The organism is Sorangium sp. So ce1036, from assembly GCF_051369805.1.
Taxonomy (GTDB): domain Bacteria; phylum Myxococcota_A; class Polyangia; order Polyangiales; family Polyangiaceae; genus Sorangium; species Sorangium cellulosum_F.
This window is the reverse complement of sequence record NZ_JBBMOX010000002.1, coordinates 1,274,045-1,389,387: the sequence shown is the minus strand read 5'-3', so window position 1 is coordinate 1,389,387 and position 115,343 is coordinate 1,274,045. Positions and strand designations below refer to the sequence as shown.

The following is a 115,343-nucleotide window of genomic DNA, read 5'->3' as shown; positions in this document are numbered from 1 at the left end:
TAGCAAGCGAGGCCCCTGCGATGAGCTTATCAACCACGGATGCATTCGGATCGACAACCGTCTTGACGTCCTGAATATTGTCCGCGAAGGCATCAGCAGCGTCCGCCCCCTTGAGCAGCTTTCGGCCGACCTTGATCACCTTCGTCAACCACGAGCGGCCATCCGGATCCCCATAGATGACGGGGTTGTTTCGCGCATAGGTATAGAGCCCGAGATTCACCGGCTCGTAGAGTCCGCCGTTGGGCGCGCCCCGCATGTACTGGTCCAGGATCGGATCCGGGCTCAACCACACCCCGAGCCGCGGCTCGTAGCTCCGCGCTCCGTAGTGGTACAGCCCCGTCGACAGGTCGAGCTCCTTGCCGTTGAACAGGTACGGCTGCCGGTTCTGGAACCGCGAGTCCGTCTGGTCGGCCCACAGCTCCCCGCTCGGCAGGTACTCCGCGTGCTGGCTCAGCGCCTGGTCCGCGTCCGTGACGTACTGCGTGCTCCCGAGGTGGTCCGGGTGGTAGTACAGCACCGGAGGCACCGGGAGCCAGTCCGCGTCCAGCTTGCTCGCGATCCGCGTCTCCCCCGCGAAGATGTGCTTTGTCGCGTACTGCCCGTTCCGCAGCACCAGGTGCTGGTCGACGTACGCCGTCTCCTCCTCCCCGGCGACCCGGTGCAGGTGCACCCGCCGCTCGCCCGCACCGTCGTACAGCGCCCGCGAGATCTCCTGGGTGTTCTCCTTGACCAGGACCAGACGACCATCCTCGTCCCACTCCAGGCTGCGCTGAGGACTGCCCCGGTACCGCCACTCGATCTGGCGACCGCTCGCGTCGTACCGCAGCTCCCGCAGCCGCGGCTGCGACTCCGCGACCACGTACTCGTCCACCTCTCTCGGCGCGTGCGGCCTCGGGCCGTTGTACCGATACGCGTTCCGGTACGTGCTCTCCCGGATCTCGTACTGCTTGTTCCAGCCGCCGCGGCCATCGGAGGCGTACTTCGCGACCTCCTGGCCCTTCTCCTCCACGTTCCCGAGTACGTCGTACTTCAGGCCCAGGTTGTACCGCTCCTGCTCGTTGCCCCGCTCCTGGTAGATCCCCGACGCGTCCGTGAGCTGATTCAGGTCGTCGTACTGGAACCTCTGCTGCGTCGCCGCCACCATCACGCTGCCGCCGAGGCTCTCGTCCAGCGGCACCTCGTTGTTCAGCTCCAGGATGTTGCCGACCAGATCATACCGGTAGCGCAGCCGCTGGAACGGCCTCGGCGCCCGCCCCATCCACCGCATCTGCGCGCTCTGGTGGTCCGCGTCGACGTCCTCCAGCCTTCGCGTCGACTCGTCGTAGCGGTACCGGGTCTCGACTCCGTTGCCCGCCACCATGCGCACCCGCTGCCCGTGCTCGTCGTACCCGATGTGCCTCAGGTACTCCGTCGTCCTCGGCTCGTTCGGGCGCTGCTGATTGATGCCCTGGTTCTCGCCGGTCGCCGTGATGAGCAGCCCGCCGTGATCGTACCCGTAGCGCACGACCTCCTCGCCCGACCCGGGGAAGCGCAGCTCCTGCATCCGCCCCAGCGCGTCGAACGCGTACCGCATCGTCGCCTCGTACGGCCCCCGGTGCGGCTCGCGCAGCCTCGGGAACTCCGCCGTCAGCTCCGCCACGTTGCCGTATCGATCATACCCGTAGCTGCGCGTCCCCGCCGCGCTCGTCTCCTCCTTGACCCGCCCGGCCCGGTTGCCCTTCGCGTCGCCGCCCTCGTTCGGCTTCCCGTACGTGTAGACGACATCCTCCGTCACCGGATAGTCGATCTTCCTCAGCCGGTTGTGCTCGTACTCGTACCGGATGAGCTGCCCCCGCTGGGCGAGCTCCGCGTCCTGCTTCGCGCGCAGGTTGCCGACCAGGTCGTACCGCCACTCGGTCCGCCCCGCGTCCGGGCTCACCAGCTCCACCATGCGGCCCACCGTGTCGTAGGCCGCCTGCGTCACGTTCCCGTTCGCGTCCGTTACACGCTCCAGCTCGTCGAGCGGGTTGTGCTCGTACCGCGTCACGATCTGCCGCTCCACCCCCTCGATCCGGTTGAACTCCTCCACCACCCCGATCCGGCCACCGACGTCTGAGCAGCGCCTTCAAGATGGAGGGGCGTTCGCGTCGATCACCATTTCCTCGAACAGCAGCCGCCCCTCGAACATCGACAGGTCGTGCTCGATCGCCGTCCGCGCGTACCCGTCCGACCCGTTCGTGTCCGGCCGCTCCACCAGCCGCACCCGCGACAGCACGTCGTGCTGCATGTGCGTCGGGCGCAGCATCTCCACCGCCACGAACGCCGTGTCCGGCTCCACGCTGAACACCGGCTGCCCCTGGTCCACCACGCGACCGAGCGCGTCGAACGCCACCGCCCCGCTCACGCTCATCCCCACCTCGGTCCCCGTGCCCGTGTCCCGCTCCAGGTCCTTCCTGGTCTGCAGCACCCGCCCCAGACCGTCCGCGAACGTCACCGTCACGATCGGGTCGCCCGGGTGCTGCACGTCCTTGTGGCTCGTCTTCGCCCACGCAGGCAGCGCCACCGACAGGTCCGACTGCAACGCGTACTCGAACCCGACCGTCGGCTCCCCCGCAGCACCCAGCGCGTCCAGTTCCTCCGCGCTCCAGACCTTGCTCAGCCGGCCGAACTCATCGTTCTCCAAGCAATCAACTTCCAACCGCGTTCGCTACTTCGCTCGAACGGTTATTTCGAAGGCGAGACCGCTTCGCGAGCGCGAGTATATTTTATATTTTTTCCCCATTTCATCCTCGCGCTCTATGGACACATAGTCATCATAGGCAACAAATCGCGCAACACGCCAAACCTCGGAAACAAAATCGGGAACATCCGGCCCCACCACGACCAACGCCGCACCCTCAACAATCAAAAACCAATCGTCCCTGAGGATACTACGAACCTCAACCGATATTGCCTGAAGAACATCTTCAGTATCAACACATCTATTCATGGCTTTGGAATGTACCTTCCTCCCTCAGCAGGAGAAAACACAGTCACAATATCTCTGGCCTCATTCGTTACCACCGTATTACCACGCGAATCAGAATATTCCCAGGTCTTTCGACCAAACTCATCCACCTTTCCAACCCTTCTCTTTGAGTTATTTCTCACAATATCATCAATAGCCTTATCCGAAAACCCGCGCTGAGTCGCACGCTCGCTCGAGTGCTTCGTGTGCCTCAGGCCACCCGGTGTTTCTCCTGGACTTGCGGACTGAGCCGCCGACTTTCCGCCGTTGCTGTCCCCACCGGCCGCCGCCATCTGCATGGTCACGGCGCCCTGCATGACAGCGGCACTGCCGCTTGCAATGAGCACCCCCGCCGCCTCGACGCCTGCCACCGCGACCGGGACCGCTACAGGCGCCGCCGTTCCGCCCGAGCCGACCGTCGCCGCGACGCCGCCGGCAGCCGATCCTCCGGCGATCGCTCCGCCTGCGGCCATCTGAACGACGCCACCTGCGATCTGCCCCGCGCCCATGCCGAGTCGAAACGACTCTGTGTCTCGCGGGGGTGGGAGGAACCCGGCCATATTGCCGACGACGGGAGTCGCGCCGAGCACAAATCCGTACGAGAAGCCGAGCACGGTGTCCCCTGCACGCGCCAGGCCCGCTTCGATTTCCTCTGCTGTCGGCCATTGCCCCGTGGGATCCGTGAGCACAAGCGGGTTGTTCCAGGTGTACGTGTACAGCCCCATGTTGATCGGCCGGTACACCCCCCCGTTGATCCTGCCGGTCATGTAGTCGGCGAGCACCGGATCCGGGCTCAACCACACCCCGAGCCGCGGCTCGTAGCTCCGCGCCCCGTAGTGGTAGAGCCCCGTCGACAGGTCGAGCTCCTTGCCGTTGAACAGGTACGGCTGCCGGTTCTGGAACCGCGAGTCCGTCTGGTCGGCCCACAGCTCCCCGCTCGGCAGGTACTCCGCGTGCTGGCTCAGCGCCTGGTCCGCGTCCGTGACGTACTGCGTGCTCCCGAGGTGGTCCGGGTGGTAGTACAGCACCGGAGGCACCGGGAGCCAGTCCGCGTCCAGCTTGCTCGCGATCCGCGTCTCCCCCGCGAAGAGGTGCTTCGTCGCGTACTGCCCGTTCCGCAGCACCAGGTGCTGGTCGACGTACGCCGTCTCCTCCTCCCCGGCGACCCGGTGCAGGTGCACCCGCCGCTCGCCCGCGCCGTCGTACAGCGCCCGCGAGATCTCCTGATTGTTCTCCTTGACCAGGACCAGACGACCATCCTCGTCCCACTCCAGGCTGCGCTGAGGACTGCCCCGGTACCGCCACTCGATCTGGCGACCGCTCGCGTCGTACCGCAGCTCCCGCAGCCGCGGCTGTGACTCCGCGACCACGTACTCGTCCACCTCTCTCGGCGCGTGCAGCCTCGGGCCGTTGTACCGATACGCGTTCCGGTACGTGCTCTCCCGGATCTCGTACTGCTTGTTCCAGCCGCCGCGGCCATCGGAGGCGTACTTCGCGACCTCCTGGCCCTTCTCCTCCACGTTCCCGAGTACGTCGTACTTCAGGCCCAGGTTGTACCGCTCCTGCTCGTTGCCCCGCTCCTGGTAGATCCCCGACGCGTCCGTGAGCTGATTCAGGTCGTCGTACTGGAACCTCTGCTGCGTCGCCGCCACCATCACGCTGCCGCCGAGGCTCTCGTCCAGCGGCACCTCGTTGTTCAGCTCCAGGAGGTTGCCGACCAGGTCATACCGGTAGCGCAGCCGCTGGAACGGCCTCGGCGCCCGCCCCATCCACCGCATCTGCGCGCTCTGGTGGTCCGCGTCGACGTCCTCCAGCCTCCGCGTCGACTCGTCGTAGCGGTACCGCGTCTCGACCCCGTTGCCCGCCACCATGCGCACCCGCTGCCCGTGCTCGTCGTACCCGATGTGCTTCAGGTACTCCGTCGTCCTCGGCTCGTTCGGGCGCTGCTGATTGATGCCCTGGTTCTCGCCGGTCGCCGTGATGAGCAGCCCGCCGTGATCGTACCCGTAACGCACGACCTCCTCGCCCGACCCGGGGAAGCGCAGCTCCTGCATCCGCCCCAGCGCGTCGAACGCGTACCGCATCGTCGCCTCGTACGGCCCCCGGTGCGGCTCGCGCAGCCTCGGGAACTCCGCCGTCAGCTCCGCCACGTTGCCGTATCGATCATACCCGTAGCTGCGCGTCCCCGCCGCGCTCGTCTCCTCCTTGACCCGCCCGGCCCGGTTGCCCTTCGCGTCGCCGCCCTCGTTCGGCTTCCCGTACGTGTAGACGACATCCTCCGTCACCGGATAGTCGATCTTCCTCAGCCGGTTGTGCTCGTACTCGTACCGGATGACCTGCCCCCGCTGGGCGAGCTCCGCGTCCTGCTTCGCGCGCAGGTTGCCGACCAGGTCGTACCGCCACTCGGTCCGCCCCGCGTCCGGGCTCACCAGCTCCACCATGCGGCCCACCGTGTCGTACGCCGCCTGCGTCACGTTCCCGTTCGCGTCCGTTACACGCTCCAGCTCGTCGAGCGGGTTGTGCTCGTACCGCGTCACGATCTGCCGCTCCACCCCCTCGATCCGGTTGAACTCCTCCACCACCCCGATCCGGCCACCGACATCCCGGTACGTATTGCGCACCTTGCCGTTCGCGTCGATCACCATCTCCTCGAACCACAGCCGCCCCTCGAACATCGAGAGGTCGTGCTCGATCGCCGTCCGCGCGTACCCGTCCGGCGCGTTCGTGTCCGGCCGCTCCACCAGCCGCACACGCGACAGCACGTCGTGCTGCAGGTGCGTCGGGCGCAGCATCTCCACCGCCACGAATGCCGTGTCCGGCTCCGTGCTGAACACCGGCTGCCCCTGGTCCACCACGCGACCGAGCGCGTCGAACGCCACCGCCCCGCTGACGCTCATCCCCACCTCGGTCCCCGTGCCCGTGTCCCGCTCCAGGTCCTTCCTGGTCTGCAGCACCCGCCCCAGCCCGTCCGCGAACGTCACCGTCACGATCGGGTCGCCCGGGTGCTGCACGTCCTTGTGGCTCGTCTTCGCCCATGCCGGCAGCGCCACCGACAGGTCCGGCTGCAACGCGTACTCGAACCCGACCGTCGGCTCCCCCGCGGCGCCCAGCGCGTCCAGCTCCTCCGCGCTCCAGACCTTGCTCGGTTCGCACCCGACCGGCACCGCGGCCTCTTCCGCAAGGTCACTCGGCCCCCAGACCGCGCTCAGCCGGCCGAACTCGTCGTACCGGTGCACCATCGTGTGGCCGTTGACGTCGGTCTCCTGCGCGACCGTGCCGTACAGCAGATTCGGCACGCTGTTCGAGTGATACCCGAAGCTGTCGCTCACGCACGTGCGGAAGCTGTGCGTCGGCTCAAGCCTGAAGTGGGGCAGCCATTGACGCGCAACATTCAATACATCAGCTTCCTCGCCCGCTCATCGCTCACTGCCTTTGACGGAGAAGACGGACCCTTCCCAGCCGTATAAGATCACCGCCCCAGGCCTCAGATCCACTTCCATATGTCCACCTTGCGGACCTGAAAACGCAACCTGTACGCTTTGCCCTGGTGAAAGCACCACCTCTTCGGCCCACGGCTCCAAGGTGAGACGAATCTCGGAGTCGTTGCTATTGGTAACAGAAATGACTCCATGCGTATTATACATATCGCTCATGTTCCTTGCTATTCCCTTCATCGTAGGATCTTGACTGCTGCTTCCATGAGCTCTGCGCGCCCCTGGGCAGATGGATTAGCAGGATTACGAAGAGTCTCGTTTCGATAGAACTTTGCCCATGCCTCGGCGATATTTCGAGTGACACCAGCTCGCTGGAGCCCTTCACGAGTCATGTTCGGAATCTGCGACCTAGCTGCATGGGTGTAGATCCCAAACTGACACGAAATCATTGGAGTTTTCTGGGCGGGTAGGTCCATCCGGTGACAGAAATCTCGGAGGCGTGAGAAAATGTCGCGGCTGTTCGGAATTGATATGGCATGGCCAGACGATCGACGGTGACGACGGTACCTGAGGCATCTGCGAAAACGAAGGGACGGCGGAGAATGCCAACAGGTTTGAGACAGGCCGGACGAGAATCCTATGAGGGCATGGCGCTGAGGAGCGCGTTCCGGCTCTGGGCAGCGTCCGGTCGGGGCGGCTGCGGCACGGCGGTGTGCGTGGCGCCAGATTCGGGCGCGGCGCGGGTGGTGGCCGTGTGCGTCGGCGCCGCGGCCTCGGAGGCGGCGTCGTCGACGGACAGCGGGTTGATGACTACCGAAGCGGGCGGCCTGCGCACGACGGGCGGCCCGTTTGGGAAGCGTTCCGGATGCGCGGCGTAGGCCGTGTCCAGGGCGACCTGGCGCCGAGCCGCGACATCTTCGACTCGGCCATAGAATACATCAGCAGGTGTGAAGAGCGCAAGTCCAGAATGCTGATGAAGGTCGTTATCCCAGGTGAAGAACTCCTGGCACCACGCTCGTGCGTGAGCCAGCGAGGCAAAGCGGTCCGGATAGTCGGGCTGGTACTTGAGCGTCTTGAACTGCGACTCGGAGAAGGCGTTGTCGTCGCTGACATGAGGCCTGCTGAAGCTACGAACGACGCCGAGCGAGCCGAGGAGCTGGGCGAGCCCCTCCGACCTCATCGCGGAGCCGCGGTCGGCGTGCACCGTGAGCGAGCCGGGCTCGACGTCGTGGCGGGCGACGGTCTCCGCGAACAGGTGCTCGGCGAGCTCTGCGCTCTCGCGCTCGGCGAGCAGCCAGCCGACGGTCATGCGACTGAACAGGTCGAGGGCGACGTACAGGCAGTAGAAGACCCCGGGCAGCGGCCCGCGCAGCTTGGTGATGTCCCACGTCCAGATCTGGTTGGGAGCCGTGGCGGTGAGCGTCGGCTTGGCATGCTTCATCGGCCCACGCTGCGCGCGTCGCCCGCCGCTCTCGCCGGACGCCGCGAGCAGGCGGTACATCGTGCGGATGGAGGCGAGATAGACGCCGCGCGACAGCAGCGTCGCGTAGACCTCTGGCGGGGGCTGGTCGACGAACTCCTCGCTGTGCAGCACGTCGAGCACGGCTTGCCGTTCGGGGTCGCTGAGCCGGCGTGGGCTCGGAGCGGGCCCGGTCAGCGCGGGCGGCTTCGCGGGCTGGGTCTGCCGGTAGAGCGTGGCGCGGCTGACGCCGAGCGCCGCACACGCCTGGGCGATGGGGACGTGCGGGTCATCGAGCTCCTCGATGACGTCCATCAGCGCTCTTCGTCGGTCGTGAGATTGACACCCAGAATGGCAGAGACTTTTTTTTGGAGGTCGATGAGCTTCTCAGCGAGCGCGAGCTTCTCCTCGAGCCGCGCCGAGCGCTTCTCAAGCTCGGCGATGCGCCGGTCCTTCGCGTCGTGCTTCGGCTTGCGGCCGGGCTTGCGCCCCGCGAGAGCCTCGCTGCCGTGAAGGGCGAGCTGCTTGCGCCACGCCGCCAGGAGAAAGCTGTAGATGCCCTCGCGGCGCAGCAGCGCCTCGATGTCCCCGCGCTCGGTGCACGCGGCCGCTGCGCGAACGATGCGCAGCTTCTCAGCCGCCGAGAACTTCCGCCTCTTGCCCGGCTTCGGCAGGGTCTCGACGGCGACGCCACTCGGGCGGGGAGCAGCGCCCTGCGCCGCTGGGGCGGGGGTAGGATCGACGGATCGGAGATGGGAAGGCTTCGGCATGGGTCAGGTCCATTTTCCGCCCTCTCACCACAGATTTCCAGGGGGAGCCTGTCTCACCCGACGTTGGCACAGAGGGGCACCTCGCGAGCTGGCGAACGCCGTGGTTGCGACGCGCGCTGATCCTCGTGCCTGGAAGGTTGGCCCGGTCGGGTCGCGGCACGACCCTGCACGTGCCAGTGCGCTCGCAGCTCGCTCGCCGGCTCAATTGAGCTCGGAACCAGCCGAAATCATGGCGGGGGGTAAGGGGGGCGTGTGCCGTCGCGGCGCGCTGAGCACGCCCAATTGTAATTGACGTCGCATTCGTCGGCAGAACGCCGCTCGCGCGTCGCCTCGTACCCCGCGGGCGCGAAATCCACGCTGAGAAAGCCGAACAGCGCCCTCACGCGTGTCAACCGCTTCATGAGCGCCTGTTCCTGCCGCGACAGCTCGATCTTCCTGGGTGGTCGCCCTCGCATGCCGAAGCTTACGCCACCCAGGGGAATATGTTAAAAAAACTTGTCGAACAGTCCACTAGGCCAGGACCTCAATGCCAACAAGAACCCCTCTTAAGTCGAAATCAAGCACCACGTCCGGCCCCTCGTAGTTTCCGATCAGGTCACGCAGTCGAACGGACTTGGACATCTTGCATGGACTGGTTCCAGGATGAGACGGCAGCCGAAGGTATGCCACATCGGCATCATCCTCGGACACGCGCAACTCGAATCCTCCACCATTCAGTTTTGACTCTGATTCGCTCATTGTGGCGACCTCCACTCCAGGACTGTCTTCAGCTTCAGAGTTCCTTCTTTAACCTGGTAGACGACAGCGCCTCCCTGCCCGAACCCAGGAACAATCACCCGATCGGCGTGCGCAGTATCTCGAATGGCTCCGCTTGGCAGGCCACCCTTTTCGATTCCAGCTCCAAACTCCTGGAGCGCAGCGCGGGCCTCCTTCACGGTGCCAAATCCCGCACGCTCCACTGCCCTTTCGGCAGCATGTGGCATATTGCTATTCACGACCTTGTTGACTGGAATACCCAGTCCTCCCCTTGCGGCCTGAGACGTCGACTTTCCGCCGTTACTGTCCCCACCGGCCGCCGCCATCTGCATGGTGACGACGCCCTGCATCACAGCGGCTTTGCCGCTGACGATGAGCACCGCGCCCACCTCGACGCCTGCTACCGTGACCGGGACCGCCACGGGTGCCGCCGTTCCGCCCGAGCCGACGGTCGCCGCGACGCCGCCGGCAGCCGATCCTCCGGCGATTGCTCCGCCCGCGGCCATCTGAACGACGCCGCCTGCCATCTGCCCCGCTCCCATACCGAGCCGGAACGATTCGGTGTCCCGAGGGGGCGGGAGGAACCCGGCCATATTGCCGACGACGGGAGTCGCGCCAAGCACAAATCCGTACGAGAAACCGAGCACGGTGTCCCCTGCACGCGCCAGGCCCGCTTCGATTTCCTCTGCTGTCGGCCATTGCCCCGTGGGATCCGTGAGCACGAGCGGGTTGTTCCAGGTGTACGTGTACAGCCCCAGGTTGATCGGCCGGTATGCCCCCCCGTTGATCCTGCCGGTCATGTAGTCGGCGAGCACCGGATCCGGGCTCAACCACACCCCGAGCCGCGGCTCGTAGCTCCGCGCCCCGTAGTGGTAGAGCCCCGTCGACAGGTCGAGCTCCTTGCCGTTGAACAGGTACGGCTGCCGGTTCTGGAACCGCGAGTCCGTCTGGTCGGCCCACAGCTCCCCGCTCGGCAGGTACTCCGCGTGCTGGCTCAGCGCCTGGTCCGCGTCCGTGACGTACTGCGTGCTCCCGAGGTGGTCCGGGTGGTAGTACAGCACCGGAGGCACCGGGAGCCAGTCCGCGTCCAGCTTGCTCGCGATCCGCGTCTCCCCCGCGAAGATGTGCTTCGTCGCGTACTGCCCGTTTCGCAGCACCAGGTGCTGGTCGACGTACGCCGTCTCCTCCTCCCCGGCGACCCGGTGCAGGTGCACCCGCCGCTCGCCCGCGCCGTCGTACAGCGCCCGCGAGATCTCCTGGGTGTTCTCCTTGACCAGGACCAGACGACCATCCTCGTCCCACTCCAGGCTGCGCTGAGGACTGCCCCGGTACCTCCACTCGATCTGGCGACCGCTCGCGTCGTACCGCAGCTCCCGCAGCCGCGGCTGCGACTCCGCGACCACGTACTCGTCCACCTCTCTCGGCGCGTGCGGCCTCGGGCCGTTGTACCGGTACGCGTTCCGGTACGTGCTCTCCCGGATCTCGTACTGCTTGTTCCAGCCGCCGCGGCCATCGGAGGCGTACTTCGCGACCTCCTGGCCCTTCTCCTCCACGTTCCCGAGGACGTCGTACTTCAGGCCCAGGTCGTACCGCTCCTGCTCGTTGCCCCGCTCCTGGTAGATCCCCGACGCGTCCGTGAGCTGATTCAGGTCGTCGTACTGGAACCTCTGCTGCGTCGCCGCCACCATCACGCTGCCGCCGAGGCTCTCGTCGTATGGCACCTCGTTGTTCAGCTCCAGGAGGTTGCCGACCAGGTCATACCGGTAGCGCAGCCGCTGGAACGGCCTCGGCGCCCGCCCCATCCACCGCATCTGCGCGCTCTGGTGGTCCGCGTCGACGTCCTCCAGCCTCCGCGTCGACTCGTCGTAGCGGTACCGCGTCTCGACCCCGTTGCCCGCCACCATGCGCACCCGCTGCCCGTGCTCGTCGTACCCGATGTGCTTCAGGTACTCCGTCGTCCTCGGCTCGTTCGGGCGCTGCTGATTGATGCCCTGGTTCTCGCCGGTTGCCGAGATGAGCAACCCGCCGTGATCGTACCCGTAGCGCACGACCTCCTCGCCCGACCCGGGGAAGCGCAGCTCCTGCATCCGCCCCAGCGCGTCGAACGCGTACCGCATCGTCGCCTCATACGGCCCCCGGTGCGGCTCGCGCAGCCTCGGGAACTCCGCCGTCAGCTCCGCCATGTTGCCGAAGCGATCATAACGGTAGCTGCGCGTCCCCGCCGCGCTCGTCTCCTCCTTGACCCGCCCGGCCCGGTTGCCCTTCGCGTCGCCGCCCTCGTTCGGCTTCCCGTACGTGTAGACGACATCCTCCGTCACCGGATAGTCGATCTTCCTCAGCCGGTTGTGCTCGTACTCGTACCGGATGACCTGCCCCCGCTGGGCGAGCTCCGCGTCCTGCTTCGCGCGCAGGTTGCCGACCAGGTCGTACCGCCACTCGGTTCGCCCCGCGTCCGGGCTCACCAGCTCCACCATGCGGCCCACCGTGTCGTAGGCCGCCTGCGTCACGTTCCCGTTCGCGTCCGTTACACGCTCCAGCTCGTCGAGCGGGTTGTGCTCGTACCGCGTCACGATCTGCCGCTCCACCCCCTCGATCCGGTTGAACTCCTCCACCACCCCGATCCGGCCACCGACGTCCCGGTACGTATTGCGCACCTTGCCGTTCGCGTCGATCACCATCTCCTCGAACAGCAGCCGCCCCTCGAACACCGACAGGTCGTGCTCAACCGCCGTCCGCGCGTACCCGTCCGGCGCGTTCGTGTCCGGCCGCTCCACCAGCCGCACCCGAGACAGCACGTCGTGCTGCAGGTGCGTCGGGCGCAGCATCTCCACCGATACGAACGCCGTGTCCGGCTCCGTGCTGAACACCGGCTGCCCCTGGTCCACCACGCGACCGAGCGCGTCGAACGCCACCGCCCCGCTCACGCTCATCCCCACCTCGGTCCCCGTGCCCGTGTCCCGCTCCAGGTCCTTCTTGGTCTGCAGCACCCGCCCCAGACCGTCCGCGAACGTCACCGTCACGATCGGGTCGCCCGGATGCTGCATGTCCTTGTGACTCGTCTTCGCCCACGCCGGCAGCGCCGCGACTCGATCCGTGGTTTAATTCAGAAGCTCCGGAGGTCGGGATCTTCACTGGACCGGACTTGCGACATCAAATCCGGGTATTCTCGAACGAGCCGCCTCGCTGCGATTGCTCCGTATCGCCGAACAAGCGCGTCTTCATGCCTCAGCATCGTGGCAACCGTCACAGGATCAATTGAATCACCAACAGTCAAGGTCATAAGCGCTTGTCGATGCGTCTCATAGCGCTGTCCCCAATGCTCAAAATACCGTCGAACTGCATCGAGCTGCGAGATGTCGGCATTAGCCATCAGTCGCATAGCAAGACGCCGCAACGCGTCGTCCGCGCTTCGCAACATTCGGACCACATGCGCAAACTTCTCGGCATGCTCACCCTTGCCACAGACCGCAAGAACTTCCATCGCATACCACTGAACATGCCTATCTGTGGAACTCACCAACGGAACAATATCGTCAATTACACTCGAAGCTTTGCCACCCAACTCAGACGCAACAAATGACGCCGCTCGCTGAACAAACGCGTCCTCACTTCTCAGGAGAGGGCGAAGCGTTTCCAGCGGAAGCCCCTCAAAATATCTTTGCAGAAGAGCATATGCCCGACCACCCTCGTCGAATTTGCGCGAATCTGCCAGCAGGTCGCTGATTAGCTGCTCTCCATCACTGCTCTGTGTCATCGGTCCTCTAGGTGTTTCTCGATGTGCAGAATGAGCTGCTGTTCCGCCGTCTGGCGTTGGCCATGCGGCTTGTGCGGCCCCGATAGCCAGCCGACATTCACACTCGGCATCAGGAACGAACCCAAATGAACAGCACCAAACAGCCACAGTCAGCACCCAACAAGACCACCAATGCGATTTCAACACCGCGCCCTACGCATCGGGCCCCACATAGATGTCACTACTTGGTGGTGGCGGCATCGAGGACCATCCCATTGCCTCAATCAGTTTTACTGAGAGGCGCCGCACCTCAGACCATTCTGGATCGTGACGAAGCGCATCGTCTGTCCAGAACCGAATATTTTCAGGGCCACTCATCGCGTCTAGCTTGTCATCAAGCGCCTTGAGGTGTGCATCCTGTTCATCAGTTAAGAGCACCAACCTGACATTTGAAGGGATCTTGCGAACACACTCTTCAAACTCGAGAGCCAACTCGTCCGCCACACATACGAAGGGTGGAAACAAGGAGCGTTGCACATCAAACTCCTGCGCCAATGCCCGAACGGCCCACTCGAGTTCTTTAATTCGCTCGTCCACCTTTTTGCTCCGAACCGCTCATCGAGCCCGCCTAATCGGGATTATTTTCGCCTTATCGCCCGGCCCTGGCACATAGGTACGCGGGTTCACGACTTTAATCGTGCCTCGCGTGCTGGTGGAGATATTCACATACGGGCCACCGTGTCGTCCGCCGCCAGGATGCATACGAATCTGCGTAAGCTGAGGATGGCCTGCGACATCAATAACCTCGGCAAGTTTGGATCCTTTCGTCGAGGCTCGGACCGTAGCCTTAAAACCCTCCGCGTTCAACACCTCCGCGACTTCCGTTGCCGACTTCCCCCACAACGATTCCGGGTCCGACAAGATTTTAGCCACAGTCAAGCCCGCTCCCCGCCTTGCGGAGTCTCGCGGTGGCTCTGGTGTTTCCGCCGCAGGAGGCGCGGGCGGCTTGGGCGGATCCTTCGCTCCATCCCCTCCCGCCGCCGGCGGCGGCGGTGGCGCCGGCACAGCAGCGGGAGGTGCCGGGGCAGGCGCAGACTCGGAGGGCTTTGGTGGATCTCCGCCCGTGACAGCGCCGTAGATCAGATATCCACCATAACCTACGGCTCCTACAATAACCCCGCCCGCGACGATCAGCTCTCCGACCGGCGTCGGCTCGGCCAATGCCGCCGCCGCGGCCGTGGCGAGAACCTTCTCCCATTCAGGAGAAACGTTCCACCGACCGTTCGGATCCCTGATGATTACGGGATTGTTCCAGGTGTACGTGTACAGCCCCAGGTTGATCGGCCGGTACGCCCCTCCGTTGATCCTCCCGATCATGTAGTCGGCGAGCACCGGATCCGGGCTCAACCACACCCCGAGCCGCGGCTCGTAGCTCCGCGCCCCGTAGTGGTAGAGCCCCGTCGACAGGTCGAGCTCCTTGCCGTTGAACAGGTACGGCTGCCGGTTCTGGAACCGCGAGTCCGTCTGGTCGGCCCACAGCTCCCCGCTCGGCAGGTACTCCGCGTGCTGGCTCAGCGCCTGGTCCGCGTCCGTGACGTACTGCGTGCTCCCGAGGTGGTCCGGGTGGTAGTACAGCACCGGAGGCACCGAGAGCCAGTCCGCGTCCAGCTTGCTCGCGATCCGCGTCTCCCCCGCGAAGATGTGCTTCGTCGCGTACTGCCCGTTCCGCAGCACCAGGTGCTGGTCGACGTACGCCGTCTCCTCCTCCCCGGCGACCCGGTGCAGGTGCACCCGCCGCTCGCCCGCGCCGTCGTACAGCGCCCGCGATATCTCCTGGTTGTTCTCCTTGACCAGGACCAGACGACCGTCCTCGTCCCACTCCAGGCTGCGCTGCTGACTGCCCCGGTACCGCCACTCGATCTGGCGACCGCTCGCGTCGTACCGCAGCTCCCGCAGCCGCGGCTGCGACTCCGCGACCACGTACTCGTCCACCTCTCTCGGCGCGTGCGGCCTCGGGCCGTTGTACCGATACGCGTTCCGGTACGTGCTCTCCCGGATCTCGTACTGCTTGTTCCAGCCGCCGCGGCCATCGGAGGCGTACTTCGCGACCTCCTGGCCCTTCTCCTCCACGTTCCCGAGGACGTCGTACTTCAGGCCCAGGTTGTACCGCTCCTGCTCGTTGCCCCGCTCCTGGTAGATCCCCGACGCGTCCGTGAGCTGATTCAGGTCGTCGTACTGGAACCTCTGCTGCGTCGCCGCCACCATCACGCTGCCGCCGAGGCTCTCGTCGTATGGCACCTCGTTGTTCAGCTCCAGGAGGTTGCCGACCAGGTCATACCGATAGCGCAGCCGCTGGAACGGCCTCGGCGCCCGCCCCATCCACCGCATCTGCGCGCTCTGGTGGTCCGCGTCGACGTCCTCCAGCCTCCGCGTCGACTCGTCGTAGCGGTACCGGGTCTCGACCCCGTTGCCCGCCACCATGCGCACCCGCTGCCCGTGCTCGTCGTACCCGATGTGCCTCAGGTACTCCGTCGTCCTCGGCTCGTTCGGGCGCTGCTGATTGATGCCCTGGTTCTCGCCGGTTGCCGTGATGAGCAGCCCGCCGTGATCGTACAGGGTATGAACGTGGTGTGGCCTCGCTGCCGGACGCTGCGCGAAGGACTGGAGCGGAGACGAGAGGTGGACTGGAGCGGAGTGGCACGAGCGCGCGGCAGAAAGGCGTCGTGTCGTGGGGGCGTCGTCTGCCGCGCGCAGGCAGCGCGCGGGCGAGGCGCAGGGAGGCGGAGCGGAGCCTGGGGGGACGAAGCGCGCCTCGCCCGCTTGCCGCCCTGAGGGGGAGAGGAGAACGCGGCCGTTGGGGAATCGAGGCGCCAGGGAGGCCCTCGGAGCGAGCCGACGACCCCGAGCTGACAAAGGACTTGCAAAGGCGTCGTCCCATGCTGGCCTCCCTCGCACCGGGCATGGGACGGGGTGAGACGCTGTCTCAACCAAACGTGCGGTGCGAGGGGGTCGTTCACCCCGGGGTCGGTCGGTTACGAGTATGGGTCCAGAACCCGCTGTCGTATGTGACCGCCCCTCCGGCCCACCCGGTTGAGCTGGGAGCTCGAATAGGTAGGTGCCGTACGACCTGTTGTTTCGTCGGCGTGCTGGACCGTCGGCCTCGAGGGCCATCCAGCTCGCCGGGTCCCGCGAAGGGGACTCGCTCGCCTGGGCACCCGGGCAGCACGACCCCGCTCGCACCGCACGAGGTGAATCATGACTGTCGTGGGGTTGGATGTCGGTGATCATCACGTCCCGCGTCCGATCGGTGAAGACCGCGGCCGCGTGATCGCCAGCGTTCACCGTTCACCGCCCGCACCACCTGCGCCGATCTGGGCCCCGCTCGCCTCCGCAGCGTAGACGTTGGGCCCGCCGAAAAGTCGAAGGCCCGAGGGCTGCCACCCTCGGGCCTTCTGGAGCTCCGCCTTGTCGGAGTCCCCCACCCTCATCACAAGCCGGGCTCCAGGTCCAGAAATCGGCGGCATGGAGCTCGTTGCCTTCGTCCACCTACCGCCTCGCCCTCTGCGCCTGCTGCCGCGTCCAGCTTCGCCTCTGCCGTCGCTGCGATCGCGGCCAGCGCCTCTGCCTCGACTGCCGCCCGCTCCGGCGTCGTGAGTCGCTCCGCCGCGCCGGCGCCGCCTATCGGACCCGGCTTCGCGCTCGCCGCCTCCATGCCGCTCGCCAGGCCCGGTACCGCGAGCGGCAGCGGGACAAGTTCTCGGCGCAGAAAGTGACGCATCACAGGGTGACGGAAGCCGCGGCCGCGTCGATGTCCCAGGTCGCGCCGGAGATCACCCCCGGCCGAAAGGACAACGATGACGATCGGATCCGAGATGTCGGCCGCTGCTCGCTCTGCGGAGCGCGGCTTCCACACTGGGCCATGCGCGAGCGGCGCGCTCGGCCAGCTCTCCACCGACGCGCTCCCCGCGTCCCACGAGGGCCTCCGCGGTGACGGGAGGTGGCGGTGATCGCCAAGGAGAAGGAGGCCGAGATCCTGCGCCTCTACCACGGCGAGAAGTGGCCCGTTGGCACCATCGCCAGCCAGCTCGGGCTGCACCACACCACCGTGCAGCGCGTGCTCGGGCAAGCGGGCGTCGACCCGAAGGTCGTCGCGCCGCGCCCGTCCATGGTCGACCCGTTCGTGCCCTTCATCGTCGAGCAGCTCGGCAAGTATCCCTCGCTGCGCTCGAGTCGCCTCTTCGTCATGCTCAAGGAGCGCGGCTATCCGGGCGGTCCGGATCATCTGCGCCGAGTGATCTGCCGTCTCCGCCCCAAGAGGCCGGCGGAGGCATTCCAGCGGCTCCGCACGTTGCCGGGCGAGCAAGCGCAGGTTGACTGGGCGCACTTCGGCAAACTGGCTGTCGGCCGGGCTCGGCGACCGCTCTGGGCCTTCGTCATGGTGCTCAGTTACTCGCGGCGGATCTTCCTGCGCTTCTTCCCGGGCGCGGCGATGCCCTTCTTCGTGCGCGGACACGTCGAGGCGTTCGCCGACTTCGGCGGCGTGCCGCGCGTGCTGCTCTACGACAACCTCAAGAGCGCCGTCGTCGAGCGCCACGGCGACGCGATCCGGTTCCACCCCATGCTGCTGGATCTCTCAGCCCATTACCGCTTCGAGCCGCGCCCCGTCGCCGTCGCCCGCGGTAACGAGAAGGGCCGCGTCGAGCGCGCCATCCGCTATGTCCGTGAGGCGTTCTTCGAGGCCCGGGCCTACGCCGACCTCGACGATCTCAACCGGCAAGCGGCCGAGTGGACAAGCTCCGCGGCGCTCGATCGCTCCTGGGTCGAGGACCGCAGCCGCACCGTGCGCCAGGCCTTCGACGACGAGCGCAGCGTGCTCTTGCAACACCCCGACACGCCGTTCCCGGCCCACGAGCGCGTCGAGGTCGAGATCGGAAAGACCCCCTACGCGCGCTTCGATCTCAACGACTACTCCGTCCCCCACGACCGCACGCGCCGCACGCTGGTCGTCTTCGCCGACCTCGATCAGGTGCGCATCGTCGACGCCAACGAGATCGTCGCGACCCACGCCCGCTCGTGGGACCGTGGCCAGCAGATCGAGCAGCCCGAGCACATCCAGCGCCTCGTCGACGAAAAGCGCCGCGCCCGCGAGCACCGCGGCCTCGATCGCCTCGCCCGCGCCGCCCGCAGCAGCCAGGCCTTCCTGCGCATCGTCGCCGAGCGCGGCGACAACGTCGGCAGCGCGATCGCTCGGCTTCTGCAGATGCTCGACGCCGTCGGCGCCGCCGAGCTCGAAGAGGCCCTCGTCGAGGTGCTCGAGCGCGACACGATCCACGTCGGAGCCGTCCGCCAGGTGATCGACCGCCGCCGCTCCGAGCGCCGTCTGCCGCCTCCGGTCTCGATCCCCGTCACGCGCGGCCAGCACGCCAACGTCGTCGTCACGCCGCATTCACTCGCCACCTACGACGCCCTGAAGAAGGACTCGACGCCATGACCGACTTGACGCCCACCGAGACCAAGTCCCGTCTCAAGAGACTCGGTCTCTTCGGCCTGCTCGCCTGCTTGGATGAGCTCGCCGACAAGCCCTGGCTTCACGAGGTGCTCGCCATCGAGGAGCGCGAGCGCCACAAGCGCAGTCTCGAACGCCGCCTCAAGAACTCCCGCGTCGCCACCTTCAAGCCCATGAGCGACTTCGACTGGTCCTGGCCCAAGAAGATCGACCGCGAGGCCGTCGACGACCTGTTCACCCCCGGTTTCGTCGCCACCGGCCACAACGCCGTGCTCGTCGGCCCCAACGGCGTCGGCAAGACCATGATCCTCAAGAACGTCGCTCACCAGGCTGTCGTCCGGGGCCACACGGTCCGCTTCTCGACCGCGAGCGACATGCTCGCCGACCTCGCCGCGCAGGAATCCTCCGCCGCGCTCGCGCGAAGGCTGCGCCGCTACACGGTCCCCGCGCTTCTCTGCATCGATGAGGTTGGCTACCTCTCCTACGATAGCCGCTACGCCGACCTGCTCTTCGAGGTCGTCACCCGTCGCTACGAGGCGCGGAGGCCGATCCTGCTCAGCACGAACAAGGCCTTCTCCGACTGGGGCCAAGTCTTCCCGCACGCCGCGTGCGTCGTCACGCTCGTCGACCGGCTCGTGCACCGCGCCGAGGTGATCGAGATCGAGGCCGAGAGCTACCGGCTCAAGGAAGCCAAGGAGCTGAGCGCCCTCCGCACCAAGCAGCGCCGCGCCAAGAAGCGCTGAGCCGCCTCTTTCCCGGGATACCTCACCGGCATCGGACGTGGATTTCACCGGTGAACTTCACCGGCAGCCGACACGATCTTCACCGGCATCGACTGCGGATTTCACCGGTGAACTTCACCGAATTCCCGCGGGTTGCCGGGATCATCAACAGTTGGATGTCCACAAGCGTGTGGTAGAGGCCGTGGTGCTTCGCGCCGAGGACGACCGCATCCTGCATCGGGAGCGCTTCGAGTGCACCCGAGAGGAGCTCGTTCGCTTTGCGACGAAGCGGCTGGGTCCGAATGCCCGTGTGGCGCTGGAGGCCACGACGAACACGTGGAGCATTGTCGAGCTTCTGCGGCCGTACACCGGCGAGCTCGTCGTCTCCAATCCGATGCGCACGCGCGCCATCGCGGAGGCCAAGGTGAAGACGGACAAGGTCGACGCGCTGGTGTTGGCTCAACTGTTGCGGGCCGACTTCTTGCCCCGGGTGTGGCAGCCGGACGGAATGACGCAAGCTCGCCGGCGGCTGACCGCTCGCCGTGCGTCGCTGGTCTCCGATCGGACGCGCGTCAAGAACCGCATTCACGCGGTGCTGCACCAGCGGTTGATGGAGCCACCGGTCAGCGACCTGTTTGGAACGAAGGGCATGCGCTGGCTTCAGATGCTGGAGCTCGACGCCGCGGGGCGCCTCGCCATCGACAGCGAGCTGAGATTGCTGCGTCAGATCGAGATAGAGATGACAGCCGTGGATGAGGCGCTCGCGGAAGATGGGTACGATGACCCACGGGTGCGGCTGCTCATGACGCTGCCGGGGGTCGATGTGGCGGTGGCGCAGACGCTGCTGGCGACGCTTGGTGACATTCAGCGCTTCAAAGATCCCGACGCTGCTGCGAGTTACATGGGGCTCGTGCCCTCGACCCGACAGTCGGCGGAGCATTGCTACCACGGCCCGATCACCAAGCAGGGCAAAGGGCAGGCGCGCTGGATGCTTGTGCAAGCGGCTCAGCATCTGTCCGCGCACCCTGGTCCCTTGGGCGTCTTCTTCCGCCGCCTCGCCAAGAAGAAGAACCGCAACGTGGCGGTGGTAGCGACGGCGCGCAAGCTCGTCACGATTGCCTGGCATATGCTGAAGAACAACGAACCCTACCGCTACGCCATCCCGCGCTCGACGGAGACCAAGCTCTCCAGAATGCGGGTGAAGGCGACCGGCGAGCGGCTCCGGCCCGGGCTGCCGAAGGGACAGCCGCGGCCCAAGGCCTACGGCTCGGGCGTGCGCACCCGCACCGTACCGGCGCTCGACACGATCTACGAGCGCGAGGGGCTGCCGCCGATCGCACCGCTGTCCGACGGCGAGTTGCGCATGCTGCGCCAGCAGAAGGTGCTCAAGCACGTCGCGCAGACCAGCCGCCCTCAGCGGCTGCCTCGTCGCGCTGCGGCGCCCGAGCCGCCCGACGTGCCTGGGGCCGTTTCGCCTCGGTGCCCTGGCCCGCGACCGTCCGCCGGGCGAGCGCCCGCGGCACCGCGGCGGGCCAAGTCCACGCAGACCCCTTCTCTCGGCCGGAGGTCGACGTGAATCGCTGTCCCGAGCTTGACACGTTCATAGGTACCCGTAGCGCACGACCTCCTCGCCCGACCCGGGGAAGCGCAGCTCCTGCATCCGCCCCAGCGCGTCGAACGCGTACCGCATCGTCGCCTCGTACGGACCCCGGTGCGGCTCGCGCAGCCTCGGGAACTCCGCCGTCAGCTCCGCCACATTGCCGAATCGATCATACCCGTAGCTGCGCGTCCCCGCCGCGCTCGTCTCCTCCTTGACCCGCCCGGCCCGGTTGCCCTTCGCGTCGCCGCCCTCGTTCGGCGCGCCGTACGTGTAGACGACATCCTCCGTCACCGGATAGTCGATCTTCCTCATCCGCTAAATCCAGGCCGCCGAACAACTCGACAGTTTCGCTTGATCGCATACGTGACCCCATCACATTCCAATCATACCAAAACCCACAATCACAGCATTAATCCACAATCTCAAAAATATCCGGCGGATAGATGTAATCATCTCCCGTATCGTCCACAATTCTATACCAACCGCGCTCCATATTTAGAACCTCGTACACTCGCCCTCTAGTCAAACTAACCATTTCTCCCGAGCCAAATTCCCGCACCAGTGCCCCCCCTCGCTCCCGGAGGAAAGGGCGATTGTTGACGCAGCGAACCCTCATTAATCCAGCCATTTCTTTACCTTGAACTCGACACGGCCTACACCGTGCCCCTGGTACCAGTGAACTTCTGCACGTCCGATTCCGCCACCAACTCGCTCAACAGCTGCAACACCTTTCATCTTGTACCAATTCGCTGGCTTGCCTCCATACTCGCGCACCAGCCTGTTGACCTCTCTGATTCCTCGCCCAGAGGCAATTCTTTCCACCTGAGTTATTTCTCGACTCACCAACCTCCCGCCGCCGCGCACGAAGAGATCTTTTGCAGCAGCTCCCAAGGACTGCGGGAGATGTATAACATCGCCTGCCTTCTTCGCAGCAGCTACCACCTCCGCATTTGCACCAGCCTTCAGTGCGGCAATTCTGACAATGGCTTTTCTGCCGATCTTGGCCAAGGTGGTGGCTGCACTCATACCCACTACATCAATCGGATCGATCAGCGACGCCTCCAGCGGCTTGTCCTCGGCCGCGGTTCGCGTTCGATCGATCTCCTGCCAATGCTGCAGGCGAGTACCTAAGCTCATGCATGAGGCCGAGGCGCATTGGTCGACGAGCTGCGTGGAGACTTGAGAGCTCACATCCTCTGGCGCTACGAACTCTTGGCAGACACCGTCGACACATGTCTCAGCGAGCCCCGTTGGATCGACGAATTTCAGCGGATTATTCCGCGTGTACGTAAATAGCCCTAGATGAATCGGGTCGTACACGCCGCCGTTCGGCGCCCCCCGCATGTACTGGTCGAGGATCGGATCCGGGCTCAACCACACCCCGAGCCGCGGCTCGTAGCTCCGCGCCCCGTAGTGGTAGAGCCCCGTCGACAGGTCGAGCTCCTTGCCGTTGAACAGGTACGGCTGCCGGTTCTGGAACCGCGAGTCCGTCTGGTCGGCCCACAGCTCCCCGCTCGGCAGGTACTCCGCGTGCTGGCTCAGCGCCTGGTCCGCGTCCGTGACGTACTGCGTGCTCCCGAGGTGGTCCGGGTGGTAGTACAGCACCGGAGGCACCGGGAGCCAGTCCGCATCCAGCTTGCTCGCGATCCGCGTCTCCCCCGCGAAGATGTGCTTCGTCGCGTACTGCCCGTTCCGCAGCACCAGGTGCTGATCGACGTACGCCGTCTCCTCCTCCCCGGCCACCCGGTGCAGGTGCACCCGCCGCTCGCCCGCGCCGTCGTACAGCGCCCGCGAGATCTCCTGGGTGTTCTCCTTGACCAGGACCAGACGACCATCCTCGTCCCACTCCAGGCTTCGCTGATGATTGCCCCGGTACCGCCACTCGATCTGGCGACCGCTCGCGTCGTACCGCAGCTCCCGCAGCCGCGGCTGCGACTCCGCGACCACGTACTCGTCCACCTCTCTCGGCGCGTGCGGCCTCGGGCCGTTGTACCGGTACGCGTTCCGGTACGTGCTCTCCCGGATCTCGTACTGCTTGTTCCAGCCACCGCGGCCATCGGAGGCGTACTTCGCGACCTCCTGGCCCTTCTCCTCCACGTTCCCGAGGACGTCGTACTTCAGGCCCAGGTTGTACCGCTCCTGCTCGTTGCTTCGCTCCTGGTAGATCCCCGACGCGTCCGTGAGCTGATTCAGGTCGTCGTACTGGAACCTCTGCTGCGTCGCCGCCACCATCACGCTGCCGCCGAGGCTCTCGTCGTATGGCACCTCGTTGTTCAGCTCCAGGAGGTTGCCGACCAGGTCATACCGGTAGCGCAGCCGCTGGAACGGCCTCGGCGCCCGCCCCATCCACCGCATCTGCGCGCTCTGGTGGTCCGCGTCGACGTCCTCCAGCCTCCGCGTCGACTCGTCGTAGCGGTACCGCGTCTCGACCCCGTTGCCCGCCACCATGCGCACCCGCTGCCCGTGCTCGTCGTACCCGATGTGCTTCAGGTACTCCGTCGTCCTCGGCTCGTTCGGGCGCTGCTGATTGATGCCCTGGTTCTCGCCGGTCGCCGTGATGAGCAGCCCGCCGTGATCGTACCCGTAACGCACGACCTCCTCGCCCGACCCGGGGAAGCGCAGCTCCTGCATCCGCCCCAGCGCGTCGAACGCGTACCGCATCGTCGCCTCGTACGGCCCCCGGTGCGGCTCGCGCAGCCTCGGGAACTCCGCCGTCAGCTCCGCCACGTTGCCGAATCGATCATACCCGTAGCTGCGCGTCCCCGCCGCGCTCGTCTCCTCCTTCACCCGCCCGGCGCGGTTGCCCTTCGCGTCGCCGCCCTCGTTCGGCGCGCCGTACGTGTAGACGACATCCTCCGTCACCGGATAGTCGATCTTCCTCAGCCGGTTGTGCTCGTACTCGTACCGGATGAGCTGCCCCCGCTGGGCGAGCTCCGCGTCCTGCTTCGCGCGCAGGTTGCCGACCAGGTCGTACCGCCACTCGGTCCGCCCCGCGTCCGGGCTCACCAGCTCCACCATGCGGCCCACCGTGTCGTAGGCCGCCTGCGTCACGTTCCCGTTCGCGTCCGTTACACGCTCCAGCTCGTCGAGCGGGTTGTGCTCGTACCGCGTCACGATCTGCCGCTCCACCCCTTCGATCCGATTGAACTCCTCCACCGCACCGATCCGGCCACCGACGTCTCGGTAGGTGTTGCGCACCTTGCCGTTCGCGTCGATCACCATTTCCTCGAACAGCAGCCGCCCCTCGAACATCGACAGGTCGTGCTCGATCGCCGTCCGCGCGTACCCGTCCGACCCGTTCGTGTCCGGCCGCTCCACCAGCCGCACCCGCGACAGCACGTCGTGCTGCATGTGCGTCGGGCGCAGCATCTCCACCGCCACGAACGCCGTGTCCGGCTCGGTGCTGAACACCGGCTGCCCCTGGTCCTCCACGCGAACGAGCGCGTCAAGTGCCACCGCCCCGTCCTAACAGCGGCATCAGACCCCTACACCAATCCACGAACCAAGGGTGACTAGTCGCAACGGGGCAAACAAAACGACCAACTCGAACGAACTCCGTAGCGAGCCCACACAACGAGCTCAACACGTAAGCCACCGGAACAACGGTCACACCTTTCGGGTGCCTATCAGGGTCGACAAGACGACGACATTCCACCACCACAATGCTACCATCCACCCGAAACGCGACGCTTTGCTCGATTCCTTGCTCGTAAAAGTCTAACTTAGCCAACGCACCAGCCTTGATACCACGAATAACATCAGGAAGTTGCTCCATGACCACACACAGATCTGTGTCCACCGTCACTGGCCACAATTCATCGGAACAGATCGCAACACGAAACTCAACACCTGGAATATCATGAATCACAGAGCAAACATCGTGGATTATTGACCTAACATCGTCCAATTCATTATCGTAGATCCGCACCTCCTCCTCGACCAAACGAACGCAACGCGGAACAACCAACTGAATCACAAACCCCATGTTCACTCTATCGGATATGCGGTTTTATATCCGCCGTTCGGCGCAGGCACCAAAACGGCCTTAGTAGCAGGCACTATCGCACCGTCAGAACGAACGACTTGCCCTAGACCTTTGGGAATCTCAACAACCTTGACCTCAGCTATAGATGACCTCTGCTCCGCGAGGAACGTTGCAGCCGCATCGTTATCTAACCATTGTCCCTGCGGTTCCTTAGTACCTGCCGCTCGACCAGTGAGCCTGGCGGTATTCTTCGCCCCTGCCCCATGCCTCTCAAACGAGTGCCCATAGGTAGGTACACTTTTGGGGTTACCCCACTTCAGTTGTCCTCCGGCAGCGCTACTCCCTCCTTTGTTTCCACCCGTAGCCGCCATCTGCATGGTCACGGCGCCCTGCATGACAGCGGCACTGCCGCTTGCAATGAGCACCCCCGCCGCCTCGACGCCTGCCACCGCGACCGGGACCGCTACAGGCGCCGCCGTTCCGCCCGAGCCGACCGTCGCCGCGACGCCGCCGGCAGCCGATCCTCCGGCGATCGCTCCGCCTGCGGCCATCTGAACGACGCCACCTGCGATCTGCCCCGCGCCCATGCCGAGTCGAAACGACTCTGTGTCTCGCGGGGGTGGGAGGAACCCGGCCATATTGCCGACGACGGGAGTCGCGCCGAGCACAAATCCGTACGAGAAGCCGAGCACGGTGTCCCCTGCACGCGCCAGGCCCGCTTCGATTTCCTCTGCTGTCGGCCATTGCCCCGTGGGATCCGTGAGCACAAGCGGGTTGTTCCAGGTGTACGTGTACAGCCCCATGTTGATCGGCCGGTACACCCCCCCGTTGATCCTGCCGGTCATGTAGTCGGCGAGCACCGGATCCGGGCTCAACCACACCCCGAGCCGCGGCTCGTAGCTCCGCGCCCCGTAGTGGTAGAGCCCCGTCGACAGGTCGAGCTCCTTGCCGTTGAACAGGTACGGCTGCCGGTTCTGGAACCGCGAGTCCGTCTGGTCGGCCCACAGCTCCCCGCTCGGCAGGTACTCCGCGTGCTGGCTCAGCGCCTGGTCCGCGTCCGTGACGTACTGCGTGCTCCCGAGGTGGTCCGGGTGGTAGTACAGCACCGGAGGCACCGGGAGCCAGTCCGCGTCCAGCTTGCTCGCGATCCGCGTCTCCCCCGCGAAGAGGTGCTTCGTCGCGTACTGCCCGTTCCGCAGCACCAGGTGCTGGTCGACGTACGCCGTCTCCTCCTCCCCGGCGACCCGGTGCAGGTGCACCCGCCGCTCGCCCGCGCCGTCGTACAGCGCCCGCGAGATCTCCTGATTGTTCTCCTTGACCAGGACCAGACGACCATCCTCGTCCCACTCCAGGCTGCGCTGAGGACTGCCCCGGTACCGCCACTCGATCTGGCGACCGCTCGCGTCGTACCGCAGCTCCCGCAGCCGCGGCTGTGACTCCGCGACCACGTACTCGTCCACCTCTCTCGGCGCGTGCGGCCTCGGGCCGTTGTACCGATACGCGTTCCGGTACGTGCTCTCCCGGATCTCGTACTGCTTGTTCCAGCCGCCGCAGCCATCGGAGGCGTACTTCGCGACCTCCTGGCCCTTCTCCTCCACGTTCCCGAGGACGTCGTACTTCAGGCCCAGGTTGTACCGCTCCTGCTCGTTGCCCCGCTCCTGGTAGATCCCCGACGCGTCCGTGAGCTGATTCAGGTCGTCGTACTGGAACCTCTGCTGCGTCGCCGCCACCATCACGCTGCCGCCGAGGCTCTCGTCGTATGGCACCTCGTTGTTCAGCTCCAGGAGGTTGCCGACCAGGTCATACCGGTAGCGCAGCCGCTGGAACGGCCTCGGCGCCCGCCCCATCCACCGCATCTGCGCGCTCTGGTGGTCCGCGTCGACGTCCTCCAGCCTCCGCGTCGACTCGTCGTAGCGGTACCGCGTCTCGACCCCGTTGCCCGCCACCATGCGCACCCGCTGCCCGTGCTCGTCGTACCCGATGTGCTTCAGGTACTCCGTCGTCCTCGGCTCGTTCGGGCGCTGCTGATTGATGCCCTGGTTCTCGCCGGTCGCCGTGATGAGCAGCCCGCCGTGATCGTACCCGTAACGCACGACCTCCTCGCCCGACCCGGGGAAGCGCAGCTCCTGCATCCGCCCCAGCGCGTCGAACGCGTACCGCATCGTCGCCTCGTACGGCCCCCGGTGCGGCTCGCGCAGCCTCGGGAACTCCGCCGTCAGCTCCGCCACGTTGCCGTATCGATCATACCCGTAGCTGCGCGTCCCCGCCGCGCTCGTCTCCTCCTTGACCCGCCCGGCCCGGTTGCCCTTCGCGTCGCCGCCCTCGTTCGGCGCACCGTACGTGTAGACGACATCCTCCGTCACCGGATAGTCGATCTTCCTCAGCCGGTTGTGATCGTACTCGTACCGGATGAGCTGCCCCCGCTCGGCGAGCGCCGCGTCCTGCTTCGCGCGCAAATTGCCGACCAGGTCGTACCTCCACTCGGTCCGCCCCGCGTCCGGGCTCACCAGCTCCACCATGCGGCCCACCGTGTCGTAGGCCGCCTGCGTCACGTTCCCGTTCGCGTCCGTTACACGCTCCAGCTCGTCGAGCGGGTTGTGCTCGTACCGCGTCACGATCTGCCGCTCCACCCCCTCAATCCGGTTGAACTCCTCCACCACCCCGATCCGGCCACCGACGTCCCGGTACGTATTGCGCACCTTGCCGTTCGCGTCGATCACCATCTCCTCGAACAGCAGCCGCCCCTCGAACACCGACAGGTCGTGCTCGATCGCCGTCCGCGCGTACCCGTCCGGCGCGTTCGTGTCCGGCCGCTCCACCAGCCGCACACGCGACAGCACGTCGTGCTGCAGGTGCGTCGGGCGCAGCATCTCCACCGCCACGAATGCCGTGTCCGGCTCCGTGCTGAACACCGGCTGCCCCTGGTCCACCACGCGACCGAGCGCGTCGAACGCCACCGCCCCGCTCACGCTCATCCCCACCTCGGTCCCCGTGCCCGTGTCCCGCTCCAGGTCCTTCTTGGTCTGCAGCACCCGCCCCAGCCCGTCCGCGAACGTCACCGTCACGATCGGGTCGCCCGGGTGCTGCACGTCCTTGTGGCTCGTCTTCGCCCACGCAGGCAGCGCCACCGACAGGTCCGGCTGCAACGCGTACTCGAACCCGACCGTCGGCTCCCCCGCGGCGCCCAGCGCGTCCAGCTCCTCCGCGCTCCAGACCTTGCTCGGTTCGCACCCGACCGGCACCGCGCTCTCTTCCGCAAGGTCGCTCGGCCCCCAGACCGCGCTCAGCCGGCCGAACTCGTCGTACCGGTGCACCATCGTGTGGCCGTTGACATCGGTCTCCTGCGCGATCGTGCCGTACAGGAGGTTCGGCACGCTGTTCGAGTGATACCCGAAGCTGTCGCTCACGCACGTGCGGAAGCTGTGCGTCGTCGCGTCGTAACCGTAAGTCCACGTCGCCTCCGCGTCCGGCGTCTCGTCCCGCAGCTTACCGTCGGAGACGCCGTCTGTTAGCGTGCTCCTACCATTTTATTTTGTGAGCGAATACGCCCTCGCGAGGCACTGAAGGTATTTCGTACCACTGTCTACCCTTGTAATCTCATTCAGTCGCAGCAGCGTCTTGTACTTATCAAGGGTGCGCGCGGTTCCCCACTGTCGAAGAACGAGAAAATTATCGTCGATCTCATCAGGCTCTCCTGAAAGGGCCAGCGCCGGATCCAAGGCCTCAACGTATAGGGTCACTGCTCCGTAACGACGACCAAGAACCGTCATCGCCGCCGAAAGCTCAACCAAGCAAACATCATCCAACGGAGGACAGACTTCGTCATAAACAAGCATTTCCCCAACCATTAGCAGCTCTCGATCGTGGGCCCGCACACGCGTAACGTCACCTGGACGAACCGCGGTAACACCGTCACATTCATACTGCTCATCGATCCTGCGTAGCAGAATCACATACTCCGAAACTCCAATAATCACACCCATCAGACCCTCTTTCGAGAGCCTCTCTCGATACAGGTCAACCACCGATCGCGTTTCTACGAACTGCTGCAACTGGGTCATGAGCAACGACATTTCAGTACTCCCTCCTCTTGTCGCCTTTTTCTCCGAACTGGTCGCGTCCGCGCCTCGCGTCTCCTTCTTGATGCTTCTGACGTGTGGAGCCTCTAGCTCCCGATTTATGACCTCCCTTGAGTGCTCCTCCCGCCTGAGCGGCACGGACGTCGGCTGAGCTTTGCGGAACGCTCGATTTGAGCTGGTTCTCAAAGTTTGCCAGTTCTTTCTTGGTGGGCTTCCTTCCAAGTTTCTCCGTCAGAATCTCGACAGGAGTTCTCGGCTTCTTCGGCGGCTCTGCGTGGACATGAGCAGGTGGCTTAGGCGGCTTGGGAGGGCCCTTCGCTCCACCCCCTCCCGTCGCTGGCGGAGGCGGAGGCGATGGTACGGTCGCAGGGGGTGCAGGCGCAGGCGCAGCGTCGGAGGGCTTGGGCGTATCTCCACTCGTCACCACATCATAGATCAGATATCCGCCGTAGCCTACGGCTCCCACAATGACGGCACCAGCGACAATCAGCTCCCCAGCAGGCGTCGGCTCGGCCAATGCTGCCGCAGCGGCCGTGGCGAGGACTTTCTCCCATTCAGGAGAAACGTTCCATCGACCGTTCGGATCCCTGAGAATTACGGGATTGTTCCAGGTGTACGTATACAGCCCCAGGTTGATCGGCCGGTACACCCCCCCGTTGATCTTGCCGGTCATGTAGTCGGCGAGCACCGGATCCGGGCTCAACCACACCCCGAGCCGCGGCTCGTAGCTCCGCGCCCCGTAGTGGTAGAGCCCCGTCGACAGGTCGAGCTCCTTGCCGTTGAACAGGTACGGCTGCCGGTTCTGGAACCGCGAGTCCGTCTGGTCGGCCCACAGCTCCCCGCTCGGCAGGTACTCCGCGTGCTGGCTCAGCGCCTGGTCCGCGTCCGTGACGTACTGCGTGCTCCCGAGGTGGTCCGGGTGGTAGTACAGCACCGGAGGCACCGGGAGCCAGTCCGCGTCCAGCTTGCTCGCGATCCGCGTCTCCCCCGCGAAGATGTGCTTCGTCGCGTACTGCCCGTTCCGCAGCACCAGGTGCTGGTCGACGTACGCCGTCTCCTCCTCCCCGGCGACCCGGTGCAGGTGCACCCGCCGCTCGCCCGCGCCGTCGTACAGCGCCCGCGATATCTCCTGGTTGTTCTCCTTGACCAGGACCAGACGACCGTCCTCGTCCCACTCCAGGCTGCGCTGAGGACTGCCCCGGTACCGCCACTCGATCTGGCGACCGCTCGCGTCGTACCGCAGCTCCCGCAGCCGCGGCTGTGACTCCGCGACCACGTACTCGTCCACCTCTCTCGGCGCGTGCGGCCTCGGGCCGTTGTACCGATACGCGTTCCGGTACGTGCTCTCCCGGATCTCGTACTGCTTGTTCCAGCCGCCGCGGCCATCGGAGGCGTACTTCGCGACCTCCTGGCCCTTCTCCTCCACGTTCCCGAGGACGTCGTACTTCAGGCCCAGGTTGTACCGCTCCTGCTCGTTGCCCCGCTCCTGGTAGATCCCCGACGCGTCCGTGAGCTGATTCAGGTCGTCGTACTGGAACCTCTGCTGCGTCGCCGCCACCATCACGCTGCCGCCGAGGCTGTCGTCGTATGGCACCTCGTTGTTCAGCTCCAGGATATTGCCGACCAGGTCATACCGGTAGCGCAGCCGCTGGAACGGCCTCGGCGCCCGCCCCATCCACCGCATCTGCGCGCTCTGGTGGTCCGCGTCGACGTCCTCCAGCCTCCGCGTCGACTCGTCGTAGCGGTACCGCGTCTCGACCCCGTTGCCCGCCACCATGCGCACCCGCTGCCCGTGCTCGTCGTACCCGATGTGCTTCAGGTACTCCGTCGTCCTCGGCTCGTTCGGGCGCTGCTGATTGATGCCCTGGTTCTCGCCGGTCGCCGTGATGAGCAGCCCGCCGTGATCGTACCCGTAACGCACGACCTCCTCGCCCGACCCGGGGAAGCGCAGCTCCTGCATCCGCCCCAGCGCGTCGAACGCGTACCGCATCGTCGCCTCGTACGGCCCCCGGTGCGGCTCGCGCAGCCTCGGGAACTCCGCCGTCAGCTCCGCCACGTTGCCGTATCGATCATACCCGTAGCTGCGCGTCCCCGCCGCGCTCGTCTCCTCCTTGACCCGCCCGGCCCGGTTGCCCTTCGCGTCGCCGCCCTCGTTCGGCGCACCGTACGTGTAGACGACATCCTCCGTCACCGGATAGTCGATCTTCCTCAGCCGGTTGTGCTCGTACTCGTACCGGATGAGCTGCCCTCGCCGGGCGAGCTCCGCGTCCTGCTTCGCGCGCAGGTTGCCGACCAGGTCGTACCGCCACTCGGTCCGCCCCGCGTCCGGGCTCACCAGCTCCACCATCCGGCCCACCGTGTCGTACGCCGCCTGCGTCACGTTCCCGTTCGCGTCCGTTACACGCTCCAGCTCGTCGAGCGGGTTGTGCTCGTACCGCGTCACGATCTGCCGCTCCACCCCCTCGATCCGGTTGAACTCCTCCACCACCCCGATCCGGCCACCGACGTCCCGGTACGTATTGCGCACCTTGCCGTTCGCGTCGATCACCATCTCCTCGAACCACAGCCGCCCTTCGAACATGGACAGGTCGTGCTCGATCGCCGTCCGCGCGTACCCGTCCGGCGCGTTCGTGTCCGGCCGCTCCACCAGCCGCACACGCGACAGCACGTCGTGCTGCAGGTGCGTCGGGCGCAGCATCTCCACCGCCACGAATGCCGTGTCCGGCTCCGTGCTGAACACCGGCTGCCCCTGGTCCACCACGCGACCGAGCGCGTCGAACGCCACCGCCCCGCTCACGCTCATCCCCACCTCGGTCCCCGTGCCCGTGTCCCGCTCCAGGTCCTTCTTGGTCTGCAGCACCCGCCCCAGCCCGTCCGCGAACGTCACCGTCACGATCGGATCGCCCGGATGCTGCACGTCCTTGTGGCTCGTCTTCGCCCACGCAGGCAGCGCCACCGACAGGTCCGGCTGCAACGCGTACTCGAACCCGACCGTCGGCTCCCCCGCGGCGCCCAGCGCGTCCAGCTCCTCCGCGCTCCAGACCTTGCTCGGTTCGCACCCGACCGGCACCGCGGCCTCTTCCGCAAGGTCACTCGGCCCCCAGACCGCGCTCAGCCGGCCGAACTCGTCGTACCGGTGCACCATCGTGTGGCCGTTGACGTCGGTCTCCTGCGCGACCGTGCCGTACAGCAGATTCGGCACGCTGTTCGAGTGATACCCGAAGCTGTCGCTCACGCACGTGCGGAAGCTGTGCGTCGTCGCGTCGTAACCGTAGGTCACCGTGTACCCGTTCGGGTCGGTGGAGGTCTCGAGGTTGCCGTGATCGTCGAAGGCGAACGCCCACGTCGCCTCCGCGTCCGCGTACGGCACCCCGTCCGGCCGCTTGCCGCCGGAGATGACGTTCGTCACGGACCGCAGCGCGCCCGTTCCCGGCCAGTACTCTGCCGTGCGCTTGCGCAACAAGCGATCTTCCGCGTCCCGCGTCTCGATCCACTCCGGCTTGACGATGTAGGCCGAGCCAGGCTCCGTGTACCCGACCGTCTGGTGCAGATCATCGTCCGCCGTGTCCTCCTCGCCGTAGGCGTGCAGCCCCGTCAGGTTGCCGAGCTCATCGAAGTCCCGTGTCTCGACCGTGCGCTTGTGCGGAGCCGTCGCATCGTCCGTCGTCCCCTCGTAATACGCGCTCTCCCGCCGCGTCTCCCTGGGGAAGAACCACCCCACGCGGGCCTCCAGCCCCTCGGGCGGCGGCGCGTGCTCGATCTCCTCCACCGTGTAGAGCATCCCGTCGCCGTCGCGCAGCGTCGACCGCGCCACGAAGCCCCGCCGGTAGAAGTCGTGGTTGTAATGCTCGAGGTCCTCGATCGACATCGCCGTCACGCCATCCTCGGCGAGCGCCGTCGTCGTGACGAGCCCGTAGCCGAGGTGCGTGCGCTCATCCCGGTCGTAGATCCCGTCCGAGTGCGTCTCGATGCTCGTCCGGTACGTGTGCACGCCGTGCACCCCCGGCGTCTCCTCCACCCCGTCGCGCACGGTGACATCGCTCAGCACCCACTGGCTCGACGGCATGTCGACCAGAGGCGCGCTGTCCACCTCGTCCGGCCCCCCCTCGCCCGGCACCACCAGGTTCCCCTCGCGCCGGTAGTCCAGCTCGACGCTCCCGCCGAGCGGCCGGTCCACCCGCCGGAGCAGGTTCGTCTTGCCGAGCGCGTTCACCCGCGCGTACACGACCTCGTCCCCGTCCCGCTTGAGCACGTGATCCGCGAGCCCGTCGCCGTCGATGTCCTCGAACCCGAGCTGCGAGGACCCGCTCCCCTCCGAGTAGAACACCGACCCGCCGACGCAGATGAAGTAGCAGACCTCCACGCTGAAGCTGCCCTCGTAGCTCTCCGATCGGCGGAAGCTCACCGCGTCGCCGCCGCCCATGAACGTGTACTCCGGCGGATCGATCGACACGCCCCATGCCCCCGCCGGCCAGCTCTCTTCCGGCGCGAACGCGCTGCCGAGGTTGAGCTGCACCCGGAAGGACTCCTCCTCGGGCGCCTTCATCACCTTGTCGGGCAATCCATCGCCGTTCACATCGACGAAATCCACCACCGTCCGCGCCGTCGTGTACGTGTACCCCGCGCCCGCCGCGACCACGGTCGCGTCCAGGCCAGGCGCGATGCTGTCCGCGCCCGTGTCCTCCAGCCGCACCACGTCCACGCTGGCCACGTCCGTGAACGCGTGAAGGATATCGCCGAGCTCCTCGCTGAGGTCCCCGGCTTCGAAGTCACGCTTCTGGAAGCGCTCGCGCGCGAGCGGCACCGGCGCGGTGAACCGATGCCCCAGGTTGAACGCCACGGTCATCGCCCCGCCCTCGGGATCCTGCTTCACCTGATCCACGAGGCCATCGCCGTTGATGTCGATGAGATCCACGTGCGTCGCCGACAGGCCATAGCTGGTGCCCAGGCCGAAGCGCGTGTGAATGAAGCCCTCGGAGGCGCCGTCGCTCGCGACCTCGGAGATCGTCTCGTTCCCGCTGTCGACCGTGATCGACCCGCTCACGTCCAGCCGGATCGTGCGCTGCTCGATGCGCCGCAGCGGCTCCGGCAGCGAGAAGCCGACGTGCGGCCCGAACCCCCGCCCCGTGTTGAGCACCGCCCCCTCGCGCGTCACGCTGTCCGGCAGCCGGTCGCCGTTGATGTCGATCAGATCCCGCTCCGACGTCGTGCTGCCGAAGCTGTAGCCCGCCCCGAGGCTCGGGAGGCTCGCGGCGACCTCCGCGTTCCACGTCTCCGCGCTGCGCAGGCTCCCGAGCCGCCCCTGGCCCCGACCGACCCTGCCCACGATCGACGGCATGACCGCGCCGCCCCCCAGGAACGCATCCGACGCCGCCGCGCCCCAGACCGGCGTCTCGTCGTCCGGCAGCGGCACCGCGAGCGTGAAGCCCCGCTCCGGATCGAGGGTCGGGAACACGATCTCGTCTTCGGAGAAGGCGTGATCGCCGTTGATGAAACCCGCCGACCAGCCGTGAAACCCGCCCGCCATCGGGTCCTGCAGTGCGCCCCCGGCCCCCACCTCGGACGCGGCGTACGGGGCCAGCAGGCCCACGGGGACCTGCTCGCCGTCAATCCACGCGGTCGCGGAGTAGCCGTCCGCGATCTGCCCCGCGAAGACCGCGACATAGATGGGCTCGCCGGCCTCGACCTCCACGTCGATGGGCACGTTGTAGAAGCTGCCAGCGCTGCTGAGCGCCACGAAGTCATGCTTGTACAGCAGCCGATGCACCCCTTGCACCACCACCGTCAGCGGGTTGCCGGACCAGTTGGCCCCCGGCACGAACAGCGACACGTCCAGCCGCGCCGTCCCCGTGCTCGGCGCGATCCACGACACCCGACGCGCCCCGGGCAACCATCGCGCCACCGGCATCGACACGAACGCCCGCTGCTCGATGAGCGACAGCGGCAGCGGCACATCCCCGGGCCCGTCGTTGTGCAGCATGCACCCGGTCTGGCCGTTCGGCTGCACCCCGCACTCGACCTGACCGCGGCGCGGCGTGCCCGTCGCGCGATCCACGCGCGTGTACTCCTCGTACCGGATCACCGGATCCCACGCGATGAGCGCCGGGTCGTCGGGCACATCCGATCTCACCCGGAAGCGGATCCGATCGCCCGCGTTCACCGGGATCAGGTCGGGCAGCTTCCCATCGCGCTTGAGCTCGTCGAGCTCGAGCCCGCCGTCCTCCGCGCCCACCCGCTGCAACTGGAGGAGCGACTCGCTCTCACCGTCGCGCTCGCGCACGATCGCCACCCACAGATCATCGCTCGTCTCTTGCTTCGTGAGATCGCCCAGGATCCGCACCACGCCGTCCGCCGGCGCCACCCACGGCACGTCGGGCCGCCCTGCGACCCGGTGATCCTGGCTGTAGTCGAAGTGGTGGAGCGGCGCCCCGTCCGGGCCGATCTGCCCGAGCTGCGCCTCGTCGACCACGTACGTGATCGTCGGGCTCCAGGACAGGAGATCGGCCGTCGTATCCACGGCCGCCTCGGGATCGATCGTCGGCGCCGCGCTCACCCGGAAATAGATCCGGTCGCCCACGGCGACATGGGTCGTCAGCGCGCCGCCCCCGCACCCGTGCGCGCCAAGGGCGCACGGCGTCACGTCGTCCCCTTCGATCACATCGTTGAACAGCGGCTCCGCCTCACCGCTCTGCACGATCTCGACGCGCACCCCGTCGCCGCCCGCCGCCTGCTTCTGCACCACACCGCCGATGCGGATGTCCCCCGCGAACGGCGCGATCCAGCGCAGGAGCGGATCGGCCGGATGGAAGTCCTCGCGCGCCGCCTGGGCAAAGTCGGGATGCCCCGAGGGCGCGCCCAGTCCGAGCTCGCCCCACGGCGCTGGGCTCCCGAACCGGCCCCGCCGGTCGTTCAGCGCGGCGACCACGGTCCCGAGCGCGCCGGTCGAGACCAGATCGGGATACCCGTCGCCGTTGATGTCCGTCACGATCCGCTCGTCCTCGGTGCTGCTCCGCGTGTACGACACCGAGCCGCTCAGCACGGCGACATTGAGCCCCGCGTGCACGCTCCACCCCGAGCGGTCCGTCAGGCCGAGGGCGTCCTGGAGCAACCCGGGAACGCTCGCCGTCGCGAGATGGTTTCCCGGCGCCGCGCGAAGGAAGCTCAAACCCGCATTGCCGCCGTCGTAGAGGAAGTCCGGCATCCCGTCGCCGTTCAGATCGAACACGCTCCCGCGCACCAGCTCGTCGCCGGAGAAGCCGCCTCCGCCCACCGAGATCGAGAACGGGCCGATGCCCAGCCCCACGGACGCGCTGCCGCCGACGGTCGAGTCCTCCGAGCGCGACAGGCCTCCTTCCCGCCGCGCGTGCCCCCACACCTCGGCCGCCTGCGCGAACGCCGCCACCTGGCCCTCGGCGTTGCGCGGCGCGGTGAAATAATCGAACGTGTGGCGATACAGCTCCTGGCCGAGCGCCACCTGCCCGTCCTCCTGCCGGGTGCCTCGACCGTGGAGCGCGATCGCCCGGAGCAGGCTCTTGCCGAAGTCGCCCCGCGCGTAGTCCAGCACGTAGCTGCGGATCACGGTGTTTCCGAACCGCACGTCGACCCGCGCCAGCCGCTCGGCCGTCCGCTCCAGGAAGCCTGGCCTGCCGCTGAGCAGGACGTCGGGCCGCCCGGTCTCGGTCACGAAGTCCACCGCATACGCCGCTTCCACGTCCTGCGACGCATTCGCCGTGTACTCGATGCGCTCGGGGTGCACCTCGATGCGCGGCGCCGAGCCCTGCGCGGTATCCCGGCCGTAATGGATCCACATCTGGTTGCCGAACGTGTCGCGGACCTCCTCCAGGTACCAGCGGAACACGTTGCGCGGCTGGTCCGGACCGGGCTCCGGATCGTCGAGCCGCGCGCTCGCGCTGCGACCGTAAACGTAGGTCGTCCCGTCCTTGTCCGTGACCTCCCAGAAGTAGCTGGTGGGCCCGCCGCCACGGCGCAGGATGCGATCGAATCGCCCCTCCACCCGCCGCCGGTACGCGCACGGATCCCCGCACGGCCCGTCGGCCACGGCGGGCACGAGCTCGCTGCCGTCGAGCAGGTAGCGCGGCTCCTCTCCCGCCGCATACCTCGGCACGCCGAAGCGCGTGTCGATCTCGAGGCTCGAGAGCCGGAGATCCCACCCGACGCCGAGCCACCCGTTGCGATGCTCGCTGTCGTACTCGATGGAGATCGCCGGCTCGATCCCGTTTCGCCCCGGAGGAACCTCGATGGCGTGGCGCAGCCGCGCGGCGCCGCTCGAGCTCGCCTCCGGCGGCGCGATCAACGTCACCCCCGCGAGCGGGCTGCCCAGCGCGAGCCCCTTGATGCTGTTCGGATCGAAGCTGCGCGTGCCCGGCGCGTCCGGCATCGCCAGCGTCGCGTTGATGAAATCGGTGAAATGGTCGGTCAGGCTCGCCAGCTTGCCCTGCGCGGGCTCGCCGTCGCGCGCGACGCGCTCCCACTGGCCGAGCGCCTCGTCGAAGTAGAAGCCGCTCACGTGCTGTGCCGTCATCCCCGGAGGCACCGCGCCCTCGTCGTAGGGCAGCGTCAGGCGCACGGGCTTCTTGAACTTCAGGCCGTGCGGCCCGAACCGGTACGCCCGCCCGCCGGGCGTGACGTTCACCATCGCCCGCCCCATCGGCCGCACCTCGCCCGGATCGAGCGGCCGGATCGTGATCCGCACCGGCTCGTCCACCGCTCCCTGCGGGATCTCCAGCACGGCCCCCTCGAACGCGATCACCCGCGCCTCGTCGGGCCGCACGATCTCGCCATGCGGCGCCCCCGCGTCCGGAACCGGCGGCGCACCGACATCGGGCCCAGTCGCCATGCGCCCGCCGCCGTCCCGCGATAACCGCAATGGCATCGTCGACAGCGCGATCCCGCCGCCCGGAGGCGAGAGCGGCAGAAGACGAGTCGCCAGCGGCTCTGCCAGCGCGACCCCCTCGTGCCCCCGCCCGAGCAGCAGCACCACCCCGAAGAACACCGCAAGACGAAGCAGCCAACCCACCCGCATATCGATTCCCCTGATGCAAGGTCTCACGAAAACGCGCGCAGGATTCTCCAGCAAACATGCATTGTCAACACACAGCTCGATAACAACCGATTACAGCTCGGGACGCGGCTGGCCCCCGAGGACGCGGCGGCAAGCCGCGACCGATAACAACCGATGACAGCTCAGGGCGCGGCTTTCATCGAGGAGGCGGTGGCAAGCCGCGCCGATTACAACCGATGACAGGTCATCGCCGTCCGCTCCCGCGCCCGCGGCGTCTCCGCGTCAGCGACGCATGCACCGCCAGCGCGCTCGCCTCTCTGCGCGGAGCCATCGTCAATACTGTTGATAAATCCACGATCCGCGGTCCGCGGCCATCCCATGGTCCTGCTGAACCGAGCGGAGACTCGCGCCTCCGAGACGGTCGCCCCAGAAGCTCGCGATCTGCTGCGTCAATCCGTCACGATCAGCGCCGCGACCGCCGCGCCAGCATGGAGCGATATCGCGCGACACACCGCTCCGGCGCCGCCCGCGGCGCGCCCCCCCCCCCGCGCTCGCGCTCGCGCGCGGGCGCGCAGGCGTCACCCGCGGCGCGCCTGCGCCTCCCGCGCCCGCACCGCCTCGAGGAACGTGCCGAGGTGCACCTCGACCACCTTGCTCACGTCGGGCGTGTAGCCGCCCGCGAGCACCCACGCGATCGGGATGCGCCGCTCGAGCGCCGCACGGAACACCACCTCGTCGCGCGCGCGCAGGTCGTCGTGCGACAGATCGAGCGGCGAGTACGGATCCTCGCGGTAAGGGTCCGCGCCGGCCTGGTAGAGGATCAGGTCGGGCGCCGCGCGGTCGATCGCGGGGCCGAGGTGCCGCGCCAGGATCTCGAGGTACGCGGCGCCGCCGCTCCCGTTCGGCACCGGGACCGACCAGCCATTGGCCGTGTCCGGGGCGCGCTCGCCCTCGACGTCCCGGTGCGCCCGGTTGTCCTTGTACCAGCTGCCATAAATGGACAGCCCGAACGCCCACGGGCGCGACGCGAGCAGCGACGCGGTGCCGTTGCCGTAGTGGAGATCCAGGTCGACCACGAGGCCGCGGCGGATTCGCCCCTCGGCGCGCGCGCGCTCGAGCGCGACGACGAGCCCGTTGAAGGTGCAGAAGCCCTCGCCGTGATCTTCATGCGCATGATGGAAGCCGCTCGCGAGGTTGCCTGCGATGCCGTCCTCCAGCGCGGCGAACGCGGCGGCCACGCAGCCGCCGTTCGTGAGGCGGACCGCCGCGGCGAGCGCCGGCGACCACGGCAGCTTCTGGGACTCCGCGAGCGCCCGGGGCTCGCCGGTCGCGATCGCCTGGACGTAGCCGGGCGCGTGGACGCGCAGGAGATCCTCATCGCCGACCGGCTCCGGCGCCTCGATGCGCGCGGGCAGGCCGCTCCGCTCGATGGCGTCGCGCACCAGGGCGAACTTGCGCATCGGCATGACGTGCTCGCCGATGTCCGCGAAGTACCCCGGCGCGTGAAACACGCGGATCGGCGGCGAGGCGCCCGCGCTCGAGGTCATCGGCAGACCGACTCGAGCAGGTCGAGCGCCTCGACGGCGTGGCGGGGACCAAAGACCAGCGCCGGCCGGAAGCGGAGCGCGCGGTCGCCCGAGCCGCCCACCTCGAGGCCGCGGTTCCGGAGCGCCGCGAGCGCCGCGTCGCGGCGGGCGCCGTCGGGGAAATCGACGGCCGCGAAGGTGCCGACGCCGCGCGCGCCCGAGAGCACCCCGGGGTAGCGGCGGCACAGGTCCTCCAGGCCGGCGAGCAGGCGCGCGCCCGTCGCCCGGGTGTTCTCGAGCAGCCGGTCGCGCTCGACGACCTCGAGGATCACCTCGAGCTGCGCCCCGCGGAGCGGGTCGCCGAGCCAGGTGTTGAAGATGCGCAGCGGCTCCGCCGGCGCGAGCTCCTCGCGGCAGTAGAAGCCGCCGAGCTGCATCTTCTTCGAGAACGTGACCATGTCCGGCGGCTCGGGCAGGTTCCACGCCTCGTGCGCCCAGATCGCGCCCGTGCCGCCGCCGCCGGTCTGCACCTCGTCGATGATCAGCGCGACGCCGCGCTCCGCGGTGAGGCGGCGGAGCGCCTGGAAGAACGCGGGGCTCGCGTGGCGGTCGCCGCCCTCGCCCTGGATCGGCTCCACGAGGACCGCCGCGACCTCGTCCGGGTGCGCGTCGAGCGCCGCCTTCACCGCCTCGAGCGAGCGCGCCTCGGCGGCGCGGTTCTGCTCCGCGTGCGCGGCCAGGGGGAACTGGCTCGCCGGGAACGGCGCGACGGGCCAGTCGAAGGCGGGGATGTCGAGCTTGTGGATCGGCTTGCTCCGCGTGGCCGAGAGCGCGCCCAGGCTGCGGCCGTGGAAGCCGCCCTCGAACGAGATCACCTTGAAGGCGTTCACGCCGGGCTGGCGGTTCAGCATCGCCGCCGCGAGATCGGCGTCGGTCGGCGCCGCGCCGCCGCGCCTTCGCCGGGCGAGCCGGATGAACGCGGCCTTGAGCGCGTTCTCCACCGCCTCGGCGCCGGTCGTGAACGTGAAGACGCGGGAGTGCCCCTTCGGCGCGACGCGCATCAGCGTGCGCTCGACGAGGTCGACCCACTCGGGCGCCGGCGCGACCCCGAGCGCGGAGCGGTAACCGGCGCACCAGTCGAACCGGCCGTCCCTCCACGCCGCGAGCAGGTCCGGGTGGTTGTAGCCGAGCGGCACGGCGGCGATGTGCCCGTACACGTCGAGCAGCACGTTGCCGTCCACGTCGACCATGTAGTTGCCGAGGCTCCTCCGCGCGTCCTGGTAGAAGTGGATCGGGCGCGGGTCCTGGTAGCGGCCGTGCCGCGCGCGGAGCGCCTCGGAGGCGGGGCCCGGGACGGCGGTCCGCATGGAGGCGCGCTCGGGCTCACCAGGGATGGGCGGGGCGATGCTGGACGGAGCGTTCATGGTCGGACTCCGGGGCGGAAGGGGCGGAAGAGGCGCGCGCCCATCGCCCGGCGGCCATCGCGGCTTCGCCTGGTGGGAGCGGCGGAAGGAGGGAAATACCAGCGTCGCGGACAGGGCGCCAGAAACGACGCGCCGCGCGGGCTGCGCCCGTGAAGGTGGGTATTCCGTCAAGACGTGCCGAGCAAGACGCAACGACCGGGCCGGCGCGTCGCGCCCGATCCGGCGTGAAACCGGCGCCCGGCCAGGATCGTTCTGTTATGCTCCGGGCGGCGAGCCTTCGTGCTTCCGTGCGCTCGCGCGCGGCGCCTCCGATCGGGGTCAACGGCGTTCCGCGCCTTCGACGTGACGAGACAGAGAAAGAGCGACAGCTTGAGCGATCTCGACTTCTCCTTCGCTTGGGAGGGCGCCGCCGGCCCCTCCGGTCCCTGGCAGCACCTGCGCGTCGCCCGCTTCCGCGGCACGGAGGGCATCTCCAGCCTGTATCGGTACGAGATCACCGCGATCACCCGCGAGCCCGCGCCCGAGGTCGATCCGGACGAGCTGATCCAGGCCCGGGCGACGCTCCGCATCGCGACGGGTACCCAGCCGGCCTCCCGCGTCGTGCACGGCATCCTCACCGAGGCGGAGGAGCTCGGCCCGATCCACGGCGGCATGGCCTACCGGCTCGTCCTGGAGCCCCCGCTCGCCCGCGCGGGGCACCGCACCCGGTGCCGCATCTTCCTGGAGAAGACCACGCGGCAGATCATCGACGCCGTGCTGCAGGGCGACCCTGCGCTCCAGCGCGCCGACGGCACCACGGTGGAGCCCGACGAGGGCCTCGGCGACTTCTCGCCGGCGCGCGAGCTCTTCGCCTGGCGCGTGGCGGACACCGCCCGCATCGACGCGGTCGCGGCGCGGCGTTACTGCGTCCAGTACAACGAGAGCGACCTCGCCTTCGTGTCGCGCCTGCTGGAGGAGGAGGGCATCAGCTACCACTTCGAGAACGGCGCCGGCGTCTGCCTGCTGGTGCTCTCGGACAAGGACGCGGGCCGCGCGCGGCTCGATCCGTTCCTGCCGCTCGGCGCCGATCTGCGCGGCCGGGAGGTGACCACGATGAAGCTCGGCGCCCGCCTGCGCCCCCGCAAGGTCACGCTGCAGGACTACAACTGGAAGAAGCCGGCGCTGAGCATGGGCGTGCAGGAGGCCTCGGGCGGCGGGGATCTCGTGGAGCACGAGTATCCGGGGCGGTACCCCGACACGCCGGACCAGGGCAAGCCGCTCGCCGCGGCGAGGCGCGAGCGGCTCGACGTCGAGGCGAGCTACGCGGTCGGCGTCGGCCCGAGCCGGGTGCTCGCGGCCGGGACCATCTTCGCCCTGGAGCACGCGAGCGCGCGGCACGAGGGGGAGTACCTGGTCACGCGGCTCGACGTGCGCGGCGAGCAGCCCGGGGTGCTGCCGCCGTCGTCGAACCTGGGCGCGGCGACGCAGGAGGTGGTGCCTTATACGTGCACGTTCGAGTGCGCCCGCCGCGGCAAGGGCGGCTCCGTCGACGAGTCCCGCTTCCGGCCTGCCCGGGTGACGCCCAGGCCGCGCATCGTGGGCTCGCAGACGGCGTTCGTCACCGCGGAGCCCGCGTCCTCGGGGCAGGAGATCCACATCGGCGGGCCGCAGGGCGCGGAGATCGGGTGCGTGCGGGTGCGGTTCCACTGGGACCAGGACGCCGAGCGGCACGGCAAGGAGCCGACGTCGTGCTGGGTGCGGGTGAGCCAGGTGTTCGCGGGCGCGGGGCAAGGGGCGGTGTTCCACCCGCGCGTGGGCGCGGAGGTGGTCGTCGACTTCGAGGACGGCGATCCGGACCGGCCGCTCGTGGTCGGCCGCGTGTACAACGGGCAGAACGTGCCGCCGACGGTGGTGCCGACCGTGAGCACCTTCAAGACCGACACGAGCCCGGCGGACGGCACGCACAACGAGCTGCGGTTCGACGACACCGCGGGCGCCCAGCAGATCTTGCTGCACACGCCGAGGGACTGGAACAGCGAGGTCGGCCATAACCGCAGCGAGACGATCGCGGTCGACAGCAGCTCGAGCGTCGGCGCGAACCGGAGCGAGGCGACGGGCGCGGACCGGAGCACGCTGGTCGGCGCGAACAACGCGGAGGTGGTGGGCGCGAACGAGACGCTCACGGTGGGCGGCAACCAGACCATCGGGGTCGGCGGGGACCAGGACACCGGCGTGGCCGGCAACCAGGGCATCGGGGTCCAGGGGGACCAGACCGTCGGGGTGCAGGGCAACCAGACCGTCGGCGTCCAGGGCGATCAGGCGGTGGCGATCAGCGGCAACCAGACGCTCGCGGTGACGGGGAACTCCACCGAGAGCATCACCGGGAACCGCGGGATCGCGGTCACGGGCAACGACGCGCTCGGGGTGCAGGGCACGCAGTCGATCCACGTCGTCGGGGTCCAGTCGACCGGCTACGACGCGGATCACGCGCTGGTCGTGAAGGGGAACCAGGCGATCCAGGTCGACGGCGACCAGGTCACCAGCGTGACGGGGAAGCAGAGCGTCGCGTCGAGCACGGAGCAGATCGTCACCGCGCCGAAGCAGCAGATCAGCGCGGAGACGACGCAGGTCCTGACCTCGGATCAACTCGAGGCGGGCGCCAGGACGTCCGCCACGATCGGCGCGCCGAAGGTCGGCGTGCACGGCAAGGACGAGGTGAACGTCACGGGCACGAAGCTCGTGATCTCGTTCAGCGGGGATATCGCCATCAAGGGGGCGAACATCAGCCTGGAGGCGTCGACGATCACCATCAAGGGCGGGAGCTCGGTCACGATCGACGGCGGCGAGACGGTGGACGTGACGGCGGCGCTGATCAAGCTGAACTGACGCCGCGCTTCCCGGGCGCTCCGCTGGCGCCGCGATGACCCCCGTAGCAGGAGAATAGAACAGGCCGCGAGGGGTCGCGTCAGGCGGAGCGCAGGGCCGCCTGCAGCTCGTCGTGGTGGCGCGGGTTCACCGCGACCTCGGTGCGCCCCGTTTTCTCCCGGGCGATCACGCCGATGTCGGCGATCCAGCCGACATGATAGCGCAGGCTCGCATCGAGCCCTGGGATCGTCCGGAGTCGACCGCGGGGGCTGGAGGCCGGGACGAGCGGCTCGCTGCGCGAGATGATCTTGCCCGGTAGAAGAGCTATCTCGATGCCGCCGGTATCGTGCTCATAGAGCCACTCGACCAGGGCATTGAACTCGCTCGCAGCGAGGTTGCATGGCTCTCCGGGCGCTGCCACGGCCGGCGCGCTCGCGGTGAGCCACAGCGCGTCGTTGAGCCGGCGCGTCGCCGGCGACAGCGTCGGGAACGGCGCTTCGGCCGCGTGGAGCGGGGCCATGTCCGACAGCCGGATCATCGTGTTGTACCAGGGCTCGAAGGCGCAGCGCAGGACCTCGTTGGCGCACCAGTTGAGATAGCTCGGGTACTCGGGCTGGATGGCGTTCTCATCCCAGCTGACGCCGAGGAGCGGCGGGTCGGCCACGCCTCCCGATTCATCGGTGATGATGAAGCCGATCCCGTCGCTGTCCGCGTACACGAGGCGGAAGCGCGCCGGGAGGTCGTTCTCCGTGATCGTGAAGTCGGGATCGCCCTGGCGGTACTCCGCGAGGCGCTGGCGGACGCGCTCCAGGCCGGTCGGGATCTCGGGCTCCTCGAGCGCGCACCGCTCGAAGACGACGGACCAGCCCACCGCGTGCCAGAAGGCGCGGATCAACGGGGACTCGTCCTCCGAGAGCGATACCGCGCGGACGCTCCGGTGATAGGCCGGCACCTGCCGCGCCAGCAGCTCGCGGATCGCCGCCGCCTCTGCGGTGACCTGCGGGAGAGAGGAACGGTCCAGCGGGAACAGGGGCTCACTCATCGTGCCTCCTTCACCACCCCAGCGCGTCATAGCCTTCGCGCATCGGCTGCTCGCTGCAGATGGACATGCTGCGCTCGTTCGGCGAGCGACGAAGCTGCTCCTCGTCTCGGGGGTTATAGCGGATCAGCAACTCCAGGGCACTGTAGGCTTGTTGCAGCCACACGTCGATACCGTCCAGCTGTCCGATGGCGCAGCGCTGCCAGGAGGGGCGGCCCTTGGATCTCTCGGGCTGGAACACGCGGAAACCAGGTAGACCCCGATCGAACCCAGGCGCATCGACGATCAGCTGCGCGCTCGCAGACGGATTCAGCCATGCGAGCGCCTCGTCCGAGGCGCTTCGCGCGGAAGCGAAGTAACGGCTCAGGGATCGGGAAAAGACATTGTCGGGTTCGGCCGGTCGGATGCCGGTCCGCGCGAGCCCTGGCTCTCGCATCCTCCAGATGCCGATGGACTCCCACAGCGTTGACATCCGCCGTGACGCATCCGGATCCAATGAGGGCGGGCGGCGTGTCGAGGCGTGGCCGGGGTGGAGCCGCGCGCGCAGCGCGTCGAGCCGTTCAAATGCCTGGGTACATTCGGCCACCGCGCGATCTCCATGCTCAATGGCAAGTCATCTTCTTCCACTTTCCGCTGTCATCCAGATAATAAACATCAACATGAATCCCGCGACTGTGCAGATCCTCCAGCGCGAGCGGGAGCGATGTCGCACAGTTGTGCGCATTCCGGGAGCAAGGCGGCTTGTCGATGAAGAGCTGGTATCGCCCCTGCAATTTCTGGCCTGATTTCAGGTGCTCATTGAGCAGGGAATTCAACGCATGAATCTCCGCGTGGATCCCGTTGTGACCGACGTTCGTTCCCACGCTCGCGTTCCACCCGGGAGGAGGAGGCGGCATTTTGGGCATTGGCGCCCCTTTCTTATTCTCCCCGTCGTAAACCCCACTGACGAATCCATAGGCGCCAGGTCCCCAGGGCAAATCCGGAGTCCCGCTACTGGGGAGGACGCGCAGAACCGCCAGGGTTTTATGATCAGGAACGCTGGGGCTCTGCATCTCGGAGGGAGCCGTTTTACCAGCCGATCGCCGAAAGAATATCGTCCTATCATCCCATATGTCTGGATACGCATGGCTATCCAACAACCCCGCGTAGAAATAGGGTCCACCCGTCCAGACGAGCCCCGCCGGATCGCTCCAGGCGACGGGGCTGGGCACGTAGCTGTACTCATTGAGCCCACCGAGGAGGCCGATGGGATCCGGGCTGATGTACCGCCCCACCTCGGGATCGTAGTAGCGATGGTGGTTGTAATAGAGCCCCGACTCCGCGTCGTACATCTGTCCAGGAAACCCGTCGGAGGCTTCTCCCGCGATGTCCGGGCTCAGCTCCCCCCAGGCCCCCTTCCGGCTCCACCAGATCAGCTTCCCCGCCGCGTCGACCACCTCCGACACGGAGCCCACCGCGTCGTGCAGCAAGGAATACGACGTGCCGCCGCGCGCTATCACGACGGGGCTCGGCAGATCCGGGTGTCGCACGCGGGTCTCGGCCGTGTCGTCTGGACCGACGCGATGCAGCAGGTGATCGCCGTCCCAGATGTACCGGATCGTGCCCTGTGGACCCCGCTTCTCGATGCGTCGATGCAAGGCGTCGTACGCATACGTCCAGCGCGCGCCGTCCGGGCGCACGACCGCCGAGAGCGTCCCGCTCCTGTGCCACTCGTACTGCCAGATCTCGGGGCGCTCGGCGCCCGCCCGGTAGACCTCTTTCCGGATCAACCGCCCGGCCGCATCGTGAGAGTAACGGGTGACCTGCTCCGCGCTGCAGGTCTCGGCGATGCGATTGCCCGCGGCGATGCGCAGCTCCGTGATGTCCGCGCCGAGCGACCTGAGGCTCTGCCGATCGAGCGTCCGGGGATCGGAGGGCAAGAGCACCCGCGCAGGATCGACGGACGCGGAGCTCACGCGGTTGCCCGACGCGTCGAGCTCGAAGAAGGCCGACCTGCCCACGTGAGACAGGACGGCGCGCAACCGACCCAGGGGATCGTGGAGGAAGTCGGTGCGCCCGCGCAGCGAGTCCTCGATGCAGGCCACGTGTCCCGCCGGATCGTACGAGATCCGCCGCTCGAGCGGCGCTCGGGCGGCCTCCGCCGCGCCGTGGTGCCGCGGCGCCTGATAGCTTTGCCACGTGACCCGCCCGACGGGATCGTACGCTTGCCTGAACTCCCCGCCGCCCGGAAGGAAGCAGCTCAGCTCCCGGCCGAGGCCGTCGCGGAGGAAGCGCAGGACATCCGAGCCATGTTGGAGCGCCTGGCAACGACTGCCCGGGCTCCAGTCCCAGGCGATCTGCGCGCCATGATCGGAGCGGAGCCGCACCCGACGGCCGGCGATATCGTACTCGCTGCGAACGGCGACGCCGTTCTGGACCTCCGCGGTGATCCGGCCGTAGAAATCTCGCTCGAAGCGGAGCTCGCTCTCGCGCGCCTCGATCCCGACCAGGAAGCCATCCTCGTTCCACCGGTACGCCGTCACGTCCCCGTCCGATTCCTTCTTCCTGAGCAGCGCTCCGAGCCCGTTGTAATCGAACGTGACGCGCTCGCCGCCAGGGTCCGTGATCGCCGCCACGTTGCCCGCGGCGTCGTACTCGAAGCGGTGGATTGCCCCGTCCCAGTTGCGCCGGGTCAGCGGGCGGCCGACGGGATCGTAGGTGTACTCGATGCGATTCCCGAGGCCGTCCTGGATCGCGAGGAGTCGCCTCGGCTCGGTGTCCCACTCGAAGCGCACGATCGTGCCGTCCGCTTCGCGGATCTCGACGATCTGGCCGCAGCTGTTGTGGCGGAGGTGCCTCGTCGTCCCGTCCGACAGCCGCTCGACGGTCGGGCGGCCTGAGAGGTCGTGCTCCGTCTGCAGGCGCCGCCCGTCCGGATGTTCCACCACGGAGATCCTCCTGGCGCGATCGTGGGTGATGCGCCAGACCCCGCCCTCCGGATCGCGGAGCGCGCTCCGCAGGCCGTAGCGATCGTGCTCGAGCGACCACCGTTGCCCGTCCGGATCGATCACCGCGCGGAGCTGCCCGCGGTCGTCCCACTCCAGCGAGGTGGCGCCGCCCAGCGGGTCTGCCGCGCGCACCACCTCGCCATGGGCGTTGTACTCGTAACGCAACCCGTGACCGAAGGGGTCGCGTGTCTCGGTGAGCAGGCCGCGCTCGTCGTACGTGTAGTGCCAGGTCTGGCCCCGCGCGTCGGCCAGGCTACGCATCCGGTGCTGGTCGTCGTAGGTGAAGCGCAGCGCGATGCCCTCGGGGAACGACGCGACAAGCACGCGCCCGAGCTCGTCGTACTGGAGCCGGTTCATCACGACGCCGCCCCGCGACTCCATGACGGTGCGGCCGTCGTCGTCGAAGCTGGACGTGCGCTCCGCGCCGTCGGGGTACTGCACCCGGAGGACCTGGCCGGCCTCGTTGTAGTGGTACCGGGTCACGTGGCCGTGGCTGTCCGTGACCTCCGTCTCGCGCTTCGCGGCGGAGTACCGCAACGTGCGCTCCTCGAAGCGCTCGCTCCCCGACGTGTAGACGCAGCGGCCGTGGCCGTCGTAGCGAAACACGTGAATCGCGCCGGTGCGCTTGGCCTCGGCGACGATCCGGTCCTCGGCGTCGTACTCGAACACGGTGATGGGGGCGTTCGGAGCGATGCCATCCGATACCCGGACGAGCCTCCCCGCGCTGTCGTAGTCGAACCGGACGATGTCCTCGCGCGGATCGACGAGCGACACCGCGGCGATGCGGCCCTGTGCGTCGTACCGGAGCTCGATCGCGCGATCGGAGCGCGACTGGCGGGCACGGTGGAGCCGCCCGCTGGCGTCGTACGTCAGGTCGAGGCGCACCTGAGGCAAGCCGACGATCGCGTCGAGACGGTACCGGGCGGTGCCGTCGATCCGCGTGAAGTGGAGCGCGTGCGGCCTCGTCGCCGCGGTGTAGAACCTGAGCGCGATCCGATCACGGGTCCCGCGCAGCTCGATGCCGGCGCGCGCGGCGATGAGCCGCCCCTGCTTCAGCAGCGATTCGCCGGGATCGTCGAGCACGTGCTCGGCGCCCTCGTGGTCGACATAGACGAACCCCTCGAGGGTCTGGCGGAGCTCATGCTGGAAGCAATGGCGCCACCCTGGCCCCAGCGGCCCGGGCGACCTCGCGCCGAGGAGCGCCGTGCTGTAGAAGCGCGAGAAGACGAGGGGAACGCTGCCCGGAAATGCACAGTCCATCCATGTGTTGAACATCGCGCCGCTGGCGACGTCGATCGGATGGCCCACTGACATGCGTCCATTGGTGCTCATGGTGCTGTGCTCCCGCTGCGCTCCGGCGAGGCGATGGCCGGCTCCAGGTTGCTCCGCGCGCTGTCGACCGCCTCCGCGAGGAGGCGCGCCGCCTCGTCGATCTCGGCCTCGGTGGTGTCGATCCCCACGCTCCAGCGGGTCGCCCCCTCCGCCCGCCAGGCCTCGTCGGGGAACGCCGCGGCGACCGCCGGCGATGCGGCGACGGCGCGCTGCAGGCACGCGGACGTCCGCGCGATGCAGACCCCGCGGAGATCCATCCCGGTCTCCAGCGCCCTCCCGTCGATGCCGGGGAGAGAGACGTTGACGATCGGTCCGAGCCAGCTCGCCCCGGCGTTGTGGACCGCCTCGGGGAACGTCGCCTGGATCGCCCGGACCAGCCGCTCCCCCAGCGTCCGGCACCGCGTGAGCCCGTCGTCCCGCCGGCTCTTCCGGGCGCGACACGCGGCGCCCATCCCGATCGCCGCGAGCCAGGGTGGCGTGCCGGAAGGAGCGCTATCGAACTCCCCCTCTCTCGCGCCAGGCGGCGGATAGGCGAGCTCGGCGGGGATCCGCAAGGCGCCCGCCCCGGCGGGCCCTCCGAGCTTCTGCGAGGCGCACGCGACGAACACCCGCGGCCGGAACAAGCCCCCGAGATCCAGCCAGGCCGCGGCCTGTACGGCGTCCACCACCCAGAAGGCGCGGGGCGCCTGGTCCATCAGGCTCGCCAGGGGCGCCGCGGTGCCCAGCTCATGATGGAGCGCGGACAGCGCCACGACCGACGCGCCCTCGAGCGCGCGCGCCGCGCCGGCCGGATCGACCTCGCCAGCGGGCATCGGGAGCCAGCGCACCTCGCGGCCGGCGGCCTCGGCGGCCTCCACCGCGCGCCGCAACGCCGGATGCTCCAGGCGACTGGAGACCACCGGCCCCTCGACCCGGCCCAGGAGATGCTCCAGCGCGCGTCGCAGCGCGTCGGTGCCGCCCGAGGTCCAGCGGAGCTCGGCGGCGCTGCAGCCGAGGTAGTCGGCGACCTCGATCCTCGCCTCGTCGAGCGCGGCGCGCGCCCGGCGCCCGGCGGCGTGCACGGAGCCGGGGTTCCCCCAGCGCTCGCGGGCGGCGCGGTGCATGGCGGTGAGGGCCTCCTCGACGACGGGCGTCGACGCGGCGTGATCGAGGTAGATCATGCGCCCGCGGCTCGCCCGTTGCCCTGCGCCTCGACAGGGGTCAACTGCACGTCGCGCACTTCCCCCTTCCCTGCTTGCTCGTCCGGGGGCCCCTCTTCGCCAACCCCTTCCCCAGCTTCCCGAGGCCCCTCGCCACCGCCGACCACGGCGGCATCGGGAACCCACCGATGAGCACGTTGGGGTGCCCGGTCAGCACCGCGCCGATGCACGGCGGCATCCCCGGATCCAGGCCCATGAGCAGGCTCAGGGCCAGGGCCGCCGCGTCCAGCCCCGCCTGGACCCCGGCGATCGCGGCCGACCTGGCGTCCCCGTCCTCCGCCTTCGCCGCCGCGTCGAGCGCCCCCGCGCCGACGCCGACCACGCCCCCCCCGATGGAGACGACCTTCGCCAGGGAGCCCATCGCCTTGGCCACCCCGGCCCCGGGCATGCAGTGCAGCGTGACGTCGAGCATCCGCGCCGCCCGCGCCCCGCCGATGAACACCTTGCTCGAGCCGGTGAACACCTCGAACGGCGGCGCGAACGTGCCGCACAGCACCGAGATGCCGAGATCCCCCGCGCGCGCCGCGGGGATCCCGTTGATCAGCACCGACGCGCACCCCGCGAGCACCACCGGCCCGAGGCTCGGCAGCGGGATCGGCATCGCCGGCGGGTGCAGGTGCAGGTGCGGGATCCCGAGGTGCAGCATCCCGAGCGTCGCCGCGGGCATCGCCGGGAACAGCTTCGCGACGTCCCTCGTCGCCAGCGCGAAGCCGTCGTTGAGCAGCGTGAGCGGCGTCGTGATCGCGCTCAGCGTGCCGCCGATCGCCGCGTTCGCCTTGTCCAGCGCGCTCGCCTCCGGGTCGGACAGGCTCTGGAACGGCGCCGCCGCGTCGTTGATGTCGCCCACCAGCACGTCGAGCGACGCGCTCCCGGTCGGCGCGATCAGCGGCTGAGGCGCCTCTGCCGCGTCGCTGGCCTCCGAGGCCGCTCCCTTGACCGCGTTGCCCTGTGTGCTCACGTCGTGGCCCTCCGCAGCGGGTGCTCCTGCGCCTCGCGCGCTTCCCTCTTCACCGCCTGCGCGGCGGCCTTGAGCTCGGCCTCGCAGGCGCGGCGCTCGTCATCCATGTACAGGGCCTTGTAGGCGGCGATCAGGCACTCCAGCGCCGAGCGGTGCCGCTCGTGGTACGCGAACGTCTTCGCCAGCGCCGCCGCGCCTCTCCACGCGGGCACGGCGCCCAGCGCGTCGCCCGCGCGGTACCGCGCGATGCCCTGCTTCTCCAGGGCGTCGGCCCTGGCGAACGGGTTCATGAGCTTCTCGGCGATCTGCGCGGCGAGGCCGAAGAACCCCTCGGCGTCGCGGTGGTCCTTGAGCTCCAGGCTGACGTCGCCGATCGCGGCGGTGAGGTTGAGCAGGACCGGCAGCGCCTGCAGCTGCATCACCAGCGCGAGCCCCTGGTGGTACTTCACCCTGGCCGCCTTGAGGTCCCCCATCTGCCGGAGCACGTCGCCCGCGCCCTGGAGGATCACGGCCTGCATCACCGTCGCGCCGTGCGCCGCGTAGTACTTGTAGAGCGCGCCGTACTTCTCGAGCGCCTCCGGGTAACGCCGGTAGGCGTAGTCGAGCCCCGCGAGCTGGAGGAGCGCCTGCATGCGGTCGGCGACCGGCGAGCTCCGGTCTCCGGCCTCCTGGACGAGCGCGTCGTTCAGCGCCGCCGGGCTCATGTCGAGCTCGTAGAGCAGCACCCCCGGGGCCTTGCCCCTGCGCAGCGGCGGGACCAGGAACGGGGCGCCGCGGTCGTCGCGCGCGATCACGCGCACGCCCCGCATCCACGGCTCGGGCCCCCGCGTGGGGACGAGCTCGCCGACGAGGCGCGCGTAGCCCTCGCGATCGACGATCTGGACCGGCAGGAGCCCCCAGACCACGCGGTGCCCGCCCTCCGCCGGGACGAGCGAGGAGACGTGATCGATCGCCGCGCGCAGGCGCGCGCCCGGCGGGGCCGCCGGGTCGTCACAGACGGCGGGCAGCGGCGAGAGCGGGGCCTCGCCCCGCGCCTCGCGGGGCGCCCTGGCGATCTCCATCTGGACCCGGAGGGCCTTCATGATCGCCGACGCGTACTGCGCCGCCTCGGTGAACGCCTCCCCGAAGACCAGGAAGAGGTCGGAGGGGGCCGTGTCGTCCATCCCCTCGAGGATCTTGAGCACGTACGCCATCTCCGGATCGGCGCAGCTCACGACCAGGAGGAGGTGCTCGCGCTGGTCGACGAACTCGCCCAGCGTCGCCTTCAGTTCATCGAGCTTGCGCCACATCGCGGACCGACCCTCCAGGGCAAACGTGGGCTCGCCGCGGTCACGTCACTGCGCCCGCAGCGCGGTGAGCGCCGCGCCCACCTCGCTGAAGAGCCCGGGATCCGCGGCCACCTTCTTCGTCCATGATCGCATCACGTGCATCAGCGCAGGGCGCTGGATCCCGAGCTCGTCGAGGACCTGCTCGCTCTGCTTGCGCTCCACGCCCACGACGAGGCGCGCGTACTCCGCCGGGGTGATCGGCCCGCGGAAGGCCTCCACGGCGGCCACGTAGGCGCTGTCGTACGCGCTCCGCAGCCGGCCCGGGCCGTGCCCCGCGTCCTTCTTGATCGCGGAGGTCCAGTGCCGATCGATGGCCGCCCACGCGCGCTCGCTGAGCGCGTGGGACGCCAGCACCGCCGCGCGCGGGGCGCGCGCCTCGGCGATCTCGGCGCTGACGGCCGCGAAACGCTCGAGCGGGAAGCTCGCCGGGTCGAGCTCGGGCGGCGCAGGCTCGGGCGCCGCGGCCGCCTCGGGCTCCGGCGCGGGCGGCGCCGAGAGGCGCGCCGCGGCCGCCTCGGGCTCCGCAACGGGCGGCGCCGAGAGGCGCGCCGCGGCCGCCTCGGGCTCCGCAGCGGGCGGCGCCGAGAGGCGCGCCGCGGCCGCCTCGGGCTCCGGCGCGGGCGGCGCGGACGGCCTCTCCGTCGCCGCCGGGGCGATGAGGTACGGCGCGATGCCAGGCACCGGCGTCGGCGCGGCCGGCGCGCGCTCGGCGACGGTCGCCAGCAGGGCCGGCTCGGCCGGCCACGCGGTGTACAGGCTCGGCGCCGGCGCAGCCGTGCCCTCCGCCCGCGCGGCGCCGGGAGCCGCCTGATCCGCGGCGCCCGGCGGCCCGGCCGACAGCGGGCCGCGAGGCTGCTCGCCGCGAGGCTGCTCCTGGAACGGGAGGACCCGCGCGCCCTGCAGCGCCTGGTCCGGCAGCTCCTCGACGGCCAGCGTGGAGACAGCGAAGCTCGGCAGCTCGGCACGAGCGACGGCGGGGCGCGGCTCCGCGGGCGGCGCCCCCTCCGGGCGAAACGGATGCACCGGACGGGGCTCGCCGGACGGCGCGCCCTCCGCGATATCGAGCGTCGCGGCCGCAGCGACACCGCTCAGCGCGAGCCCGGCGGACGCCGGGCCGATCGCGACGGCGGCTTCGCGCTCCGGCTGGGCGCGGGCGTCGCGCTGGGGCGGCCACGAGAGGGGCGCGCCGGCCTGCTCGACCCCCGCGACGAGGCGCACCCTCGCGAGCGCGGCCTCGCTCGCGAGGGGAAAGCTGCCCCGGAACACCAGGGTGCATCGCTGCGCGTCGCCGTCGATGCGCAGCGTGTCGGCGCACAGGGCGAGCCCCTGGCCGTCGCTCACCCCGAAGGCCGAGAGGCCGTGGACGCGCGCGAGGCCCCGCACCTCGGGCAAGCGCATCCGCAGGCGAGGGACGGTCGGGTGCAGCCCTTCGAGCAGGATCCACTCCCCGCCGCGCAGGTAGTCGACCCGCTGATCGGGAGGCGCGGACTGGAAGCAGGACCAGTCGAGGTGATCCGGGACCTCTCGAATGGATTCATCGATCGTCGAGGCTCGCGGCGTGTTCCCCGACAGCCCCCCGCGCGGGGGCCATCCGCGCGCGATCGGGCCGTATCCGGCGGGCCGCTGCGGCGCCTGCGGGTCGAGCACGATCGGCTGTTCCGGGCCGGCGCCCGCGTTGACGCCGAAGGGGTTCTCCTGCCCGTTCGCCCCGCGGACCGCCCGCTCGTACACGAGGGGCAGCGACCTGAACGGCGCGCTGCCCTGGACGAGCAACCGCTTGTCGAGGATCTCTCGACGTCGGTCGAAGAGGGCGAGGCGCACCGGCAAGGAGAGCACCGAGGTCCCGGGCGGCGCGCAGGCGCACCCCGTGAAGACCACATCGGCGCGCGGGAGGTAGGGAATGAGGTCGCTCGTGAACCGGACGCTCCTCGATGGGTCGTTGCCGTGATGGATGTTCGCCTTGAAGATCTCTTGCGGCGCGGATCTCGGCATCTCTGCGTCGATCGTGAACGCGAACGTCGCCTTCGCGATCACGGTGGCGTGGAGCTGTCCCCGGGTCCGCCACGCGACGGCGGCGGCCGTCGCACCCGGCAGCGCGATCACCTGATCGGGCGCGATCGCAGACCGGATCGCTCCGTCGAGCATCAGGGCAGCCCTCTCCTCAGCGTGCTCTCGGGGAACCTGGCCGACACGCGGGCAGGGTGACGTGAACGGACGATATCGTCAAGACGGGTGAAACTCACGTGGTCCGGCGGGCTCGACGACGCCCTGCGCGGTCACGTGGCCCCGTGACCGGCGACGGACGGCCGGATACGGACGACGATCGACTTCGACGCTGGAGTACGGCTCTTGTCGGCGACGCTGCCGAGCGGCACGAGCACGTTGGCCTCGGGGAAATAGGTCGCGACGTCGCCGCGGGGGATCGCGTAGAGCACGACGCGGAACGCGCGCGCGACGCGCTCGCCGTCGGAGAACCGGCTCGTGATGTCGACGAGATCGCCCTGCGCGAGCCCGCGCTCGGCCGCGTCCTCGGCGTTCATGAACACGACGCGTCGCCCGCCGCGCACGCCGCGGTAGCGGTCGTCTAGCCCGTAAATGGTCGTGTTGTACTGGTCGTGGCTGCGGATCGTCATCATCAGGAGCTCGCCGGGCTCGAGCTCGCGCCGCGGGAGCGGATGAGCGATGAAGTTCGCCTTGCCCGTCTCCGTGCGGAACTCGCGCCTCGCCGCGGCGTTCGGCAGGGCGAAGCCGCGCGGGTCCTTGACGCGCGCGTTGAAGTCGTCGAATCCGGGGATCGTGCGCTCGATGAGATCGCGGATCCTGTCGTAGTCCGCGGCGAGCTCCTCCCACGGCACGCGCGACCTCACGCCCAGCGTCGCGCGGGCGAGCCCCGCCACGATCGCGACCTCGCTCCGCAGCATCTCCGACGCCGGCGGGAGGTTGCCGCGCGAGCTCGAGACGACGCCCATCGAGTTCTCGACCGTCACGCGCTGCGGCCCGCTCGCCTGCACGTCGCGCTCGGTGCGCCCGAGGCAGGGCAGGATGAGGGCGCGCTTGCCCGTCACGAGGTGCGCCCGGTTCAGCTTGGTCGACACGTGCGCGGTGAGGTCGCACCGGGCGAGGGCGCGGGCGGTGAAGGCCGTGTCCGGCGTGGCCGAGAGGAAGTTGCCGCCCAGCGCGAAGAAGACGCGGGCCCGCCCCTCGGCCATGGCCGCGATCGCGGCGACCGTGTCGAGGCCGTGGTGGCGGGGCGGCGAGAAGCCGAAATTCGCCTCGATGCGATCGAGGAGCTCGGCCGGCGGGCGCTCCCAGATGCCCATCGTCCGGTCGCCCTGCACGTTGCTGTGCCCGCGCACCGGGCACGGGCCCGCGCCGGGCCGGCCGATGTTGCCGCGCAGGAGCAGGAAGTTCATGAGCTGCTGCACGTTGGCCACGCCGTTCTGGTGCTGCGTCAGGCCCATGGCCCAGCACGCGATCGTGCGCTCGGACCGCATCGCGATCTCGGCCGCCGCCCGGATCCGGTCGCGCGGGACGCCGCTCTGCTCCACGATGTCGTCCCACGGCGCCTCGCGCACGGCGGCCGCGAGCGCCTCGAAGCCGCGGGTGTGCTCCGCGATGAACGCGCGATCGAGCGCCGCCCCCGGCCGGCGCTCCTCCTCCTCGAGCATCTCCTTGATGATCCCGGTGAAGAGCGCGACGTCGCCGTTGATGCGCACCTGGAGGAAGAGCGACGAGAGCGGCACGCCCGGGCCGACGAGGTCGCCCGGGTGCTGCGGGTGGCGGAAGCGCTCGTTGCCCACCTCGGGGAGGGGGTTCACGGTCACGATCTCGCACCCGCGCCTCCGCGCCTCGCGCAGCGCCGTGAGCATGCGCGGGTGGTTCGTCCCGGGGTTCTGCCCGACGACGAAGATCGCGTCGGCGAGCTCGAAGTCGTGGAGGGACACGGTCCCCTTGCCCACGCCGATGGCCTCGCGCAGGCCGACGCCGCTCGACTCGTGGCACATGTTCGAGCAGTCGGGCAGGTTGTTCGTGCCGAGCTCGCGCGCGAAGAGCTGGTAGAGGAACGCGGCCTCGTTGCTCGTGCGCCCCGACGTGTAGAAGATCGCCTCGTCCGGCGAGCGGAGCGCGCGGAGCGCCGAGGCGACGATCGCGAGCGCCTCGTCCCACGACACCGGCCGGTAGTGGGTGGCGCCCTCGTCGAGCAGCATCGGGTGGGTGAGCCGGCCCTGCTTGCCGAGCCAGAGATCCGGCTGCCTCGAGAGCTCCGCGACGCTGTGCTCGCGGAAGAAGTCGGGCGTGACGCGCCGGAGCGTCGCCTCCTCGGCGACCGCCTTGGCGCCGTTCTCACAGAACTCCGCGAGCGAGCGGCCCTCTTCGGGCTCGGGCCACGCGCACCCGGGGCAGTCGAACCCCTCGCCCTGGTTGACGCGCAGGAGCGTGCGCACCGCGCGCGAGACCCCCATCTCCCCGATCGCGTGCTGGAGCGTCGCGCCTACCGCCGCGAGCCCGCCGGCCGCCTCGCTGCGCTCGCCGATCCGGGGCGGCTCCGGCTCGACCGGCGGCTCGGCGCGGACGTCGCGCGCGGTCACGACGCCGCCTCCTCGGGGAGGGCCACGCGCTCGCACGGCGCCTCGACCGAGAGCCGATCGTCGACGTCCGCGGCGCTCTTCTCGGTGATCTTGCGGATCGAGATGGGGGTCGTGGTGGACGGCATGGCGGGGTCGTTCCGTGCACCATCCTACCGCGCATCGTCCGGCAGAGCAGGCCCCCTCTGGGTCGCGTTCGACGTTCCTCCAGCGTGCGGGACGGCCCCGGTTGATGCCGAGCGCCAGCGCTGACATAGACGGCCCATGAAGCCGCGATGGAAGCTCTCGGTGGAGGCGTTCGGGAAGATCGAGCGGGCCGAGGTGGAGGTCCGACCGCTGACGCTGTTCGCCGGGCCGAACAACAGCGGGAAGAGCTATCTGGTGTCGCTGCTCTGGGGACTCGTCGCGCTCCCGGGCGAGCTGGTACCGCAGCAGTGTCCCGAGCTGGAGGCGGCGAACGCGTGGATTACGCAGCACATCGAGGAGGGGAAGGAGCGGTTCGAGCACGACCTGACGAGGGAGGAGATCGGCTTGTTCGACAGGTTGTTCGACGCCCTGCTTGCTGCCAACCGTTCCTCGCTGTCACGGCGCCTCTTCAACAACGATTCTGTCACCCTCAGCGCTATCTCGCTCCAGCGTACCGGCGTCGAGCGACGCGTGAAGCTCCGCTGGCAAAGGAGTTCAGGCGGCCGCCGGTTCGTGGCCGAGGCGCTCTGGTCTGATGAACAAGGTGTCGTCGTGGATCTCGCTATCGATCCGACATCGGTCGACTATCTCCGGATGACGGTCAGGGATCTCGTGATGCGAGTCGCCGTACTCGATCGGCTATCGACCGCCTTGCCAGGACGAATGGATGCCTTCCATGAATTGGCCCCTGTGTATCTTCCTGCATCTCGCACGGGCTTCATGCACCTTTACAAGGCCGCAGCGCGCCGGAGTATGCGCGAAACCTTCCGTAGGACAGGGGAGGAGCGCGAGTTCTCTTTGGATCTCACCACCCCGGCCTTTCACTTCATCGACATGCTGGCGTTCGGGCTCAAACGCGAGCAATCTCAGAAATACGCAGAGGAAGCCGCGTTCCTCGAGCAGTCCATGACGGGCGAGGTCGAACTCGTCGCGGGCGCTGGTGCGGTCAACGAGTACCGCTATCGCCCGACGGGGACCTCCGCGCCGCTACCGATGCAGCTCTCGTCTGCGCTCGTCACGGAGCTCGCCCCTCTGGTCCTCGTCCTTCGCCACCTGTCGTCTTTCCCCGCGCTCATTCTCGAGGAGCCCGAAGCCCACCTCCATCCCTCGCTCCAGCGCCGCATCGCTCAGGCCATAGGGCGCCTGGTACACAAAGGGCTCTTCGTCTGGGTCACGACCCACAGCGAGAACTTCTGCCAGGAGATCAACAATCTCATCAAGCTGGGCAGCCTCCCGCCCGACAAGCGCGCCGAGGCCCAGCAGAAGCTCGGATACGACCCGCAGGATTACCTCGATCTCGATGACGTCTCTGGCTGCGAGCTCAGGCTCGACCCGACCGGCGACCGCTCTACGGCGGTGGCGATGAAGCGCACCGAGGCCGGCCTGGTGATGCCCACGTTCAACGAGGCGATCGTCAAGCTCAGCCAGGACGTTGCATATCTCGACGGCCTCCTGAACGCGTAGGTCATGGCACGGCACACGGGCAGCCTTGAACAGCGCCTCGCCGCGGTCATCGCGCCGGCGCAGGGAGACAGGGGACCATTCTACGAGGTGCTCCGTCCTCCCTCCCACGCGACGGTCAAGGAAACCAAGAAGGACGGCTACGCCGAGGTGGCGTGCATCGTCCCGGAAGGGCACATCTGCATCCAGTGGAGACTGGAAGAGACGGGACGCTTCCTCTTCCTGCGGGGGGACAAGAACGCCGACGGCGCGCTGCTCCTCCTCGGACCCGATGGCCAGGTCGAGGCGCACATCATCGAGTGCAAGCGGAAGGTCACCCAGGGGAAATGGGAAGACATCCTCCAGCAGATGCGCTGGACGCTGTACAAGCTGCTCGCCCTCGCTGGCGTCCTGGGGCTCTCGAGCGACGAGGTCTACCTGGGGACGGCCTACCGGTTCGACGAGCTCTCCGAGGAGAGCTCCCCCAACCCAGCCCTCGGCAAGCCCACGCTCGGGGGTGCCTCAGAGCAAACGCCCGGCGAGGACGAGCTCAGCGAGTCTCGCTTGCGGCAGCTCGCGTGGGAGACCGATGTAGTCCACCTCGCCGGCTTCGACGGGGCTTTCCACCATGTCAAGGTCCAGCTCGACGAGGACAGCGGGCATGGTGTGTATCGGATCCTCGCGCCGCGGTCCCGCTCCGCTCGCGAGCCTTGAGAGGATGCTCGTCGAGGCTCGCCACGGCGCCCCCCGCGCGAGCGGGCGCTGCTCCAGCTCACGCGCTCTTCCGACGGCTCACGCCGCGTGGAGCCGCCCGAGCTTCCGCCCGGTCATCGCGCCGCCTCCGCCGGGACGGCGATGCGCTCCGCGCCCGCGTACACGTTGAAGCGCGCATCGCGCGCGAAGCCGACGAGCGTCATGCCGTGCGCCGCCGCGAGCTCGGCGGCCAGGCTCGACGGCGCGCCCACCGCGACCATCACCGGGATCGACGCCCGGAGCGCCTTCTGCACGAGCTCGAAGCCGGCGCGCCCGCTGACCATGAGCACCGCGCCCGGATCGGGCAGCCGCCCGGCGAGGAGCGCGGCGCCGACGAGCTTGTCGACGGCGTTGTGGCGGCCGACGTCCTCGCGGAGATCGATGAGCGCGCCGCCCGCGTCGAAGAGGGCCGCGGCGTGCAGCGCCCCCGTCTGCCCGAACACCGGCTGCGCGGCGCGGAGCCGCGCGGCGAGCCCGTGCACGACGCGCGGCGCGATCCGGGGCACGCCCGGCGCGAGCGGCGCCGGCGGCGCGAACGACGCCACGTCGACCGACGCCTTGCCGCAGACGCCGCAGCTCGCGTTCGCCACTGCGAGCGCGCGCTCGGTGCGCCCGAGGTCGACGAGCACGTCGTCGCCGAGCGTGACGCGCACGAGGCCGCCCGAGGCGCCCGCGCCCTCCTCGACGGCCACGACGTCGGCCGCGCGGGTGATGACCCCCTCGGCGAACAGCAGGCCGACCGCGAGCTCGCGGTCGTGGCCGGGCGTGCGCATCGTGATGCCGAGGCGGCGCTCGACGCGCCCCGCTTCCCCGCGGGCCCGCGCGACGACGACGATCTCGAGCGGCGCCTCGACGGCGAGCAGATCCTCGGCGTCCGAGGCGGTCTCGTCGGTGACCCTGCGGATCGGGACGTGGGCTGTGCTGGGCGTCATGGCGGGCGGCTCCGGCTCCCATCCTAGCCTGCTGCGCCCGACAGAACAGGCCCCTCCGCCGACGCAGGCAGCGCTGCGGCTCAGGCGGGACGTTTGCGCCTCAGTCAGGATGCGGACGTGAAGATCCCTGCGTGAAGCCGCTCTAGCAGCCCGCCCCCGCTCAACCTCCCCACGCCGCCACGAGCCGCTCGAGCTCCCGCTCCGGCGCGTCGAGCGGCGCCTCGCCGCGCCACGCCGGCGGGTACAGCGGCATCACCGCGCTCCGGAGCAGCGGCGCGAAGCCCGCGATCTCCTCCGGCCCCCGCGGGATGCGGACGAGCGGCACGCGCTCGCCCGGGAACGCCTCGAGGCGCGCCAGCGCGTTGTCCCGGATCGGGGCGAGCTCTTCCTGGCTCACCTCGCGCGCGTGGGCGGCCTGGTAGTGCCGCAGGAACGACGCGGCCCGGTCGCGCGGGATGTCGGGCCGCTCCTCCTCGCCCACCTGGCGCACCACCGCGAGCAGCGGCAGCGGCACAGCCGCCACGCCGAGCGCCGCGGTGTCGCGAAAATCGGGCTGCGCGTACGGGAGCACCGCCGGCGGGACGACCGAGAACCCCGCGCGGCCGTAGGCGAGGAGCCGCACCACCGTGTCGCGGTCGTCCGGGTCGACGGCCTCCATCTCCGCGGCGAGCAGCACCTCCGCCCCGCCGAGCCCCGCCGCGTCGAGCGCCCGGCGCGCGAGCGCGACCGGGGCCGCGCGCAGCAGGGCGGCGAGGCCGGTGCGGCGGAAGGCCGGCAGCACGAGGGCGTGCGACAGCAGCACCACGCAGCGCCGCGCCGCGCGGTCCAGCGTGACGTAGCAGTCGCGCACGCCGGCGAGGCGCCCGTCGCCGTCCACGCCGCGCGCCAGCAGCATGTGGTACGTCGCCACGACGGGCGCCGCCGGATCCGTGTGCTCCCCCGCGAACCACGCGGTGAGCACCTCGCGGCGCTCGAGCTCGCCCTTCGGCCCGAAGACCGCGTCGAGCGCCGCGTAGCCCTCGTCGAACGACGCCGCGTCCCGCACCTCGTCCACGGAGAACCGCGCGAGCGCCCGCGCGACCTTCTCCGGCCCCTCCCCCGGGCAGACGTCGCGCGGATCGACGATCATCCGGCCATCTCCCGCAGCACGGCGTCGAAGGCGGCCACCGCCTCGTCCACGTCCGCGACCGTCGTGATGAGGTGCGGCCGCAGGCGCACCGACCGCGTCCCCGTGTAGCTCGCGAACACCCCGCGGCGGAGCGCGCGCGCGAGGAAGTCGTCGCGCGCCGACGTCGTCGGCAGGTCGAACGCGAGCAAGAAGCCGCGGCCGCGCGGCTCGCTCGCGAGCGCCGGGTAGCGCTCGCAGAGCTCCTCGAGCCGCGACAGGAAGTAGCGGCCCGTGGCGCGCACGTTGTCGAGCAGGCCCTCGGCCTCGATCGCGCGCAGCGTCGCCAGCGCCATCGCGGCGCGCGCGCGGTCGCCGTTGCGCGTCTGGTACATGCGCCCGAACTGCGCGACGTCGTACGCCGACGTCGCGAAGAACCCGCCCATCTGCATCTTCTTGCCGAAGCACACGAGATCGGGCGGGCGCGGCAGATCGAGCTGCTCGTGCGCCCAGAGCGTGCCGCTGATCCCGAGGCCCGTCTGCACCTCGTCCAGGATGAACGCGGCGCCCGCCTCCCCGGCGAGCGCCTGCACCCGCCGGAAGAACGCCGGGCTCGCGTGCCGGTCGCCCCCCTCGGACTGCACGGGCTCGACGATCACCGCGGCCACCCGCCCCGCGTGCGCCGCGAGGATCCGCTCGAGCGCGGCGAGCGCCTCGGCCTCGGCGCGGTCGTTCTCGTCGGCGTGGCGCGCGAGCGGGAAGCGGCTCGCGGGGAACGGGGCCGCGGGCCAGGGGAACGCGGGCAGATCGGCCTTGTGGATGACCTTCGAGCGCGTGGCGGACATCGGCCCGAGGCCGCGCCCGTGGAACGCGCCGGAGAACGACACGACGACCGCGTCGGTCCCGGCGTTGTCGAGGATCGCCTCCTGCTGCTCCGCCGGCAGCTCCAGCGGGTTCCTCGGCCGCCCCGACGCCTCCCGCCGCCGCTCGCCGTGCCGGATGAACGCCGCCTTCAGGGCCGACTCGACCCCCTCGCCCCCCGCGTCGACGCAGAAGACCCGCGCCATGCCGCGCGGGGCGTACCGCTGCTCCAGCGCCTCGACGAACTCGAACCACGCCGGCGTCGTCACGAACGGCGTCGACGTCGGGTTCGCCGCGGCGCGGACGAACGCCTCGCGGTGCGCCGCCTCGACCAGCGCAGGGTGGTTGTAGCCGAGCGCCCCGAGCGCGAAATTCGCGAACAGGTCGAGGAACACGTTGCCGTCCACGTCGACCAGCGAGCAACCCCGGCTGGCGATGTCGTCCATCACGACCGCGCGGTAGCGCGACTGCATGTCGAAGCCGCCGCGCGCCATCCACGCGCGCGCCTTCGGCCCGGGCAGCTCGGTGACGACTCTTCGCGGGGGGGCGGACGGCAGCGTGGGGCGTTCGGAGGAGTCCATGGGTGAGCGCGAGTATCCCGCACGGCAGGGGCCGTGTCATCGCCGCGCCGCTTGCCGTGGCGGGGCGCGCGGGTTTACGACGAGGGCATGTCCGAGACGCGCGAGGCCCCGAGGAAGCTCTGGATCGACAACGCCGAGAGGGAGGCCCTCTCGGGCGAGACGTTCGACACCGCGAACCCCGCGACGGGCGGCGCGCTCGCGCGGCTCGCCCGCGGCCGCCGCGAGGACGTGGACGCCGCGGTCGCGTCGGCGCGCGCGGCGTTCCCGCGCTGGGCGGCGATGGATCCCAACGAGCGCGCGCGCCTCCTGTGGAAGGCCGGCGAGCTCATCCTCGCCCGGCTGGAGGAGCTCGCGCGGATCGAGGCCGTCGACACGGGCAAGCCGATCACTGCGGCGCGGACCATCGACGTGCCGCGCACGGCGGACACGTTCTTCTACTTCTCCGGGTGGGCGACGAAGCTCGGCGGCGAGACGATCCCGGTCCGGGGCCCGTTCCTGAACTACACCGTGCGCGAGCCGCTCGGCGTCATCGGCGCGATCATCCCGTGGAACTTCCCGCTGCTGCTCGCGGCGCGGAAGGTGGCGCCCGCGCTCGCGGTGGGCAACACGGTGGTCATCAAGCCCCCGGAGGAGGCGAGCCTCTCGACGCTGGAGCTCGCCCGCCTCCTCGCGGAGGCGGGGGTGCCGCCGGGGGTGCTCAACGTGGTCACGGGGTACGGCGAGGAGGCGGGCGCGGCGCTGGTCGAGCACCCGGACGTCGCCAAGATCTCGTTCACGGGCGGCACGGACACGGGCCGGGCGATCATGCGCGCGGCGTCGAGCACGCTGAAGAAGCTGTCGCTGGAGCTCGGCGGCAAGAGCCCCAACATCGTCTTCGCGGACGCGGACGTGGACGGCGCCGCGAAGGCGGCGGTGACGGCCATCTTCTACAACCAGGGCGAGCTGTGCACGGCGGGGAGCCGGCTGCTCGTCGAGCGGGCGGTGCACGACCGCGTGCTGGAGACGGTCACGCGCGGCGCGCGCCGGCTCGTGCCGGGCGATCCGCTGGATCCGGCGACGCAGATGGGCCCGCTCGTCTCGGAGGCGCACTTCACGAAGGTGCTCGGCCACATCGACCGCGGCGCGGCCGAGGGGGCGCGCCGCGAGACCGGCGGGCGCCGCGAGGGCCCGGGGTTCTTCGTCGAGCCGACGGTGTTCTCGGCGGTGTCGCCGTCGATGAGCATCGCCCGCGAGGAGATCTTCGGCCCGGTGCTGAGCGTCATCCCCTTCGACGACGTGGAGGAGGCCGCGCGCGTCGCGAACGCGACCGAGTACGGCCTCGCGGCGGGCATCTGGACGCGCGACGTCGGCAAGGCGCACGCGCTGGCGGCGCGCCTCGCGGCCGGCACGGTCTGGATCAACACGTACAACCGGTTCGACGCGGCGAGCCCGTACGGCGGGTACAAGCAGTCGGGCTTCGGTCGGGAGAACGGCCGCGCGGTGCTGGACGAGCTCACGCAGCTCAAGTCGGTCTGGGTAGCGCTCGGCTAGAGCGCGGCGGTCTCCCGCTTCGGATACGGGCCCATCTCGACGTTTTCGGTGCTCGGCGTACGTGAGTACGCCTGCGCGCCGAAAACGCCGATCTGGGCCCGTCTCCTGTGCGGGAGACCGCCGCGCTGCGGCGCTGTAGCAGAACCGCGCTAGGCCCGCCTGGGCTCCAAGGCCGCGATCTGGACCGTCGGTTCTTCCCCGGGCGGCGGACGCACCGCCTCGCGCCCGACCACCCGGTAGACCGCCGTCGACGCCGCCCTGGGCCAGACGCTCCGCGCGCCGGCGCTCTCGAACGTGACCCCCCCCTCCCGGGCGGCCCGGTGGACGGCGTCGTCGACGAGGATCTCGCCGGACAGCGCCGCGCGCGCGAGGTGAGAGGCCGCGTTCACCGCCTCCCCGAGCACCGAATAGCCGAGCCGGGCGCACGCGTGAGAGCCGACCTCCGCCGCGAGGACGCGGCCCGTCGAGACACCGGTGCACACCCCGTGAGCGTAAGGCGAGTCCTCGCCCGTACGCCGCGCGATCGTATCGAGTTGCTCGCGCACCGAGATGCACGCCGTGAGCGCCCGCTCGAGGTGCTCCGGCCCATGAAACACCGCCATCACCGCGTCGCCGACGAACTTGTCCACGACGCCGCCCTGCGCGAGGAGCACCGGGACGATCACCTCGAAGTTGGCGTTGAGCAGGCGCGTGGCCTCGGCGGGCGGCCGCTCCTGCGTGACGCGGGTGAACCGGAAGACGTCGACGAACACGACGGTGGCCTCCAGCGCCTCGCTCGCGGCCGCCCCCTCGGGCCCGAGCGCCCGGAGCCGCTCCATGAAGGCCGCGTTCATGAACTTCCGCAGGATATCGTTCTCCTCGTTCGCCTGGGCCTTCTGCCGGTGCTGCTCCACGGAGCGGAGGGTCTTCTCCAGGGTCGTCTCGAGGTCGCTGAAATCGAGCGGCTTGCAGAGGAAATCGAACGCCCCCCGGTTCATGGCGCGACGGATGTTGGCCATGTCGCCGTACGCGGACACGATCACCGTCCTCGCGAGCGGGTTCACCTCGGGGAGGTGCTCGAGCAGGGAGAGCCCGTCCATGACCGGCATGTTGATGTCCGTGACGACGACATCGATGTCCGGGTGTCTCCGGAGCTCTTCGAGGGCGTGCTGGCCATGGTCGGCGAAGACCAGCTCGTAGGCGGCCCCCTTCTTGTTTCGCCGGAAATGCATCTTCACGAGGAGCTGCATGTCGGGCTCGTCGTCGACGACGAGGATCTTGGCGGGCTTGCTGCCCGCCTCGCACACCGCGGCGAAGGCCGCGACGAGCTCGCGGGACGACTGGAACCTCCGAGTCCGGTCCTTCGCCAGGGCGCGCTCGAAGAAGCGATCGAAGCCGGGGGGCAGGGCGGGGTCGAGCGCCGAGGGCGGCGGGAACGGATCGGTGCAGATGCTGACGATGAGCCCGGACAGGTTCTCCACGAGGAACGGCAATCGGCCCGTGAGCGCGCGGTACGCGATGACCCCGAGCGACCAGAGATCGCCCAGGGGGTGAGGGACCGCGCCGCGGACCTGCTCCGGGCTCATGTACGCCGGGGTCCCGAGGCGCGCGCCCATCCAGTCGAGCCCCTCGAACAGCCTCCATCCCACGCCGAAATCGAGGATCTTCACGGACTCGCCGGACGCGCCCCGGGCGAGGAAGATGTTCGCGGGCTTGAGATCGCAATGGACGATGCCCGCCGCGCTCGCGGCCTCGAGGCCCGAGCTGACCTGCCGGAGCAACGACAGCACGGTCGCCGCCGGGAGCTGGCGCGCGCGGCGGAGCCGGCCCTCGAGGTCCTCCCCCTCGAGCAGCTCCATGACGATGTACGGCGATCCTTCGTCGATGCCGTAGTCGTGGACCTGGACGATGTGGTCGTTGCGGAGCCGGGCGATCATCGTCGCCTCCTGCTCGAAGCTCTGCCGCGCCTCGCAGGAGACGACGTGCTCGGGCATCATCCGCTTGATCGCCACCGGCCGGCGGAGCAGCGGATCGAAGGCCTCCCAGACGACCCCCATGCCACCGCGGCCGATCTCGCGCCGCAGCGTGTATCTCCCGCCGATCGTCTGCTGCGCCACGACAAGAACTACGTACGCGCGCGCGTACAGCGCGTCAACGGGCGTTACACCGCCCGCGCCGGCTCGACGCCGTCAGCGCAGTCCGGCGCGTCTCGCGCGCTGCGGCAACACGCCGACTTGCCTTCGCGCGACTCCTCCCCTTCCATCTGGGGTGAGGAGGACGGGCATGTCGGATCTCTCGGATCGCAGCTTCCGGCTCATCACCCGGTCACCGGACGCCCTTGGCGGCGCGGAGCGGCGCCTGTACGGCCTGGTCGCGCCGCTGCTCGACGGGACCCGCACGGTCCGAGCGCTCGTGACCGAGCTCGAGCAGCAGGCCGACGCCGCCGAGATCGAGGCCCTGCTCCGCCGCCTCGAGGCGCTCGGCCACATCGCGGAGGCGCGGCCCGAGGGGCCCCAGGGCCCCCCGCTCGCGGAGGCCACGACCGCGACGATGGCCTCGGGCACGGTGACGCTCCTGGCCGAGCGGCCTCGCGCGCCGCCCTCGCCCACGCCGCCGCGGAGCGCCCCGGCGCGCGACGATGCGCCGATGCCCGAGCGGCTCGGCCCGTACCGCGTCGTCCGCCGCCTCGGCTCGGGCGGGATGGGGGTCGTCTACGAGGCGGTGGACGAGGAGCGGGGCCAGCGCGTCGCGCTGAAGACGATCCTGGGCTGCGCGCCCGATCGGCTCCTCCGGTTCAAGGCCGAGTTTCGCCAGCTCACCCGCGTGGTGCACCCGAACCTCGGGACGCCCTACGAGCTCATGGCCGATGGCGACACCTGGTTCTTCACGATGGAGCTCATCGACGGGACCGACTTCCTCAGCCACATCCGCGGCCCCGAGGGCACCCAGGCGGACGCGCCGCTCGGCGCGGCGGAGGAGGCGCGCCTGCGCGCCGCGCTGAGCCAGCTCGTCCAAGGGGTCGCCGCGCTGCACGAGGCCGGCCTCCTCCACCTGGATCTCAAGCCCAGCAACGTCCTCGTCGACCGGCGCGGGCGCCTGGTCATCCTCGATTTCGGCCTCGCGCGGGAGCGCGATCCGGATCCCTTCGCGCCCTTCTTGCGGGCGAGCGTCCAGGGCACGCCCTCGTACATCGCGCCCGAGCAGGTGCTGGGGCAGCCACCGAGCACGGCGACCGACTGGTACTCGGTGGGCATGATGCTCTTCGAGGCGCTCACGGGCCAGATGGCCTTCGAGGGCGCGTCGGTCGCCGAGATCCTCCGCGCCCGGACGCTCCGCGATCCCCCGCGCTGCAGCGCGCTGCGCCCGGGCTTGCCGCCGGATCTGGACGAGCTCTGCGCCCGGCTCTGCGAGCGCGACCCGCTCGCGCGGCCGACCGCCGAAGCGCTCGGCCGCGCGCTGGGCCTCGCTGCCGATCCCGCGGGCGAGCCGGCGGAGCACGCGTTCCTCGGTCGCGCGGCGCAGCTCGAGGCGCTCGAGCGCGCCTTCGAGCGGGCGGCGCCGGGCGGCCCCGTCCTCGCGCGCGTGCGCGGCCTCTCGGGCATCGGCAAGTCGGCGGTCGTGCAGCGCTTCCTCGCGTCGGCGCGCGCGCGCCGGCCCGTGACGGTGCTCTCGGGCCGCTGCTACGAGTGGGAGTCGCTGCCCTACAAGGGGCTCGACGCGGCCGTCGACGCGCTCTGCCGCGCGCTGCGCGGGCGGCCCGAGGCCGAGCAGGCGGCCCTCCTCCAGGCCGACGGCCACGAGGCGGCGCAGCTCTTCCCGGTGCTCCGCGCGCTCCCCGGGCTGGACGCGGCGCCGCGCCCGACCCCGCCGCGCGAGCTGGACCCGGTGGAGCAGCGGCAGGCCGCCTTCCGCGCGCTCAAGCGCATCCTCGCGCGGCTCGGCCCGGTGGTCCTGGCGCTCGACGACCTCCAGTGGGGCGACGTCGACGGGGCCCGCCTGCTGGCGGAGCTCGTCGCGCGGCCCGACGCCCCGCACCTGCTCGTGGTCGCCAGCTACCGCGACGACGAGGCCGCGCAGAGCCCCTTCCTGCGCGAGCTCGCGGCGCTGCGCGAGGCCGGGGGCATGGATGTCCCGGAGGTGGAGGTGGAGCTCGGCCCCCTCGACGCCGAGGACGCGCGGCGCCTCGCGGCCGCGCTGCTGGGGCCGAGCGCGGCCCCCGCGGAGGCCGCGGCCATCGCGGCCGAGTCGGGGGGCAGCCCGTTCTTCGTGGAGCAGCTCGCGCGCCACGCGCTCGCGGCCCGCGCAGGCGAGGCGCCGCGGATCTCGCTGGCGCGCGTCGTGGAGGCGCGGCTCTCGACCTTGCCGGACGAGGCGCGCCGCGCGCTCTCGGTCATCGCCCTCGCCGGCCGCCTCCCGGAGCAGGATCTGGCGCTCACCGTCGCCCGGATCGACAGCGACGACCGGCACGGCGTGCTCAACCTGCTGCGCGCGACCTCGCTGATCCGGACGCGCGGGCCGCGCGGCACCGACGCGGTGGAGATCTACCACGACCGCCTGCGCGCGTGCGTGGTCGCGGAGCTCCCGCCCGCGGAGCGGCGCGCGCTGCACGGCGCGCTCGCGGGCGCGCTCGAGGCGAAGGGCGGCGTCGAGCCCGACACCCTGGCCCATCACTTCCACGAGGCGGGCGACGACGCGCGCGCGTGCGGCCACGCCGCAGAGGCCGCGGAGGCCGCCTTCACGGCGCTGGCCTTCGACCGGGCCGCCGCGCTCTACCGCAGCGCGCTCGCCTGGGGCGGCGCCCGCGACGGCTCGACGCGCCTCACGCTGCGGCTCGCGGAGTCCCTCTTCTGCGCCGGCCGGTGCGCCGAGGCCGCGGGCGCGTACCTCGACGCGGCGGGGCCGGCGAGCGGCCCGGAGCGGCGCGACCTGCTCGCCCGCGCCGCGCAGGCCTACCTCGCCGGCACCCACCTCGAGGAGGGGACGCGCGTCGCCCGCCCGCTGCTGCGCGAGCTGGGGATCGGCTACCCCGGCTCGCCCGGCCGCGCGCTCGCCTCGATCCTCTACCACCTCGCGCGGCTACAGCTCCGCGGCGTCGACTTCACGCCGCGCGCCGAGGACGAGATCCCGCCCGAGCAGCTCCTGCCCATCGATCTCTGCTGGGCGCTCGGCTCCGCGCTCGGCCTGGTGCAGCTCCTCGTCGGCTTCGACTTTTACCTCCGCAGCCTCCTGCTCGCGCTGCCCCTGGGTGAACCGCGCCGCGTCGGCCGCGCGCTCGCCTTCCTCGGCGCCAGCCTCGCCGCGACCGGCGGCGGGCCTCTCGCGGCGCGCGGCGAGGCCTACCTTCGCCGCGCCGAGACGCTGGCGCGTGAGCTCGACGACCCCTACCTGCTCGGTATCACCTCGATCTTCCGCAGCATGGCCGAGGTCTCCGGGCCCGGCCGCTGGGACCTGGCGATCGAGAGCGCCGAGCGCGGCGTGCGGATCCTGAGCGAGAAGTGCACCGGCGTGAGCGGGGAGCTCGACCTCGGCCTCAGCATCCTGCTCAAGGCGCTCGAGCAGCGCGGCGAGATCCGCGAGCTGGGGCTGCGGGCGATGACGCACGCGCGCGAGGCGTCCGAGCGCGGCGGCGCCTACGCGCAGATGAGCAGCAGCCAGTATCTCGCCTTCGTCCGCCTGTCGGAGGGGGACGTCGACGGCTGCCGCGCGCAGTCGCGCCGCAGCATCGAGCCGTGGCTCCGCCACGGGTTCACGGTGCAGCAGTACTACGCGGTGCACTTCGAGGCGCTCTGCGAGCTCTACGAGGGGCAGCCAGAGCGCGCCGCGGCGCGGATCGAGCGCGTATGGCCCGAGCTCGAGCGCGCCCGCCTCCTGCAGATGTCGCTGCTCCGTATCGAGATCTTCTCGCTGCGCGCCATCATCGAGCTGAGCCGCGGGGGAGAGCCCTTCTGGCGGCGCGCTCGCCGCCTCCGCGCCTGCCGCCGCTACGCCGACGCGCTCGCGGCCGAGCGGCGCGCGGACGGGCCGCCCCACGCGGCGCTCATCCGCGCGGCGATCGCCGCGGCGGAGGGCGAGCGCGACCGCGCCGCCGCGCTGCTCGAGGAGAGCATCGCGGGCTTCCTCGCCGCGGGCATGGATCTCTGCGCCGCGTGCGCGCGGCGGCGGAAGGGCGAGCTGCTCGGGGACCGCGCGCTCATCGACGAGTCCGACGCCTGGATGGCGGCCCGCGGGATCCGCGATCCGGAGCGGTGGTCGCGCTTCTATGCGCCGCCGTTCCCCGCGGCGACCTGATCCACCGGCCGAGAGGAGCGTCAGAAGACGGCGTACGAGGAGAGGATGCCGAGGTAGGCCTTGATCTCGAGCGAGCCGTCCGGCTGTACGCGCAGCTTGAAGAAGAGGTCTCGCTGGACGTGCATGGACCATGCGGCCTCGGGCAGATCGACGAGCTGGGTGCCCATCCAGTCGAGCGCCGCCTGCCCGCGACCGCGATCGCAGACGCCGAGATCGACCAGGCGTTCCAGCAGCGCGCGCCACACCGAGCTCTCATTCGGCCGAGCGCGCGGCCTGAAGTCCAGGGCCACGGTGGGTCGCACGGCGTCGCCGAGCTCGAAGTGGACCGCGAGCTGGCCCCTGGGCAGATCGAGCAGGTCGAGCACCAGGGCCAGCGTCCGCGCGTCGCCTGGCCACCCGATCGCGCCGAGCCAGGACGAGATCTCGTGGACCGCCATCACCGCGCTCACCCGCAGATCGCGGCTGCCGCGCTGGGGCATCGTGGTCAGGTGCAGCATGTAGCCGCCCTCCGGCAGCAGCCGCGCGCAGCGCTCGAAGAGATCGAGCGCCGCCCGGTCGGGGGCGTCATCCAGCATCAGCAGGAGGCCCTCCTCGGCCAGTGCCCGGGCGCGCTCCGGCGGGAGCCCCGCCGAGGCGCGCACCCCGCTCCCGTACAGAGGATCCAGTGTCATAAATACGAACGGATCCGGCGCGCGATCGTCCGGCGTGTCATCGATCTCCAGCCACACCACCGGGACGTTTCGGCCGATCTCGGACTCCGGATCGGCCCATGTCTCCCAGAAGCGATGGGCGCGGCCGAGCTCCGGGATCGGGCGACTGGATCGCAGCCGCGCCGCGAGGGCGCGCTGGCCACCGTCCTGGCGAGATGAGCAGAACATCACATCACAGCGCTCCTCCGCCTGCGCCGTCAGCCGGCACTCGATGCAGCTCTGGGACCAGATCGGCGGCAGGCTCGCCGCGCGCTCCGCGATCCGGCGACGCGCCGCTGGTGATGCCAGAAGGCCGGACAGGAACGGGTCGACGGCGGCGAGCAGCCCGGGAAGCGGCTGGAGCATGGTGAGGGATCTGGCGCCTCAGCCGGCGGTCACCTTGAAATCGCCGTCCCACACCCCGGCGCCATCCGGGTTGCCCACGCTGGCAACCGAGACTTTCCACAGCCCGATCGTGGGGAGCTTGACATCTCCGAGCAACGTCGATTGGCCGGATGGATTCGTCGTGATGCTGGTGATCGTGCCGATGACGCATTCGTTCGACTGCTCGAGCCGAAAAAAGAGACGGGCCTCGTCGATCGGAGGGAAGTTACGCCCCCGGACCGTCAGCGACGTCGAAATGTCCACCTTGGCCGTCGAAGGCGACACCGATGTCACCTTGATGTTTGGCTCGCCCCAAAACAATACCTTGTCGTCGTGCTGCGAGAGCTGGGTGACGAGCGCGGCCAGCTCGTCCTGCGCGATCTTGAGGAGCGCGGCGCGGTCGTGGCGACGGAGCACTTGCTGCACGTCGAGCGTGACCCCGTATTCGGCGAGCACCGTGGCTGGGTCCTCGGACGCGCGCTGCTGGAGCTCAGGATTGCGCACATAGTCAGAAACGAAGTGAATCAGCATAAATCTCCTTCGTCGCAGTGCGTGGCCCCCTTCGGCCTGCACCGGCTCGCATACTACATGCCAGATTTCGTCCGGTATTTGCTATAAAACAAGAAGTTCCCGCAGTTGGGCGTCGAGACCGTCGAGACCGCGGCCGCGACGTCGAGAACCGGGGAGAGCGAATACCGCACGACGAGGCGCTCTCCGGGCCGCAGCGGGCTGCTCAGGGAGATCCAGTTCATCCCCGGCGCCCACGCGAAGCGCGCCGCCTCGCGGGCGCCGTCCCCGCGCACGCGCTCCACACCGAGGATCGCCTGGATCCGCCGCTCGGGCAGCGTGAAGACGGCGCGCGGAGCGCTGCCGGAGAACGCCCGCGTCGCCTCGCGCAGGGCGCGCTGCCGCGTGTCACCCAGGGCGAGGCCTTGCCCGACCGTATGCGGCTCCGTGAAGAACGGGCTCCGAGACTCGAGCAGCGGGCCCTGGAGAAAGAGAAGCGGAGCACCCGAGAAGGTGACGCCCATCTGGGAGGCCACGAGATCGAGGACACCATCGCCGTTCAGGTCTCCCAACGCGAGCTGGGAAGCATTCTCCGGGACGGGGACGGATTGGATGGGCGCCGTCCCCTGGCCGGGATCGTAGAAGAGCAGCTCCGAGTTGCACGGATTCGCCGCGAGACAATTCGAGGTGACGACGAGCGAGAGCGGCCCCACGGCCTGCGCGCCCAGCCATCCCGCGTCGATGCCGTACGAGGCGACGATCTTCTTGCCGGAGGTCCACCCCGGAACCCGGCCAGGCAGCGTATTCTGGGCCTTGCCGCCGTAGAACACCTGCGTCGTGTCGCCGGAGAAGGACAGCTCCATCCACCCGTCCTGATCGATGTCCGCCGCGAGCACGGCCGCGGCGGGCAGCAGGCGCTCGCTCTTCCAGGAGGGGCTGCGCTCGAGCGTGCCGTCCAGGTTTCGATAGATCCGCTGATGGCCGCCGGCCGTCCTCTCGCTGGGCGGACAGCCGCTGGGCGCCTCGTTCTCCGTGTACACCGCGACCGCGAGATCGAGCCGGCCGTCGGCATCCACATCGGCCAAGGTCACCGCTGTGGCGCCATACCCGTCCTCCGTGCGCCACGAGGGGCTATCCTCGAGCGTGCCGCCTCGGTTCATGTAGAGGGCGACTCCCCCCTTCTTCGGATTGCACTGCAGATCCGTCGGAATTGCGACGGCGACGTCGAGCCATCCGTCGCCGTTCACGTCGCCGACCGCGATGCCCCCGCGGAACGCGATATCGGCCGAGTACCAGCTCGGGTACTGCTTGTCGGCGAACGGCGTGGTCGTGCTCCTGCGGTTGAGGTAGACATTCATTGGCTGCGGGCTCACGTCGTTGCCGTTCGACGTGACCATGTCGAGCCACCCGTCTCCGTTGATGTCCGCGAGCGCCATGCCCGTCGCGAAGTTGCCGAGCGTCGCGGTGCTCAGGCTCGGCGTCTCCGCGTAGACGCGCTCGAGCGGCGTGGTCTCCGGAGCGCCGCCCGCAGCCCCCGACGCGACCACTGGATGGGAGGCGCGCGCACACGCGGAGAGGCTCAGCACCGCAAGCGTGCAGGGAGCGGCTCGCCGCATCATCGCGAGAGAGCAGACGAGCTGTCCGCGAATATCGTTCACGCTGCGCAGTATCTGGCATTGCCGATGTGCCTGTCGACGAAATTCAACCCACCGTCGCTGCGTCCGGCGCGTGCTCCCCCCGGGAGGTAGGCACCTTCATGGGTCGGGCTCTCGGCCGCCAACAGGTCACCTTCCTGCCGGGGAGGCGACCGATCCGCAGGCGGCCGGGCGCTTGACGAACCGAACCGACTCGGTTAGCCATGAGAGTTCCATTGCGTACTCGTCGACCGATACGGGCCACGGCGCCGCGCGGCGGCGCGGGCACGCGAGAATGCGGGGTATTCTGCCGGAAAGATACAGCCCGCTTCCGCCGGCGCCCCTTCGTCCGACACGAGCACGGCGAGGAGAGGACGAGCGCGTCGCACGCGGACAGCGATCGAGCCGCTGGGGTCTAGGGGGAGCCATGCCGACGCTCATCTACAACCCCGGTGGACCCGAAGAGCGTGTCTTCGTCATCCGGGACGAGGTCGTCACCATCGGTCGCGCGGAGGACCAGACGATCTGCATCCCGCACAGGAGCCTCTCGCGCAGCCAGGCTCGGATCGAGCGATCCGAGGGCAGGTACTTCCTCGTCGACCAGCAGAGCAAGAACGGCACGTTCGTGAACGGCATGCGGATCCAGCGAAAGGAGCTCCGGGGTGGCGACACGATCACGCTCGGCGAGCTCGACCTCCTCTTCATGGCCGATCCCGTCGCCTCGGCCGAGAGGTCGATCCATCCCCAGGTCATCCGCCCGCTGACGCGCACCTCCATCGTGAAGCTCGCGGGGGAGATCGAGCCCGGCACGGGCGCGCAGCGCTCGGAGGCTCGGCTGCAGCTCCTGATCGAGGTGGCCAAGCTGCTGCCGCTCTCCGACGACATCGACACCCTGCTGCACAAGATCCTCGACCTGACGTTCCAGATCCTCAACGTGGATCGCGGCGTCATCCTGCTCGTCAACGAGGCGACCGGGCAGCTCGAGAGGCGCGCCGTGAAGACGTCGCACCCCCTGGCGGCCGACGAGCCGATCTTCAGCCAGCACATCGTCGACTTCGTGCGTCACAACAGGGTGGCGGCGCTCTTCGCCGACGCCTCGGTCGATCCGCGCCTCGATGCGGCGCGCTCCGTCGTCGCCCAGTCGATCCGCTCCTCGATGTGCGTCCCGCTCAAGCCCAAGGACGACGTGATCGGCGTGCTTTACGTGGACAACCTCCGGGCGGCGCACGTCTTCTCCGAGGCGGACCTGGAGTTCCTCGTCGCGTTCGCGGGCCAGGCGGCCGTGGCCGTGAAGAACGCGTCGCTGTACCGGCGCCTCGAGCGCGAGACGGTGGAGCGCATGCAGCTCGTCCTGGACGCGAAGCTCGCGTCCCTCAACCAGATGGTGGCGGGGATCGCGCACGAGATCCGCAATCCGCTGCACTTCATCAACAACTTTGCGACCATCGCGTCCGAGCTGGCGCAGGAGCTGACCGAGGGCCTGCGCGCGCAAGAAGCGCGGCTCGATCCCGACGCGCTCGCGCAGCTCGAGGAGAGCCTGGCCCAGCTGCGCGACAGCGCCGTCCGGATCACCGAGCACGGCCGGCGCGCGGACGCGATCATCAAGGGGATGCTCCAGCACGCCCGGCGTCCCTCCGGGGCGCGCGCGCCGGCCGACCTGAACGCCGTGGTGGAGGAGAGCGTGCGGCTCGCGCGCGCGAGCGCGAGCGCGCGGCTGCGGGGGGACGGGCTCGATGTGCGCGTCGTCGCGACGTATGATCCGGCGATCGGTCCGCTGGAGATGGTGGCGCTCGACCTGGGGCGCGTGTTCATCAACGTCGTCGACAACGCGCTCTATGCGATGCAGCAGAAGAGGCGCGAGCGCGGCGCCGGCTATGCGCCGGAGCTCAGCGTCCGCACCGCGGACCTGGGCGATCACGTCGAGGTGCGCATCCGGGACAACGGGACGGGCATCCCGAAGGGCGTCGTGGCGCGGATGTTCGAGCCGTTCTTCACGACGAAGCCGCCGGGGCACGGGACGGGGCTCGGACTGTCGCTCAGCCGGGATATCGTGGTGCAGGGGCACCAGGGGACGATGCGGGTGGAGAGCGAGGAGGGGGAGTCCACGGAGTTCGTGATCACGCTGCCGAAGAGGAGATGATGGCGCGCCGCGGGCTGTGGATCGCATGGCGCTGACAGAGAGCGATCCACGCCGCCGTTCCCGGCCGCGATCGGGTTCACGCCGCCGAATTGGGGCTCAGAGGAGGGCGTACGAGGAGAGGATGCCAAGGTAAGCCTTGGCCTCGAGCGACCCGTCCGGCTGCACGCGCAGCTTGAAGAAGAGATCGCGCTGGACGTGCATGGACCATGCTGCCTCGGGCAGATCGACGAGCTGGGTGCCCGCCCAGTCGAGCGCCGCCTGCCCTCGAGCGCGATCGCAGACGTCGAGATCGACCAGGCGATCCAGCAGCGCGCGCCAGGCTGGGCTCTCGTTCGGCCGATCGTGCGGCCTGAAGTCCAGGGCCACGGTGGGTCGCACGGCGTCGCCGATCTCGAAGTGGATCGCGAGCAGCCCCCTGGGCCGACCGGGTAGATCGAGCATCAGGGCCAGCGTCCGCGCGTCGCCGGGCCACCCGATCGCGCCGAGCCAGGACGAGATCTGGTCGGCGGGCATCACCGCGCTCACCCGCAGATCGCGGCTGCCGCGCTGGGGCATCGTGGTCAGGTGCAGCATGTAGCCGCCCTCCGGCAACAGCCGTGCGCAGCGCTCGAAGAGGTCGAGCGCCGCCCGGTCGGGGGTGTCGTCCAGCATCCGCCGGAGTCCCTCCTCGGCCAGCACCCGCGCGCGCTCGGGCGAGAGCCCCGCCGAGGCGCTCTCCGCGCTTCCATACGTGGGGTCCAGCGTCATGAACACGAACGGATCCGGCGCGCGGTCGTCCGGCGTGTCGTCAATCTCCAGCCACACCACCGGGACGCTCCGGCCGATCTCGGACTCCGGATCGGCCCAGGCCTCCCAGAAACGATGGGCTCGGCCGAGTTCCGGGATCGGGCGGCCGGATCGCAGCCGCGCCGCGAGGGCGCGCTGGCCGCCGCCCTGGCGCGATGCGCAGAACAGCAGATCACAGCGATCCTCCGCCTGCGCCGTCAGCCGGCACTCGATGCAGCTCTGGGACCAGATCGGCGGCAGGCTCGCCGCGCGCTCCGCGATGCGGCGACGCGCCGCCGGCGAGGCCAGGAGGTCGGACAGGAAGGGATCGACGGCTGCGAGCAGCCCGGGAAGCGGCTGGAGCATGGCGAGGGATCCAGCGCCTCAGCCGGCGGTCACCGTGAAGTCGCCGTCCCACACCCCGGCGCCGTCCGGGTTGCCCACGCTGGCCACCGAGACTTTCCACTGCCCGCTCCTCGGGAGCTTGACCTTGCCGAGCAGCTTCGATCTGCCGTGGGGATCCGTCGTGACGCTCGCGATCGTGCCGTCGACGCACTCATCCGACTGCTCGTTCCGGAACGAGAGACGGGCCTTGCCCGTCGGAGGGAAGCTGGACCCTTCGATCGTCAGCGGCGTGAAGGAGTCCACCTTGGCCGTCGAGGGCGACACTGACGTCACCGTGATACGCGGGGTACCCCACATCATGACATGATGATCGTGTTTCGAGGACCCGGCGAGGAGCGCGGCCACCTCGTCGCGCGCGGCCTCGAGGATAGCGGCGTGGTCGTGGCGGCGGAGCGCCTGTTGCATGTCCAGCGCGACCCCGTATTCGGCGAGGACCGTCACTGGATCCTCGGACGCGCGCAGCTGGAGCTCGGGATCGCGCAGATAATCGGCAATGAAGTAAATGAGCATGCACCCTCCTTCGTCGCGGGTGCGTGGCCCCCTCCGGCCTGCACCGGCACGTCTGCTACATACCAGGAGTCGGCTGGAACTTGCTATAGAATGCCGCACCAGCGCACGAACTTTCGTCGAGCGCGGCCATCGGATGCACGCGGCCGAACTGGGGCTCAGAGGAGGGCGTACGACGAGAAGATGCCGAGGTAGGCCTTGGCCTCGAGCGACCCGTCCGCCTGCACGCGCAGCTTGAACATGAGCTCTCGCTGGACGCGCATGGACCATGCGGCCTCGGGCAGATCGACGAGCTGGGTGCCCGCCCAGTCGAGCGCCGCCTGCCCTCGAGCGCGATCGCAGGCACCGAGATCGACCAGGCGATCCAGCAGCCCGCGCCAGACCGGGCTCTCGTTCGGCCGAGCGCGCGACTTGAAGTCCAGGGCCACGGTGGGTCGTACGGCGTCGCCGATCTCGAAGTGGACCGCGAGCAGGCCCCTCGGCAGGCCGAGCAGATCGAGCATCAGGGCCAGCGTCCGCGTGTCTCCTGGCCACCCGATCGCGTCGAGCCAGGACAAGATCTGGTGGGCGGGCATCACCGCGCTCACCCGCAGATCGCGGCTTCCGCGCTGGGGCATCGTGGTCAGGTGCAGCATGTAGCCGCCCTCCGGTAGCAGCCGTGCGCAGCGCTCGAGGAGGTCGAGCGCCGCCGGGTCGGGGGCGTCGTCCAGCATCAGCCGGAGCCCCTCCTCGGCCAGCGCCCGCGCGCGCTCCGGCGAAAGCCCCGTCGAGGCGGTTGGCGCGCTCTCATACGCGGGATCCAGCGTCATGAACACGAACGGATCCGGCGCGCGGTCCTCTGGCGTGTCGTCGATCTCCAGCCACACCACCGGGACGTTCCGGCCGATCTCGGACTCCGGATCGGCCCAGGCCTCCCAGAAGCGATGGGCGCGGCCGAGCTCCGGGATCGGGCGGCCCGATCGCAGCCGCGCCGCGAGGGCGCGCTGGCCACCGCCCTGGCGCGATGCGCAGAACAGCAGATCACAGCGATCCTCCGCCTGCGGCGCCAGCCGGCACTCGATGCAGCTCTGGGACCAGATCGGCGGCAGGTTCGTCACGCGCTCCGCGATCCGGCGACGCGCAGCCGGAGAAGCCAGGATGCCGGACAGGAAGGGGTCGACGGCCGCAAGCAGCCCGGGAATCGGCTGGATCATGGCGAGAGATCCAGCGACTCAGCCGGCGGTCACGTGGAGATCTCCGTTCCACTCCCCAGCGCCGGCCGGCTGGTCCACGGAGGCAACCGTGACTTTCCACAGCCCGACCGTGGGGAGAGTCACCTGACCGAGCAGCGTCGACTGGGCGTACGGCCCCGTCGTGATGCTGACGATCGTGCCTTCGACGCGCTGGTTCGACTGCTCGTTCCGGAAAGCGAGACGGGCCTTGCCCTTCGGAGGGAAGGTACGCCCCACGACCGTCAGCCGCATGGGAGTGTTCACCTTGGCCGTCGGAGGCGACACCGACGTGACCTCGATATCGATGGGGCCCCAAGCCGCTACCACATAGTCGTGGTCCTGGGGCCTGGTGAAGAGCGCGGTCAGCTCGTCGTGCGCGCTCTTGAGGATCGCGGCGTGGTCATGGCGGCGGAGCGCATGCTGTATGTCCAGCGTGATTCCATATTCGGCAAGGACCTGGGCTGGATCTTCGGACGCGCGCAGCTGGAGCTCGGGATTTCTCAAATAATCGGCAATGAAGTAAATGAGCATGCCTCCTCCTTCGTCGCGGGTGCGTGGTCCCCTCCGGCCTGCGCCGGCTCGTATGCGGTTCCGTGGAGAACCTGCGCGGGGAATCGAGCAATGGCCCCTGAAGGGCGAGCGAGCTGTCCGCGAATGACGTTCACGCCGCGCAGTATCCAGCATTGCCGAACCATCTGTCGACAAAAAGCAGAGGCCCGACTGGCTTGAGGTGCACGTGCGCTCGAGCTGAGCGCGTGTCGCCGCCTGTTCGCTGCGGCGCCCGGGTGCGCGTCCGGCGATCCATGCTGACTTCGGGAAGCGCGCGTGCGTGATGTTCCACCTGCGACGCCGGGCGCGCCTGACTCGTCTGGTGATCCTGTGTCCTCGGATCCTCCCGCGAGGACCCACGCGCCGCCGAGGTCAGGACACGGAAGCGAGCGCTTCTGTCAGCGCCTCGTGAGCGCGGCCGTCGCGCAACAGGCCAGCCAGGGCCGCCCGGCAGGGCGCGACGACCTCGGCGAGCACCTCGCGGCGCAGCGCGCCGAGCGCGCGCGCGGGGAGCACGCCGAGCGACTCCGCCCCACCGGCGTCGGCCGGCCCCGGCGCCGGATCGAGGGCGTGGCGCGCGGCGGCGCGGGAGAACGCCTGCTCGGCCGCGGCGCGCGCCGGCTCGCCGAAGGCCGCGAGCAGCCACGCGAGCGCCCTCCAGGAGAGCGCCGCGTGCCGCGCCTCGTCGGCGGCGATGCGCGCGAGCGCCGCGGCGAGCGCCGGATCCCCGGCGAGGCGCGCGACCTCCTGCGCCTCGGCCGCGCCCAGGGTCTCGCCCACGCAGCCCTCCTCGACGAGCGCCGCGACCACGTCGGCGACGCCGGCCGCGAGCGGCGCCGTGGCCGCCTCGAGCAGCGGCCCGGGGCCGATCGCGCGGCCGGCGAGGCGCGAGGCGATGCCGTACGCGAGGCGCGCGTGCTCGGCCTCGTCGAGCGCGGCCCGGTGCGCCTCGGCGACGAGCTCGGCGGGCGCGCCGAGCGCGAGGAGCTGGAGCGAGAAGCGGGCGAAGCTCGCGACCGAGGCGTGCTCGAGCGCGGCCACGGCGGCGTAGTGCGCCGCGGCGAGCGCGCGCGCCTCGGGCGCGAGGGGGGCGACGTCGAGCGCCACGGGCGCGCGCCAGTCGTCGCGCGCGGCGCCCTCCGCGGCGCGCGGCGCGCCGTCGACGAGCAGGGGGCGGCCGATGGCGCAGGTCACCCCCGCGCATTGCCAGCGCGCGCTCCCGTCGCTGGCCTCGAGCGCGACGCAGGCGGACGCGGGGCGCGCGCTGCCGGCGCAATCCGCGTCGCTCCGGCAGGCGTCGTTCGGCGTGCGGCAGGCGAGCGTGACCTGCTCGCCGCATCCATTGAAATAGGCGGACAGCCCGCAGGTGCCCCCGGGGCAATCGGCGTCGACCGCGCAGCGCGCCTTCGCGCAGACCGAGTGCGGCTCGCGGAGCGCGCCGGTCCCCTTGCAGACGCACGCCTCGGAGGGGCCGCAGTCGGCGTCGTCCTCGCAGGCGTACTCGCAGCCGCAGAAGGGGCCGATCTGGCCGACGCCGCTCACGCATTTGCCGTGGGGGCCGTCCTTGCAATCGCTGTCCGTCTTGCAGGCGAGGTGCCCCTCGGTGCCGCGGCACGCGGGCTGGTCGATGGTCGCGTCGCAGCGCGTGCGCGAGGCGCGGTGCACGGTGCCGTCCGGCTCGGTCACCCAGCCCTCGGCGCCGGAGGGCGCCGGCGGGATTGCGGACGCGGGGGACGGCGCGGGTTGCGGGACGGTGGTGTCGGTGGCCGTGGTGTAGGGGTCGGGGACCGTGACGACCGCGACGTCACCGCCCTTCGAGCTGGTGCAGCCCGCGGCGCCGACGGCGAGGAGGAGGGACATGCGGAGCGAGCGGTGGCGGTCCATGGAGGGAGGGTAGCAGAGGCGGGGGAGCTAGATCACCGAACGCGTTGAAACTCGTAAGCAGGCTGAAACTCGTACAAATTTAAAAGGTTGTAGCCCCCGGCGGCTCCGTCGCGGAGCGTGAACGTGGTCGTGGTCGTGGTCGTCGACGACACAACCGTGGACGTGAACGATCTGCCTCATTCCTCGCTCTCAGCGGTCCGCTGGCAGCTCGCTCCCCTTGCGGGCGGGTTGAGCTGGCTGGGTCGTGGGAAATGAGAGCGGCGATTTCCGGGAGACGTTTACGTTCACGACTGAGCCGTTGACGACGACGACCACGACCACGTTCACGACCACGACCACGACCACGTTCACGACCACGTTCACGTTGGTGACCGCTGAGGGGGCAGCGGTTCGGGCTTCGGGCCCCGAGCGCGACCGGGCGAGCTTGGTTAACGGTTAACACCAATGCCCAGGGGGGGCGGCAATCATCACCAGGGATCCAGCGTCTGTTTGAGAGATGCGCCCTCGCGGTTTTCTCTCCCATCGGCAGATCGCCGCGGAACTTCAACGTGATTGACGTTCCAGGGCTCGGCTGCGATACACGGGCATCCGCTGCGTGTCTCGCCCCGGGGACGGATCACCGGCTCCCCGTCGTATCGGCGTTTCGCGGCTCCCTTCTCTTCCCCACCTCTGCTTTCTTCCCCACGTCCGCCGTCCTCCACCACCCGCCCCGAAGCCCCGCCCGCCTCGCCGGGCCCCCTCCACCACCCGCCCCGAAGCCCCGCGCACTTCCCAGAGCCCCCTCCACCACTCGCCCTGAAGCCCCGCGCACTTCCCAGAGCCCCCTCCACCACCCGCCCCGAGGCCCCGCCCGCTTCGCCGGGCCCCCTCCACCACCCGCCCCGAAGCCCCGCGCACTTCCCAGAGCCCCCTCCACCACCCGCCCCGAAGCCCCGCGCACTTCCCAGAGCCCCCTCCACCACCCGCCCCGAAGCCCCGCGCACTTCCCAGAGCGTCCTCAATCCCCCGGACGAAGCTCCCGCCCCACCCCCCACCACGCGGCACGACCTCACCCCCGACGCGCGCCCATTTCGTGCTCCCTCATGACGCCCGCCATTCCTTTGATCTACACCTGCCCGTTATGCCTGAACCCCAAACCCCGAACCAATCAGGGACACCCACCGTGCAACCCAGCCCGCTCACCACCGCCGAGGCGGCATTCGATCGCCTCAAGCCCGCGCTCGACGCCATGCCGCTCGCCGGGCTGGACACCCCGCGGCTCGATCTCCAGGCGGCCGCCGTGCAGGCCATCGGCGTGGCCAGGGCGCTCTCCGCGCCCGAGCTGCGCCAGCGCATCACCGCCATCGCCGCGGCGGGCGCCCTCGACGCGGCGCTGCTCGACGGCCTGGAGACCGTCGCCTGGGCGACCTGGTTCGCCCGGCACAAGCTCCTGCTCTCGTCGGCCACGCACTCCGGCGCGGCGCTGCCCGCCTCCCTCGTCGCGCGCGCCTACGAGATCCGCGCGCGCATGCTGAAGACGCTCGAATACCACCTCGACGACGATCCGGAGGCGACCGCGCAGCTCGCGCACCTGCGCGCGGGCAGCGGCCACCTCGACCTCGCCAACGACCTCTCGGGCGCCGCCGACATGTACCGGCGACACCGCGCCCGGATCCAGGACGACAAACGGAACTACCGCGCCGAGGACGAGCAGGAAGCGAGCGCGCTCGCGGAGCAGATCCTCCGCCTGCTCGGCGCGACGGCGACCGACGATCAGGCGCTCTGGAAAGGGTACCAGGCGCGCGCCGCCAAGCTGCTCTTCCGCCATTACGACGAGGCCATCCGCGTCGGCCGGTTCCTCTTCTATTACGATGATCCCGAGGGCCGCTTCCCCAACCTCTACACCGCGACGCGCGCCGCATCGGCCTCCCCTCGCCCCGAGAAGAAGCCGGAAGCCAGCCCCGCCGAGCCGCCGGTGATCAGCATCACCTGATCACCCGAGCGGCCCTCACCTCCTCTCCCGGGCGCCTCTCCGACGCCCACCCACCGCAGGGCGCCTCCCCGACTCCCCCGACCGCGCCGCCGCGCGCTCGCGCACCCCTGCCGCATGCGCTATGGCGCCTGCATGCGTCTCTACACGTTCCTCCACTCGCCCAATGCCCTCAAGGTGCGCCTCGCCCTCGCCGAGCTCGACGTTTCCTACGAGCCGGTCGAGATCAACCTCTTTCGAGGCGAGCAACGCGCCGAGTCGTTCGCCCAGATCAACCCGCACCGGAAGGTGCCTGTCCTCGAGGACGGCCCGCTCGTGCTCCGGGAGTCCAACGCCATCCTCGTCTACCTGGGCCGCACCCACGGGACGACGCGCTGGCCCGACATCCCGGCGTCCGAGGCCAGGGCGCTCCAGTGGCTGTTCTTCGACAGCGCGCACCTGACGCCCCACTGCAGCGCCATCTGGTGGACGAACGTCGTCGTGCCCACGGCCGGGCTGCCGCCGGTCGCGGAGGCGGTCGTGGAGCGGGCCACCGCCGAGGCCACGCGCTCGCTCGACCTGCTCGAGGGAGAGCTCGACGGAAAGCAGTACCTGCTCGGCAGCGCCCTCTCGCTCGCCGACTGCGCTGTCGGCGCTGCCGTCGCCCTGCTCCGCGGCTCGCGCCTCGACGACGCCGAGCGCTGGCCCAGGGTCGTCGCCTACCGGGAACGGCTGCGCGCCCGCGATAGCTGGGTCGCGGCGCGCGGTGACGCCATCACCGACCTCGGGGCCGCGGCCACCCGGGCCGGGTGAGCGCGCCGCAACCTGGGTAGCGCGCCGCAACCTGGGTCGGCACGCCGCAACCTAGCCGCAACCTGGGTCGGCACGCCGCAACCTGGGTCGGCACGCCGCAACCTGGGTCGGCACGCCGCAACCTGGCACGCCGCAACCTGGGTCGGCACGCCGCAACCTGGGTCGGCACGCCGCAACCTGGGTCGGCACGCCGCAACCTGGGTCGGCACGCCGCAACCTGGGTCGGCACGCCGCAACCTGGGTCGGTGCGCCGCAACCTGGGTCGGTGCGCCGGGTCGGTGCGCCGCAACCCAGGCGCCCGCTCGGCGGCGCGCCCGCGGCTACCGCCTCGCCCTGCGCCCGATCCCGCGCGGGTCGCGCCCGATCGGCTCGCCCAGCTCGATCGCCGGAGCGCCGGGCCAGGACGGCTCCTCCCGCGGCTCCCCCACCTCGAGCGGGCCGTGCGCCTGCTCGGCCTCCGCGATCGAAGGGTAGCGCTCCACGTCGCCGTCGACCTGGAACCCGCCCGCGCGCGCCGGGCGCACCACGCGGTCGACCACGATCCCCTCGTCCCAGATCCCGCCGTGCTCGACCGCAATCGCGGCGCCGATGGCCACCCCGTCGAGCCGCGACAGGGCGCCATCCGGCCGCCTCGGCGTGGGCCGCCAGCGCAGGAACGCGTCCTCGTGGAGCACGACCACCGCGCGATTGCCGGGCAGCTCCGAGATCCCCAGGGCGAAGCGGACGCGGCGCCCCGGCGCCCCGGCGCTCGCATCGCACCCGCCCCACGCCGCGCCCTCCGCTTCGCCGACCGCGCCCTCCGCTTCGCCGACCGCGCCCTCCGCCTCGTCGAGCGCGCCCTCCACCTCGCCGGCCGCGCCCTCCGCCTCGTCGATCCCGGCGAGGTGCTCCGGACGCTGATCCTCGGGCGGCGCCATACGAACTCCTCCACCGGAGGTCTCGAACGAGGACGCCGTGCCGTCAAGCCCGCGACGCCGCCCCGTCCCTGCGCGCGTTCGCTGGTCGTCCGCGCGCAGCGCCCAGCGCCCGCGGCGCACAGCGCGCCCCCGCGATGACCCAGACGGAGGTCGTCCGCACCGTGCCCCACGCTTGACGCCCGACGCCTCCCCGCCAATCCCCTCCCCGATGGTGTCGTTCGACCCGTTCCCCGTCCTGTCGACCCCGCGCCTCCGCCTCCGCGCGATCGAGCCCGGCGACGCCGAGCGCATCCTCCGCATCCAGTCGGATCCGGAGGTGACGCGCTACTTCGGCCGCGCGCCCTTCAGCGCGCTCGCCGAGGCGGAGCAGCGCATCGCCGTCGTCCTGGAGGGCGTCCGCGAGAACACCTCGATCCGCTGGGGCATCACCCTGAAGGAGAGCCACGAGCTCCTCGGGACCGCCGGCTTCTGGCGCTGGAACAAGCCCCACCGCTGGGCGGAGATCGGCTTCGAGCTCCTGCCCGCGTTCTGGAACCGGGGGATCATGACCGAGGCGCTGCGCGCGATGCTCTCCTTCGGCTTCGACGTCATGGGCCTCCACCGCGTCGAGGCGCAGCTCGATCCCGAGAACCGCGCCTGCATGCGCGTGCTGGAGCGGCTCGGCTTCGCGCGCGAGGGGCTGCTCCGCCAGAACTGGTGGTACGACGGGAAGTGCACCGACACCGCGGTCTACGGGCTCCTGCGCGACGCCCCCGCGGGCCCCGCGGCCTGAGCCGGCCGCAGGTCGCGCCCCGCGCCCCGGCCCCCATCGGGCCCCGTCGTCGAGCCGGCCAGCGCCGCTCCCTCCGCTACCTCGTCGCCGACGGCGCCCCGCCGCCCGCAGCCGGCGCGGCGCTCCCGGGCGCGTGCCCCGCGCCCTGCTCCACGTGCCCCGCCCCCTGCTCCGCGTGCCCCGCGCCCTGCTCCAGGTTGAGCCGGATCCGCGCGGGCGACTCCGACGTGATCTCCACCGTCTGCGACGCGCCGTCGCTCGACCGCGCCTCCACCGAGAGCGACACCCCGGGCTGCGGGCGCGCGATGACCTGGCTGCCCACGCCGAGCACCACGCCGTTCAGCCGCACCACCGCGGCGCGCGGCTCGATCTGCACCGCGATCGGGTCGAGCTGGAACCGCTGCCCCCGCGGCCGGCTCAGCGCGACGAACATCAGCGACGCCACCGCGACCCCCGTCGACACCGCGGCCACCAGCCACGGGAGCGCCACCGGCCGCAGCGCGTCGCCGGCCCGCATCAGGCCGCCGAGCCCCCGCCGCCCCCCGGGCAGCGTGCTCCCGGGCCCGCTCTCCGAGAGCGGCGACGCGCTCAGCACGGCGCCGGACCGGGCCCGCCACCCCGCGCGCCGCTGCGGCGCGGTCGCGGCCGCGATCTTCTGCCGCTCCTCCTCCATCCGCTCGCCGCAGCGCGCGATCAGGACCTCCGCCACCTGCGCCGTCGTCATCACGCCCGAGCTGCGCAGCAGGAAGTCCTCGAGCGCGGCCGCCATCTCGCCCGCCGTCTGGAAGCGCCGCCGCGGATCGCGCGCGAGCGCCTTCAGGATGATCTCCTCGAGGTACAGCGGGCAGTGCGGCGCCGCGAGCGTCGGCCGCGGCGGCTCCACCGCCCCGGTCTGCGGCAAGACGAGGTCGTGCAGCACCTGGAACGGCAGCGCGCCCGTGACCGCCTCGAAGAGCACGACGCCCAGCGAGAAGATGTCCGACCGGCGATCGACCGGGTGGCCCTGCGCCTGCTCGGGCGACATGTACTCGCCCTTGCCCTTGATCTCGCCCGTCTGCGTCGTGTCCCCCAGCCGCTCGAACGCCTTCACGATCCCGAAGTCGGCCACCTTCACCGTGCCGTCGCGATCGATGAGGATGTTCTGCGGGCAGACGTCCCGGTGCACGATGCCGAGCGGCACCCCGCGCTCGTCGAGCAGCTCGTGCGCGGCGTGCAGCCCGTGCGCCGCGTCCGCGACGATGCGCGCGGCGACCGCCGGCGCGAGCGGATGCGGCCTGAGGCCCGGCCTGAGCAGCCGCTGCATCGTCTGGCCGTCGATCCACTCCATCACCAGGAAGAGCACGCCGTCCGTGTCGCCGAGGTCGAGGATCTCGACCACGTTGCGGTGGTGGATCTTCGAGGCGAGGTTCGCCTCGTCGAGGAACATGCGCTGAAACTGCGGATCGCGCGCGAGCGCGGGGATCAGCGTCTTCAGCGCGACGACCTTGTGGAAGCCGCGGGAGCCCTCCATGCGGGCGGCCCACACCTGCGCCATCCCCCCCTCGCCGATGAGGCGCAGGAGCTCATACCGCCCGAGACGCTGCCCCGGACCGGGGTCCTCGGAGATCCGCATGGCACACCGAACGGTTGTGGTCGGGGAGCCGCGCCGCGCGCGCGGCCCCAGGAGCGTTCCGGACCGCGGCTCGCGCCCCGTTTCTCCAGGCGCTCACAATAGCCAAGCCCGCCCGCGCCGAAAAGGCTCGTGAGGGCCGGCGCCCGCGTGCGCATCCCCTCCCCCGCGCGCACCTCCGTCCCGGCGCGTCTCTCCCTCCCCGCGCGCGCCCCTCCCCGAGGGCGCCCGGCGCCCGCGGATCCGCGTCGCCCCTCCGCCGCGCCCCTGCTATGGCCGGAGCACGATGACGAACGCGACCAGCGCTCCTCCTCCTGCTGCAGCCCGCCCCGGTCGAGCCCCCGCCTCCAGGGCCCTGTTCGACCGCGCCTCCGCCGTCCTGCCCGGCGGCGTGAACAGCCCGGTGCGCGCCTTCCGCGCCGTCGGCGGCGACCCCCTCTTCATCGCCCGCGCCGAGGGCGCCCGGCTCTTCGACGCCGACGGCGCCGAGTACATCGACTACGTCGGCTCCTGGGGGCCGGCCATCCTCGGCCACGCGCACCCCGCCGTGGTCGAGGCGGTCCGCGAGGCCGCCTCCCGCGGGCTCTCGTTCGGCGCGCCCACCGAGCTCGAGGTGCGGTTCGCCGAGACGATCCGCGCGCTCTACCCGAGCATCGACATGCTGCGCTGCGTCTCGAGCGGCACCGAGGCCACCATGAGCGCGATCCGCGCCGCGCGCGGCTTCACCGGCCGCGACGTCCTCGTCAAGTTCGAGGGGTGCTACCACGGCCACGCCGACCCCCTGCTCGTCAAGGCGGGCAGCGGGCTCGCCACCTTCGGCGCGCCCGACTCCGCCGGCGTCCCCGAGGGCGCCGCCCGCAACACGCTGTCGTTGCCCTACAACGACGCGGCCGCCCTCGAGGCCGCCTTCGCCGCGCGCGGCGGCGACATCGCCGCCGTCATCCTCGAGCCCGTGGTGGGCAACATGGGCTGCGTCCCGCCGGAGCCCGGCTTCCTCGCCCTCGTCATCGACCTCTGCCGCAAGCACGGCGCGCTCTCGATCTTCGACGAGGTGATGACCGGCTGCCGTCTGGCCCGCGGCGGCGCGCAGGAGCGCTTCGGGCTCCGGCCGGACCTGACCACGCTCGGCAAGATCGTCGGCGGCGGCATGCCGCTCGCGGCCTACGGCGGCCGCGCCGACGTGATGCGCGTCGTCTCGCCGCTCGGCCCCGTGTACCAGGCCGGCACGCTCAGCGGCAACCCGATCGCGGTCACGGCGGGGCTCGCGACGCTCGAGCGCCTCACGCCCGACCTCTACGAGCGGCTCGAGCGGCTCGGCGCCGCGCTCGAGCGCGGCCTCCGGGCCGCGGCCGAGGCCGCCTCCGTGACCGCGTGCGTCCAGCGGGTCGGCTCCATGATCACGCTGTTCTTCACGAGGGGCCCGGTCCGCTGCTGGGCCGAGGCCTCCACCTCGGACACGAAGCGCTTCAGCGCCTTCCACGCGGGCATGCTCGCGCGCGGCGTCTACTGGCCCCCGTCGCAGTACGAGGCGGCGTTCCTGAGCGGCGCCCACACGGAGCAGGACATCGAGCGCACCATCGCGGCCTGCCGCGAGGCGCTCGCGGCCTGAGGGCCGGCCCGGCCGCCTCGCGGCCCAGGGGCCGGCCCGGCCGCCTCGCGGCCCAGGGGCCGGCCCGGCCGCCTCGCGGCCCAGGGGCCGGCCCGGCCGCCTCGCGGCCCAGGCCGGGCCTCGCCCCCCCGTCGCGTCAGTCGCCGGCGCGCACCCAGCCGTTTCGGTAGTAGTTACCGCGGGCCGTCGGCCAGGGCAGGCAGTTCGTCGCCGAGCGCGGCACCGTGAACACGAGCGCGCACGGCCCCGGGTACGCGCCGTCGATCCACGCGACGTCGCGGAGCGACACGATGATCTCGACCGTCCCGTCGCCGTTCACGTCGGCGAGCGTCGGCACCGGCATCGCGCCGAGCCCCGGCAGCGGGACCTTGTGGAGCAGCTCGCCGCCCGCGTTGAGGATGAAGAGGTGGCCCTTCCCCTCGTCGGTCGAGTAGGTGTTGAACACGATCTCGGGGATGCCGTCGCCCGACAGGTCCCCGACCACGACGCCGCCCGTGAGCACCTGCGTGTCGTTCGTGTACGTGACGTCCCAGGACTCGGTCCTGTCGGCGTGGACCGCGTGGATGCGGCCGTCGAGCCCGGCGAAGATCATCTCGGGGCCGGCGTGCGTCGCGTCGATGTCCGCCACGGTCACCTGCTGGGTCGCGGCCACGATGTTGCCGCCGAGGTCGTCGCCGCCGGACAGGTAGTCGGACGCGTAGAACGGGCTCTCCCACCCCTCGATGCGGCTCGCGTCGGGGCGGACCACCCAGAGGCCGACGCCCCGGGCCTGGTCCCTCGCAGCGACGTCCTGGCCCGCCGCGAGCATGACGACCTCCGGCGCGCCGTCGCCGTCGACGTCCGCGATCGCAGGGGCCGAGTTCTTGAAATAGGCCTGCAGCTCGTCGCTGTCGCCGAAGCCCTGCTGCGCGAGCTCCAGATCGTGCATGTACCGCACGCCCGGCGTCTTGGGTCGGCCCCGGAACATGGGATTCGCGTCGAAGGCCTCTCCCGTGCCGCGGTAGAACCCGGCATACGCGTTGTCCATCGGAGAGACGATGTCCTGCTCGCCGTCGCCGTCGAGATCGCCGACGGCCAGGTTCTGATCGTAGGCGCCGGCGATCCAGCACTCGGCGTCGTCGCTGCGGCGCGCGTCGCACCCGATCGTTCCGCTGTCGATCGGCGGGAAGCCCGCGACCGGCGCCCCGCTCGCGTGGAAGGCCATCAGGATGTCGGGGTCGTTGTCGGTGCTCGCGGCGACGACGTCGAGCTGGCCGTCGCCGTCGATGTCGCCCGCGGCGAGGGAGCGGACCTCGTCGCGCCAGCGGACCGGCCAGCCGCTGACGGCCCGGCCGCTCGCGTCGAGCATGTAGATCGTGTCGCGCGCCGCGAAGACGACCTCGAGCCGCTCGTCGTCGCGGAAGTCCGCCACGATCGGGCTCGCCCAGATGCGGCCGTGATCCTGCGAGTCGTCGAACCGCCACGCCTGCTTGCCGTCGGGCCCCCAGGCGACGATGTTGCCGTTGTGCGTGACGAGGATCTCGTTCACGCCGTCGCCGTCCAGGTCCGCGACCGCCGGCGACCCGAGCCACGCGCTCTCGTCGTCGTCGGACAGCTCGAGCAAGAGCTCGGGCTCCGCGACCTCGGCCGAGCCGCTCGACGCGGCGGCGCACGACGCCGCGGTCGGCAGCGGCTTGGAGCCGCCGGGGACGAAGCGCGGCGGGCGCGATCCACGGCCATCGTCGGAGGAGCCATCCCCCAGCCGCCCCTCGCACGCCGCAAGAGCGAGGACGCTGGTCAAGAGAGCGATTCTCCCGGGAATGAAAAAACCTCGGTGAGAGACAAAGGACTTCATCATGGCGGGAAGCTTACCAGCCATGGGTTGTGCTCCGAAGAGCGCGGAGCAGCGATCGGACGCGGTCGCGCACGCGTCGGACGGTGCGACACGCTGCCCCCTCCGGAGGGGAGGTGGGTGAGTGAGGACGCCGGAGGGATGGAGGTGGGCGTCCCTGGCTCCGCGCGCGGTGGTGGGCCCGCTGGGGGCTCCCCTCCGGGGCGTGCGTTCCGGCGAGCCCCTCTTTCTGTGGCGCGCCTGCACGTCAGCCCCGGAGGCGAGCCCCCAGCGGGCCCACCACCGCGCGCCGCAGGGGTATGGGTGCGGGGAGGTGCTGTGCTAGGCTCCGCCGCCATGAACGTATCGCGACGGCTTTGGATCGCCACCGCCGCCGGCGCCCTGCTGCTCGGGCCTGGGGCGCTCGGTTGCAGCTCGACCCCCGCGCCCAAGACGGCCACGGTGGAGCCCGGGGACATGCCCGAAGGCGGCGACTGGACGGGGGTCTATTACAGCGAGCTCTACGGCTACCTGCACCTCGTGCACGACGGCAACGGGGGCAACGGGGTCGAGGGCCGGTGGATCCGGCCCGTGAAGGATCGGTGGGGCGAGCTGCACGGCACCGCGACGGGCGACCTCATCAAGTTCACGTGGACCGAGCACACCATCGGCGCCATCGGGCCGAACGCGTCGAGGAGCGGCCGGGGCTACTTCAAGTACCAGCGGCCGGAGGGCGAGAACGTGGACGATCGGCTCGTGGGTGAGATCGGCCGCAACAAAGACGAGGTCGGGGAGCCCTGGGAGGCCATCAAGCAGCGCAACATGCTACCTGACCTGCAATCGATCGGCGGCAGTGGCGCCTCCGAGATCAGCGGCGGCGACTGGGACACCGACAACCAGGAGTCCGGTGAGCCGGAGCCCCCGGCGGAGCCGGAGGCCGAGCCGCCCAGCCTCTGACAAGACCAGCAACACCAGAACCCGATGACCCAACCGCAGCCGCGAGGCATTCAGTTCCGCGAACCCCCCATCTTCGAGCGTGGCGCGCCCGGCAGGACCGGCGCCTCGCTCCCCCCGCTCGACGTGCCCGAGGTCGACCCGGGAGCCCACTACGGCGCGCTCGCGCGCGGCGAGCCGGCCGGCCTGCCGGAGGTGAGCGAGCCGGAGGCCTTCCGGCACTTCCTCCGGCTCTCGCAGTGGAACTTCTGCATCGACTCGCAGATGTACCCGCTCGGGTCGTGCACGATGAAGTACAACCCGAAGGTCAACGAGTGGGCCGCGCGCATCCCGGGCTTCGCGCGGCTGCACCCGATGACGCCCGAGGAGCTCAGCCAGGGCTCGCTCGAGGTGATGTGGCGCCTGCAGCAGGCGCTCTGCGAGATCAGCGGGATGGACGGTTGCTCGCTGCAGCCGTCGGCGGGCGCGCAGGGCGAGCTCGCCGGGCTGATGATGATGCGGGCGTACCACGCGTCGAAGGGGCGGTCGCCGAGGAAGGTGTTCATCCCGGAGAGCGCCCACGGCACGAACCCGGCGAGCTGCGCGCTCAACGGGCTCGTGGCGGTGCGGGTCGAGAAGTCCGCGGACGGCGTGACCCACCCCGAGCAGGTGCTCGCCGCGATCGAGCGCGAGGGGGCGGACGGCGACGTGTGCGGGCTGATGATCACGAACCCGAACACGCTCGGCGCGTACGAGACGCACCTGCCGACGATCATCAAGCTCATCCACGACAAGGGGGGGCTGGTCTACGGCGACGGCGCGAACACGAACGCCATCATGGGGCACGCGCGGCCGGGCGACGTCGGCATGGATGTGATCCACATCAACCTGCACAAGACGTTCACGACGCCGCACGGCGGCGGCGGTCCTGGCGCCGGGCCGGTCTGCTTCAAGAAGCACCTGGAGCCGTTCCAGCCCGCGCCGGTCCTCGTGCGGCGGGGCGACGCGTTCGCGTGGGATCACGACAGGCCGCAGAGCGTGGGGCGGCTCCGGGCGTTCACCGGCAACTTCGGGATGTTCATCCGGGCGTACACGTACATCCGGGAGATGGGCGGCGAGGGGCTCACGGCGGCGAGCAGCCTGGCGGTGCTGAACGCCCGTTACCTGTGGGCGAAGCTGAAGGACCACTACAGCGCGCCGGTGCCGCAGCCGTGCATGCACGAGGTGGTGCTCTCGGACAGCCAGCTCGAGAAGGAGACCGGGGTCAAGACGCTCGACATCGCGAAGCGGCTGCTCGACTACGGCTTCCACGCGCCGACGGTGTACTTCCCGCTCGTGGTGCCGGGCGCCCTGATGATCGAGCCGACCGAGACCGAGACGCGCGAGACGCTCGACGAGTTCGCGGCCGCGATGCTGAGCATCCTCCAGGAGGCGCACGAGACGCCGGAGGTCGTGAAGCAGGCGCCGCACAGCGCGGTGCTCGGGCGGCTCGACGAGGCCCGGGCCGCCCGCCAGCCTCGCCTGCGATGGTCGAAGACCTGACGGCCGCGGCGGGGGCGCCCCGGCGGCGGCCGCCGTCCGCGGGCGCCGCCGGCCGCCGGGGGTGCGCGCCAAATTCGCGAAATTCCGCCGGACGCGTCTACAATGCCCGCCCGAGGCCGCCGGAGCGGGCCCTCGCGGGACGGGCGACGCGTGTCTGATACGATCGAGAACGAAGGCGACATCGAGACGATCAGCCAGACCACCCCGGTCTCGGTCGGGGACACGGTGCGCCTCGTGTTCCGCGCGTACGACGAGGCGACGCCCCCGTTCAACATCAAGATCCGCTCCCCCTCGGGGAAGGTGATCATCGAGCGGGTGCTGCGGGATCTGCCCACGGGCAAGCCGCAGAGCGCGTCGCCCGTCGAGTTCAGCGCCTCCGCGGCCGGGGAGTACAAGATCGAGATCAAGCAGCTCTACGGCAAGCAGAAGGGCACGGCCGTCCTCCGCGTGAAGCCCTGACCGCACGCCCGGCGGCGCGGCGCGCGGGCCACGGCCGTGGGGGTACGGCGGCGCGGTCCTGCGTCGCGCGCGCCGGCCGAGGGGTCGACGGGTCGTGGATCCATCCTGGTGTCCCCGAGGCCGATGCCGGCTTCGCCGGCATGGATTGATGGGCCGGCCATCATTCCATGCCGGGAGGTCGAGCATGGAAGCCTGCGCGCTCGACCCCGGAGCATGGTCCCGGCAACCTCCACCATGATCCCGGCATGGCCGCCTGGCTGCGCGGGCGTACGTGATCGCGGCGAAGGCCAGCGCAGCTAGGCGCGCGGCGAGCGCTGTGGAGCGCGCGGTGTTGTCGGGGGCCGTCGTCAGCCCTGGAGACCGCGCCCACGCTCACACCGGACACAGCGGCTCTCTATACTCTCCGTACAGGCTGACAACGTCTTCACTTTCTCCGAGTGACACCTCGCCGATCTCAGCGGGAAAGAAGCCACCAGGGTCACAGTTACGAAGTCGATGTCGAACATAGTCTACCGAATCGACATCGAGACGCAAAAGAACCTTGTCAACAGAAAAGAGAATCACGCCGCTGTCATCGAAATCAGATAATACATGAAACGGGATTTCGACAAATCCGCCTCGTCTTACCTGTCGACCTCCGAAGAGCGTTCGATCCACGAGAGCCAGGACGGGGCGAGGCACCTCGCCGAACGCCGCTTCGAGATCGAGCGCCCCAACCCGATCGAACTCGAAACGAATCGACCTTTTCCCGGATTTTCTTAGCAATATCATAACCAACAACAACTAGCTCAGCGGCACATGAACGTTCTTCGTCACGTCGAATCCAGTCCCGGATTTATTTGGAGACAGAAACTCGAAGTGGACATGCGGCGCATTGGGAACCGTGGGATACCTATTCCATGCTTCCCCAGATGTCGCCCCACGCCTCGATGCCGCGGCGCTGGCTGTCGAAGACGAAATGCCACGTCAGCCCCGTGCGGTCGGTGTCCTCGACCAGGAGATGTTGCTCGTCATAAGCATACCGCCACGCGTGGCCGTCGGCGTCGGTCGCGGCCACGAGGTCGCCGCGGCCGTCGCACGTCAGCGTGCCGAGCGCGAGCCATTCGCCGCGCTCGGGGTCGAGCTGCACCTCGATGCTCATCGATCGCCGCTCGCCCGAGGTCCCGTGGCGCAACCGGAGCCGCCGCCCTGCGCTGTCGATCACCTCGACCAGCCGGCCATCCTGCTCTCCATAGGTCAGCGTGATGCGGTTGCCATTGCGGTCCTCCACGGCCGTGAGCCGCGCGCGCCGGCCGCCGTCCTGGAAGCACGAGAACCGTCGCTTCACCTCGTCGCCGGCGTCGAGGAGCCACCCCGCCGCCTCGCGGCGGAGCCGGTAGCCCCACTTACCGAGCACGTCCTCACCCTCGGCGGGCATCGGGAGCTCCACCGCCGTGCCCAGCCCGGTCCACACCATCACGCGCTGCCGCCGCACCTCGATTTCCCAGCCGAGGCCTTGGCCCCAGCCGTGGCCGATCCCCATATCCCGGTCCGCCATCGCGGAGCTGTACGACCGCTCCCAGACGAGCGGCAGCGGCCCGGGCAGCGCACAGATCGGGATCGCGTGCGTGAACACCCGGCCGGTCACGACATCGATCGGATGCGAGACCGTGCCGCACTCCGGGTACCTGTCCGGATCCGGCGCGCTCTTGCCGCCGCCGCCCGCGCTGCTCCCCCCGTTCCCACCCCCGGCCCCCTGCGCGCCGGCGCCGCCCCCACCACCTGGCCCACCACTGCCGCTGCCTGCGCCGCCTCCACCGAGGATGAACACGCCGGGGTTCATTCCGGGAATCACGGGGATGTTGGGCACGGGCGCGGTGCGGGCCATGAGAACGCGGGGATCACTGCCGTCGAAATGCCTCAAGGGGCTGCCCGGTAGCCATTACAGCGCGCCGGAAGCATCCTCCGTTGATCCCGCTGGACGGGATGCTTTCATCACGATCCGCCGTCCAGCAGCAATGAGGCTCGTACATGATCGCCCGGGTTCGTCCCTGGCTGCGCAAAGATCACCGTAGTGCCGACGAGCCCCTGTTCGTTGCGCGGCGCCGGGGACGGCCGGCGTCCGTATGGGTCGAATCAAGCAACGCCGTAGGCCCCCGGAGAGGGTGTTCGGGGGGCGGCGTGGGGGACGGACCGATGTCTGAACCTGATTGGACGTTCTCTCTCCGGCGCGCGCAGCGCGTCGGAGAGAGAACGTCCCAGGTGAGTTCGGTGGGGCCCCCACGCCGCCCCCCGAACACCCTCTCCGGGGGCCGGGCAACTCGGAAACACCTCCCTCCCGCCTCCCGCCCCCGGGGCACGACGCCCGACTACGCGCCCCCAGGGAACCCCGGCAAGAGCATCGCCGTCATCCGATCGGGGTTCACGATGCCCTGCTCCTGCATCCACCCGTTCGCCGCCTCGACCTCCGCGCGCCCCTCGTCGCCCTGCTGCAGCTCACCGTGGCGACGCCGCGCCGCCGCGGCGTACAGCGCCATCCCGGCGGCCTCGAACCCGCGCGCCGCGTCCGCGAGCAGCTGCGCCGAGAGCTCCGCCTCGCCGCGCGACGCCGCGGCCGCCGCGCGCAGCGACGCCGCCAGCGGATCGGCCCAGGGCACGTGCTCCGCGTCGAGCTTGCGGGCGGCGCGCGTCGCCTCGTCGATCAGCGCCTCCGCGTCGGACGACGTCGCCGCCGCGGCCAGCGCCGCGCACGCCCTGAGGTGCGTGATGATGATGCGCACCGCCTGGATGCGCACCGCCAGCGAGCTCTCGATGCCCGCCCGCTGCTCCGAGAAGAAGCGGTGCGTGGCCTCGCCCTCGCCCAGGTAAAGGCCGATGTGCGCGCGCGCGACCAGGTCGAAATAGCTCTGCAGCTGGAAGCCCGCCTTCGACCAGCTCCGGATGGCGTCCTGCGCCTCGCGCTGCGCGGACTCCGGGTCGTCGGCGACCAGCCAGAACGCGTTGCTCTGCGACGAGCGCAGGCTCGTGGCGAGGTAGCGATCCCCGCGCTCGTCCGCCGCCTGCAGGTACATCGACACCCGGCGCGTGAACTCGCGGATCTCGCCGCCGTACCAGAGCGCCCAGACCGCGAACGTGTGCGCCCAGCTCCGCTCCCACGTGACCCCGGTGCAGCGCTCGCGAAAGATGACGTCCGCCCGGTCGAGATCCGCGATGCCTTGATGCCAGCGGCCGAACAGCGCGGCCGTCACCCCGCCGACGAACGCGACCAGCCCGAGCGCGTGAGGCCGGCCGAGCCGCGCCGCGATCGAGCCCGCCGTCGAGAGCAGCTCGGCGACGCGGGGCGCGGACGCGTCGCCGTCGACCGCGAGGTAGGCGGCCTCGAACGCGAGCGCCCGCGTCACGCGGTAAGGCTCGCCCGCCTTCAGCGCGAGCAGCAGGTTGCGCGCCTGGAAATCGGCGCCGCGCGTCGGATCGACGATCACGAGCCCCATCGCCGCCGACCAGCAGACGTCGATGCGCATGAGCTCCTCGGGCGGCACCTCCTCGGCCGGGCGCTCCACGAAGTGCAGCCCGCGCAGGCGCACCTGCGCGCGGCGCAGCATCAGCGACGCGACCGCGCGCTCCGGCGTCCTCGGCACCTGCATGCCGACCGCGGTGAGCACCGTGCGCAGGCCCGCCATGCCCGCGTCGACGTAGCCGGCGCGGAGCAGGCTCTCCGCGGCCCGGCGCCCGAGATCGATCGCCTCCGCCTCCGGGGCGCCGTCGCTTGCGGCCATGTAGGCCTCCGCGGCCTTGGCCCCGCGGCCGGCGCTGCTCAGCGCGTCGCCGAGCTTGGCCAGCACGAGCCGCCGCTCCGCCCCGGTCCCGAGGTGGAGATCGATCGCCATGCGGTAGAGGCGCGCCGCGTGATCGAACGCGAACGCGGCCTCGGCCTGCTCGCCGGCGCGCACCGCGTAGCCGGCGGCGCGCTGCGCGTCGCCGGCCGCGCGCCAGTGCTCGGCGAGGGCCTCGAGCTCCGCGCGCCCCGAGGCCTCGAGCGCCAGCGCCAGCCGGCCGTGCCAGCCGCGCGACGCGTGCTCGTCGAGCCGGGCCATCACCGTCTCCCGGATGCGGTTGTGGAACGGCTCGACGAACTCGTCCTGGCCCGACCCGCCGGTCCGCACGAGGTTCGCCGCGCGCAGGACCGAGAGCGCCCGCGTGAGCTCCGCGAAATCCGCCGCCATGGCGTGCGCGGCCACGGACGTGAGCACCGGCGAGCCGGCGCACACGACGAGCTCGAGCAGCTGCCGCGCCCGCGCGTCCAGCCGGCCGATGCGGGCCCAGAGCACGTCGTCGAGCCGCACCGGCCCGCCGTCGTTGTCCTGCGCCATCCGGTGCCGCAGCAGGGCGTCGATGAACAGCGGGTGGCCGCCGGCCTCCTCGGCGATCGCCTCGATGCTGAGCGGCCGGCCGTGCCGCGCGTCCCGGAGCAGGAGCGCGCAGAGCTCCTGCGCCTCCGCGAGCGACAGGCGGTGGAGCACGATGTGCCCGAGCGCGTCGGCCGGCACCCCGAGCAGCTGCCGCGAGCGCGGCGGCGACGCCTCCGAGGCGGTCCGCACCGCCGCGACGAGGAGCATCGCCCGCGGGCGCGAGGGGTCGACCGGCGCGGCCGCGGACGGGGGCCCGTCGAGGCCGGCGAACGAGCCCGGCCTGCTCGCGGCGTGGAGGTCGGCCTCGGTGAACGGGCGCATCACCTCCGTGAGGAGCGCCATGCTGTCGGCGTCGGCCCACTGGAGATCGTCGATCGCGAGCACGAGCGGCCGCTCGGCCGCCAGCCGCCCGAGCAGCTCCCGCAGCGCGGCGAAGACGAGCGCGCGGATCTCGGGCGGATCGATCGCCTTGCGCCGCGCGCGCGCCTCGGTGATCGCCGGGACCGACCGGAGCACCGGGAACACCGTGCCGAGCAGCCCCGCGTTCGGCGGCAGGAGCGCCTTGACCTCGGCGGCGGGGCGCCGCGACAGGTGCCGGCTCAGGGCGTCGATGAGCTCGTCCACGGCCTTGTAGGGGACGGCCTCGCGCTCGTAGCAGCGCCCCGCGAGGACGAGCGCCTCCTCGTCGATGCGCTCCAGGAAGCGGCGCAGGAGCGCGCTCTTGCCGACGCCCGACTCGCCCTCGATGAAGCGCGTGATCACGCGCCCCATCTTCGCCTCCGCGAACGCGCCCTCGAGCGCGGCGAGCTCGCCGCGCCGGCCGACGAAGCCGATGCGCTGCGACAGGACCGGCGGCTCGTCGATGAGCTCCTGCACCTGGAGCCGCCGCAGCACGTCGCGCGCCGTCGGCCGGGCAGAGGGGTCGATACGGAGCATGTCCACGCACAGCGCGTCGATGTCAGGCGGCATGTCCTCGACGAGCTGGCTCGGCGGCGGCGGCTCGGCGCGGCGCATCATGTCGAGCGCGGCCTTCGGCGCCGTCTGAAAGGGGTAGACGCCGGTCAGCGTGAGGTAGAGCATGACTCCCACACTGTAGATGTCGGCCTCCGGCCCGGCCGGCTTCCCCTCGGCCTGCTCCGGCGCCATGTAATGAAGGGTCCCGACGACGGCCCGCTCGCGCCCTTGCCCGGCGGCGTCGGCGACGAAGCCGAAATCGAGCACGACCACGCGCTCTTCGGCGGTGACGAGCACGTTGGAAGGCTTGATGTCGCGGTGGACCTTGTACGCCGCGTGCACCGCCGCGAGCCCCTGGGCGAGCTGCGCGAGCGCCGAGCGGAGGCGGGCCTCGTGGAAGGGGCGCTTGATCCGCCCCTGTTGCCCCGCCGCGGCGCCGTACGGAGACCACATGGGGCTGGAGGCCAGGGCGGGGCGCGGCCCGTCGCTCGCGGGCTGGCCCCGCGGCGAGGCGTCGCCCTCCTCGTGGAGCCGCGCGTGCACCACGAAGTCGACGCCGCGGATGAGCTCCATCGTGAAGAAGAGCTGCCCCTCCTCCTCGTGCAGCTCGCCGAGGCTGACCAGGTTCGGGTGCTGGATGTCCTGCAGCGACCGGAACTCGTTCTTGAACCGGAGGCGCGCCTCGGCGCTCAGATTCCGGAGGATCTTCAGCGCGACGCGCCCGTTCCGCTCGCGATCGAACGCCTCGTAGACAACCCCCATCCCCCCGACGCCCACAACGCGAACGACCTGGAAGCGGCGCGTGCCTCGGAACTCAGGTCTCGCGCGCCTCAGGCCCATGCGTGCACCAAGAAATCACCGGCGCCGGGCGGTGGCAAGCCGCGCGTGGCGACGCGTGGAGGCGCGTGGAGGCGCGTGGCGACAGGTGGAGGCGCGTACAGGCACGTGGCGGCGCGCGCCGCGCGGCGCGTGGCGCGCGCCGCGCGGGGGCTCGGCAGAAAGCTGGCATGCCCAGGCGAAGGGCGGTAGCGTAGCCGCCTGCGAGCGAAAAGAGGCCGGCCGGGCGCGCGCCGCTCAGCCGGTCAGCCCGGTGCGCACCCAGTTGACAACGGGAGGGCATCATGGTCTGCGTAGTACGCTCCGAGGCATCGGAAGCGGGTCCAAGAGCGCCACGCGCAAAGGGTTTGCTGGGGTGATCCAGAGGTTGAGAGACTTCTTCGCGTCGTCGGCGCGGCGCATCACGGCGCCCCCGACCGAGAGCGCGGCCGACCAGAACCCGGGATGTAGCCTTGTTGTTGAGAGTGTCAGCAAGAGCTTCGGCAAGACACAGATACTGAACGACGTATCGTTCAAGGCGGAGGCCGGCGAGTTCGTGACGCTCCTCGGGCCGTCCGGCTGCGGCAAGACGACGCTGCTCCGCATCATCGCGGGGCTCGATCGCGCCGACCGGGGGCGCGTCCTGCTCGCGGGCAGGGCGGTTGACCACCTGCCGGCGAACCAGCGGCCGGTGAACACGGTCTTCCAGAACTATGCCCTGTTCCCGCATCTCACCGTGTTCGAGAACGTGGCGTTTGGCCTGAGGTCGCGCAAGTTCCCCGACGCGGAGGTGCGCGAGCGCGTCCGCGCGAGCCTCCTCATGCTCAAGCTCGAGGACCTCGCCGACCGGTACCCGCACCAGATCTCCGGCGGCCAGAAGCAGCGCGCGGCGCTCGCGCGGGCGGTCGTCAACGAGCCAGAGGTGCTGCTGCTCGACGAGCCCATGTCGGCCCTCGACGCGAAGCTGCGCGCCGAGGTCCAGCTCGACCTGCGCCGCCTCCAGCGCGCCCTCGGCAAGACGTTCGTGCTCGTCACGCACGATCAGGACGAGGCGATGACGGTCTCGGACCGGGTCGTGCTCATGAACAAGGGCCGCATCGAGCAGCAGGGCGCGACGGCGGAGGTGTACGAGCGCCCGCGCAACCGCTTCGTCGCCGAGTTCTTCGGCGCGGCCAACCTCATCTCGGCCCAGCGCGTCGGCGCCACGCTGGTCTTCACGACGGCGGGCGCGCTGCGCGTCAAGACGACGCCTGAGTGGGAGTTCGGCACGCTCGCGATCCACCCCGAGTGGATCGAGCTCTGCGACAGCGAGCCGCCGGAGAACGGCGTGCGCGGCACCGTCCGCGAGAGCTTCTATCGCGGCGACCACGTGGAGCTCATCGTCGAGCCCGGGCCCCTGCGCGTGCAGCTGAGCCCCCGCGCGCGGCTCAAGCCCGGCTCCCAGGTCTGGCTCTCCCTGCCCGCCGAGCGGCTCGAGGTGCTCCTTGACTGAGCCGACGGTCTGGTATGGCCAGCTGACGACGCGGCGCAGACTGCTCGCGCGGGGGGCCGTGCTGATCGCCGGCGGCGTCACGTGGCTCTCGACGTTCCTCCTCCTTCCGAGCCTCGCGCTGATCGTCGTGTCGTTCGTGAAGCGCGACGCGGACGGGGTCCTCCTGTGGGAGCTGACGCTCGAGTCGTTCGAGCGCATCTTCGGCTCGGCGGGCGACAACGCGCGCATCCTCATCCGGAGCATCGTCCTCGCGCTGGTCGCGACGACGGCGTCCGTGGTGCTCGCCTATCCGATGGGCTTCTTCATCGCCCGCGGCTCGCGGCGCCGGCGGTTCTTCTGGTTCGCGACCGCCATCCTCCCGCTCTGCATGAACCTCGTGATCCGCACGTTCAGCTGGAAGCTCCTGCTCTCGGCGCAGCTCCCTCCCGCCAAGCTCGCGGCCAGCCTCGGCTGGATCGACCCCGGCCGCGACATCTACCCGAGCTGGATCGCGGTCACGCTGGGCCTGGTCGCGGCGTCCCTGCCGTTCGCGGTGATCCCCCTGTACACCAGCATCGATCGCATGGACTGGTCGCTCGTCGAGGCGGCGCAGGACCTCTATGCCTCGCGGCTCCGCGTCTTCTTCGCGGCGATCTTGCCCCAGACCCTCCCCGGCCTCAGCGTCGCGGTGATCCTGACGTTCGTCCCGGCGATGAGCGTCTTCGTGGTGAGCGACATGCTCGGCGGCGCGAAGCACTGGCTGATAGGCAACCTGATCCAGCACCAGTTCGGCCCCGGCCGGAACATCCCTTATGGCGCGGCGCTGAGCCTGATCTTGATCCTGCTGACGCTGGGCGGCGTCACGCTGTATCGCCGGAGCGGGCGCTCCGTGGAGATCCTGTGAACAGCGACCGAGGCCCCTGGCGCGCCCTGACGACGATCGCCGCGTTCTTCGGCTTCGCGCTCCTCTACGTGCCGCTCCTCGCGGTGGCCGTCTACTCGTTCAACGCCTCGGAGCGGGGGCTGGTCTGGACGGGCTTCACGGTCCGGTGGTACCGCGAGCTCTTCGCCGACCCGGAGGCGAGCCGGCGCGCCTGGGAGCTCCGCGAGGTCGCGGTGAACACCCTGCTGCTCGGCGGTGTGTCCACGCTCATCGCGACCGTCCTCGGGACGCTGCTCGCGCTCGGGATGCGCGTCCCGTGGAACGGCTCGGTGACTCGCCTGCTCCAGTCGTTCGTCGACATCCCGGCGGTGGCGCCCGATATCACGTTCGCCGCGGTCCTGGTGATGGCGTTCAACCTGCTGCGCCGGGTGTCGGACTGGTTCGACCCGGGCATGACGACGATGATCATCGGCCATGTGACGTTCGAGGTCGCGTTCGTCACGCTGATCGTCCGCAGCCGGCTCATCTCCATCGGACCGACGCTGAGCGAGGCCGCGATGGACCTCTACGCGACGCCCTGGCTCCACTTCCGGAGGGTGACGCTCCCCCTCCTGTGGCCGGCCATCGTCGGGGGCGCCATGCTCGCGTTCACGCTGTCGCTCAACGATTTCGTCATCAGCTTCGTCACATCCGGGCCACGCTCGGTCACGCTGCCGCTCTACGTCTACCATACCCAGGTGCGCGGCATGCAGACCTACCTGTTCGCGATTTCAACCATCCTGGTGTTCGGCGTGGTGGTGTTCATCATGATGGTGGAGCGGCTGACCCGCTGGAGGCACGATTGAGGCCCTGCGTCCGCCTCCCGGACGGGCGGCTCGCGCTCCGCGGCTGACGCGCTCGCCGGCAATGCGGGCGGCGCGAGGGGGAGCGGCGCTCATCGAAGGCGGCGCCGCGGCGCGAGGGGGAGCGGCGCTCATCGAAGACGGCGCGGCGGCGCGAGGGGGGAGCGGCGCTTATTGAAGGCGGCGCGACGGGGGCGTCGCCGCGCGCCGCTGCCCATCCGCGTCAGGGTGCGCGCGGCGACGCGGCGCCGGGCATGAACCGGTGTGCAGCGAGCACCTGAGCTCGGGCGCTCCCCGCGCGGCGCGCGGGCTGCGCGGCGCCGCCGGGGGAGCCGCGCGCACGCGGCGCATCCGGTCGCCGGCTCACGCTGTGATGCGCGTCGCGCCGGGCGCCCACACACCGACGTCCATGCGGACGTGGGGGCGTGGGCGGCTCGTGCGAACAGGTTGGATCGGCTCGCGGCTTACGGTAAGCTGACCTGGCAATGCGGCTGTTCGTCCGAAGCTCGCCGTGTCTCGGCGCGACTGCTGGCCCCGAGGCGGACGTCGCCTTCCGCTCCACTTCGACCGTTGGGAATCGAGATCGAAAGATGAGCTTTCGTCGCTCCGCACTCCTAATCATACTCATATCACTCCTCACGTTCTCCGGTCGGCCTGCCTGGGCGGACGATCTGGCCGACGAGGCCGATCTACACTTCAGGATCGCCACGGAGCGCTATGCCGCGCGCGATTACCGGGGCGCCCTGGAGCACTTCCTGGTGTCGAACCGGCTCGTGCCGAATCGCAACGTCATCTTCAACATCGCCCGGACGTACGAGGCGCTCCAGGAGTACCCGGATGCGTTCCGCTACTACGTCCAGGCGCTCGAGCTCGAGCCGAACGCGGCGCGCAGGCCGGCGATCGAGGAGGCGCTCGGGCGGATCCGGCCCAACGTCGCGGTCATCAACGTGACGACGGACCCGCCGGGGGCGACGGTGTACATCAACCGCCGCGATCTCGGCGGCCGCGGCAACACGCCGCGCCTCCTCGGCTTCCAGCCCGGCAAGTACAAGATCATCGTTGATCTCGAGGGGTACGAGCCGGCGGAGGTCGACAATGTCGAGGCGAAGGTCGGCGATCAGACGAACGTGGCGGTGAAGCTCAAGCGCATCGTCGGCACGGTGCGCGTGGTGGGCGAGATGGCGGGGACGACGGTGCGCGTCAACGACGCGAGCGGCCCGCCGGCGTGCACCGCGCCGTGCGACCTCACGCTGCCGCCGGGGCGTCACCGGCTGTACCTGTCGCAGGAGGGCTATCAGCCGTCGGAGCAGGACGTGAACGTCGCGGCCGCGAGCACGGTGGTCGCGCGCTATCGGCTGAACCCGCTCACGGGCAGCCTGGTGGTCAACGCGGACGAGCGCGACGCGCTGGTCGAGGTGGACGGCAAGCCGATGGGCTTCACGCCGGCGGTGCTCAACGTGCAGAGCGGCCAGCGCAAGGTGCGCGTGTCGCTGCGCGGGTTCCGCCCGGTGGAGGAGACGGCGAACGTGGTCGCCGGCCAGCAGACCCGGATCGACATCTCGCTCCGGCAGCTCGAGGAGGTCGAGGCGGCCTCTCGTTCGACGGAGGCGGTCGAGGACGCGCCCGGTTCGGTCACCATCATCCCCGGGTCGGAGCTCCGCGCGATGGGCTATCCCACGGTCGCGGAGGCGCTCCGGGGCGTGCGCGGCCTCTACACGACGTATGACGGCGTCTACACGTTCGCCGGCGTCCGCGGGATCAACCTGCCGGGCGACTTCGGCAACCGCATGCTGACGCTGCTCAACGGGCACTCGATGAACGATAGCTGGGTCAACCTGTCGTACTTCGACTACCTGGCCCGGACGGACCTGGAGGACGTGGAGCGGATCGAGATCGTGAGGGGTCCCGGCTCGGTCCTCTACGGTACGGGCGCGTTCTCCGGCGTCATCAACATCGTGACCAAGGGCCGTCCGACGTCGAGCAGCGTGGGCTTCGGCGTGGGCACGGCGGACAACTCGCTGATCCGCGGGCGCGCATCGTTCCAGCTTCCGCTCGGCCGCGACTCCGGCGTCTGGATGTCGGTCGGCGCCGCGCGCAGCCTCGGGCGGGATTATTACTTCGGCGATTATGTGGGAGATCCCACGTCCAGTGACCTCCCGCCGGAGACTGGCGAACCGAACCCGAACCGCTACATCTTCGACGGGCACTCGCGGAACAACGACAAATTCACCGTGGGGACGGTCCAAGGACGACTCTGGCTGAAGTCGTTCTCGGCGCAGTGGTATCTGAACTCCCGCTCGAAGACGGTCCCGAACGGCGTCGCGAAAACGCAGCTCGGTGTCGACAGGACCACCTACCGGGACACCCGTGGCTTCGTCGAGCTCTCGCTCGCGCCTCGCTTCGGGGACAAGCTCGCGACGCTCACCCGCGCGAGCATCAACATGTACAACTTCCGCGACAGGCTCTGGATCTACCCGGGGTCCATCAGCCCGCTGGTGACCGAGCTCTACGATCAGGAGGACTTCAACGACATCTGGGTGCTTGCGGAGCAACGCGTCGAGTTCAGCCCGATCCCGCAGCTCAAGATCACGGCGGGCGCTGAGGCGCAGGTGCATTTCCTGGCGGCGCAGCACGGTGAGGAGTTTTCCTGCTTCTCCACCGGGGATTGCTCCTCATTCGTCTACCTACCGCTGCCGGACGATCCGGATGAGGTGAAGGAGCAGGACGGAGTCGACGAGCACCCGTATCACATCCTGGCGGCGTACGCGCTCGTCGACATCATGCCGTCGGACAAGGTCCGCATCTCGGCGGGCTCGCGTTTCGACTACTACTCGACGTTGCAGGAAAAGACGGTGGTTCCGAGCCCCAGGCTCGCGCTGATCGTCAAGCCGTACGAGCAGGGCAACCTGAAGATCACCGGAGGCCGCGCGTTCCGCGCGCCCTCGATCCAGGAGCTGTTCTATGGGTATGCATATGGTTCGGCGGAGGATCCGCTGAACTACGAGGTGTGGTACAGGACCTCGCCGGATCTCAAGCCCGAGGAGGTCTGGTCGGGAGAGGTCGAGTTCACGCACCGACTCTCGTCCACGGTCTCGATGCTCGGCGCCGGGTATGTGAACTATCTGAACGACCTGATCTTCCAGCAGGGGGAGCAGACGAAGGATAACCCGACGCACTATGCAAACACGGATAGTGCGATCATGGTCGTCGGCGGCGAGGCCGAGCTGCGCCGCGAGTGGCGTCAGGGGTGGATGGCCTCGGTCTCGTACTCCTACGCGAAGGCGCAGTACCTGGAGGAGAGCGGCAGGAACGAGTGGCGCGAGGTCCCGAACTCGCCGGAGCACATGGGCTCGATCCGCGGCGCGATGCCGCTCTTCGGGAAGGCGCTCGGCCTGGCGTCCCGCCTGACGCTCGAGGCGCCGCGGCATGACCGCAACGTGAGGACCTACGAAGATGTGCCCCCCGAAGAGCGGCCGGTCCCGATTCCTCGGCAGACCAAGACCGAGCCGGCGGTGATCTGGGACATCGTGCTCTCCGGGCAGGTGGATCTCGGCGGCCTCCGGTACAACGTCGGCGTCTACAACGTCGGCGACTGGCGCTGGACCGCGCCCACGGCCGCGCAGTACACCATCGCGAAGTTCCCGCAGAACGGCCGTACGTTCCTCGCCTCGATCAACATGAACCTCTGAGGAGCCCCGGGCGGCCGGCTCCCGCGCCGGCCGCCTGGCTCGCTCCAGCGCTCCTCCCGCCCAGGTGGAGGAGCGCTGGATGTCCCCTTCCCCCCCACCACCTCTACCGCAACCCGACGCGCCGGCGCCTCGCCTGGCAGGGCGGCCCACGGTCGTTCGCCGCGGCATGGCGTCACGCTGCGCAGGCGCGGAGGGCGTGCCAGGCGGCCCGCGGCGGGGGGAGGGGTCGCGCGCGCCGGCGTGGCGCGGGCGGGCGCTCGGCCATCCGCCAAGACGGGGGCCGGAGAGCTTGCGCATACAACACCACCCGGCATGTCTCCCTTCGGGCCATGCCACCTGTGACGTTTCGTCGCGCGCCACACGAGGCGCGCCCGAAACCTCGAGCCCCCTTGAACCTTATGGCACCTCGGTCGGTGCTCGGCGCGCCCGCCCGCGCCACGCCGGCGCGCGCGACCCCTCCCCCCGCCGCTCACCGTCTGGAGGGAGAGGCGCGGTCGCTGGCCCACTCGATGAACGGTAGGCCGCCGGAGAGAGTCGTCATCGGAGGACCCGAATGGACCGCTGCCCGCGTGAGGTACAGATCACCTGAGCCGTAGGCCCCCGGGGAGGGTGTTCGTGGGGCGGCGTGGGGGACGGACCGATGTCTGAACCTGATTGGACGTTCTCTCTCCGGCGCGCGCAGCGCGTCGGAGAGAGAACGTCCCAGGTGAGTTCGGTGGGGCCCCCACGCCGCCCCACGAACACCCTCCCCGGGGGCCGGGCAACCCGGGATCCCCCTCTCCTCTTCGCCGGGGGCCGGGCAACCCGGGATCCCCTCCTCACCCAGCCCAGCCGCCGACGAACCAGGACAACCGCGGCCTACCGCCCGCGGCGGGTCACTTTTTGTAAGGCCGCTCCGCCGGCCTCGGGCTGAACATCGTGCACAGGATCGTGTCGTAGAACTTGCCCTGGAAGAAATAGTTCTCCCGCAAGTACCCCTCGCGCTGGAACCCGACCCGCTCGGCGACCCGGAGCGACGGCCCGTGCCCAGGATCGATGCCCGCCTCGATCGTGTGTAGATCGAGCTGCTCGAAGCCGAACCGCACCACCGCGCGCAGCGCCTCCGTCATGTACCCCTTGCCGCTCGCCGAGCGCGCCTGCTCGTACGTGATCTCCGCCCGGTAGTGGTACGACAGGAAGCGGAAGAAGCCAATCGCGCCGATCAGATGATGCTCCGCCCCACGAACGCAGATGCCCCACCGGAGCTGCGACCCCTCCTGGTGCGCTCGCTTGAGCATGCCAATCATATGCTTCGTGTCGGCGACCGTCTTGTGAACAGGGGAGCCCCACAGCCTCAACCACTCGGCATCCGAGCAGACGACGAACAAGGCCTCGGCGTCGGACTCTGTGATCTCGCGCAAGATCAGGCGCTCTGTCTCCAGGCGGGGATGCACAGCGAACGGAAGGTCGAGAGGGCTGCTCATCAGGGGCTTCTCCCAGGGTTGACACCCAGCCTATCATCCTTCCGCCGCGCCGTGCGGTATTCCGACACGCACGCGCGCCGATTGTGTCCACCACGTATCTCGACGTGCGGTGCGTCATCGCGGTGCCGCGCCGCGCGCATCGCGCAAGTATCGAAGATTAAAAGCGAACCCGCCTGACGTACGCCGGGCGCATCGCCGACGAGCAGACAGGATACTTCATCAAGGGTTGATGTCAGTGCACGTGGGAGCAGGTGCCGCGCTGAGCTCGCGAACGCGCTTCGCGCTCTCATCGAGCCTCGACGCTACTGCGACTTCACGTCGGTCCAGACCTCGTCGAACACCCTCGCTGCCTCGCCGAGATCGCGGTGGTGCTCGAGTCGATCGGACACCTCCTTCGTCGGATAGATGAGCGTGTTCGTCCGATCCTCGTCCGGTAGCTTCTGCTGCGCGGCCGCGTTGGGCGACGCGTACTTGGTGTACATCGAGAGCTGCGCCCCGCCCTCCGGCGTGAGCACGTGGTTGATGAACTTGTGCGCCAGCTCGGGGTTGGGCGCCTTGGCCGCGATCGTCATCACGTCGACCCAGATGACCGAGCCCTCCTTCGGGATGACGAACGCCAGGCGCTCCTTGTCCGCCTGGATCGCCTTCTGGGCGTCGCCGTTCCAGACGACCGCCATGTCCACCGAGCCCGCCTTCACGTCCTCCAGGGCGCCCACGCCGCCCTTGAAGCCGAGGCACTTCGCCTGCTTCTTCACCTCCTTGAGCACGCGGCCCGCCTCGCGGATCTCGCTCTCCTTCGAGGTGTTGCTCGAGAACCCCTTGTACTTGAGCACCGCGCCGAGCATGTCCCGCTGCTCGTCGAGCAGCACGAACGTCCCGGCCAGCTTCTGCGGATCGAGGAGCATGGACCACGACGGCTCGAGGTTGGGCAGCTTCTTCTTGTTGTAGACGACGCCGACGGTGCCCCACTGGTACGGCACCCCGTGCTTGTTGCCGTCGTCGAACCCCGGGCCGGAGAAGCGCGGCTCGAGGTTCTTGAGGTTCGGTATCTTGGCGTGCTCCAGCGGCCTGACGAGGCCGCGCCGCACCATCCTCGGCAGCACCTGGCTCGCCATGATCACGACGTCGTACTGGCTGTCGGCGCCCGCGTACGCGAGCTTGCTCTCCATCTCCTCGGTGGAGTCGTACCGGGTCAGCCGCACCCGGGCCTTCGTCTGCTCCTCGAAGGCCTTGACGATCTTCTCGTCGATGTAATCGGGGAAGATCAGGAGGTTCAGCTCGCCCGGATCGGCGGGCGCGGCGGACTTGGCGCTGGACTCCGGCACCTGGCCGCTTGGAGGGTCGGACTTCTTGGAGCAGCCGGAGCAGCCAATAAGCGAAAGAGCCCCCAGCAGCATCGAAGCGAGCATCAGGGGCCTACGTCTGGTTTGCATCAGTCCGTCCTTTCTCCTTCTCGGTCAAGATCTCTCGCGGGGACGCGGACACGGTTGGAGGTTCTTCACACTAGTTGAACAACGATTTCACAGGACCCGTCGAGTGGACGATTCTGCGCGCAAGCAATGTGACCACGAAATGATGGAACGCGGCGGCCAGCTCCGGCGCCTCGGCGGTGAGGCGCCGGAGCGCGTCCTCCGAGAGGCGGTAGAGCGTGGCCTGACGGCTCGCCGTCACGGTCGCCGAACGTTTCTCGCCCATGTAAAGCCCAGACTCCCCGACCACCGAGCCGGGCCCCATGGTGCGGAGCCGCTTGATCTTCTGCCCGTCGATCTCGAGCCACGCCGTGAGCTCGCCGCTCTCGATGAGGTACAGATCCTTGGAGACGTCGCCCTGCCGGAAGAGATCGAACCCGGAGGGGATCTCGACGCGCTCCAGGTAGCCGAGGAAGCGGAGCATCTCCGGCCTGCCGTTGAAGACGTCCTGGAGGTCGTAGAAGAGCATGGGCGGCGGCAGCATGCTCGGGGGCGCCTCCTGGATGATCTCGTTCTCACACGCCTCGAGGCCCCGGTCCAGATCCGGGTAGATCCGGCACACGTCGTCGTTCTCGAGCACGACCTCGCCCCGCTCGAGGTGATTGCGGATGTCCGCAGGGACCTCGGTGAGGATGAGCCTCACGCCGTTCGCCTTCGCGAGGCGACGCAGCCGGAGGAAGCTGGCGATGGCCGACGAGTCGAGCCCGTTGACGTGCCGGAAGTCGAGCAGCAGATACCGTATCTCCCCCTCCGTGCTCTGCATGCGCTGCTGCGCGCTGGCGAGGAGGTTGTACGCCGTGCCGAAGAAGACGTAGCCCTGGAGCTGCAGGATGTAGAGCTGCTTGGCGCGCTCCATCAGCGTCATCTCCTCGCCGTCGCTGCGGGCCACGTTGCTGCGGAGGTGTACGCCGGAGATCGCGTTGCGGATGACCTCGATGCGGCTGTAGCTGAGCGCGAACAGGATCAGCGACACGCCGAGCCCCACGGCCACCCCGAGGAGGAAGCCCCAGACGGCGACGACGAGGAGGATGACCACCACGACGAGGTACTCGGTCCGGCGCAGCCGGAAATAGCCCTCGTAGAGCGTGTTGATCAGGAAGTGGAAGCCGAGGTACGCGATGAGGCCCCCGAGCACCGGGCGCGGGTAGTAGCTGATCGCGTCGGCGCCGAGGACCAGCACGATCGCGCTGATCGACGCCGCGAACAGGCCCGCGAGGCGGGTGTTCGCCCCGGTCTTGAAGTTCATCGACGACTCGGGCATCGACATGTAGCCGACGACGCACCCGAACATGCTCCCGGCGATGTTCGCGATGCCCGTGGCCCGGAGCTCCCGATCGAGGTCGATCTCCTGCTCGGTCGCGAGCTCCACGCCGGACGCGCTCAGGAGCACGGTGATGGCCGCCATCACCGTGACCGCCACCATGTTGCCCCCGCTGTCGAACAGGACCGGCCAGTTCACCTGCTGGAGATCGGAGGGCTGGACCGGCGGCCAGAGCGCGTCGCGCGGGAACGGCCCGAGCAGCCACCCCTCCGAGAGCGCCGTCGTGACGCTGGAGTCGGAGAGGTAGAGGATGAGGAAGAACACGCCGATCGAGCCGAGGAGCAGGATCGGCAGGAGCAGGAAGTTCGTGTAGCGCCGGAGCAGCGCCACGAGGAGCAGGCCGAACAGCAGGCCCGTGAGGCACTTGTCCAGCGAGCTCGAGAACAGGTCGGGCAGCTTCTCGAGCGTCGCGGGCTTGCCGGACATGACCGCCAGCGAGCCCTGGACGAGCAACCACCCGGCGCCGGCGAGGAAGCCGCCCGCCACCGGATAGGGGATGAAGCGCACGAGCACGCCGAGGCGCAAGAGGCCGAGCAGCAAGAAGAAGCCGCCGGCGACGACCGACGTGAGCGCGATCGCGACGATCACCGTCGGGAACGCGTCCGCGTTCGGGTCGACCTTGTGGACGCCCGCCGCGATCGCCGACGCCATCGAGGCGAAGATGACCGCGGCGTCCTCCTGCGGCGCGGCGATCACGGGCCGGAAGGAGCTGAGGAGGGCGACGATCACCCCGACGACGACGGAGCTGATCAGAAAGATCCCGATGCCCTTCGACAGGCGATCCGCGAAGTCGTGCGTGAAGACGAGCGCGGCCAGGGAGATGTCGAAGGTGACGACCAGCGTCCCCGAGACCGCAGCGGCCAGGAGCGCCGGGACCAGCTTGAACTGCTTCGCTTTCCCGGCGCGCTCCTCGCGCGCCGGCTCCGCAACGTCCCCTGCTTCCTGCTGTGTCATGCTCTTGAGAGACCTCTCGGACGGTTTGGAGAATCCGCGCCGCTGCTAGGCCCGAGGCGCGCTAGCGTCGCCCCTCAGGCAAGCCGAGCATAGCGATTCCGTGGCCGCGCAGATACGCGGCATCCACGGTCGCGGCGACGATGAGGCTCACACGGTGCGCGGAGGGCCCCCGGGCCCTCCGCGCCGGCTCAGGAGGCGCCCAGCTCACGCTCGATCGCCGCAGCCTGCTCCTGCAGAGCCTCCGCCTCGCCGGGGTGGCCGCTCAGCCGATGCAGCTTCGCGAACTCGGCGAGGAGCCTCGCCTCCTCGCGCCGGTTGCCGATCTGGCGCTCGATCGCGATCGCGCGCGTGTACAGCGTGCGCGCAGCATCATACCGACCCTGGACGGCGTAGGCCATTCCGAGGCTCGCGAGCATGAGCCCCTCGGCCGGCAGGTTGCCCGCCTCGCGCGCGGCCCGGAGGCCCTCCTCCCAGTAGGTGCGCGCGTCGTCGGGCTGCTGCATCGCCCAGTGCGTGCGGCCGAGCCCGAGGAAGCCGAGCGCCTCCGAGGCGCGATCGCCGAGCTTCTGCGCGTCGGTGAGCACGCGGATGTGCTCCTGCCGCGCCTCCTGATAGCGGTTCCGGGCCTCGAGGACGTCGCGCGCGAACTCGTAGCGCACGACGACGCTCTCGGGCGTCGGCTCGGGCGAGAGCTTGAAGTAGACGCGGTAGAGCCGCGTCGCCTCCTCGTGCGCGTAGCGCGCGGCCGCCTTGCGCGCGCCCGCAAGGAAGTAGCGGCGCGCGTGATCGACCTTGCCCGCGCGGCGCCAGTGCCGGCCGAGCGCCACGAGCTGATCCTCGAGGTCGTCGCCGTACAGGCTCTCGATCGCCTCGGCCGCGAGCCGGTGGAGCTCCTGGAGCCGCGCGCGCGACTGCATCTCGTACGCCGCGTTGCGGAGCAGCGCGTTGCTGAACTGGAAGCGCCGCTCCGTCATCTGCGACCAGATGCACTGCGCCTCGCCGATGCGCACGTGCTCCTCGAGCACGGACGCGTCGGGGAGCATCAGCGCGAGGACGCGCAGGTCGAACTCGCGGCCGAGGACGGCCGCGGCGACGATCGTCTGCTTCACCTTCGCGTCGAGCCGGTCGAGCCGCGAGATGAGCAGGCTGTTCACGTTCTTCGGCGGCATGAACGTGTTCGAGATCGAGATGGAGCTCGAGCTCGACCCGTAGCGCCCGTCCTCGAGCCAGTACGCGAGGATCTCCTGCGCGAAGAACGGGTTGCCGCCCGCGGTCTCGCAGAGCAGCGTCGCGAGCATGTCCGGCATCGGGCCGCCGAAGAACGGGACCGCGAGCGCGAGGAGCTGCTCGCGCGGCAGCGGCTTGAGCTCGATCACCTTCTCCGAGATGCCCGGATCGAGCGGGATGCGCACCGGGGTGCCGTCGTCCTTGCGCCGCGTCGTGCAGATGATCGCGATCGGCAGGCCCCTGCACGCGCGCGCGATCACCCGCACCGCCTCCAGCGAGTCCTCATCGGCCCAGTGGGCGTCCTCGAGGTGCAGGATCACCGGCTGGAGCGACGCCTCGGCGAGGAAGACGAAGGAGAGCGCCGAGAGCGTGCTCGTGTAGCGCAGCTTCGGGTGCAGCCGCTCGTACGGCGAGTCCTCCCAGCGGATGCCGATGAGCGCGGCGAACACCGAGCGCGCGCGCTCGAGCTCGCGCTTGAGCGCGCTCTGGCTCTCGGGCAGGCGCTCGAGCAGCTACTCGAACGCGTCGTCGAAGTTCGTGAGCTTCTCTTCCTTGCCGAGCGCCGACGACTCCCAGAAGTACTCCTTCAGCGCGAACTCGAACGCGTTCAGCGAGCTCTGGAGCGTCTGGTCGCAGCGCGCGTCGATCCACAGGAACGGCCGCTCGTTCTGGTGCTCCTCGCACCGGTGGCGGAAGCGCTGCACGAGGTAGCTCTTGCCGAGCCCCGGCTCGCCGTCGATGTAGACGATGCCGGCCGGCTTGCCCTCGAAGATCGGGCCGACGTACCGCGCGAGCTGCTCGATCTCCTGCTCGCGGCCGATGAGGCCGAGGTCGTAGAACTCCTTCTGGACCGAGATGCGCCGCCGCTCGAGCGAGTAGACGAGGATGGGCAGATCGAAGCCCTTGAACCGGAAGATGTTCTCCGTCGTCCACTGGTAGCTCGTCTCGCCGGCGCGGAAGACCTGCTCGTCGGCCCAGATCGCCGACCACGGCGCCTTCGCGACGAGGCGCGCGGCGAGGTTCGTCGCGCGGCCGATGCACGCGAACTCGTGGCGCTCGGTGCCGCCGTTGAAGCCCGCGTAGCGGACGTCGCGCGTGATGCCCGCGCGCAGGCGCATCTGCCGCAGGCCGCGCTTCTTCAGCTCCAGCGCGAAGTCGAGCGCGCGGTCGTTGTCGTTCTCGTGCGTGATCGGCGCGCCGAAGTGGATCAGCGCCGCGATGCCGAGATCGCCCGCGTCGATGCCGGTGAACGTGCCGCCGTAGAGCTCCGAGAGCTCGTGCAACAGGCGCGTCAGCTCCGCGAAGCTCGGGATCTGCTCGAACGACAGGAAGACGCTCGTGACGTTGCGGAACTCGCCCTCCGGGGGCATGTCCGCGACGCCCCTCGCCACGAACGCGGCGCCGTCGCCGGGCGGCGCGTTCCGCGGGACCTGCGGCAGCCTGGGCGCCGGCACGTCGCCGAGCTTGTAGACGCCCTCGCCGTGGTACTTCGCGCTCGCGGGCGGGATGCGATCGCAGAGCGCGCGGTCGAGGAGGATGTCCCCCTTCTGCGCCTGCCGCTCGATCGCGACGCACGCGGCGAGCGCCTGCCCGTGGAAGTGGTAGTACGCGCGCTCCGGGGAGATGCGGACGATGCCCCACTCGACCGAGCCCCACGAGAGCCCCATCCGGAACGAGAACGGGAAGCTGCCGAAGGGCGTGTCCCTCTCGGGGTGCTCGGCGAACAGGTCGCGCATCGAGAGCGCGGCGCCGAGCACGTACTCCGCGACCTTGCGATCCGGCGTGTCCTGGAACAGCGCCGTGAACGCGTCCCCCGCGAAGTTGGTGATGAAGCCCCCGGCGTGGTGGA

At 70.0% G+C, this 115,343-nt stretch carries 75 protein-coding genes (2 of these 75 running past the window's edge); 21 read left to right on the top strand and 54 right to left on the bottom strand.

What is annotated here, in order from left to right:
* From WMF31_RS42105 to WMF31_RS42040, 14 genes are all read right to left on the bottom strand, one after another.
* Positions 1-2,068, bottom strand: partial view of an RHS repeat domain-containing protein gene (locus tag WMF31_RS42105; RefSeq protein ID WP_436607497.1) — the 5' portion only. Its footprint begins 440 nt before the window's first position; 2,068 of the gene's 2,508 nt are visible here — the first part of the coding sequence; the start codon lies at positions 2,066-2,068; its stop codon lies beyond the left edge, outside the window.
* 36 nt (positions 2,069-2,104) lie between these two features.
* A complete protein-coding gene (locus tag WMF31_RS42100; protein ID WP_436607496.1) occupies positions 2,105-2,662 on the bottom strand; it encodes a hypothetical protein in 558 nt (185 codons plus the stop codon).
* A gap of 24 nt (positions 2,663-2,686) precedes the next feature.
* Positions 2,687-2,968 carry a hypothetical protein gene (locus WMF31_RS42095; RefSeq protein ID WP_436607495.1) on the bottom strand — a complete coding sequence of 94 codons (282 nt, stop codon included), beginning with the start codon at positions 2,966-2,968 and terminating at the stop codon, positions 2,687-2,689.
* Positions 2,965-6,282 (bottom strand): RHS repeat domain-containing protein, encoded by a 3,318-nt coding sequence (locus tag WMF31_RS42090; RefSeq protein ID WP_436607494.1) that lies wholly within the window; start codon positions 6,280-6,282, stop codon positions 2,965-2,967. The genes WMF31_RS42095 and WMF31_RS42090 overlap by 4 nt, the downstream gene beginning before the upstream one ends.
* A 120-nt stretch (positions 6,283-6,402) precedes the next feature.
* Positions 6,403-6,639 carry a hypothetical protein gene (locus WMF31_RS42085; protein ID WP_129356193.1) on the bottom strand — a complete coding sequence of 79 codons (237 nt, stop codon included), beginning with the start codon at positions 6,637-6,639 and terminating at the stop codon, positions 6,403-6,405.
* Positions 6,640-6,656: 17 nt separating this feature from the next.
* Positions 6,657-6,896 carry a DUF4951 domain-containing protein gene (locus WMF31_RS42080; RefSeq protein WP_420878008.1) on the bottom strand — a complete coding sequence of 80 codons (240 nt, stop codon included), beginning with the start codon at positions 6,894-6,896 and terminating at the stop codon, positions 6,657-6,659.
* 161 nt (positions 6,897-7,057) lie between these two features.
* Entirely contained in the window at positions 7,058-8,194 is a 1,137-nt protein-coding gene (locus WMF31_RS42075) for an IS3 family transposase (protein WP_436607493.1), read from the bottom strand.
* Complete coding sequence (locus WMF31_RS42070) at positions 8,194-8,649, bottom strand: transposase (protein ID WP_207213746.1); 456 nt, start codon at positions 8,647-8,649, stop codon at positions 8,194-8,196. Before WMF31_RS42070 ends, WMF31_RS42075 begins: the two co-directional genes overlap by 1 nt.
* 510 nt (positions 8,650-9,159) lie before the next feature.
* On the bottom strand, positions 9,160-9,387 hold the full coding sequence (locus tag WMF31_RS42065) for a DUF2283 domain-containing protein (RefSeq protein WP_129356191.1): 228 nt from the start codon (positions 9,385-9,387) through the stop codon (positions 9,160-9,162).
* The gene (locus WMF31_RS42060; RefSeq protein ID WP_436607492.1) at positions 9,384-12,449 is read right to left on the bottom strand and encodes an RHS repeat domain-containing protein; all 3,066 of its coding nucleotides are present in this window, start codon (positions 12,447-12,449) and stop codon (positions 9,384-9,386) included. The genes WMF31_RS42065 and WMF31_RS42060 overlap by 4 nt, the downstream gene beginning before the upstream one ends.
* A 59-nt stretch (positions 12,450-12,508) precedes the next feature.
* Positions 12,509-13,159, bottom strand: a complete 651-nt coding sequence (locus tag WMF31_RS42055; protein WP_436607491.1) for a HEAT repeat domain-containing protein — start codon at positions 13,157-13,159, stop codon at positions 12,509-12,511.
* Positions 13,160-13,351: 192 nt separating this feature from the next.
* Positions 13,352-13,735, bottom strand: a complete 384-nt coding sequence (locus WMF31_RS42050; protein WP_436607490.1) for a hypothetical protein — start codon at positions 13,733-13,735, stop codon at positions 13,352-13,354.
* Between the two features lie 18 nt (positions 13,736-13,753).
* Complete coding sequence (locus WMF31_RS42045) at positions 13,754-15,619, bottom strand: RHS repeat domain-containing protein (RefSeq protein WP_436607489.1); 1,866 nt, start codon at positions 15,617-15,619, stop codon at positions 13,754-13,756.
* A gap of 1,006 nt (positions 15,620-16,625) precedes the next feature.
* A complete protein-coding gene (locus WMF31_RS42040; protein WP_436601510.1) occupies positions 16,626-16,916 on the bottom strand; it encodes a hypothetical protein in 291 nt (96 codons plus the stop codon).
* Between the two features lie 225 nt (positions 16,917-17,141).
* Between WMF31_RS42040 and istA the strand changes: the two genes are divergently transcribed.
* From istA to WMF31_RS42025, 3 genes are all read left to right on the top strand, one after another.
* A complete protein-coding gene (istA, locus tag WMF31_RS42035; protein WP_436607148.1) occupies positions 17,142-18,629 on the top strand; it encodes an IS21 family transposase in 1,488 nt (495 codons plus the stop codon).
* On the top strand, positions 18,626-19,387 hold the full coding sequence (locus tag WMF31_RS42030; protein ID WP_436607147.1) for an ATP-binding protein: 762 nt from the start codon (positions 18,626-18,628) through the stop codon (positions 19,385-19,387). Before istA ends, WMF31_RS42030 begins: the two co-directional genes overlap by 4 nt.
* Positions 19,388-19,538: 151 nt before the next feature.
* Positions 19,539-20,942, top strand: a complete 1,404-nt coding sequence (locus WMF31_RS42025; RefSeq protein ID WP_436607488.1) for an IS110 family transposase — start codon at positions 19,539-19,541, stop codon at positions 20,940-20,942.
* 24 nt (positions 20,943-20,966) lie between these two features.
* Here WMF31_RS42025 and WMF31_RS42020 read toward each other — a convergent pair whose 3' ends face one another.
* The 8 genes from WMF31_RS42020 to WMF31_RS41985 form a co-directional block, all read right to left on the bottom strand.
* The gene (locus WMF31_RS42020; protein WP_436607487.1) at positions 20,967-21,278 is read right to left on the bottom strand and encodes a hypothetical protein; all 312 of its coding nucleotides are present in this window, start codon (positions 21,276-21,278) and stop codon (positions 20,967-20,969) included.
* A 303-nt stretch (positions 21,279-21,581) separates the two neighbouring features.
* A complete protein-coding gene (locus WMF31_RS42015) occupies positions 21,582-24,422 on the bottom strand; it encodes an RHS repeat domain-containing protein (protein WP_436607486.1) in 2,841 nt (946 codons plus the stop codon).
* Positions 24,412-24,951 carry a hypothetical protein gene (locus WMF31_RS42010; protein WP_129356195.1) on the bottom strand — a complete coding sequence of 180 codons (540 nt, stop codon included), beginning with the start codon at positions 24,949-24,951 and terminating at the stop codon, positions 24,412-24,414. Before WMF31_RS42010 ends, WMF31_RS42015 begins: the two co-directional genes overlap by 11 nt.
* A 2-nt stretch (positions 24,952-24,953) precedes the next feature.
* Positions 24,954-28,358 carry an RHS repeat domain-containing protein gene (locus WMF31_RS42005; RefSeq protein ID WP_436607485.1) on the bottom strand — a complete coding sequence of 1,135 codons (3,405 nt, stop codon included), beginning with the start codon at positions 28,356-28,358 and terminating at the stop codon, positions 24,954-24,956.
* 120 nt (positions 28,359-28,478) lie between these two features.
* Positions 28,479-29,024: a hypothetical protein gene (locus tag WMF31_RS42000; RefSeq protein ID WP_436607484.1), complete on the bottom strand. Its 546-nt coding sequence runs from the start codon at positions 29,022-29,024 to the stop codon at positions 28,479-28,481.
* 1 nt (position 29,025) lies between these two features.
* Complete coding sequence (locus tag WMF31_RS41995; protein WP_436607483.1) at positions 29,026-38,073, bottom strand: SpvB/TcaC N-terminal domain-containing protein; 9,048 nt, start codon at positions 38,071-38,073, stop codon at positions 29,026-29,028.
* Between the two features lie 557 nt (positions 38,074-38,630).
* Positions 38,631-39,599 carry a histone deacetylase family protein gene (locus WMF31_RS41990; RefSeq protein WP_436607482.1) on the bottom strand — a complete coding sequence of 323 codons (969 nt, stop codon included), beginning with the start codon at positions 39,597-39,599 and terminating at the stop codon, positions 38,631-38,633.
* Positions 39,596-41,002: an aminotransferase class III-fold pyridoxal phosphate-dependent enzyme gene (locus WMF31_RS41985; RefSeq protein ID WP_436607481.1), complete on the bottom strand. Its 1,407-nt coding sequence runs from the start codon at positions 41,000-41,002 to the stop codon at positions 39,596-39,598. The genes WMF31_RS41990 and WMF31_RS41985 overlap by 4 nt, the downstream gene beginning before the upstream one ends.
* 369 nt (positions 41,003-41,371) lie before the next feature.
* Here WMF31_RS41985 and WMF31_RS41980 point away from each other — a divergent pair, with 369 nt between their 5' ends.
* A complete protein-coding gene (locus tag WMF31_RS41980) occupies positions 41,372-43,867 on the top strand; it encodes a type VI secretion system Vgr family protein (RefSeq protein ID WP_436607480.1) in 2,496 nt (831 codons plus the stop codon).
* A 79-nt stretch (positions 43,868-43,946) separates the two neighbouring features.
* Here the strand turns inward: WMF31_RS41980 and WMF31_RS41975 are convergent, their stop codons facing one another.
* From WMF31_RS41975 to WMF31_RS41935, 9 genes are all read right to left on the bottom strand, one after another.
* The gene (locus WMF31_RS41975; protein ID WP_436607479.1) at positions 43,947-44,888 is read right to left on the bottom strand and encodes a hypothetical protein; all 942 of its coding nucleotides are present in this window, start codon (positions 44,886-44,888) and stop codon (positions 43,947-43,949) included.
* Between the two features lie 10 nt (positions 44,889-44,898).
* Positions 44,899-45,471 carry a hypothetical protein gene (locus WMF31_RS41970; protein WP_436607478.1) on the bottom strand — a complete coding sequence of 191 codons (573 nt, stop codon included), beginning with the start codon at positions 45,469-45,471 and terminating at the stop codon, positions 44,899-44,901.
* A 16-nt stretch (positions 45,472-45,487) separates the two neighbouring features.
* The gene (locus WMF31_RS41965; RefSeq protein WP_436607477.1) at positions 45,488-49,186 is read right to left on the bottom strand and encodes an RHS repeat-associated core domain-containing protein; all 3,699 of its coding nucleotides are present in this window, start codon (positions 49,184-49,186) and stop codon (positions 45,488-45,490) included.
* 14 nt (positions 49,187-49,200) lie between these two features.
* A complete protein-coding gene (locus WMF31_RS41960; protein WP_436607476.1) occupies positions 49,201-50,364 on the bottom strand; it encodes a cysteine desulfurase family protein in 1,164 nt (387 codons plus the stop codon).
* Positions 50,365-50,404: 40 nt separating this feature from the next.
* Positions 50,405-51,361 (bottom strand): PAAR domain-containing protein, encoded by a 957-nt coding sequence (locus WMF31_RS41955; protein ID WP_436607475.1) that lies wholly within the window; start codon positions 51,359-51,361, stop codon positions 50,405-50,407.
* Positions 51,358-52,650, bottom strand: a complete 1,293-nt coding sequence (locus WMF31_RS41950) for a hypothetical protein (protein ID WP_436607474.1) — start codon at positions 52,648-52,650, stop codon at positions 51,358-51,360. Before WMF31_RS41950 ends, WMF31_RS41955 begins: the two co-directional genes overlap by 4 nt.
* 45 nt (positions 52,651-52,695) lie before the next feature.
* Positions 52,696-54,834: a DUF2169 domain-containing protein gene (locus tag WMF31_RS41945; protein WP_436607473.1), complete on the bottom strand. Its 2,139-nt coding sequence runs from the start codon at positions 54,832-54,834 to the stop codon at positions 52,696-52,698.
* A 131-nt stretch (positions 54,835-54,965) separates the two neighbouring features.
* Complete coding sequence (locus tag WMF31_RS41940) at positions 54,966-57,278, bottom strand: FdhF/YdeP family oxidoreductase (protein ID WP_436607472.1); 2,313 nt, start codon at positions 57,276-57,278, stop codon at positions 54,966-54,968.
* Positions 57,275-57,403: a hypothetical protein gene (locus WMF31_RS41935; RefSeq protein WP_436607471.1), complete on the bottom strand. Its 129-nt coding sequence runs from the start codon at positions 57,401-57,403 to the stop codon at positions 57,275-57,277. Before WMF31_RS41935 ends, WMF31_RS41940 begins: the two co-directional genes overlap by 4 nt.
* Before the next feature lie 136 nt (positions 57,404-57,539).
* Between WMF31_RS41935 and WMF31_RS41930 the strand changes: the two genes are divergently transcribed.
* Entirely contained in the window at positions 57,540-58,925 is a 1,386-nt protein-coding gene (locus tag WMF31_RS41930) for an AAA family ATPase (protein ID WP_436607470.1), read from the top strand.
* Positions 58,926-58,928: 3 nt separating this feature from the next.
* Entirely contained in the window at positions 58,929-59,615 is a 687-nt protein-coding gene (locus WMF31_RS41925) for a hypothetical protein (RefSeq protein ID WP_436607469.1), read from the top strand.
* A gap of 113 nt (positions 59,616-59,728) precedes the next feature.
* Here the strand turns inward: WMF31_RS41925 and WMF31_RS41920 are convergent, their stop codons facing one another.
* The 3 genes from WMF31_RS41920 to WMF31_RS41910 form a co-directional block, all read right to left on the bottom strand.
* Positions 59,729-60,586 (bottom strand): formate dehydrogenase accessory sulfurtransferase FdhD, encoded by an 858-nt coding sequence (locus WMF31_RS41920; RefSeq protein ID WP_436607468.1) that lies wholly within the window; start codon positions 60,584-60,586, stop codon positions 59,729-59,731.
* Between the two features lie 160 nt (positions 60,587-60,746).
* The gene (locus tag WMF31_RS41915) at positions 60,747-61,715 is read right to left on the bottom strand and encodes a hypothetical protein (protein WP_436607467.1); all 969 of its coding nucleotides are present in this window, start codon (positions 61,713-61,715) and stop codon (positions 60,747-60,749) included.
* On the bottom strand, positions 61,712-63,133 hold the full coding sequence (locus WMF31_RS41910) for an aminotransferase class III-fold pyridoxal phosphate-dependent enzyme (RefSeq protein WP_436607466.1): 1,422 nt from the start codon (positions 63,131-63,133) through the stop codon (positions 61,712-61,714). The genes WMF31_RS41915 and WMF31_RS41910 overlap by 4 nt, the downstream gene beginning before the upstream one ends.
* Positions 63,134-63,220: 87 nt before the next feature.
* On the opposite strand from WMF31_RS41910, the gene WMF31_RS41905 reads away from it, so the two are divergent.
* Positions 63,221-64,663: an aldehyde dehydrogenase family protein gene (locus tag WMF31_RS41905; RefSeq protein WP_436607465.1), complete on the top strand. Its 1,443-nt coding sequence runs from the start codon at positions 63,221-63,223 to the stop codon at positions 64,661-64,663.
* 149 nt (positions 64,664-64,812) lie between these two features.
* Here WMF31_RS41905 and WMF31_RS41900 read toward each other — a convergent pair whose 3' ends face one another.
* Positions 64,813-66,759: a protein kinase domain-containing protein gene (locus WMF31_RS41900; RefSeq protein WP_436607464.1), complete on the bottom strand. Its 1,947-nt coding sequence runs from the start codon at positions 66,757-66,759 to the stop codon at positions 64,813-64,815.
* Between the two features lie 166 nt (positions 66,760-66,925).
* On the opposite strand from WMF31_RS41900, the gene WMF31_RS41895 reads away from it, so the two are divergent.
* Positions 66,926-70,930 (top strand): protein kinase domain-containing protein, encoded by a 4,005-nt coding sequence (locus tag WMF31_RS41895; protein WP_436607463.1) that lies wholly within the window; start codon positions 66,926-66,928, stop codon positions 70,928-70,930.
* Positions 70,931-70,950: 20 nt separating this feature from the next.
* On the opposite strand, the gene WMF31_RS41890 is transcribed toward WMF31_RS41895, so the two are convergent.
* Genes WMF31_RS41890 through WMF31_RS41880 form a run of 3 tightly spaced genes read right to left on the bottom strand, consistent with a single transcriptional unit; the run spans position 70,951 to position 74,168 of the window.
* Entirely contained in the window at positions 70,951-71,985 is a 1,035-nt protein-coding gene (locus WMF31_RS41890) for a hypothetical protein (protein ID WP_436607462.1), read from the bottom strand.
* Between the two features lie 18 nt (positions 71,986-72,003).
* Positions 72,004-72,534 (bottom strand): hypothetical protein, encoded by a 531-nt coding sequence (locus tag WMF31_RS41885; protein ID WP_436607461.1) that lies wholly within the window; start codon positions 72,532-72,534, stop codon positions 72,004-72,006.
* A gap of 53 nt (positions 72,535-72,587) precedes the next feature.
* Positions 72,588-74,168, bottom strand: coding sequence for an FG-GAP repeat domain-containing protein (locus WMF31_RS41880; protein WP_436607460.1), 1,581 nt, complete (start codon positions 74,166-74,168; stop codon positions 72,588-72,590).
* A 403-nt stretch (positions 74,169-74,571) separates the two neighbouring features.
* Between WMF31_RS41880 and WMF31_RS41875 the strand changes: the two genes are divergently transcribed.
* Positions 74,572-76,284, top strand: a complete 1,713-nt coding sequence (locus WMF31_RS41875) for an ATP-binding protein (protein WP_436607459.1) — start codon at positions 74,572-74,574, stop codon at positions 76,282-76,284.
* 96 nt (positions 76,285-76,380) lie between these two features.
* Here the strand turns inward: WMF31_RS41875 and WMF31_RS41870 are convergent, their stop codons facing one another.
* From WMF31_RS41870 to WMF31_RS41845, 6 genes are all read right to left on the bottom strand, one after another.
* The gene (locus WMF31_RS41870) at positions 76,381-77,415 is read right to left on the bottom strand and encodes a hypothetical protein (protein ID WP_436607458.1); all 1,035 of its coding nucleotides are present in this window, start codon (positions 77,413-77,415) and stop codon (positions 76,381-76,383) included.
* A gap of 18 nt (positions 77,416-77,433) precedes the next feature.
* Positions 77,434-77,964: a hypothetical protein gene (locus WMF31_RS41865; protein WP_436607457.1), complete on the bottom strand. Its 531-nt coding sequence runs from the start codon at positions 77,962-77,964 to the stop codon at positions 77,434-77,436.
* Between the two features lie 155 nt (positions 77,965-78,119).
* Complete coding sequence (locus WMF31_RS41860) at positions 78,120-79,154, bottom strand: hypothetical protein (RefSeq protein ID WP_436607456.1); 1,035 nt, start codon at positions 79,152-79,154, stop codon at positions 78,120-78,122.
* A gap of 18 nt (positions 79,155-79,172) precedes the next feature.
* Positions 79,173-79,703: a hypothetical protein gene (locus WMF31_RS41855; RefSeq protein ID WP_436607455.1), complete on the bottom strand. Its 531-nt coding sequence runs from the start codon at positions 79,701-79,703 to the stop codon at positions 79,173-79,175.
* A gap of 390 nt (positions 79,704-80,093) precedes the next feature.
* Positions 80,094-81,605: a ferritin-like domain-containing protein gene (locus tag WMF31_RS41850; protein ID WP_436607454.1), complete on the bottom strand. Its 1,512-nt coding sequence runs from the start codon at positions 81,603-81,605 to the stop codon at positions 80,094-80,096.
* Between the two features lie 189 nt (positions 81,606-81,794).
* Positions 81,795-81,968: a hypothetical protein gene (locus WMF31_RS41845; protein ID WP_436607453.1), complete on the bottom strand. Its 174-nt coding sequence runs from the start codon at positions 81,966-81,968 to the stop codon at positions 81,795-81,797.
* 799 nt (positions 81,969-82,767) lie between these two features.
* On the opposite strand from WMF31_RS41845, the gene WMF31_RS41840 reads away from it, so the two are divergent.
* Both WMF31_RS41840 and WMF31_RS41835 read left to right on the top strand, forming a co-directional pair.
* A complete protein-coding gene (locus WMF31_RS41840) occupies positions 82,768-83,577 on the top strand; it encodes a hypothetical protein (RefSeq protein WP_242515705.1) in 810 nt (269 codons plus the stop codon).
* A 132-nt stretch (positions 83,578-83,709) separates the two neighbouring features.
* Complete coding sequence (locus WMF31_RS41835) at positions 83,710-84,366, top strand: glutathione S-transferase family protein (protein ID WP_165373611.1); 657 nt, start codon at positions 83,710-83,712, stop codon at positions 84,364-84,366.
* A 320-nt stretch (positions 84,367-84,686) separates the two neighbouring features.
* Here WMF31_RS41835 and WMF31_RS41830 read toward each other — a convergent pair whose 3' ends face one another.
* Entirely contained in the window at positions 84,687-85,283 is a 597-nt protein-coding gene (locus WMF31_RS41830) for a hypothetical protein (protein ID WP_436607452.1), read from the bottom strand.
* 208 nt (positions 85,284-85,491) lie between these two features.
* On the opposite strand from WMF31_RS41830, the gene WMF31_RS41825 reads away from it, so the two are divergent.
* Positions 85,492-86,055, top strand: a complete 564-nt coding sequence (locus WMF31_RS41825) for a GNAT family N-acetyltransferase (protein WP_436607451.1) — start codon at positions 85,492-85,494, stop codon at positions 86,053-86,055.
* A 76-nt stretch (positions 86,056-86,131) separates the two neighbouring features.
* On the opposite strand, the gene WMF31_RS41820 is transcribed toward WMF31_RS41825, so the two are convergent.
* Entirely contained in the window at positions 86,132-87,667 is a 1,536-nt protein-coding gene (locus WMF31_RS41820) for a serine/threonine-protein kinase (RefSeq protein ID WP_436607450.1), read from the bottom strand.
* Between the two features lie 283 nt (positions 87,668-87,950).
* On the opposite strand from WMF31_RS41820, the gene hemL reads away from it, so the two are divergent.
* On the top strand, positions 87,951-89,273 hold the full coding sequence (gene hemL, locus WMF31_RS41815; protein WP_436607449.1) for a glutamate-1-semialdehyde 2,1-aminomutase: 1,323 nt from the start codon (positions 87,951-87,953) through the stop codon (positions 89,271-89,273).
* Between the two features lie 136 nt (positions 89,274-89,409).
* On the opposite strand, the gene WMF31_RS41810 is transcribed toward hemL, so the two are convergent.
* Positions 89,410-91,053 carry an FG-GAP repeat domain-containing protein gene (locus WMF31_RS41810; protein WP_436607448.1) on the bottom strand — a complete coding sequence of 548 codons (1,644 nt, stop codon included), beginning with the start codon at positions 91,051-91,053 and terminating at the stop codon, positions 89,410-89,412.
* 387 nt (positions 91,054-91,440) lie between these two features.
* Between WMF31_RS41810 and WMF31_RS41805 the strand changes: the two genes are divergently transcribed.
* The 4 genes from WMF31_RS41805 (at position 91,441) to WMF31_RS41790 (ending at position 94,779) form a co-directional block, all read left to right on the top strand.
* The gene (locus tag WMF31_RS41805) at positions 91,441-92,040 is read left to right on the top strand and encodes a hypothetical protein (protein ID WP_436607447.1); all 600 of its coding nucleotides are present in this window, start codon (positions 91,441-91,443) and stop codon (positions 92,038-92,040) included.
* 24 nt (positions 92,041-92,064) lie between these two features.
* Positions 92,065-93,558 (top strand): aminomethyl-transferring glycine dehydrogenase subunit GcvPB, encoded by a 1,494-nt coding sequence (gcvPB, locus tag WMF31_RS41800; RefSeq protein ID WP_436607446.1) that lies wholly within the window; start codon positions 92,065-92,067, stop codon positions 93,556-93,558.
* Positions 93,559-93,708: 150 nt separating this feature from the next.
* Complete coding sequence (locus WMF31_RS41795) at positions 93,709-94,017, top strand: hypothetical protein (protein WP_129356135.1); 309 nt, start codon at positions 93,709-93,711, stop codon at positions 94,015-94,017.
* Between the two features lie 591 nt (positions 94,018-94,608).
* Positions 94,609-94,779: a hypothetical protein gene (locus WMF31_RS41790; protein WP_436607445.1), complete on the top strand. Its 171-nt coding sequence runs from the start codon at positions 94,609-94,611 to the stop codon at positions 94,777-94,779.
* Between the two features lie 130 nt (positions 94,780-94,909).
* Here WMF31_RS41790 and WMF31_RS41785 read toward each other — a convergent pair whose 3' ends face one another.
* Both WMF31_RS41785 and WMF31_RS41780 read right to left on the bottom strand, forming a co-directional pair.
* Positions 94,910-95,884, bottom strand: coding sequence for a DUF6531 domain-containing protein (locus WMF31_RS41785; protein WP_436607444.1), 975 nt, complete (start codon positions 95,882-95,884; stop codon positions 94,910-94,912).
* A gap of 481 nt (positions 95,885-96,365) precedes the next feature.
* On the bottom strand, positions 96,366-100,199 hold the full coding sequence (locus WMF31_RS41780) for a serine/threonine-protein kinase (protein WP_436607443.1): 3,834 nt from the start codon (positions 100,197-100,199) through the stop codon (positions 96,366-96,368).
* Between the two features lie 352 nt (positions 100,200-100,551).
* Here WMF31_RS41780 and WMF31_RS41775 point away from each other — a divergent pair, with 352 nt between their 5' ends.
* From WMF31_RS41775 to WMF31_RS41760, 4 genes are all read left to right on the top strand, one after another.
* Positions 100,552-101,667 (top strand): ABC transporter ATP-binding protein, encoded by a 1,116-nt coding sequence (locus tag WMF31_RS41775; RefSeq protein WP_207213745.1) that lies wholly within the window; start codon positions 100,552-100,554, stop codon positions 101,665-101,667.
* Entirely contained in the window at positions 101,660-102,550 is an 891-nt protein-coding gene (locus tag WMF31_RS41770; RefSeq protein WP_436607442.1) for an ABC transporter permease, read from the top strand. Before WMF31_RS41775 ends, WMF31_RS41770 begins: the two co-directional genes overlap by 8 nt.
* Entirely contained in the window at positions 102,547-103,374 is an 828-nt protein-coding gene (locus WMF31_RS41765) for an ABC transporter permease (RefSeq protein WP_129356126.1), read from the top strand. The genes WMF31_RS41770 and WMF31_RS41765 overlap by 4 nt, the downstream gene beginning before the upstream one ends.
* Before the next feature lie 587 nt (positions 103,375-103,961).
* Positions 103,962-107,060, top strand: a complete 3,099-nt coding sequence (locus WMF31_RS41760; RefSeq protein ID WP_436607441.1) for a TonB-dependent receptor domain-containing protein — start codon at positions 103,962-103,964, stop codon at positions 107,058-107,060.
* Between the two features lie 875 nt (positions 107,061-107,935).
* Here the strand turns inward: WMF31_RS41760 and WMF31_RS41755 are convergent.
* From WMF31_RS41755 to WMF31_RS41735, 5 genes are all read right to left on the bottom strand, one after another.
* Entirely contained in the window at positions 107,936-108,523 is a 588-nt protein-coding gene (locus WMF31_RS41755) for a GNAT family N-acetyltransferase (protein ID WP_436607440.1), read from the bottom strand.
* 302 nt (positions 108,524-108,825) lie between these two features.
* Positions 108,826-109,956, bottom strand: coding sequence for a polyamine ABC transporter substrate-binding protein (locus WMF31_RS41750; RefSeq protein ID WP_436607439.1), 1,131 nt, complete (start codon positions 109,954-109,956; stop codon positions 108,826-108,828).
* A 70-nt stretch (positions 109,957-110,026) separates the two neighbouring features.
* Positions 110,027-112,267, bottom strand: a complete 2,241-nt coding sequence (locus tag WMF31_RS41745) for a SulP family inorganic anion transporter (protein ID WP_436607438.1) — start codon at positions 112,265-112,267, stop codon at positions 110,027-110,029.
* A 188-nt stretch (positions 112,268-112,455) separates the two neighbouring features.
* Positions 112,456-113,943 carry an ATP-binding protein gene (locus WMF31_RS41740; protein ID WP_436607437.1) on the bottom strand — a complete coding sequence of 496 codons (1,488 nt, stop codon included), beginning with the start codon at positions 113,941-113,943 and terminating at the stop codon, positions 112,456-112,458.
* Between the two features lie 63 nt (positions 113,944-114,006).
* Positions 114,007-115,343, bottom strand: the 3' portion of a protein-coding gene (locus WMF31_RS41735; protein WP_436607436.1) for an AAA family ATPase. 199 nt of this gene lie beyond the right edge of the window; the window shows 1,337 of its 1,536 coding nt (coding positions 200-1,536); the start codon falls outside the window, past its right edge — the gene reads right to left on this strand; the stop codon is at positions 114,007-114,009.

What these genes read in the sequence shown, in the direction of transcription:
- WMF31_RS41935 (WP_436607471.1), bottom strand. Translation starts at nt 57,403, where the DNA reads ATGCCGTCCACCACGACCCCCATCTCGATCCGCAAGATCACCGAGAAG.
- WMF31_RS41820 (WP_436607450.1), bottom strand. Translation starts at nt 87,667, where the DNA reads ATGCGGATCTCCGAGGACCCCGGTCCGGGGCAGCGTCTCGGGCGGTAT.
- WMF31_RS41915 (WP_436607467.1), bottom strand. Translation starts at nt 61,715, where the DNA reads ATGATCGTCGATCCGCGCGACGTCTGCCCGGGGGAGGGGCCGGAGAAG.
- WMF31_RS41975 (WP_436607479.1), bottom strand. Translation starts at nt 44,888, where the DNA reads ATGAGTGAGCCCCTGTTCCCGCTGGACCGTTCCTCTCTCCCGCAGGTC.
- WMF31_RS41985 (WP_436607481.1), bottom strand. Translation starts at nt 41,002, where the DNA reads ATGAACGCTCCGTCCAGCATCGCCCCGCCCATCCCTGGTGAGCCCGAG.
- WMF31_RS41885 (WP_436607461.1), bottom strand. Translation starts at nt 72,534, where the DNA reads ATGCTGATTCACTTCGTTTCTGACTATGTGCGCAATCCTGAGCTCCAG.
- WMF31_RS41875 (WP_436607459.1), top strand. Translation starts at nt 74,572, where the DNA reads ATGCCGACGCTCATCTACAACCCCGGTGGACCCGAAGAGCGTGTCTTC.
- WMF31_RS41785 (WP_436607444.1), bottom strand. Translation starts at nt 95,884, where the DNA reads ATGGCCCGCACCGCGCCCGTGCCCAACATCCCCGTGATTCCCGGAATG.
- WMF31_RS42085 (WP_129356193.1), bottom strand. Translation starts at nt 6,639, where the DNA reads ATGAGCGATATGTATAATACGCATGGAGTCATTTCTGTTACCAATAGC.
- hemL (WP_436607449.1), top strand. Translation starts at nt 87,951, where the DNA reads ATGACGAACGCGACCAGCGCTCCTCCTCCTGCTGCAGCCCGCCCCGGT.
- WMF31_RS41910 (WP_436607466.1), bottom strand. Translation starts at nt 63,133, where the DNA reads ATGGACTCCTCCGAACGCCCCACGCTGCCGTCCGCCCCCCCGCGAAGA.
- WMF31_RS42010 (WP_129356195.1), bottom strand. Translation starts at nt 24,951, where the DNA reads ATGGGGTTTGTGATTCAGTTGGTTGTTCCGCGTTGCGTTCGTTTGGTC.
- WMF31_RS41760 (WP_436607441.1), top strand. Translation starts at nt 103,962, where the DNA reads ATGAGCTTTCGTCGCTCCGCACTCCTAATCATACTCATATCACTCCTC.
- WMF31_RS41835 (WP_165373611.1), top strand. Translation starts at nt 83,710, where the DNA reads ATGCGTCTCTACACGTTCCTCCACTCGCCCAATGCCCTCAAGGTGCGC.
- WMF31_RS41890 (WP_436607462.1), bottom strand. Translation starts at nt 71,985, where the DNA reads ATGCTCCAGCCGCTTCCCGGGCTGCTCGCCGCCGTCGACCCGTTCCTG.
- WMF31_RS41950 (WP_436607474.1), bottom strand. Translation starts at nt 52,650, where the DNA reads ATGTGGCGCAAGCTCGATGAACTGAAGGCGACGCTGGGCGAGTTCGTC.
- WMF31_RS41965 (WP_436607477.1), bottom strand. Translation starts at nt 49,186, where the DNA reads ATGTCAGTGGGCCATCCGATCGACGTCGCCAGCGGCGCGATGTTCAAC.
- WMF31_RS42070 (WP_207213746.1), bottom strand. Translation starts at nt 8,649, where the DNA reads ATGCCGAAGCCTTCCCATCTCCGATCCGTCGATCCTACCCCCGCCCCA.
- WMF31_RS42040 (WP_436601510.1), bottom strand. Translation starts at nt 16,916, where the DNA reads ATGCGTCACTTTCTGCGCCGAGAACTTGTCCCGCTGCCGCTCGCGGTA.
- WMF31_RS41895 (WP_436607463.1), top strand. Translation starts at nt 66,926, where the DNA reads ATGTCGGATCTCTCGGATCGCAGCTTCCGGCTCATCACCCGGTCACCG.
- WMF31_RS41865 (WP_436607457.1), bottom strand. Translation starts at nt 77,964, where the DNA reads ATGCTCATTTACTTCATTGCCGATTATCTGCGCGATCCCGAGCTCCAG.
- WMF31_RS42020 (WP_436607487.1), bottom strand. Translation starts at nt 21,278, where the DNA reads ATGAGGAAGATCGACTATCCGGTGACGGAGGATGTCGTCTACACGTAC.
- WMF31_RS42000 (WP_436607484.1), bottom strand. Translation starts at nt 29,024, where the DNA reads ATGTCGTTGCTCATGACCCAGTTGCAGCAGTTCGTAGAAACGCGATCG.
- WMF31_RS41780 (WP_436607443.1), bottom strand. Translation starts at nt 100,199, where the DNA reads ATGGGCCTGAGGCGCGCGAGACCTGAGTTCCGAGGCACGCGCCGCTTC.
- WMF31_RS42065 (WP_129356191.1), bottom strand. Translation starts at nt 9,387, where the DNA reads ATGAGCGAATCAGAGTCAAAACTGAATGGTGGAGGATTCGAGTTGCGC.
- WMF31_RS42080 (WP_420878008.1), bottom strand. Translation starts at nt 6,896, where the DNA reads ATGGACCTACCCGCCCAGAAAACTCCAATGATTTCGTGTCAGTTTGGG.
- WMF31_RS41920 (WP_436607468.1), bottom strand. Translation starts at nt 60,586, where the DNA reads ATGACGCCCAGCACAGCCCACGTCCCGATCCGCAGGGTCACCGACGAG.
- WMF31_RS41945 (WP_436607473.1), bottom strand. Translation starts at nt 54,834, where the DNA reads ATGCTCGACGGAGCGATCCGGTCTGCGATCGCGCCCGATCAGGTGATC.
- WMF31_RS42045 (WP_436607489.1), bottom strand. Translation starts at nt 15,619, where the DNA reads ATGGTGGCGGGCAACGGGGTCGAGACCCGGTACCGCTACGACGAGTCG.
- WMF31_RS41755 (WP_436607440.1), bottom strand. Translation starts at nt 108,523, where the DNA reads ATGAGCAGCCCTCTCGACCTTCCGTTCGCTGTGCATCCCCGCCTGGAG.
- WMF31_RS41870 (WP_436607458.1), bottom strand. Translation starts at nt 77,415, where the DNA reads ATGCTCCAGCCGCTTCCCGGGCTGCTCGCAGCCGTCGATCCCTTCCTG.
- WMF31_RS41995 (WP_436607483.1), bottom strand. Translation starts at nt 38,073, where the DNA reads ATGCGGGTGGGTTGGCTGCTTCGTCTTGCGGTGTTCTTCGGGGTGGTG.
- WMF31_RS41850 (WP_436607454.1), bottom strand. Translation starts at nt 81,605, where the DNA reads ATGGACCGCCACCGCTCGCTCCGCATGTCCCTCCTCCTCGCCGTCGGC.
- WMF31_RS41750 (WP_436607439.1), bottom strand. Translation starts at nt 109,956, where the DNA reads ATGCAAACCAGACGTAGGCCCCTGATGCTCGCTTCGATGCTGCTGGGG.
- WMF31_RS41925 (WP_436607469.1), top strand. Translation starts at nt 58,929, where the DNA reads ATGGCACGGCACACGGGCAGCCTTGAACAGCGCCTCGCCGCGGTCATC.
- WMF31_RS42075 (WP_436607493.1), bottom strand. Translation starts at nt 8,194, where the DNA reads ATGGACGTCATCGAGGAGCTCGATGACCCGCACGTCCCCATCGCCCAG.
- WMF31_RS41930 (WP_436607470.1), top strand. Translation starts at nt 57,540, where the DNA reads ATGAAGCCGCGATGGAAGCTCTCGGTGGAGGCGTTCGGGAAGATCGAG.
- WMF31_RS41805 (WP_436607447.1), top strand. Translation starts at nt 91,441, where the DNA reads ATGAACGTATCGCGACGGCTTTGGATCGCCACCGCCGCCGGCGCCCTG.
- WMF31_RS41825 (WP_436607451.1), top strand. Translation starts at nt 85,492, where the DNA reads ATGGTGTCGTTCGACCCGTTCCCCGTCCTGTCGACCCCGCGCCTCCGC.
- WMF31_RS42055 (WP_436607491.1), bottom strand. Translation starts at nt 13,159, where the DNA reads ATGACACAGAGCAGTGATGGAGAGCAGCTAATCAGCGACCTGCTGGCA.
- WMF31_RS41855 (WP_436607455.1), bottom strand. Translation starts at nt 79,703, where the DNA reads ATGCTCATTTACTTCATTGCCGATTATTTGAGAAATCCCGAGCTCCAG.
- WMF31_RS41960 (WP_436607476.1), bottom strand. Translation starts at nt 50,364, where the DNA reads ATGATCTACCTCGATCACGCCGCGTCGACGCCCGTCGTCGAGGAGGCC.
- WMF31_RS41745 (WP_436607438.1), bottom strand. Translation starts at nt 112,267, where the DNA reads ATGACACAGCAGGAAGCAGGGGACGTTGCGGAGCCGGCGCGCGAGGAG.
- gcvPB (WP_436607446.1), top strand. Translation starts at nt 92,065, where the DNA reads ATGACCCAACCGCAGCCGCGAGGCATTCAGTTCCGCGAACCCCCCATC.
- WMF31_RS42030 (WP_436607147.1), top strand. Translation starts at nt 18,626, where the DNA reads ATGACCGACTTGACGCCCACCGAGACCAAGTCCCGTCTCAAGAGACTC.
- WMF31_RS41790 (WP_436607445.1), top strand. Translation starts at nt 94,609, where the DNA reads ATGAAACGGGATTTCGACAAATCCGCCTCGTCTTACCTGTCGACCTCC.
- WMF31_RS41830 (WP_436607452.1), bottom strand. Translation starts at nt 85,283, where the DNA reads ATGGCGCCGCCCGAGGATCAGCGTCCGGAGCACCTCGCCGGGATCGAC.
- WMF31_RS41905 (WP_436607465.1), top strand. Translation starts at nt 63,221, where the DNA reads ATGTCCGAGACGCGCGAGGCCCCGAGGAAGCTCTGGATCGACAACGCC.
- WMF31_RS41990 (WP_436607482.1), bottom strand. Translation starts at nt 39,599, where the DNA reads ATGACCTCGAGCGCGGGCGCCTCGCCGCCGATCCGCGTGTTTCACGCG.
- WMF31_RS42060 (WP_436607492.1), bottom strand. Translation starts at nt 12,449, where the DNA reads ATGCAGCATCCGGGCGACCCGATCGTGACGGTGACGTTCGCGGACGGT.
- WMF31_RS42095 (WP_436607495.1), bottom strand. Translation starts at nt 2,968, where the DNA reads ATGAATAGATGTGTTGATACTGAAGATGTTCTTCAGGCAATATCGGTT.
- WMF31_RS41860 (WP_436607456.1), bottom strand. Translation starts at nt 79,154, where the DNA reads ATGATCCAGCCGATTCCCGGGCTGCTTGCGGCCGTCGACCCCTTCCTG.